The organism is Arthrobacter sp. 7Tela_A1, assembly GCF_049311065.1.
GTDB lineage: Bacteria > Actinomycetota > Actinomycetes > Actinomycetales > Micrococcaceae > Arthrobacter_B.
This window is the reverse complement of sequence record NZ_JAXIOO010000005.1, coordinates 1-113,459: the sequence shown is the minus strand read 5'-3', so window position 1 is coordinate 113,459 and position 113,459 is coordinate 1. Positions and strand designations below refer to the sequence as shown.

Genomic DNA, 113,459 nt, shown 5'->3' with positions numbered 1-113,459 from the left:
AGCGGACGGCGTCTCCTCGTCTCCGGAGGACGCGGTGCACGAGGTCAGTGCCAGTCCAAGGGCAAGGGCAGCTGCCGCGAGCCTGGCGGCGGTCCAAACTGTCGATTTCATCGTTCCCCCCGGAACACTCGTGACCGCCTGCGGAGCCCCGTACGGGCACCTTCTGTCGATCAGGGATGAGCATACGCGGCCCGTCGGCTGGTTGCGCGGGGGCCCGTGTGAAAGTCTTGGTTTTCATGAGCAATGCCCTACTTTCACCCAGCGCCCTTCCGTATGAACTGCCGGATTTCACGGCCATCTCCGCCGAGGACTTCCTTCCCGCTTTCGAAGCCGGGATGAAGGAACAGCGTTCGGAAATCGACGCCATCACCGCCCGGGCGGAACCAGCCGGGTTCGAAAACACTATTGCCGCACTGGAGCGTTCCGGCCAGTTGCTCGCAAGAACCTCCGCCGTCTTCTTCAACGCGGTCATGTCCCACGCCACCGGCGAGGTCCAGGAAGTGCAGAAGCAGGTGGGTCCGCTCCTTTCCGCCCACGAAGATGCGATCTACCAGGACTCCGCGCTCTTCGAACGCGTCAGCTCAGTGCCTGCGGACGGCCTGGATGATGAGTCCGCCCGGCTGCTGGCTGAATACCGGCGCAGGTTCCTGCGCGCCGGTGCTGCTCTGGACGACGCCGGGAAGGCCAGGATGCGTGAGCTCAACACCCGCCTGGCGGAATTGGGGACGGCTTTCTCCCAGAAACTGCTGGCCGACACCAATGAGTCCGCCCTGGCGGTGGACGACGAGTCCGAGCTGGAGGGCCTCTCCCCCGATGACCTCGCCGCCGCGGCTGCGGCTGCCGGCGAGGCGGGTTCCGCCTCGAAGTACCTCCTGACCCTGATCCTGGCGACGCCGCAGCCCGCGTTGGCACGGCTGAAGAACCGCAGGACCCGGCAGCGGCTTTTTGAAGCCTCGGTCAACCGCGGTTTCCGGGACAACGACGGGAACACCCTTGGCATCGCCGCCGAGATGGCAGCCCTCCGTGCCGAGCGCGCGGCCCTGCTGGGTTACGGCAGCCACGCCGAATATGCCGTCGGGGACCAAACCGCACCGTCGATTGGTGCCGTCCATGACATGCTCTCGAAACTGGTGCCGCCGGCGGTCCGCAATGCCGGCGCCGAAGCGGAGAAGCTGCAGGCCGCGGCGGCGCGGGACGGAATCCAGGAGCTGCAGCCGTGGGACTGGGCCTACTACTCCGAGCAGGTCCGGCGGGAAGAATTCGCCGTGGACCTGGATGCGCTGCGTCCCTGGTTCGAGCTGGACCGGGTCCTGAACGACGGCGTTTTCTTCGCAGCCAACCAGCTGTACGGGATCACCTTCACCGAACGCCCGGACCTCACCGGCTACCATCCTGACGTCCGGATCTGGGAAGTCCGGGACCAGGACGGCAGTGGACTTGGCCTGTTCCTGGGCGACTACTTCACGCGGGAGACCAAGAGCGGCGGCGCCTGGATGAACGAGCTGGTGTCCCAGTCCCGGCTTCTGGGCAGGAAGCCGGTTGTGGTGAACAACCTCAACATCTCCCGCCCTTCCGAGGGCGAACCGGCGCTGCTGACCTTCGACGAAGTCGTCACCGCCTTCCATGAGTTCGGCCATGCCCTGCACGGTTTGTTCTCCGACGTCGAATTCCCCTTGTTCTCCGGAACCGCCGTGCCGCGGGACTTCGTGGAATACCCCTCGCAGGTCAACGAAATGTGGATGCTCTGGCCCGAGGTGGCAGCCAACTTCGCCCGGCACTACCAAACGGGCGAACCGCTTCCGCAGGAGACTCTCGACCGGATTCATGCTTCATCGCTCTGGGGCGAGGGCTTCCGCACCACGGAGTACCTGGGAGCCACCCTGCTTGATCTCGCCTGGCACGAGCTGTCCGCGGGAGAAACGGTAACGGATCCGCAAGCCTTCGAAGAAAAAGCCCTGGCCGACTCGGGAGTCAGCCTTCCGCTGGTGCCGCCGCGCTACCGCACAGGCTACTTCAAGCACATTTTCGCGGGCGGCTATTCGGCTGCGTACTACTCCTACATTTGGAGCGAAGTGCTCGACGCCGACACGGTGGAGTGGTTCAGGGAAAACGGCGGCCTGACGCGCGCCAACGGCGATGCGTTCCGCACCAAGCTGCTCTCGAAGGGCTACTCGGCCGATCCCCTGGAATCCTTCCGCAACCTGCGGGGCCGGGACCCGGAAATCGGCCCGCTGCTGGCCCGGCGCGGACTGTCCTAAGGCCATGGCAACGATCGCGTCCTGCCAGCGCCTGCAGCATGCCTGGTTTACCGCCCTGGCATCAGCGACAGGCGGCCGCTCGTTCGGAACGCATGAGTCACGCTGGGTGTGGCTTCCTGCCCGCCGCCAGCTCATGCTGATGTTCCCGGACGAGATCTCGGCTGCAGGAATCCGGCCCGGACTGGCTGAAGGATCCCGGCTCGGGGCCTCTTCTGTGACGGCGTGGCTGGGCGGGTCCGTGGATCCCGCACCGCTGGACGCTTTCGGCTTCCGCCGCGGCCCGCAGACCTGCTGGATGACGGCGCCCGTGCATGCACCGCAGGCATGGCCCGGCACGGCTGCGGCTGTGGAGATCCAGCCGCCGGAGGTCTCGGGCGCAGATGCCGAGGAACTGCGGGTCGGGCATTCCCAGCCTCGGCAGGCCTGGCATATCGCTGCCCGTGATTCCGCCCGCATGACCGGGCGGGCCTACGCGTTTTATCCCAGCGGGATTGCCGGACTGTCCGAGGTCGGCGGAATCTTCTCCCTCGCTGTCGGAGCCTCCAGCCGGCGGCGCGGCTTCGGAACGGCGTTGCTGAGCTCCGCCGCTGCTGCTGCCGAAGCCGCGGGTGCGAAGGATCTGATCGTCAACGCGACGGCGCCGGGACAGGACCTGTGCGCTGCCCGCGGTTTCTCCCTGGTGGGCCGCGGGCGTACGTACACCATGGCTATTGGCTAGGTGCTGTGCGTTACCAGCCGCGCTCGGCGAGACGGTGCGGCTGCGGGATCTCGTCGACGTTGATGCCGACCATTGCTTCACCGAGTCCGCGGGAGGCCTTGGCGATTTCGTCGGGATCGTCATGGAACGTTGTTGCCTTCACGATCGCGGCGGCGCGCTCGGCGGGGTTTCCGGACTTGAAGATGCCCGAGCCGACAAAGACGCCGTCGGCTCCCAGCTGCATCATCATGGCTGCGTCGGCCGGGGTGGCAATGCCGCCGGCAGTGAACAGCACGACAGGCAGTTTGCCGGAGGCAGCTACCTCCTTCACGAGTTCGTACGGGGCCTGCAGTTCCTTGGCCGCGACGTACAGCTCGTCTTCCGGCAGGGAGGACAGGCGGGCAATTTCGGTGCGGATCTGCCGCATGTGCATGGTGGCATTGGATACATCGCCGGTTCCGGCTTCACCCTTGGAACGGATCATCGCGGCACCTTCGTTGATCCGGCGGAGGGCCTCACCCAGGTTCGTCGCACCGCAGACGAAGGGAACGGTGAACTTCCACTTGTCGATGTGGTTGGCGTAGTCAGCCGGCGTGAGGACTTCGGATTCGTCAATGTAGTCGACGCCGAGGGACTGCAGCACCTGCGCCTCAACGAAGTGCCCAATGCGTGCCTTCGCCATGACGGGAATCGAAACAGCGTCAATGATGCTGTCGATCATGTCAGGATCACTCATGCGGGAGACACCGCCCTGGGCACGGATGTCGGCGGGGACCCGTTCCAGCGCCATGACGGCAACGGCACCGGCGTCCTCGGCAATCCGGGCCTGGTCAGCGGTAACGACGTCCATGATGACGCCGCCCTTGAGCATTTCGGCCATTCCGCGCTTGACCCGGCTGCTTCCGGTGGAAGCTGCAGGCTGGGAAGGGTTTTCTTCAGACATGGCGAAGCTCTCTGGTAGGACGGCGGTAGAAGGCCATCCTAAGCCCCGTGAAGCGCACGCTTGGGCTATTGCTGCGTATCTTTTCCGAGGTCTTTCTTTCCCAGGACTTCGGCGGTGGCCTGGCGCCGGACCGTGCTCATCCGCTGGAAGATCGTGACGCCGCTGGCCAGGCACAGCGCAAGGAGCACTATCAGGAGCACCGGTTCGGGCACGCCCAACCCCACCAGTCCGGTGGCCGTCAGCAGGAAAACCAACCGCTCCGCCCGTTCGGCCAGGCCTACGTTCGCGTCGAAACCGAGCGACTCGGCCTTGGACCGGATGTAGGAGACCAGCATGCCCAGGACCAGGCAGATGAGCGCCGCAATCCCGATCGCGTCGTTGTCCCCGCCCGTGAAGAACCAGATGCTGACGCCGGCGAAGAGGGAACCGTCCGCGAACCGGTCCAGCGTGGAATCCAGGAACGCTCCCCATTTGCCCTTGCGTTCCTGCTGGCGGGCCATGATCCCGTCAATGACGTCGGAGAAGACAAAGAGAACGATGAAGATCGTTCCCCAGAACAGCTGGCCCAGCGGGTAGAAGACCAGGCCGCCGATCATCACGCCGAGGGTACCGATGATCGTGACGGCGTCAGGTGAGACCCGGTGCCTGATCAGCCAGGTGGCCAGAGGGGTGAACAGCGCGGTGAAGAACCCTCGGGCGTATTTGTTCAGCACGCCTGGGCCCCACCGGTTTCCGCCGCGGACGGCTCAGGTTCGGCCGGCCAGGCATCGGCTACCTGCTGCCGTACCTCTCCCAGGGTCTGGGTGATCGCCTTGGTGTGCGCAATGATCGGCAGGAAGTTCCCGTCGCCGCTCCAGCGCGGAACGATGTGCTGATGCAGGTGGGCAGCGATACCGGCTCCCCCCGCGGTGCCCTGGTTCATTCCCAGGTTGAAGCCGGCAGGTGCGGAAACCTTGCGGAGAACGCGCATTGCGGTCTGCGTGAGCGCTGCGATTTCCGCCGTTTCCTCCACGTCAATGTCCGTGTAGTCCGGAACGTGGCGGTACGGGCAGACCAGCAAATGGCCCGCGTTGTAGGGAAACAGGTTCAGGATCACGAAAGCGTGCTTGCCGCGGTGGACAATCAGCGCTTCTTCATCGGTGTGCGACGGCGCCGCGCAGAACGGGCAGTTGTTTTCCGAGGAAACCTGCTCCTGCCCGCCCTTGATGTAGGCAAGGCGGTGGGGGGTCCAGAGCCGCTGGAAGGCATCCGGCACTCCGGCGAGTTCGAATTCATCCGTCACTTCGCCGTCGTGCGGATACTGCTCCTGGCTTTCCATCTGGACTCCCCCGCGCCGCTACTTGTCCCGGTTCCGGACAGCTTCGACGATCCGTTTCACGGCTTCTTCGACGGGCACGCCGTTATCCTGGCTGCCGTCACGGAAGCGGAAGGAGACCGCCCCGGCCTCAGCGTCTTCGCCGCCGGCGATCAGGACGAACGGGATCTTCTCCTTGGAGGCGGTACGGATCTTCTTCGGGAAGCGGTCGGTTCCGGCGTCCACCTCGGCACGGATGCCCGCGGCCTTGAGCTTGTCGACGACGTCGTACATGTAATCGTTGAACGCCTCGGCAACGGGGATGCCGACGACCTGGACCGGAGCCAGCCAGGCGGGGAACGCACCGGCGTAGTGCTCGGTCAGCACAGCCATGAAACGCTCAACCGAGCCGAAGAGGGCACGGTGGATCATGACCGGGCGCTGGCGGGTGCCGTCGGCAGCCTGGTATTCGAGTTCGAAACGTTCGGGCAGGTTGAAGTCCAGCTGGATCGTGGACATCTGCCAGGTGCGGCCAATGGCGTCACGTGCCTGCACGGAGATCTTCGGACCGTAGAAAGCTGCTCCCCCGGGATCCGGAACGAGGTCCAGGCCGGATGCTTCGGCAACCTCGGCGAGGGTGCGGGTTGCTTCTTCCCACACCTCGTCGGAACCAACGTACTTTTCCGGATCCTTGGTGGAGAGCTCCAGGTAGAAGTCATCCAGGCCGTAGTCCTTGAGCAGGTCCAGCACGAAGTTCAGCGTGTTGGCCAGCTCGTCCTTCATCTGCTCGCGGGTGCAGTAGATGTGGGCGTCGTCCTGGGTCATGCCGCGCACGCGCGTCAGGCCGTGAATGACGCCGGACTTCTCGTAGCGGTAGACCGAACCGAATTCGAACAGCCGCAGCGGCAGTTCACGGTAGGACCGTCCGCGGGAGCGGAAGATCAGGTTGTGCATGGGGCAGTTCATCGGCTTCAGGTAGTAATCCTGGCCGGGCTTGGTGACCTCGCCGGTCTCGGGGTCGGTGACCTCATCGACGTGCATCGGAGGGAACATGCCGTCGCGGTACCAGTCCAGGTGGCCGGAAACCTCGTACAGGTGGCCCTTGGTGATGTGCGGGGTGTAGACGAACTCGTAGCCGGCTTCGGTGTGGCGCTGGCGGGAGTAGTCCTCCATGGCCTTCCGGATGATGCCGCCCTTGGGGTGGAACACCGGCAGGCCGGAGCCCAGCTCGTCCGGGAAGGAGAACAGGTCCAGTTCGGTGCCCAGCTTGCGGTGGTCGCGGCGCTCGGCCTCGGCCAGGCGTTCCTGGTAGGCCTTCAGGGCGTCCTTGGTGGGCCAGGCGGTGCCGTAGATGCGCTGCAGCTGCTGGTTCGCCTGGTTGCCGAGCCAGTAGGCAGCGGAGGAACGGGTCAGCGCGAAGGCGTTGGAGATCAGCTTCGTGTTGGGCAGGTGCGGGCCCCGGCAAAGGTCGCACCAGACAACATCGCCGGACTTGCGGTCAACGTTGTCGTAGATGGTGATCTCGCCGGCGCCGACCTCGATGTTTGCGCCCTCGCCCGCTTCCTCGGCGCCGTCCTTCTTGCCCAGCAGTTCCAGCTTGTACGGCTCGTTCGCCATCGCTTCGCGGGCTTCGTCCTCGGTGACCACGCGGCGGACAAACTTCTGGTTCGAGTTGACGATCTTCTGCATCATCTTCTCGAGGGTCTTCAAGTCCTCCGGCGTGAACGGCTCGGCGACGTCGAAGTCGAAGTAGAAGCCGTCCTTGATGTACGGGCCGATGCCCAGCTTGGCGTCCGGGCGCAGCTGCTGCACGGCCTGGGCCATCACATGTGCGGTGGAGTGGCGCAGGACGTTCAGGCCGTCTTCGGAGTCGATGGTCACTGCTTCGATGCCCTGGCCCGGGGCGAGAGGGGTGTCGAGGTCCTTCAGGACGCCGTCGACCCGCATCACGACTACCTCGCGGCGCTCAAAGAAGAGCTGAGCACCTGTGGTGCCAGTATCCACCGTGGTCTCTTCGCCGTCGACGATGAGGGTGAACTGTTCCGGCACTGACACGTTTGTCTCCTAGATTCGTTTGTGCTGGCACCTGCGCACGGGTTTGCCCGCGCGTCCAATGGCACGCCTTTACGATGTTATCCGCTGTGCTTGGGCCCCACCAACCTGCCGCGCTCTTCCGGGGCAGGACGTACGGGCAGGGAAGCTGTGTCCGTAAGGTCCCAGGCCTGGAGCGCCTGCAGGCTCATGCCCCGGGGTCCCGTGCGGCGGGTGAGCCCCCGGATCAGCATCAGTTCGGTGCCGAAGAGCAGGGGGCCGGTCTTTTCCTGTGCTTCAGTGAAGAAGGTGCAGTCCACGCATCCCGTGCCGTCGTCGAGGCTGATGAACACCACGCGGCGCCCGCCGCGCATCGGCGGAGTCTGCGTGGCGACCCGGATGCCGGCTACCAGCACCTCTGTGCCGTTGCGCAGCTGCAGCAGCGATTCGGCTTTGGTCACACCCAGGGCTGCCAGCAGCGGTTCATAACTGTCCACCAGATGGGCGCTGACGTCGACGGCGAGCAGGTCCAGTTCGGTGCGGACCCGTTCCGGCAGTGTTGGTTCAGGCAGCTGCGGAACCAGGTTGGTCAGTTCCGTGTCCCCCAGCGGCAGGGACAGCTGGCCGGGAATGGGATCGTACTTCCGGGACCCGGATTTCCCGGTGGTCTCCGCCAGATGCTGCAGCAGGTCGGCACGGCTGCCGCGGGACCCGGTCTCGCGGGTGAGCGAATCGAAGGCGCCCAGCTGGGCCAGGCGCTGGAGGGACGGTCTGGACAATTTGGCGCGGGCCCGAAGGTCCGCCAGGGAGTCGAAAGGCTGCCCGGCGGCGATCCTGCGGACTTCAGCGGCCGAGAGTCCGTAGATTCCGGCGAAGCTCAGGCGGATGCCCAGGCGTTCCGGCTGGGCCTTCCGGCCGGGGCCCGCGGGCACGGCGGGTACCCGTTCCACGCGGTACTGTTCTCCGCTGCGGTTGATGTCCAGCGGCAGGATCGGAATACCCATCCTCCGGGCTTCGGCAACCAGCAGCCGCCGGGGATACATTCCGGGGTCATGCTCGAAAATGCCGGCGAGGAAGGCTTCGGGGTGGTGGGTCTTGAGCCAGGCGGACTGGTAGGTGGGAACAGCGAAGGCAGCACCGTGGGCTTTGCAGAATCCGAAGCTGCCGAAGGCCTTCAGCGTTTCCCAGACCTTGTCGATGGTCTCCGCGTCGTAGCCGCGTTTCTCCGCCGCCCGGCGGAAGAAGTCCTCCACCCCCGTTTCGACGTCGGGATTTCCCAGCAGCCGGCGCAGTTCGTCTGCCTTGGCCAGTCCGCAGCCGGTGAACACGTCAAAGGTCCGCAGGACCTGTTCGTGGAAAACGGTCACTCCGTGGGTTTCGGCCAGCACCGGGCGCAGCGATTCGTGCGGGTACTCCTCCGGTGACCAGCCATGCCGGTGTTCCAGGAACGGACGGACCATGTCCGATTTCATGGGACCGGGCCGGAAGAGGGAAATGTCGATGATCAGGTCGTTGAATTCCCGCGGCGCCATTTTCCCCACCAGTTCGCGCTGGCCCGGGGACTCAATCTGGAAACAGCCCAGGGTGTGCGTGCTGCAGATCAGGTCGTAGGTGGGTTTGTCATCCAGCGGCACGGCATCCAGGTCGATCCGCCCGTCGTCGGCTATCCAGGCCGGAGGGCTTCCGTCCGCAGCAGGCGGGTGCGCGCCGGCCGCTGCCACCTCCTCCCTGCCCGGGTGGATCCGGATGATCTCCTTCAGCGCGAACGCCATCGCCGACTGCATGCGGACGCCCAGCACGTCGAGCTTGAGCATGCCCATAGGGTCCATGTCGTGCTTGTCGAACTGGGACATGGGAAGGCCCAGGCCGCTGGGCTGCACGGGGGTGCGGTCCAGCAGGGATGTATCTCCCAGGATGACCCCGCACGGATGCATGGAGATATGCCGTGGCAGTCGGTCCAGCCGCTCCGTGAGGTCCACCAGCAGATCCAGCTGGCGGTTCTGCTGCACTGCCTCGGCAACGTCCCGCAGCTCGGGTTTCTCTGCGAGCGCCTCACGGAAGTGGCTGGCAGAGAAGCGCCACAGGGCCTTCGCGACGGCGCCGACCTCCTCTTCGGGAAGGCCCAGGGCCATACCGGCGTCGCGCACCGCCCCGCGTGCCCGGTATCCGTTCTGCATGCTCATCAGGGTCACCCGCTGAGCCCCGAAGCGTTGGAAGATGCGGTGGTAGACGTTGTGCCGTTCGGCGCTTTCCACGTCAATGTCGATGTCCGGCAGGGTGGAACGGTCCCGGGACAGGAACCGCTCGAAGATGAGGTCATGTGCCAGCGGGTTCACGTGGCTGACTCCGAGCAGGTAGTTCACCAGGGAGGAGGCTCCGGACCCACGGGCTGCTGCCCGCACCCCCATCTCCCGAATCATCGTGGAGACTTCGGCGACGGTCAGGAAATAGGACGCGAACCCGAGCCGTTCGATAATGCCCAGCTCGTGTTCGAGCCGGTTGCGCATGGCCGCTTCCGCGGTGGAATCCAGATGGCCGAAGCGCCTGCCAATTCCGGCTTCGCAGCGTCCGCGCAGCTCCAGGCCCGGTTCGGCGTCAATCCCGATGACCGATGCCTCCGGCACCACCGGCTGCTTCCATCCCATGTCCGACGCCGGGTCGATACGGCAGGAATCGGCGAGCGCCTCCGTGCCGGCGAGCAGTTTCGCTGCACCGGAACGCCCGTAACCGGCTTCATGGCTGATTTCCGCTGCGAGCGCGGCCATCTGCTTCCCGGACTTCAGCCAGCCCTGGCCGTTGGGCTGCAGGTCAGCCAGCTGCCCCATGGAGGTCAGGGCACGTGCGGCGTCGAGCACGTCTGCCGTAGCTGCTCCGTCTTCATCCACATAGCGCACGGCGTTGGTCAGCACGGCGGGAATGTTCATCTCATCGGAGAGCCGGAGCATCCGTACTGCGTGGGCCAGGCTGAGGTTTGCCCCCGGGGCGCTGAGGTGGGTGACCACCTCAACGGCGAGCGCCGCACGTGGCACAACCGCCAGCCAGCGGCGAAACAGAGTGCGCGCGACGGCGTAGCTGCGGCTGCGCATGGCTCGTCCGACGTCCGAGTAGGGACCCACCAGGACAGTGAGCAGCGGTTCCCCGTCCTTTCCAACCGACCGGGAGGCGAGCTGTTCCAGCGTGATCCTGGCCGGGCGGCCTGCCCTGCCGCGGGAAGGAGACGTGCCGGCGTGTGCATCGGAAATCAGCCGGCACAGCGCATGGTATCCGGCGCCGTCGTTATGCCCGTGGGCCAGGATCACTACCCTCCCGGTGACGGCGGCGTCTTTGCCTTCACTGTCCAGGATGGCGAGGTCCACGCCGACGACCGGGTCGATACCGGCATCCATGCAGGCACGCAGGTGTTTGACCGTGCCGTACAGGCCGTCCCTGTCGGTGCAGGCCAGCGCGTCAGCACCGTCGGCCGCGGCGGCCCGGGCCAGTTCATCCGGCCAGGACGTGCCGTAGTGGGCGCTGAACGCGGTAGCGGCGTGGAGATGGGTGAAGCTCATGGCGGCAGGACGCTAGGCGCTTTCCCGCAGGGCGTCATGGATCCGGATCAGCCGCCAGGTATTGGAGGCAGTCTGCCGGGAGATATCCAGGGTGCGCAGCGCGGAGCGTGGGTTCAGGCGTGCCTGCACCCGCCAGATCTCCGAGTCCACCAGCCCGGCCCCGTGCCCGCGTTCTGCCCGGGGTTCTTCCTCCCACCAGCTGCGGCGCTCATACCAGCGCACTGGATTGGCTGCGACCTTGTAGGTCCTCCCCTGCCAGGTAAGCCGCAGCGGGATGCCCGCCGGAGAACACACCACCTCTATTGCTTCGCTGAAAAGTCCCACGGCTGCCCCTCCACGTGCCTAGGCCAGGCTGAAACACCTGGCTGAAAATATTCGAACATATATTCGAACTCCAGTGTACGGCTCCAGTCTGACAATGGGCCCGGCTGTGCCTAGGAACCTGGTGGGAGTCCTGTGCCGGACTCATTCCGACGCTGCCTCAACCCGGGTCTGCCTGGAGAGCGGTATCTCCTGAATGAACAGGCACAGCACCCCGCCGGCGGCCACGATCGGCACGCTGAGCAGGAAGATCGGGGGCATGGCCTGTCCGAACGCTGAAGCGATCACCTCTTTGGCCTGCTGGGGCAGGCTCTGCAGCAGGGCCGGGGTCAGCGAGTTGATGCTCCCTCCCGGAATGGCGTCCGCGGCACCTGCGGGAGCCCCGGCCAGCTGGTCCGTCAGCCGGTTCACGAAGATGGACCCGAACGCCGCAATACCGAAGGACGCACCGATCTGGCGGAAGTAGTTGGCTGAGGAGATCGCCGTTCCCATGGTCCGGGGCGGCACGCTGTTCTGCACAATCAGGACGAGGTTCTGCAGCAGCGCCCCGATCCCCATGCCCAGGACCGCCATCCCCACGGCCGTGAACCAGTAGGGGGTCTCGGCCGAAATGCGGGACAGCAGCAGCAGCCCGCAGATCACCGCGGCGCACCCCGCAACGGGGTAGATCTTGTACCGGCCGGTGCGCGAAATCAGCTGGCCGGTTCCAATGGAGGTCAGCAGCAGCCCTCCCATCATCGGCAGCATCATGAGGCCAGACTGCGTGGCGCTGGCCCCTCCCACCATCTGCAGGAAAGTAGGGAGGTAGGAAATGGTGGAGAACATGGCAATTCCGACGGCGATACCCGCCAGCACAGGTACCAGGAAGTTCCGCATCCGGAACAGGCCCAGCGGCAGGATCGGCTCCGATGCCAGGGATTCCGCCCACACGAAGGCACCTCCGGCCACCAGGGCAGCAGCGGAAAGGCCCAGGATCTGCGGGCTGGACCACTCATAGGTTGTCCCGCCCCAGCTGGTCACGAGGATCAGCGCGGTCGAAGCCGCCGCCAGCAGTGCCGCTCCCAGGTAGTCCAGGCGCGGGCGCACCCCGCCGTGCCGCGGCAGGTGCAGGGAGGTGATGACGACGGCGAGCGCCACCGCGCCGATGGGCACGTTGATGTAGAAGACCCACCGCCAGGACCAGGAATCGGTGATCCAGCCGCCCAGCAGCGGCCCGCCGACTGAAGCCAGGCCAAACGCCGCACCGATCAGGCCCATGTACCGTCCGCGTTCCCGCGGGGAAACCAAATCCCCGATGATCGCCTGCGCCCCGATCATCAGCCCGCCGCCGCCTATGCCCTGCAGGGCCCGGAAGGCGATCAGCTGGCCCATGTTCTGGGACAGGCCCGAAAGCACCGACCCCAGCAGGAACACGGCAATGGCGAAGATGAAGATGTTCTTGCGGCCGAACAAGTCACCGAGCTTGCCGTAGATGGGCAGCCCGATCGTCGCAGCGAGGATGTAGGCGGTGACTACCCAGGACAGGTGCTCCAGCCCGTTCAGGTCCCCCACGATGGTCGGCAGGGCCGTGGCTACGATGGTCTGGTCCAGCGCTGCGAGCAGGACCGAGAGGACAAGACCGGTGAAAACCAGTATCCGGCCACGCCGCGCTCCTTCGCCGGCCGGTTCCCCGGGGACGTCCCCTGGGGTTCCCGATCCAGGTGCACCAGGCCCTGTCTCCTGGCCGGGAGCTGCGGGCGCTGCCGGTGCGGGCCCCTCCTGGCCGGAGTCATGCCCTCCCGCCGGACGTGCCCCTGGGTTTGCTGCCAAACGGGGCGCTATCCAGCCTTTCCTGCCTGCCGGACCGGTTAAGCCTGCCCGGATGGCACTCTCCCGGGCGGCGGCCTGCCTTTCCTCCGGTGTTTTCCGGTGCCGGGGTTTCCTGGGCCTCCCTGCCTGGTCGGTCCGGGGCGGAACCGCCGGGGAGCCGGCAGAGGCCGGGGCAGCATGCCTGGGGTGCCGATGTACGCCGGAAACCTCAGTGCCGCCGCCCTGGGCCGGGACTGCCGGGTGTGCACCGGTGCGGACCATCAGCGTTTTGCCTCCCCGTCCAGCTGCACGCTTGCCTCTGTGGCCAGGGGAATCTGCCGGATAAAGAGTGTCAGCACGAACGCCGCCCCCAGCGCGGGGATTCCGAGCAGGAAGATCGGCGGCAGGGCGGTTGCAAAGGCATCGGCGATGAAGTCCCGTGCCGGGGCCGGCAGCGCCTTCAGCTGCTCGGGGCTGATGGAGTTCACTCCCCTGCTCGTCACCCCGCGAACGGCCTCCGGGGCGTTGGCCACCTCGTCGTTGAGCCGGGAGATAAACACGGAGCCGTAGACGGCGATTCCAAGCGTTCCGCCGATTTGCCGGAAATAGTTCGCGGAGGAGACCCCGGTGCCCATGTTCTGGGGCGGAACGCTGTTCTGCACAATCAGGACCAGGTTCTGCATCAGCGCACCGATTCCCAGGCCGAGCACGAACATGCCCAGCGCAGTGAACCAGTACGGAGATTCCGCGGAGATCCGGGAGAGCAGCAGCAGCCCCAGGATCATCACCAGCGATCCCAGGACCGGATAGATCTTGTAGTGTCCGGTGCGGGAAATGAGCTGGCCGGTCCCGATGGAACTGAGCAGCAGTCCTGCCGTCATGGGCAGCATCATCAGCCCCGAATCGGTGGCGCTGGCCCCGTTGACCATCTGCAGGAAGGTCGGCAGGTAGGAGATGCTGCCGAACATCGCCAGCCCGACGGCGAGCCCCACCAGCGTGCACACCACAAAGTTGCGGATCTTGAACAGCCTCAGGGGAAGGATCGGCTCCGGAGCCCGCAGCTCCACCGGGATGAACACGGCAATAGCAACCAGGGCTGCTGCGCCGAGGCCAAGGATCGTCGGGGACGTCCAGGCGTACGTGGTTCCGCCCCAGCTGGTAATGCCCACCAGGGCCGCACTCGCGAAGGCGAGCAGGATGGCACCGGGATAGTCCAGCTTGATTCCGGCTGCGCTGCGCTTGGGCAGGTGAAGGGAGGTGATGATCAGCGCCAGGGCAATGGCTCCGAGCGGCAGGTTGATGTAGAAGACCCACCGCCATGACCAGTACTGGGTCAGGTAGCCGCCCAGCAGCGGTCCGCTGACCGAAGCGACTCCAAATGCAGCGCCGATCAGTCCCATGTATTTTCCGCGCTCGCGAGCAGGGACGATGTCTCCGATGATTGCCTGCGCACCGATGATCAGGCCGCCGCCGCCCACGCCCTGCAGCGCCCGGTAGGTGATCAACTCAGCCATGCTGTGCGCCTGGCCGGAGAGGGCCGATCCGATGAGGAAGACGATGATCGCGAAGATAAAAATGTTCTTCCGGCCCAGCAGGTCACCGAGCTTGCCGTAGATGGGCAGCCCAATGGTGGAAGTCAGCAGGTAGGCGGTGATGACCCAGGACAGATGGTCCAGTCCCTGCAGGTCGCCCACGATCGTGGGAAGGGCGGTGGAGACAATGGTCTGGTCCAGGGCCGAGATCAGTACAGCCATGATCAGGCCGGCAAATACCAGCACTATCTGCCGCCGGCTATGCGGTGACGGTGCTGCCGGGCCATGCTGATCGGGCGGCACGGGCGGCTGCTCGGCAGCAGAGGGGGGTGGGCGCCGGTAGGACGACGCCGGAGATCCAAGATCAGTGGCGGCACGGGCCCCCGTATGGGTAGCTTCGGCTCCATGGGCTGTGAATCGAGCGGCCAATGACGCCTCCTTGGGAAGTCATCCGTGGATGGTCCGGAACCAAAACCCACTAACCATCAGACGCCCGCCATCCTGCCAAGTCAACGGTCGGCGGAGCCCCTTGGGTCCGGACTGCAGTGACCCCGAAGGCATCGCCGCCGCGGAAGGCACGAACTTCCGCGGCCGTGATCTGTTCCCTGCCTCGGGCATTGTTCCGCGGGTAAGGCAGGCGCAAACTTGACTAACCGCGGACCGGCCACGATGTCGAAGCCGCACGGAATCCTCTCTTCCCAGCGGGACGTGCCATGAACTGGACAACATGAACCGGACAATGAGCATCATTTTCCGCGCCATCCCCCTCCTGATGGGCGCGGTCTGCCTGTCCTACGGCCTCTACATCCTGTCCGGGCCCGAGGATGCCAATCACTTCATTGCCGGACACGTCAACGTGGGGCTGACTGCTATTTGTTATGCCCTGTTCACGACGGCGGCCACCATCATCAGGCAGCTCATCAACCGTTACGGGCGCGTGTGGGAGTTTGTCCTGCCGCTCTCCGGCTACGTGGCCGCTGCCGCTGCCATCCTCTGGGGCATAGTTCTGGCCAACCGGGACAACGCCGCGGAGAACCTCACCGCAGGCTTCGTCGTGATCGGAGTAGGCCTGGTCGCCGCCTGCGTCAGCACCGTAGCGGCCGCATCCACAAAGTTCACACTGATCCAGTCGGCACAGCTGCTCGAGCCGTTGGGCGGACCGCCGGAGGGCGCCCATTCCCGCGCCGCCGGGACGGCGCTGACCATCGTTCCGGCTGCCGCCGCCGTCGCCGGTTTCTCCCTGGCCGGCGGGATGCTGGCCCGCGGAGACACTCCCGGGTTCGTTGCAGGCCACGTCCTGATCGGCCTGTCTGCGATCTGCACGTCGCTGATATCCCTCGTCGCGAGCATCGTGCGCCAGGTGCGCAACGTGTTCAGCGACGGTGAGCGATTCGCCTGGGCGTGGCTCGTTGGAGCCGCGGGCCTGGTCAACGTGCTGCTCGGGCTCTTTGTACTGTTCAGCTCAAACGAGCCGTATCGACTGGCACCTGGATGCGTGCTGATCGGTCTGGGGCTGATCTGCTTCAGCATTCTCTCGAAGGTGCTGCTGCTCGCGCTTGTCTGGCGGCGCACGTTTGCCCTGGCCAACCGCATTCCGCTGATGCCCATCGGAACGGCGCTCACCTGCCTGTTCTTCGCCGCGTTCCTTTTTGAAGCCGCAGGCACGGAACCGGCGTTCTTTGTCGGCGCGCACGTCCTGGTTGGACTCGGAGCCGTCTGCTTCACGCTCTTCTCCATCGTGTCGATCCTGGAAGAGGGAACGTCGTAGCAGCAGGGAACGGCGCTGCTGTTCAGCCGGCAAATTCGATACCGTCCGCCGGACGCGGCTTGGCCAGCCAGTAGCGGGACCCGTCCGGGCTGCGGCGGAGGATTCCTTCATCGACCATGGCCCTCCGGAACATTGCCGGGTCCTGTGTGAAGGCGGCGAGCCTCCGGGTGACCTCGGCTTCCGTCAGCCGGGCACGGCCGGCAGGATTCCCGGCATTGCCGGTGCCGGTGCCGGCGTCGTCCGTTTCTGTGTCCTTACCGGTGCCGAGGGCACCGTAGCGTGAGAAGACCTCCCCGGCCAGGTAGTGCAGGACGTCCAGGCGGTCGGCACGTTTGGAGGGCAGGCTGCCGGAGCTTGACGGGCCCAGGTGCCGGAGCGGGGACTCATCCCGGGGTGTCCGGTCAGCAGCCAGCAGACGGGAGAAAACCTCCGGGACAGGATGCAGGCCGTCCTGTCCGTCCCGGACCAGCCCCGCCTTCAGCAGGACGTCCAGCGACTTGGTCCCGGCACGGTCCAGATCGCGGCCCGCGAGCGGTTCGCCCTGCCCGGCCGCGGTGATGATCCGGCCGTACAGGTCCAGCCGGCGCGAATCTGCGAGCGCGGCAACCGCCGCTTTCCATCTGGAACTGCCGGCTGTGCCTGGATCTTTCACCTGCGGTGCCCTTTCACGCCTGATGGGTGCGGATATTTGTGCGGCCGGCGCCTGTCCGGGCCCTGATCTGTGACGTAGCCTACTGCAACAGGAACCGGGACCGAGGGGAGCTGCCGCATGGAGTCGTGCTATCCCGTGCGCTCCTTCGCGGCCGCGTCCGTCGCAGCAGCCGGCAGCGCGGTTGCGGAACTCGCTTCCCGGCTCTCCGGCCTGCCGGTCCACGCCGAAGCCCTCCCGGATCTTTCCCGTGCCTGGTTTGGCGGCTCCTTCCGTCCCGCCGGATGGGTGGTTCCGCCGCCCTGGGACCCCCTCTCCCGGAACTACCGCTGTGCCGACGGCTGGGTACGGCTGCATACCAACGCCCCCCACCACCGCCGGGCTGCGCTCGCAGTCCTGGGCCTGCCCGCGGATACCGGCCCGGAGACCGCGGCCTTGGCCGTCAGCGCCTGGAAAGGCGGGGAACTCGAAGAAGCCGTGGTGGAAGCCGGCGGCTGTGCGGCCCGGCTGCGGACGGTGGAACAGTGGCAGGCACACCCGCAGGGAGAGGCTGTCCGGGCCGAACCCCTCATTTGCTGGACCCGCCGCGCTCCGCAGCTGCCCGCTGAAACGGCAGGGTCCCCGCAACGGCCGCTGGACGGTGTGCGGGTCCTGGATCTTACCCGTGTCATCGCCGGACCAGTGGCTACCAGGTTTCTTGCCGGATTCGGTGCCAGGGTCCTGCGCATTGATCCGCCCGGCTGGCAGAAGCCTGCGCTGGAGGCGGAAATGACGGTGGGCAAGAGCTGTACCCGGCTGGACCTGCGCACCCCAAGCGGTGCTGCGAAGGTCCGCGAACTGATCTCAGCTGCAGACCTGGTGGTGCACGGCTACCGCCCCGGTGCCCTCACCGGACTGGGACTGGACGAACACCGCCTCCAGCAATTGCGTCCCGGCGTCGTCACCGTGGCGGTCAACGCCTGGGGCTGGACCGGTCCGTGGCGCGGCCGCCGGGGCTTTGATTCCCTGGTGCAGACGGCGACCGGAATCGCCGACGCCGGCATGGCCTGGTCTTCGGCAGGGGCTCCGCTGCCGCTGCCGGTCCAGGCACTGGACCACGCCACCGGATATCTGGCTGCCGCTGCAGCCGTCCGGGCCTGGTCCCGTCGGCTGGACGGAGAGGTATATGCCGCCAGGCTCTCCCTGGCCCGGACAGCGGAGGAGCTGCAGCGAACTGCCGACAGCCGCCGTCCGGTGCCCCCGCCCTGGGAGTTACCGAAGGAGCCGTCCGCTCCCGCGCTGCCGCGGACAGCAGAGCAGACCTACTGGGGACCCGGCGAGCGCCTGGCACCGCCCGTTGTCTTCAGCTCTGAAGGACCGGTTCCCGTTCTGAAGTGGGAGCTGCCCGCGGGACCGCTCGGATCAGCGCCCGCGGCCTGGTAGCCGGCGAACCGGGCTAACTGCGGCTGAAAGCGTCCAGCCTGGCCTGCGCTTCGTCTTCGCGGCGGGTGCGCAGCTCATAGTCGATGAAAGCGTCGATCATGGCGCGGTAGGTCTTCTCCACCACCGTGGAGTCCTGTTCCTGTGCTTTGGCGGCCTCCCGCACGTGGTTGATGACTTCCTCCACACGGTCCCGGGCACGGACCTGGGCGTCGTCGTCCTTCAGGCCCCCGGCAAGCCGGACCAGGCGTTCGCGGCGCCAAATCAGCGCCACAATCTCTTCGTCAATCTCGTCAATGGCCGTGCGTACGGCCCCAAGCTGTTCGGTAGTCGGGTCTGTTTCCACTGTTTCTCCCATGGGTTCGAGTTTACCGGGACCCCGCTGCGGCCTTGTCCTGCTCTGCTGGCCGGCCGAGTTTCGACGGCCACCAGATCCGCGGGCCAATGTCATAGGACAGGGCGGGAACCAGCAGCGATCGCACCACCAGGGTGTCCAGCAGTACGCCGAAGGAAACAATGAAAGCCAGCTGCGCCAGGAACAGCACGGGGATCACGCCCAGCGCGGCGAAGGTCGCAGCGAGCACGATTCCGGCAGAAGTGATCACGCCCCCGGTGATCATCAGTCCCCGGATAATCCCGTCCCGGGTGCCCAGGACGAGGGTCTCTTCCCGCACCCGGGTCATCAGGAAGATGTTGTAGTCCACGCCCAGGGCAACCAGGAAGATGAACCCGTACAGCGGGACCGCCGGATCCGCGCCCGGGAAGTCCAGCACGTAGTTGAACAGCAGAGCCGAGATGCCCAGCGTCGCGCCGAAGGACAGCATGACGGTGAGGATGAGCAGGAACGGGGCAAGCACTGCCCGCAACAGGAGCATCAGGAGGAAGAAGATCACCACCAGCACTACCGGGATGATCAGGTTGCGGTCATGCTCCGCGGCGTCGTTGGTGTCCACGGTGGTGGCGGTGGTACCTCCCACCAGGACCTCCTGCTGGTTGTCCAGCTTCTGCCGCAGCTCCCGGACCGTGTCCTCCGCCGCCGTCGAGTCGGCGTTCTCCGTCAGGGTGGCCTGGAGCAGCACCTGTCCGTCCACCGTCTTCGGAGTTGCATTTTCGGAACCCGGGATCGGCGGGACCTGCACGCCGGCGTCCGTGACGGGCAGGGTTCCGGCCGGAGTTCCCTGGGCCACCACTGTGACATCGGAAACCCCGTCAGTGCCAAGCACCGTGTCCGCCACGGACTGCAGCTCCGATTCGGGGGCGACAATCAGCACCGGGCTGCCGGATCCTGAAGGGAAGTACTCGCCCAGCGCTGCCTGGCCTTCCTTGGCCTCCGTCTGACCCAGGACAAAGTCGCTCTGCGGCACACCGGAAGCGCGGAAGTCCACCACGGCCACTGCGGCGGCGGCGAGGATGACGGCGCAGATCAGCCAGGTGCGCCGGGAATGGTTGCGCACGGTGCGGGCCACAGCGGGCCAGAAACCGCGGGCCTGGTGGTCACGGTCCGGATGCGGGGAGCCAAAGGCCGGACGGCGCGGCCAGAACGCAGCCCGGCCAAAGACGAAGAGCAGCGAGGGAAGCAGCGTCATGGCGGCCAGGTAGGAACAGACGATCCCGAGGGAAGCCACGGGAGCAAGCGCCTTGTTGGAGTTCAGGTCGCTGAGCAGCAGGCACAGCAGGCCGGCCACCACGGTGCCGGCGGAGGCGGTGACCGGTTCCAACGTGCCACGCAGGGCGGCACGGGTGGCTCCCCAGCGGTCCGCGTGGTCACGCAGGGCTTCCCGGTAGCGGGAGACGTAGAGCAGGGAGTAGTCCGTGGCTGCGCCGATGCCGAGGATGAAGAGAATGCCCTGTACCTGTCCGTTGAGCGTGACTGCACCCGCTTTGGCCAGCCAGTACACCGCCAGGATCGCGGCGGAGAGGGCCAGGATGGAGGTCAGCAGCACCAGGATAGGCAGCAGCGGCGACCGGTAGACGATCACCAGGATCACCAGCACCGCGATGACCGCCACGATCAGCAGCGCACCGTCGATGCCGCCGAAAGCCTGGGAGATGTCCGCCAGCTGTCCGGCGGGTCCGGTGACGTAGGCGGAGAGCCCGTCTGGCAGTCCGTCCTTTGCCACGGTGCTGAGGTTCTCCACGTTGTCGGCCGCGGCGTCGTCGTCCGCCACCGGAACAAAGACCTCCGCCGCCTTCCCGTCCTCGGAGAACTGGGCCGGGGACACTCCGCCGCTGACCCCGGGGGCATCGGCGAACGCCGTGGTCCGGTCCTGGATGAAAGAGCGGTCCGCGTCCGTCAGCCCGCCGTCGTTGACGTAGAGCACGACCGCGGGAATCGCCTCGCTGTCCGTGAACTCCGGCTGCAGCTCACTGACCTTCGTCGATTCAGAGCTGGAGGGGAGGTAGGATGCCTGGTCATTCTGCTGGACTTCGCTGATCTTGCCGAAGTACGGTCCGCCCACTCCGCCCAGCCCGAACCAGACAATAATCAGCAGCACAGGTATGACTAGCCGCAGCCACGCCGGCGGGCCGGCGCTGCGCCCGGTGTCCCGGGGTGGTCCCTCCCCGTCCGGAGGAACGGCGGTTGCGCCGGCCGAGGCCGGGGACCGGCCTGACCCTGTCTGGCCGGAGTGAGGGGGGATCGCTGTGCTCATGGGCCTCGTCGCATTCTGCGAGAGCGCGGGCTGGCCCTAACCGGCCATCACCCCGCCTGTGGACGTGCACTGCCGCCTTCCATGAGAGACCCTCCGGTCCCGCCGCGTCAACAGGCTGCAGGACTGACTGCTCTTCGGACGGGATGACGCCTCTTCGCCATATTCTGGGTTTGACGCCGGTTCAGTGGCAGGATCAGTACATGCTGCCCCAGTTGAGCGTCGTCACCCTTGGCGTGAGCGACGTCGAAGTTACCTATGCTTTTTACTGCCGGCTTGGCTGGGACGCGCTGCAGTACGTTCCCGGCGAAGTCGTTTTCTTCCAGGTTGGACACGGCATCGTGCTGTCGTTCTTCCGCAATGACCACCTTGCTGCGGAGTCCGGAGCCACAGGATCCGCGGCCATGGCACCGGTCACCCTGGCCCACAACGTGGAGTCGCCGAAGGAAGTCGATGCGATCCTGCATGAAGCGGCGGCTGCCGGCGGGTCCATCGCCGCCCCCGGAACGCAGATGAGCTGGGGAGGATACTCCGGGTACTTCACCGACCCGGACGGCTTCCGCTGGGAAATCTGCCACAACCCCGGACTGTTCGTGGACGCGGACGGAAACGTCACCCTATCCGTCCTGGAGTCCTAGGGTCTCCGGCCCCAGGGTTTACAGAGTCCTAGAACAGCGCGTCCTCCGGCGCTGACGCCGGACGTGCCGGGACAGCCTCCAGCAGCCACGGACCGTCGTTACGGACATTTCCCACAGCAGGGTCGGCCGGGTCCAGGCGGAACTGCCCGGCGGTTGCATACGCCTGGTCCAGGGCTCCCGCCAGCAGGTCGATGGCTGCAGCCTGCCCCAGCGTCCCCGGCCTGATCCAGTCCGCGAGCGCAGCGGCTGAGAGCGGCAGGGGCAGCCGGTCGTGAAGGGCCCCCAAGCCGGCCAGGACGGAATCGGCGTCCCGCGGGTCGGGAGCGGCCAGGGTAATAATCGAGGTTGAGAGCAGCCACCGGCCGTCCTTCCCGGCCGGGACCGCAGGGTCGGCCCACCATTCGTAAAGCCCCGCGAACCAGCTCAGCTTTCCGTCGGCCCGGCGCACGAAGTACGGCTGTTTGGTGCCGCCCGGGCCCTTCGTCCATTCGTAGTACCCGTCCATGGGCACAGCACACCGCCGTGAGAGGACTGGCTCCCGGAACGTGGGCTTCTCCAGCAGCGTCTCGCTGCGCGCGTTAAACCCGCGTACCCCCACGGATATGTCCTTCGCCCACGCCGGAACCAGCCCCCAGCGGGCCGTGTGGATCTGCCGGACCCGGGAACCGTGCACCAGCCGTTCCAGGACCACCGGTACGTCAGACGTGGGAGCCACGTTCCAGGACTGCCTGAGCTCAAGGTTCGCATCCGCTTCCGCTTCTGCTTCCGCCACCAGGTCCCCAATGGCCCTGGCCATGACGTATCGACCGCACATGTTCCCAGTCTGCCCAGCAGGAGTGCGGACAGCTAATTCACCGGCGCGCCTAACGCGCCGGCCCCCGGCGCTCAATCCAAAGCTGCCTGGGAATGGAAGACCGTCCGCAAGTGTTCCCTTGGCAGCACAACCGTCAGTACAAACAACCCAGCAAGGAGAACTCCCCCATGACCGCACCCGCCGAAGCGTTCACTCCAGCAGCCGGAACCATCACCATGTTCTCGACCAGCTGGTGCGGCTACTGCCGCCGCTTGAAGTCCCAGCTGGATGCCCAGGGAATCGGTTACACCGAGGTCAACATCGAAAATACCGAGGGCACCGCGGAACTCGTCGAGTCCCTCAACGGCGGCAACCAGACCGTCCCCACCGTCCTCTTCCCCGACGGTTCCTCGGCAACCAACCCCTCAGCCGCCGAGGTGAAGTCCCGTCTGGGCCTCTGACCTGCCCGAACACTGGTGCCCATCCCGGGGCCGCGCAAGTGACCGCCCGCCTCGGCGGGCCGAGGGTGGGACAGTAGCCCCGGAATGCCGGGGTGCCCCTGAGATATCTCCCGAGAGGCAGCCCTCCCCCATGGTTCATAAGGTCCAAGCTGTAGTAGTCAAGGAAAAGAACGCTCCGGTATCGCTGGAGACCATCCTGGTTCCGGACCCCGGGCCCGGTGAAGCACTCGTGGACATCCTCACCTGCGGTGTCTGCCACACCGACCTGCACTACAAGCAGGGCGGGATCAGCGACGACTACCCCTTCCTCCTCGGCCATGAAGCGACCGGCGTGGTCTCCGCGGTCGGCCCCGACGTCACCGAAGTAGCCCCGGGCGACCGCGTGATCCTGAACTGGCGTGCCGTGTGCGGCGAATGCCGTGCCTGCCGCAAGGGCCAGCCGCAGTACTGCTTCAACACCCACAACGCCACGCAGAAGATGACGCTGGAAGACGGCACGGAACTCTCCCCCGCCCTGGGCATCGGCGCATTCGCCGAGAAGACACTGGTCGCCGCCGGCCAGTGCACCAAGGTGGACGACGACGTCGATCCGGCCGCGGTGGGCCTGCTCGGCTGCGGTGTCATGGCCGGCATCGGCGCCGCGATCAACACCGGCGAGGTCAAGCGCGGGGAATCCGTGGCAGTGATCGGCTGCGGCGGTGTCGGCATTGCCGCTGTTGCCGGTGCCAAGCTCGCCGGCGCCACCACGATCATCGCCGTGGACATCGATTCCGCGAAGGTCGATCTGGCCCTGGCCAACGGTGCCACGCACGGTATCAACTCCCGCGAAGAAGATCCGGTCGAGGCCATCCGCGCGCTCACCGGAGGCAACGGCGCCGACGTCGTTATTGAAGCCGTTGGACGCCCGGAAACCTACAAGCAGGCGTTCTACGCCCGCGACCTGGCCGGCCGCGTGGTCCTGGTCGGCGTTCCGACGCCCGATATGCAGATCGAACTGCCGCTGGCGGACGTGTTTGGCCGCGGCGGATCGCTGAAGTCCTCCTGGTACGGCGACTGCCTGCCCTCCCGCGACTTCCCCATGCTGGTGGAGCAGTACAAGCTGGGCCGGCTGGACCTGGACGCCTTCGTCTCCGAGCGGATCGGCCTGGGCGACGTCGAGGAAGCGTTCACCAAGATGCACGACGGCAAGGTCCTGCGTTCGGTGGTGGAGCTCTAATGGCGGCACGGATCGACAAGGTCGTCACCTCCGGCACCTTCAGCCTGGACGGCGGCACCTGGGACGTGGACAACAACGTGTGGATCATCGGTGACGACGCGCAGGTGATCATCATCGACCCGGCCCACGACGTTGACGCCATTGAAGCCGCCGTGGGCGAGCGGGAAGTCATGGGCATCCTGCTGACACACGGCCACGATGACCACATCCGGGCCGTCCTTGCTGCCCAGGACCGGTTCAGCGCACCGGTGTTCCTGCACGCAGAAGACCGGATGCTCTGGGATGCCGTGTTCCCGGACGAAGGACCGGATGACGTCATCGAGGACGGCGACACGTTCGAAATCGCCGGAATAACCCTCGAAGCACTGCACACCCCGGGCCACTCCCCCGGATCGGTCTGCTTCTACGCTCCCGAACTGGGCACCGTGTTCTCCGGTGACACGCTGTTCAGCGGAGGTCCCGGGGCCACGGGCCGCTCATACAGCGACTTCGGTACCATCATCGAATCGATCCGCACCCGGCTGCTGAGCCTGCCTGCGGAAACGGTGGTGAATACCGGCCACGGGGATTCGACGTCGATCGGTGCTGAGGCACCGCAGCTGCAGGAATGGATTGCCCGCGGCCACTAGTCCGGCCCGTTTCCTGTCGCTCGTCGAGGGGACAACCGAGGGGACAGTTACGGCTCGCTGCGCGTGCCGAAGCTGTCCCTTCGGGTTTCCGGGGGGTGCGTTCAGGGCCGCTGGACCTGCCAGCCTTCGTTGCCCTCTGCTGCCTGCCAGTCCGTCGGTTCTCCGGCTGCCTCCAGGATGTCGGTCAGCCACCAGGTTTCGCCCGGAGCCCAGCCGGCGAGCATGGTCTTTTCGTAACTGGTACCCACGACGCTCCCGGCAGTGCGCAGGTATGCCTGAACGGTGAGATGGACGCCGTCGAAATCCTCCGAGACGGCCACCCAGTCCGGAATGCGCCAGAACCAGGTCTCCGCTTCAGGCGTCCCCGCGGCTTTTGACCATGCGGCCCGGCGGGGCAGGGTGACGTCCAGCGGGTAGCGGCGCACCAGCTCTTCCCAGCGGGCCGGACTGTCGATTTCATAGATCCGGGCCCCGGAACGGGCCCGGAGCGGAAAGGTCCGCGCCTGCCTCCAGGCCAGCGGGTCCTCCACGAGGCTCAGCCCGGCCGGCCCGCTTCCAGGAAGGGCGGACGTCGTGATGGGAAGCCCCACGAGTGCCGGACCGGACCACCATCTGCCAGTCCATCCCGCAGCAACAGGAGCGTTCGTTCGCTGGACAAGGATGGCCCCGTGCCACTGTTTCAGCTTGTCCCTTGCACCCGAGAGGCTCACCTCCCCCGTACCTTGGACAACGTTGCTCCCGATCCACTGCACGTAATGCTGGAGCGGTGCACTGGGTTGTGTCCACCAATCCGACCCGGCTGAACGCATAGCTGCGGCGGCGGCAGGGATCAGGGCCTCCCGGACCTCCGGCTCAGCCAGCAGGCGCGAAATTTCGTCCGGCGGCCGCCAGTAAACAGCACGCCGGACCACCCGGGCCAGGCACTTGTGGAGCTCGGCAGCGCTGATTGCAAGGTCTTCGGGCACGGAGGTGAGCATGCGGAGCACCCGCTCGGCATTCCGGGACAGACCAGGCGGCAGCAGCCGCCTGGTGTCGTAGAACTCTGCGGGGTGCGAAGGCGATGCTGACCGGGCGATCTCGAGACTGAGCTCCCGTCCCCGGGGACCCTCGAGGAGCGCCTTGGCCGAGGAAGCAGATTCCATGATGTCAACCTATCAGCGGTTCGGGTTGCCGAGCCTGCTTGCGGACTGAACGGAGGCCCGGTCACGGATAGTTCTCACGCAGCGGCGCATAGTGGCCCAGTCGACGGCGGCCAGGGGAACAGCGGCCAGTGAACCCGGGTCCCGCACGCCGTAACGAAACCGGCCTCGTACCAGCAGCCGCGTCTGGGTGGGGCGGACCGGCTGGAGCATCCACAGCCAGGTGCAGCGGCTGTCGCCGTCCGACCACAGCATCCATTCGTTGGGCTGCACTTCCTTGATGCGCAGCCTGTGGCCCGTGCCGCTGGACATGACGTCCCCAACGTCCAGTTCGTGCCGCTGCGGCAGAAGGGAGACCGCGGGCGCGGTGCTCTCCGGTGCCGCCAACCGATTGACGACGTACCACCCGCCCTGGCCGTGGCCGACCCGGTTGAGATAGGGCCAGAGATCGCCGGCCGGCACGCGGACCATCATGCTGTAGGTGTATTCGAACACTTTTCCGGACAAGAAGGTGTCTCCCGGAAGTTCTCCCCCGGCCTCCGCGCGCCGCAGCCGGGGCCGGACGATCCGATAGTAGACACCCGCGGCCGACCCGGCTGCTGCGGCGGCACCGAGCACCCGCCGGAAGGACCGCCCCCGGGGCCCGAGCATGTTCCGCCGTTGAGCCACGAGAGGCGCTAATCCTGTTCCAGGATGGAAAGGATATTCCCGGCCGGGTCCCGGAACCAGGCAATCAGCGGTCCGCCCCGCCGGAAGACGCCCTGTGCGTCCACCCCCTCGAACGCCTCGAAGACCACTCCCCTGCCAACGAGGTCCTCCACGGCGGAATCAATGTCGGACACCGGAAAGTTCAGGACAGTGTAGGTGGCCGGAGTGTGGTTCTTCTTCGGGTAGATCAGCACGTGCTTCTCCGGACCCAGTTCCAGGCGGAGCATCCCGTTGTCCGCCGTCACCGGGAGCTCCAGAGTGGTGCCGTAGAACCGGCGGGCGGAGTCGACGTCGTCCACAGCGAACCCGCTGAACGCTTTTCCGTACTCGAACATGGTGGCACTCCTTCAGCTCGCAGTGCCCTCGATAGTAGTCCCCGAGTGCCCCGCCGGGCACCGTATCTCCCATTGCGGCCGACACAGCGGGCGTACTGCCGGAGCGGCGGATTCAGCGCTAGTGTGGTGGCGCCATGGAGTATTTCAGCGCCGAGGGATACGAATTCGCACGCCAGGTCCTGCAGCGCGGCATCGCCGCGGTCTTCCTGCTGGCGTTCCTGGCAGCGGCGGCACAGTTTCCGGCCCTGCTGGGTGAACGCGGCCTGCTGCCGGCCCCGGCGTACCTGGACCGTGCGCGGGAGCGGCGGATTCCAACACTGTTCCGCCTGCACTACTCAGACCGGCTGCTGCGTTCGGCGGCGTGGACGGGTGTCCTGGTCTCGGCGCTGCTGGTTGCCGGGTTGCCCCAGCAGGGACCGCCCTGGCTTCCGATGCTGGCGTTTGGCGTGCTTTTCTTCCTGTACCTCTCGATAGTGAACATCGGGCAGGTCTTCTACGGCTTCGGATGGGAGTCCCTGCTGCTGGAGGCAGGTTTCCTCGCTGCGTTCCTGGGCTCCGACGAGGTTCCGGTCCCGTTTCCTGTGCTGTTCCTCTTCCGCTGGCTCGCCTTCCGGCTGGAGTTCGGGGCGGGAATGATCAAGATGCGCGGCGACAGGGTCTGGCGGGACCTGACGGCCCTCTACTACCACCACGAAACCCAACCCATGCCCAATCCTGCGAGTTGGTTCTTCCACCATCTGCCCAAGCCGCTGCACAAGGCTGAAGTGCTGGGCAACCATTTTGCGCAGCTCGTGGTGCCGGTTTTCCTGTTCTTCCCGCAGCCGGTGGCTTCCGTCGCCGCAGCCCTGGTGATCCTGACCCAGTCCTGGCTGGTCCTTTCCGGCAATTTCGCCTGGCTCAACACCCTGACCATCCTGCTGGCCTTCAGCGCGATCGACGACGGCGCCGTCCGGGCGCTGCTGCCCTGGGCCTCCTTCGCGTCCCCTGACCCACGCTCCGTCCCGTGGTGGTTCATTGCCGTGGTGCTGGCGATGACGGCGGCGATGCTCTACTGGGCCTGGGCGCCGCTGCGGAACCTGTTCAGCAGGAACCAGCTGATGAATGCGTCCTTTAACCGGTGGCACCTCTCCAACGCCTACGGCGCGTTCGGAAGCATCACGCGGCGCCGGCACGAAGTCATCATCGAGGGCACGCTGGACGATCCCGGACCGGAGGCACGGTGGCTGGAATACCAGTTCCACGGCAAGCCCGGAGATCCTCGGCGTCTGCCCCGGCAGTTCGCCCCCTACCATCTGCGCCTGGACTGGATGATGTGGTTCCTGGGCCTGGGCGCCTCCGGGCGCGGCTGGTTTCCTGCCCTCCTGCAGAAGCTGCTGGAGGCGGACGGGGCGACCCTGAAACTGCTGCGGCAAGACCCCTTCAGCGGAAGGCCGCCGAGTTGGGTCCGCGCCAGGGTTTTCACGTACCGGTTTTCGACGCCCGCTGAACTGCGCCGGGACGGTGCCTGGTGGATCAGGGAACCGGCCGGAGTGCTGGTGGATCCGGTGCGGCTCGAACCCGGCCGGCAGCCCTGAGCCGGCCGGGGCTGCCGGCCGGGCCCCGCAGCGCGGGTCAGACGCTGTCCGGCTTGGTCACCACCATGTGCGTGGCGTGGTCGTACAGGAACGTGACGGGACCGCCGGCATGCTGGAAGCTGTAGTTCGCGCCGTCGAAGTGTGCACCGGTTCCATAGTTTTCAGCCCAGGACCCGTTGAGGGCGGCTTTGTACTCATAGTTCCCGGCCGGCAGGTCCACGGTCAGCTTCCACAGTTCGTCGCTGCGGTCGAAGCTGAGCTGCACGGAATCCGCTCCGGGATCCCAGTCATCCCCGCCCAGGACTGCGCCAAACGTGCCCGGAACGGCCACCGACCCCGGCTGCGGGAAGGACGGACCCTCGTAGTTGTCCTCCGGGTGCGAGCCGTGGGGCTGCGCAGCGGGAGGAGCGGCTTCGGCAGAGACGAGTGCTTCTTCGAGCACCGCCTCGCCCTGCGCTTCGGAGGCGGTCACCGCTTCAACCGTTTGGCGGCTTCCGTGCAGCGCGGCCTGCAGCTGTTCCACGTCGGGGAACTCGGCAAGGGCGGCACGTCCGGCGCCCGTGATGCTCCATCCTGCCCGGCCTTCCTTGAGGATCCAGCCAGCCTTGACCAGTTTGGTGCTGGCAGTGACCAGGGCGCGTTCACCGCGGGCGACGCCGCTGGCCAGCAGCGCCGTCTCAGCCTCGTCGAGGGGCACCTGCTCCAGGGCCTGCCGCAGCACCTCGGCGCGGGAGGTCTTTCCCTGTTCTGACGGATCATGGGCCGCCAGGATTTCCAGGACGGCTTTCAACCGGTGGGCAGTGTTTTCAATACTCTTCTTGGGCAATGCTGGTCCTTTGATTAGTCCTGCGCACGGCCGGTCTGTAGCCGCGCACGCTGCTTTTTCCGTTGCCAGATGCTAACGGGCTCAGGCAGTGGTTGGAAGCATCCGGCCCGGCCCGGCGGAGAATTTCAGCAGCGCAGAGGGGTCCCCTTGACACAACCGGGCGTACCGGCCATAGCCGGCCAGCAGGGCAGCTTCGGCGTCCGCAAGCGTCAGTCCCGGCGCCACGTCCTCTGCTGCTCCCGCGGTTGCCGGATCCCAGTCCAGGCCAAGCGACTGATAGACGGCTGTCAGCACCTGCCGCAGCGGCGCGGCATCCCGGACCACCACCACGGAGGAAAAGAGCCAGGCCCCGGCGACAACCCGCTGGGCGGTTCCCACGAGCTTGATGCGCCCCGTTCCGGTCCCGCCGTGGACGCTGTACTCACCGGGGCAGTATTCCCCCGGGATCTCGCCCACGGCAGCCGCCACGCCCGCATCCTGCAGCGCCGCTGCCAGCAGCGATGCGAAGTCAGCAAAGCGGGGCAGGGAACGGGCGACGGCGTTAGCCTCCGGTTCGATGTGGTCAAGGATCAGGCACCCTTCGTGGTACGCAGCTGCCCTGCCCCCGGCCCGGCGCACCAGCGGCTCGAAGCCCAGGTCCCGGCAGGCGGCCGCCGCGTCTGCGAATCCCGGGAGCCTGGCATCACGCTGGCCGAACGCCACAGTCGGACGGGGACGGTAGACGCGCAGCGACGGGCCGAGCTCTCCCTTGCGGGCCGCAGCCAGAAGCGTCAGGGCGAGTTCCAGGTCCTCCGCGGCGCCCAGCGAATCGCGCTGCCGGTAGACCTCCAGGACACGCGCCGGTTCCTGCACGGTCAGCCCCGGCCCAGCGGCCGGACGGTGAGGATCTGTTCGCTGCGCCCAAAAGGCCCCGACTCGTCATGGAGCACCGAAGAGGTGAGTCCGATTCCGTCGGTGCCGAAAGTCACCCGGGTATCCAGGCCCAGCCAGCGCCCCTCGGGCCTGCGGTGAAGGTGGATCTGAAGGTCTACGTTAGGGAACATCCAGCTGTCCCCTCCCGGCGGGACCCGTGCCGCGACGCCGTTGGCTGCATCCACCAGGCCCAGCAGGCTGACCAGGTCCGGCGTCGGTCCGCCGTCGACCATTTCAAACGGGGACCGGACCCAGACCTGTCCCCGTCCGGGGCGGAGGCCGGGAACGGCACGGAACTCGAGGGTGTTGATGAAGTTCCCCGGCCAGGCGGTCATCCCGTCGAAGCCTGCTGCTTCCGCGGGACCGGGTATGGCGTCGTCTTCCAGGGCGGCGACCTCTGACGTATCACCCACAGCCAGCCGCCAAGCCGTGGCCTTGATGGCCGTGCGCCCGCCGGCAATGAGCTCGGCTTCCAGTAGTTCGATGGTGCGGCCGGCACGGGCCACCTTGGTGGTGACGTCGAAAATGCCCTGCGGGATGATGCCCAGGATCTCGAAGCTGACCCGGGCCAGGCGGAGGTCCGGGCGCTGGTCGGCCTGCTCCAGGCAGTGCACCAGCAGTCCCGCTGCCGGCGCCATGTGCTGCTCGTGGTCGTTCCAGGCACCCTGGGTGTGGATGGTTGATTCGAACGTCCCCTCACCCAGCGAGCGGTAATACGATTCGGCCACTTTTCCTCCTGCCCGGTCCGAATGTGCGCTCCTAGGCTACAGGAGGCGGGTCGGCTGCCGCCCGGGCCGGCACTGGGCCGGCCTGTCTGTCTTTCCCCGGACGGGACGCCGCTGGCGGCCTGCCTCTTCCACGGGGCGGGCGCCGTCGGCAGAATGAGGAGCAGTGCGCCCGCGCACCCCGGCGTTCGTTCCGAGCGTCCGGCTGCGGCGACCTAAGGAAACCGAGGAAGCATGAAGTACACGCATCTGGGCCGTTCCGGCCTGCAGGTCTCCCGGCTGTGCCTTGGCACCATGAACTTTGGCCCCAAGACCAGCGAAGTGGACTCCCACCGCATCATGGACGAGGCGCAGGAAGAAGGCATCAACTTTTTCGATACAGCCAACGTCTACGGCTGGGACAACAAAGGCCTCACCGAGGAAATCGTGGGCCGCTGGTTCGCCCAGGGCGGGGGCCGCCGGGAAGGAACCGTGATTGCCACCAAGCTCTACGGTTCCATGGGGCCGGGTCCCAATGACACGTACCTCTCCGCACTGAATATCCGCCAGGCGCTGGACGCCAGCCTCAGAAGGCTGCAGACCGATCACATTGATCTCTACCAGTTCCACCACATTGACCGGAACACACCCTGGGACGAGATCTGGCAGGCCATGGAAACTGCGGTAGCCCAGGGAAAGGTCATCTACAACGGCAGCAGCAACTTCGCGGGCTGGAACATTGCCGAAGCCCAGGAGACCGCGCGCCGGCGGAATTTCAACGGCCTGGTCTCAGAACAGAGCATCTACAACCTGGTTAACCGCGCCGTGGAGCTCGAGGTCATTCCTGCGGCACAGAAATACGGGCTGGGCCTGATCCCGTGGTCTCCGCTCCAGGGCGGACTCCTCGGCGGCATCCTGAAAGCCCAGGACGACGGCGGGCGGCGGGCCGAGGGACGGGTCCAGGACCTGCTTGCCAAGCACCGGGAGCAGATCCAGGCGTATGAGGACTTCGCTGCGGAACTGGAGATCGAGCCCGGCATCCTCGCCCTCGCCTGGCTGCTGCACCAGCCGGCCGTCACCGCCCCGATTACAGGTCCCCGTACCTCCGGACAGCTCGATGACGCCCTGGCCGCGCTGGACCTCGAACTCGACGCAGAGACGCTGGAAAAGCTGGATGCCATCTTCCCGGGCCACAAGCCTGCACCCGAGGATTACGCCTGGTGATGCGGTCCGGATCCTGCCCTCTCAGGCTTCCCCGCGCCGGTCTTGGACCGGCTCAATCAGCTGGGGTCCGTTGTTCCGCACCGAATTCACTTCACTGGAGACGACCCGCGGGGTGAGCACCGGATCGGGAATCGCGTCCAGCAGGGCGGCGATGGCTTCGGCGTCGGTGAGTTCCGGATCCAGCCAGGTGTCATAAACATCCGGCGGGACAATCAGCGGAGTGCGGTCATGGATGTGCCCGAGTTCATCCGCTGCCTCCGTGGTGATGATGGTGACGCTGAGCAGCCACTTGTGTTCGTGGTCCTCCGGAAGGCTGGGATCGGGCCAGAATTCATACAGTCCGGCAAAGGCGATCGGCTCCGGCGTGGCGGGATGCAGGTACGTCGGGATCTTGCCGTCCTCGGTTTTCTCCCATTCGTAATAACCGTCTGCCGGAACCAGTGCCCGGCGCTTGACCGCTGCCTTCCGGAACGCAGGTTTCTCCAGGACGGTCTCCCGCCGCGCATTGATCAGCCGGGAACCGATCTTGGGGTCCTTGGCCCAGACCGGAACCAGTCCCCATTTGGCCGTTGCCAGCCTGCGGACCGTGCCGTCCCCGGCACGGCGTTCGGTGATAATCCGCACATCATCGGTTGGGGCGACGTTCCAGGAGGCTTCAACTTCCTCCCCCACCACCTGGTCCGCAGCGAAGGAGGACACCAGGTCCGACGTTGCCCTGGCCATCACGTATCGTCCGCACATGGAAGGCATTCTGCCCCACATCGGCCGCGGAGCCCAGTGCCGGGCTGCTGCTGACGCTCCCACAGCATTAGAACATATGTTCTACTTAAGTCATGGACCCTCAGGCTGCGGCGCGGTTGGCAGCCAGGTACGCCAGGCGCGCCGACCCCATCGGATTGACCCCCGAAGAACTTGATTTTGACCACTTTCCGGTCACTACGACCATGCCCGCAATTCCGGTCTGGGCATGGATCCGCTTTCCCGGCTGTGCAGAGCTGGTCAAGGGCGAAACCAGCACCTGGTCGGCCAAGGCAGTGCAGGTGATGTGGGAAGACGCCGGCATCCGGCGCTCTACCTGGGTCTGGGCCTCCGCGGTTTCCCGGCGCTCAACGAACGCCGGCCGGAGCCCGCTCGCGGACCGCACCCCGCCGGGAGGACGGACCCGGAAAGAGTAAGAATGAAAGGGTCAGGTTTTTCGGTTTTCCAGAAAGGTCCAGCGCACGTGTTTGCCCCGTGCACCTGCATCCGGACTGCCGATTCAGCCACGGGCAGGATCGACGTCGAAGTCTATGACCCCTTCTGCCGCCTGCGGATGCACCGCATCAGCGGCTCCACCCTTCGCGAGCCCAGTTACGACATTCCGCACTAGACCCACCCGGCACAAGTCATCCCTCCATGGCGGCGATCTGCAGAAGGTTGCCGCAGGTGTCGGAAAACACGGCTGTCGTCACCGGCCCCATCTGGACCGGCGGCTGTGTGAACTCCACTCCCAAGGCAAGCAGCCGCTCATATTCAGCCTGAACGTCGGCCACCCCGAAGGAATTGAAGGGGATCCCGTCGCGGAGCAGCGCTTCCTTGAAGGGGCCAACCGCCGGATGGGAGCTTGGCTCCAGCAGCAGCTCGACGCCGCCTTCCTCTCCGGCATTGCCGACGGTGATCCAGCGGGCACCCCCTGCCGGCTCGTCGGAACGCTTCTCGAATCCGAGGACCCTGGTGTAGAAATCCAGCGCCTTCTCCTGGTCATCAACGAAGATGCTTGCCACGGTGATTCTCATGCCGGTTTCATCCTTGCCTGCCGGGGAATTAAAGGTGCGGCCGCGACAATAGACAACCAGTTAGCGGCACGCAAGGGTGCGGTGAAAAGCCGCTCCCCCGCCCTGCACGCCGCTAGGACTGTACGTGGTTGCGGCGGTTGCGGTGTTCCAGCAGCAGCCTGGCACCGTTGAGGATCAGGCTTTCCACCGGCACTCCCTGTTCTTCAGCCAACTCTTCCAGCTCCCGCCCGAGCTTGCGCGGGATGTACACCTCGACGTTCATGGGTTAAACGGTATCGCCCGCAGCGGCCCGCCAAGACCACAACCCCTGCGGCCGGCGCTCAGTCCAGACCCCGGCTGGACCGTCCGGCCGGCACGCCGCGGAGGAGGACAGGAGCGCCGGCGTCGTTGTTGTCGATCAGGATGTCCGCGGCGGACCGGGGGCCGCACGCCGAAAGGTAGAGCCGCTGCCCCTGGACGTAGCGGCGGTTTCCGGGCGCCTCCGGGTCAGGGTCGGAGCCATCGCGCAGTTCCATGCGCCGGCACGATGTCTCGAAGGACACATCAAGGAACACCGAAGCATCCCAGATCCCGGTCAGTTCCGGGCGGTGGAGGAAGATTCCGTCCACCAAAACGAAGGCCCTCTCGGGGACCTGCAGTACCGGTCCTTCAATCAGCTCATCGGAACCCAGGTCGTGGCTCGCCGTGCGGCAGCGTCCCGAGCCGCCGGGCCGGAGCGGGTCGATGACCAGCCCGCGGAAGGCGCCATAGTCGTAGGAATCCAACCAAAATCCTTCCGGAGAGTCCGGACCCCGGCGGTAGCGTTCGGCGCGCGCCCGGTGGAACCCGTCGATCGACAGCCTTGCGGCCGGGGCGGGCAGGACACCGGCGAGCGCGTCGGCAAACGTAGACTTTCCGGCCCCGTCCACGCCGTTGACCGCAACAAACACGCGCCGGCCGAGTGCCGCAGGATCAGGGAGCATGTCCGCCACCTTCCACAGCACCGCCCGCCTTTGCCATCCCGTCTCCATAACCCGAGACCCTACTGCAGCACCCGGCCCGCGCGATGCTAGGCTAGAACGGATCGAACGTATGTTCTAACGCAGCGGAGGGCTGGAAGATGCCGGTTTTCTCGGGGAACACTCCCGGCGCTTCCGCGGGCTCCCGCCCGGAGGCCCTCTCCAGCGCGGACGCAGCCTCCGGCTTTCCCAGCCCGTCCCGGGACTATTTCGACGGGCGCATCGACCTCAACCGGCACCTGATCCGGGATGTCACCTCCACCTACATCGTCCGGGTTTCCGGCGACGCCATGTCCGGAACCGGGATCAGCGACGGTGACGAGCTGATCGTTGACCGGTCGCTGACACCCCGTGACGGGTCAGTGGTCATCGCTGTCCTGGACGGGGAATTGGCGGTGCGCAGGCTGCGCCTGACCGGCCGGGGCATCGTCCTGGCCGCAGAGAACCCCGCCTATGAGGACCTGCCCGTCCCTGATCCGGCGGCGCTGACCATCTGGGGTGTTGTGACCAGATGCCTGCACCATGTCTAACCTCTTGCAGCCTTGATCCCGCGGGCTATTCTTGGACCCCGGGCGCAGCGCAGCGTCTCGCAAGACAGGGGCCGTCAATGCAGCAGCTTCCCACTCAGACCATTACCCCGCTCAGCCACGCCCCGCTGCCGGAGCTGGACCGCATCACCGAACTGGCAGGCGGCCTGGCCGGACAGTTCGAGCTGGTGCCGCTCCTGGAACGCGTGCTGGGCAACGCCGTCGCACTCCTGGGCTGTGAGAGCGGATCCATCTCGATCGTGCATGAATCAGAGGGGTACTACCGCAAGGAAGTGGACCAGGGCGTCGGCTGCCACCAGGGGCAGACGTTTCCACTGACGGAAGGCCTAACCGGACAGATCGTCAAAACCCGCGGTACGGTAATCCTCGACTGCTACGCGTCTGTGCCCTCCGGCCACATTGACCCCGGCGATCCCCGGTGGGCAAGCGCCGTCATCGGTGTGCCGATCGTCTGGGACGGCGCTGTGATCGGCACATTTGCCATCTTCAGCAACGGGCCGGGCCGCATTTTCACCGCCCAGGACGCCTCCCTTGTGGAGCTTTTTGCCAACCACGCCGCGATCGCGATCATGAACAGCCGGCTCCACCAGGCCGCCGCCGCGAAGGAGCGTGAGGCGGCCGTTGCCGGAGAGCGGGAACGTGCGGTGCAGGAGGTCCACGAAACCATCGGCCGGTCGCTGGGCGCACTCCTGCTCCACCTGGACCGGGCGGATAAGGCGACGCCGGGAGGTTCACCTTCGATTGCACACATCGACTCCGCCCGCGTACTGGCCCACGAAGCCCTTTTTGATGCCCGGCGCACGGTGCTTGGCCTTGCCCCCTCCGGTCTCGCCGGCCGCACCATCGAGGAAGCCGTCCGGCTGGAACTCGACACGGTAAGGGCGGGCTCCCGAACCGGCATCTCTTTCCTGGTCACCGGTGAGCCGCGTGAACTGTCGCCGGTCGTTGCCTACCAGCTCTATATGGTGATCCAGGAAGCCGTGGCCAACGTGCTTGCCCATTCCCGGGCCAACAGTTGCCGGGTGGGGATCTTCTACGACGAAGCATTCGTGCGGGTTGTCGTCGAGGACAACGGGCGCGGCTTTGAGCGCCGGAACGTCGAGAGGGAGGTTGGAAGTACACAGGGAATCCAGCTCGGCCTTCACGGGATGGCCTCCCGCATCCACTATCTGCGGGGCGAACTCCACGTGGATTCCACGCCGGGATGGGGCACCAGCATCCGGGCGCAGGTGCCGTATTCCTCGAACGGCGACGCGTCCCGGGACCGGTGGAAAGTCCTCGTTGCCTGCACCCGGCCGCTCGTTCGCGCCGGCCTCGTCCGGCTGCTCGAAACCTCCGAGCCGTCCGTTCAGGTCCTCGGAGAACCTGCCACGCTGGAGGACCTGACGGAATCGGTGTCGCTGCTCCAGCCGGACATGATTGTCCTGGACGAAACCCTGCTCGGCCCCTACGCACAGGCACGCCCGGCCAGCGGCGACACGGTCGAGCGGCCCGTCGTCGTTGTGGCGGATCAGCCGACCGATGAGCAGCTTGCCCTCTCGGCGTCCTCAGGCATTCGGGGTTTCATCTCTCTGTCCTCCACCTCCGCCGAGGTGGCGCGCGTCGTAGTCGCCGCAGCCCGGGGTGATGCCCTGCTGGACGGCGCGGTCTTCAGCCGCCTCGCCGAGGGCCGCGAAGTCCCCCAGGACACGGCCGCCTCCCGGCTGACCGCCCGGGAAGTGCAGGTGCGCAACCTGCTGGCCGAGGGCCTTGCGGACAAGCAGATCGCCACCAGACTGGGGATCTCCGTGAAAACCGTGGAGAAGCACGTGGGCGCCATGCTGCGGAAAACCGGTGCCCGCAACCGCACCATGCTGGTGACCCTGCGGTAGACCGGCCTCAGAAGGCAGCTACGCCCGCCGAGGCGACCTCCTGGTCCTGCTCGATCGTCCCCGTGGAGACGCCAATCGCGCCCAGGATACTTCCGTCGCGCACCAGCGGGATGCCGCCTGGGAACACGGCCAGCCTGCCGCCGTGCGCATCGCTCAGCCCGAAGATAGGGCCGTCCGGGCGGGTAACACCCTGCAGGTCCCCGGTCTCACACTGGAACGCGATCGCAGTGTAGGCCTTGTTTATCGCGATGGTGATACTGCCGATGTTGGCGCCGTCCATCCGCACGTGCGCCTTGAGGTTGCCGCCGGCGTCAACGACGGCGATGTCCATCGGCTGGCCGATTTCCGTTGCCTTCCCTGCCGCCGCATCGATCACCCGGCGGGCTTCCGCGGAAGTGATGGTCTCGAGCACTGATCCCTGGGCCATGGGTGTCCTTCACCGTTGAAGTTGAAAACGCAGTGGCTTGCGCAGCCGCGGCCCATTCAACCACCGCGGCCCTGCGCCGGCGAGGTGGGAAATACCCCCATGTACGGGGAGGGTTACCACCCATTCCGGTGTCGGGACAACGCGCCTAGCATGGCCTCAAACCGAGCCGGGAGGAAGTGCTGTGGGCGTCGTACCGCTGAAGGAAATTGTTGATCCGGCGTTTCGGGAGCGCTACGGAGTGCCCGCCATCAACATCTTCAATGACCTGACCATGGAGGGTGTGCTCGCAGGTGCAGTGGAAGCGAACTCCCCGGTCATCCTGCAGACCTCCGTCAAGACCGTTCGCAGCATCGGCTCCCGGGTCCTCTTCGATATGTGGCAGTCGATGACGCGGGGCATCGAGGTTCCGGTGACGCTGCACCTGGACCATTGCCCGGACCGCGAGGTAGTCACCGAATGCCTCAAAGCCGGCTGGAACTCCGTGCTCTTTGATGCCTCCAACCTCCCCGTCGAGGAGAACCAGCGTCAGACCATCGAGGTGGTGGCCGAGGCCCGTACCCACGGCGCCCAGGTGGAAGGCGAGATCGAGGCAATCACCGGCGTCGAAGACGACCACGGTTCCGATGAAGTGTCCCGGCAGCAGAGCCTCGGCGTGGCTCTCGACTTCATTGACGCCACCGGGATCGATGTCTTCGCCCCGTCGATCGGCAACGCCCACGGCAGCTACAGGGAAGCACCTGTGCTCGATGCAGACCGCGTCACGCAGATTGTCGATGCACGCAGTCTCCCCGTTGCCCTGCACGGCGGAAGCGGGCTGAGCACCGAGCAGTTCGCGGACCTCATTGCCCGGGGGTGCGCGAAGGTCAACATTTCAACCGCCCTCAAGGAAACGTACATGCAGTCCAGCCTGGGCTTCCTCAAGCAGGCTGAGCAGGAGCGCAAGTGGGACCCGCCCTCACTCTTCAGGCACACCCGGGGCGACGTCATCTCCATGGTCACGGACCTCTGCACGCAGTTCGGCAGCGCAGGCAAGGGCGGCCGCTGAGCATGCCGGCCCTCATCTTCGACTGCGACGGCGTGCTCGCTGACACCGAACAATATGGGCACCTGCCGGCCTTCAACCAGACTTTCACCGACTTCGGAGTTCCTGTGCAGTGGTCTGTGGATGAGTACGCGGAGAAGGTGAAGATCGGTGGAGGCAAGGAAAGAATGCGCAGCATCCTCTCCCCCGCGCTCGCAGCATCCCTGGGCCTGCAGGACGCCGAAGCGGCAGACCGCGCGGTTCTGGCCTGGCACCAGCGGAAAACCGAGGTCTACAGGCAACTGGTTCAAAGCGGCGTCATGCCAGCACGGCCGGGAATTGCGCGGATCGTGCAGGAAGCGCACGGCGCCGGCTGGATGCTCGCCGTCGCCTCCACCTCGGCGGAACCTGCTGTGCGTGCCGTCCTGACGCACGCCGTTGGGGACGAGCTCGCGGAATCCTTTTCCGTGTTCGCCGGCGACATAGTGCCGGCGAAGAAGCCGGCGCCGGACATCTACCTCCTGGCACTCCAGGAGCTTGGCGTCGAGCCACAGGACGCGCTGGTCGTCGAGGACAGCGAGAACGGGCTGCGTGCCGCCGTCGGCGCCGGGCTCCAAACCCTCGTGACAGTCAGCGGTTTCACCCGCGGGGAAAACTTCGACGGGGCGGCACTGGTGGTCAGCTCACTGGGTGATCCCGGCCAGGAGCAGGCGGAGGTGCTCGCGGACCCGCACGGCGTCGGCCTTTCCGGCGCCGTCACCCTCGCCACCCTGGAGACTTTGCTGGCCCTCCCCACCACGCACGAAACGGAGACACCATGAGCAGCAGCGACCTAAGCAACGTCGAGTTCATTGTCCAGTCCCTGGCCCAGACCGCCGTCGACCAGGAACAGGCGTTCGGCGATCTCGACGCCGTCGTGGGCGACGGCGACCTGGGGTACTCCCTGGCGCGCGGCTTCGAGAAAGTCCTCGCCGACTGGGACACGTTCAAACGCGACGACGTCGCGACGTTCCTGCAGCAGATAGCGCTCACGATCTCCAGCCGCATCGGCGGAACTTCGGGGCCGCTGTGGGGCACCGCCTTCCTGCGCGCATCTGCGGCTGCAAAGGACACCGCCACGATCGACGGCGCCGCCGCCGTGGCCATGCTGCGCGGAGCCACGGACGGCATCAAGGCACGCGGCAACGCAGACCTCGGTGACAAAACCCTGCTGGATGCCCTGATCCCCGCAACCGATGAACTAGAGAGGCAGCTCGCCGCCGGCGCAACGCCTGCCCAGTGCCGCACTGCTTTCGCTGCCAAGACCCGCGAATGCGCTGATGCCACCTCGGCCATGGAAGCCAAACGGGGCCGGGCAAGCTACAGCGGAGCGCGAAGCATAGGTTCCCCGGATGCGGGCGCGGCGGCGGTCGCCATCATTGTCGAACGCATGGTCGCCGACTGGCCCTAATAAAGAACCCGCACCAATTTGTCCCTGCCCAAATCACAACGACGTGGAGTCCCCCATGAAGAAGTTCGTCAACGATCCGCAGCAGTTCGTCCCCGATGTACTCGAAGGCCTCGCACTGGCTAACCCCGACACCCTGAAGTACGTGCCGGAATACAACCTGATCATGCGCGCCGACGGCCCTGACCAGAACAAGGTCTCGATCGTGCAGGGCTCGGGTTCCGGGCATGAGCCGGCCCACACGATGATCGTCGGCAAGGGCATGCTCGACGCCGCCTGCCCCGGCGACGTGTTTGCCGCCCCTCCGCTCGACTACGTGTATGAGACCACCAAGCTCATGGCCTCACCCAAGGGCGTGCTTCTGCTGGTGAACAACTACACCGGAGACAAAATGGTCTTCGAAATGGCGCAGGAGATGTCGTCCGCGGACGGCATGGAGGTCAAGACCCTCTTCATTGACGACGACGTCTCCGTCGAGGACTCCACCTACACAATCGGCCGGCGCGGCGTGGCCGGCAACTTCTTCGTCATCAAGGCCGTCGCCGCAGCCGCCGAGCGCGGGGCGGATCTCGACGAAGTGATCCGCATCGGCGAGAAGGTCAACGCCGCCACCCGGACGATGGGCGTGGCCCTGACCGCCTGCACTCCGCCGGCCAAGGGCAGCCCGCTGTTTGAACTCGGCGAGGATGAGATCGAGATGGGCGTCGGCATCCATGGAGAGCCGGGCCGGCGCCGGGCCCAGATGATGGGCGCCAGCGAGATCGTCGAGGAGCTCCTGGGCCCGGTGGTCCGCGATCTGCCCTTCACTGACGGAGACCGGGTGGCGCTGATGGTCAACGGGCTGGGCGGCACTCCAATCAGCGAGCTGTACCTGCTGTACGGACTGGCACACAAGAGCCTCGCGGAGCAGGGCATCAGCGTGGGCCGCAGCTACGTCGGAGAATACTGCACGTCCCTGGACATGGCCGGCGCATCCATCACGCTGGTGAAGCTCGACGACGAGATTGAGTCGCTGCTCATGGACCCGGCGGAGGTGCCGATCCGGGTCTTCTAGTAGGCTGGAGACTCGAACGTTTATTCGAAGGACGGTGCGGCTTGGACAGTCTGTCTCCGCAGTCAGGAGCTTCTCCTGCCGCGTCCCCGCCGGCGGGACGCGGCGGGCAGCTGCAGCGCATCGCCCTCGTGGACGTGAACAGCTTTTATGTCTCCTGCGAGCGCGCCTTCGACCCGCGGCTGGAGGGCGTTCCCGTCGTCGTGCTTTCAAATAATGACGGCTGTGTGGTGGCCCGCTCCGACGAAGCGAAGGCACTGGGCATCAAGACCGGCGAGCCGTGGTTCAAGCTGGCCGAAGCGGCGCCGCGGCTTGGGCTGATCCAGCGCTCCAGCAACTATGAGCTCTACGGTGACCTCAGTTCCCGGGTCATGGAACTGCTGGGCCGTTTCGCCCTGTGGCAGGAGGTCTACTCGATCGACGAGTCGTTCCTGGGACTCGCCGGCACGCCCGGGGAACTGGATGGACAGGGCTCCCGGATCCGCGCCGCCGTCGCCAGCCACACCGGGCTTCCGGTGTGCGTCGGGATCGGAACCACCAAGACACTGGCTAAATTCGCCAACCGGATTGCCAAGCAGAACCGACACCTGGGCGGAGTCTGCAACCTGGACACCATGGATCCGGCCGCTGTGCAGACCATCATGTCCCGGGTTCCGGTGACCGGACTGTGGGGTGTGGGCTCCAAGCTGGGCACTCGGCTGGAAGCCATGGGCATCCGCACGGTGGCGGATCTGAAGGCCGCCGATCCGTCGCTGATCCGCAGCCGCTTCTCGGTGACCCTGCAGCGGACCGTACTGGAACTCAACGGCACTCCCTGCCTGCCGCAGGAGGAGGAACGCGCAGACCGGCAGCAGCTGATCTTCTCCCGCAGCTTCTCGGTCCCCGTGACCACCGCAGCGCAGATGCGGCAGGTGATGAGCATCTACGCCCAGCGGGCCGCCTCACGGCTGCAGCGCGAACAGCAGCAGGCCCGGGTGCTCACTGCCTACGCGGGGACCTCGCACTTCAGCCACAAGGCGTCGTCGTTCCCCTCCGTGACGCTGAAACTCCAGAACCCCACCTCCGATCCGGTGGTGCTCACCCGCGCCGCGGTAGGGGCACTCGAAGACCACATTGTGGAAGGTGTCCCCTATACCAAGGCCGGAGTCATGCTCACCGGTCTGTCCGATGCCGGCGCGCAGCCGGTCTTCGACGCGTTCGTCCCGGCGCAGGAACACCGCCATCTCGGAGAGCTGCTGGGCAAGGTGGCTGACAAGTACGGTTCGGCAAGCATCGGGCTGGGCGTGGCCGGGATGCCCAGCGCCCGGCCGGAATGGACCATGTCCCGGAAGTTCTCCTCCCCGCGCTACACCACGGTCTGGGATGAGCTGCCTGTCGTCACGGCCCGCTAGACGTCCGCCAGCGCCGGTTTCCCAGGGGCCGGCTGCCGTCTGGACCCGGCCCGGCCGCCCCCGGCCGCAAGCGGGAGCGCCAACGGGCCAACGGGAGCATCACTCGTCACGGTCCGGCTGCGTGAGCCGCAGTTCTTCCACATCAAACCGGGTTTCCAGCAGCCGCAGCACGCGGTCATCAATGGTGCGTTCGTCGCGGAGCGCGAGCACCACCGTGCGTTTGCGTTCAAGGAGCGCCAGCCGCAGCTCCGTCTCCTGCTGCCACCGCTCCAGCGCCGGTCCCGGTTCGCCGGAAAGCTGCGCATCGCCGTCCGCCCTCAGTACCTCCAGGTGGTGCCGGTACTCATGCGAGATGCGTTCCACTACCCTGCCGTCCGTGCCCAGGCCCGCTGCGAGCTCCGGCAGGGTGGCGAGCCCGTCCTCGGCCGCGCGCACCTCCGCCAGGCGGCGTTCCTCCTCAAGCCGGGTGTCTTCCGGCAGTCTCGCCCACCGGACGAGTACCGGAAGGAGCGGACCTTGGACGGTCAGCGTCACCAGGATCACCCCCGCGGTCACGAAGATGATCTGGCCCCGGCCCGGGAAGGGTGCGCCGTCAGCCGTCAGCGCCGGCACACCAAGCGCCGCGGCCAGGGACACCGCACCCCGGAACCCTGCCAGGCCGCTGAGGATGCGGGACCGGTTGCTGAGCCGCCGCAGCTTCTGCGACGGCCGCCGGTCGATCAGCCGGATGAGGTAGGTCGTGGAGAACAGAAAAGCGATGCGCACCAGCACCAGCACCACAGACACTGCCGCCACCGCCACCAGTCCCACGGCGATCTGCGGTCCGTCCAGCAGCCGCACGGCCACATGCAGCTCAATCCCAATCAGCACGAACAGGGCCGCATTGAGCATGAACGTCGAGAAGGACCAGAAGGCCTGCGACTGGCGGCGGGCCAGTGCCGCCGTCACCCGCGGACCGGCCTGGCTCATAATCAGGCCCACGACGACGACGGCCAGCACGCCCGAGCCTCCGGTCTCCTCCGCCAGCAGGAAGGCAGCGAAGGGGGTGACGAAGGTGGCGACGTTGCTCAGCATGGGATCCTGGATCCGCCGGCGCACCCAGATTCCGGCCCAGGCCACCAGCAGTCCGGCGACTATGCCGCCGCCGTAGGACAGCGCAAGGATCCCTGAGATGGAAAGGGGCGTATAACCGCCGTCTCCGGCAACGATGCCCACCGCGACTGCATAGATCACCAGGGCCGTGCCGTCGTTGATCAGGCTTTCAGCGCGCAGCACGGTGACGTTGCGGTGGGGCAGGCTGCGGGCCAGGACCGCCACAGCTGTTGCATCGGTCGGCGCCAGGGCAGCCCCGAGGACCCACGCCGGTCCCCAGGGCATGCCCAGCGCGTGGGCGGTGAAAGCAACTGCTGCGGCAGTGACCAGGACCAGGCCGGTACCGGTCAGGACAATCCCGCGCAGGTTGCTGCGGATCTCACGCAGGGACGTGGTGAGGCTTTCCCAGTACAGCAGGGCGGGCAGGAAAAGCAGCAGCACCACCTCGGAGGGCAACTCGACCTGCCGGAACGCCGGCACGAACCCCAGAGCCAGTCCCCCGGCCAGCAGGAGCAGCGGGGCGCCGATCCGAAGCTTTTCCGCACCCAGCGAGCAGGCCAGGATCGCGACCCCCAATGCCACTACAAGTTCCAGACCAAGCACGGGCCAACCTTCCATGAGGGAGCCATTCCGGCTGGGCAGCCTCCTTAAGTGTGCCCAGCGGGTCCAGCCCCGTCGAGGGCAGGCGGCAGGGACCCCACCGCACGGCTGCAGCCTGGGGGCACCGGTGCGGAACAGGTCCCGCCGGTCTCCGGCTACTCCTGCCGGTTCCAGGCCCGGCGCCACCAGGGCCGGGGGGGCGCCGGCTGCGCTGCCGGGGGGGCACCCCCGCCGCGCCGCAGCCGCCAGCGCTGAACCTCCCGCTCGACGTCCCGCAGCGGGGTGATGACCGGCGGTCCGCCCAGCAGTTGCCGCCGTGCCTCGATGATCCGCCGGTTGAAGTCCTCAACGGCCTCCCGCACCTGAGCGGCTGAAGGCATTCCGTCCAGCACGCCGTCGAGCTTCGCATCCTCCACCCGCAGCAGCAGGGCAGGCGGGCCCAAACCGCTGATGTTCTCGCGCTCGATCAGGCCTTTGACCCACCAGTCGGGATCATTGGCTTCGCCCAGGTTGGGGATGGGTTTACCCGCGTACTGCAGGTTGTCGAAGTCACCGCGCATCATCGCATCCCGGATCAGGTAATCCGCCTTACTGGCCGGATCAACCCGTTCTTTCCTGCGCCGCAGTTCCGCCTCGCCGGTAGTTTCTTCCTCCTGCTGTTCAGGAAGTCCTGCCGCCCGTATTCTCGCTGCCCGTTCCATCCGGCGCCGGTAGGCGTCAGCCCCGCGGTTTCCCATTGCTGTTTTTCCTCCCAGCCACACAGGGTTAGCGGTCGATCGTCTTTTCCAGTTCTTCAGGGTAGCGGGCACCTTTGATGGGAATCCGGGCCGCGGTGTCGTCAATGGCTTTGAGATCATCCGCGTTCAGGGTCACGCTCGTTGCCTCGAGGTTCTCCTCCAGCCGCTCGAGTTTTCGGGTTCCCGGAATGGGCACGATCCATGGCTTCTGTGCCAGCAGCCACGCCAGGGCAATCTGGGCGGCCGTCGCGTCCTTGGCCGCGCCAATGTTTTCCAGCAGGTCGACCACGGCCCGGTTGGCCTGCCGGGCCTCAGGGGTGAAGCGCGGAAGTTTCCCCCTCATATCCCCCGGCGCGAACTTGGTGGAGGAAGAGATCCTTCCGGTCAGAAAGCCGCGCCCCAGCGGACTGAACGGTACGAAGCCGATGCCCAGGTCCGAGCAGGCGGGCAGGACCTGTTCCTCCGGTTCGCGCCACCACAGAGAGTATTCACTCTGCACCGCGGTGACCGGCTGCACGGCGTTGGCCGCCCGGATCGTGCCCGCGGAGGCCTCGGACAGGCCGAAGTGTTTCACCTTGCCCTCGGTGATGAGGTCCTTCACGGTCCCGGCAACCTCCTCGATGGGGACGAGAGGATCAACCCGGTGCTGGTAAAGCAGGTCGATTGAGTCCGTCCGGAGACGCCTTAGTGATCCGTCCACGGCCTCGCGGATGTGCTCAGGACGGCTGTCCAGGCCAGTCTGGCGGCCATCCCGGTTGATCTTGAACCCAAACTTCGTGGCCAGAACCACCCGGTCCCGGAAGGGTGCCACGGCCTCCCCCAGCAATTCCTCGTTGATGTACGGCCCATAGACTTCTGCGGTGTCAAAGAGCCGCACTCCGCGGTCAAAAGCAGTGCGGATCAGGGTGACAGCGTCTTCGCGGGTGCCAGAGGGTCCGTAGCCCTGGCTGAACCCCATGCAGCCCAGGCCCAACTCCGAGACTTTTAGGCCGGCCGTCCCCAGTTCACGCGTTTTCATCCGTCTCCTCCCGTCACGCGGATGCCCGGCGCCAGGCGCCGGCTGGCCGGTTATGGTCCGTTCCGCACGTTTTGCCTTCCACCCTGCGCCCGGCATGCAGCGCCGTCAACAGCCCCGGAGTGGTTGGTTCAGAAACCTCAGTCGACCCGCTGCTTCGATCCGCCCGTCAACTGCAGCAGCTCCCCTGCGTCCGTGCGGAAAACGGAGTATGGGGTGCCGGCGGAGACCCAGACGTCGTCGTACTTTTCAAGGTCCCGGTCAACAACCGTTTCCAGGGGCTGCGGATGCCCGAGGGGAGCTACTCCCCCGATCACCTGGCCTGTGGCGGCACGAACCTGCTCAGGGGCGGCACGTTTGATGGCGGTCTTGCCCAGCCGGGCTGCCAGTGCAGCCGTGTCCACGCGGTGCGCCCCGCTGGTGATGACCAGCAGGGGTTCGCCGTCGGCCATGAAGACCAGGCTGTTGCCAATGGCGCCGACGTCGCAGCCCAGCGTCGCTGCGGCTTCCGCGGCCGTCCGCGCGGATCCGTCCAGTTCCAGGACAACGGCGGAGGAACCGAGTTCTGACAAGAGGGTTTGAACCTTGGCGGCTGCTGGAGGCAGATGTGTCATACAGCCGAGATTAGCAAGCTCAGGACCGCCTGATGTCCTCCGGATTCGGCCCGCCCCGGATCCCCGTGTCCAGGGCACTGATATCCGACAGTTCGGCATTGGTCAGGGAAAAGTCGAAGATGTCGATGTTCTCGGCGATGCGCTTGGGGCTGACCGACTTGGGAATCGCGCACAGACCCTGCTGGATATCCCAGCGCAGGATGACCTGTGCGGGAGTCTTGCTGTACTTGGCGGCCAGGCCGGTGATGAGCGGGTCCCGGAGCGGGTCCTTCACGTGGCCGGTCTTGGCGGCGTAGCGGTTGACCCCGCCGATCGGCGACCATGCCTGGGTCAGTATGCCGTTCTCGAGATTGAAGGCGCGCAGTTCGGGTTCGGTGAAGTAGGGGTGGACCTCTATCTGGTTGACCGCCGGGACGACGTCGGTGCGGGCCAGCAGCTCAGCGAGCTGCCCTGTTCCGAAGTTGCTGACCCCGATGGCCCGTACCCGGCCCTGCTCATACAACGTCTGCAGGGCCTGGTAGGAAGCGACGGTGGCGTCAAAGTCGGACGGCAGCGGCTGATGCAGCAGGTACAGATCCAGCGTGTCCAGTCCCACCTTGGCCATGCTCGTGTCGAACGCGCGCAGCGCCGAGTCGTACCCGTAGTCATCGATCCACAGCTTGGTCGTGATGAACAGCCGGGCCCGGTCGACGCCGGACTGGCTCAGCGCCGAGCCGACTTCCGTCTCGTTTCCGTAGGCGGCAGCAGTGTCGATCAGCCGGTACCCGTTGGCGAGCGCAGTTTCAACGGCCACCGTCGTTTGCGCGGGCGGGTTGCGGTACACGCCAAACCCCAGGGCGGGAATCCTCACTCCGTTGTTGAGGGTCAGCATCGGCATGATGGCGTCCATGGGCTTCTCCGGATCGCATGAGGGTCTTCTCCCTTCAGGGTCCCGCAGTCCGGGCCGGCTGCACAGTACTGACCGCTGTCCGGCCGGTACGCGGGTGCTGATTACCCGCCGGGGACAGCGCCGGCCCCGGGAAGCTGACAGCACGTGCTTCGGGGCATTGTGCTGTGCTCCCGCATCGGTCCAGACTGGGCAGACGTCCGAGTCCGGTATGCAGGCTTTCGGCCGGTCTACGTGAACACATTCGGCACCATCCCAGCAGAAGCGGAGCGAACCATGGCAGCAGAAGTACTCGTCATCATTGGCACGGGCGGAATGGGCCAGGCTGTGCTGCGCCGCAGCGGAGCCGGACGGAAAGTCCTCCTCGCGGATTTCAACGAAGCCCTCCTCGAGGACGCGGTGAACATCGGCATGGCGGAGGGGTACGACGTCGTGTCCCAGGCGGTCGACGTCTCCTCCCGGAATTCGGTGGCAGCGCTCGCTGCAACGGCCCGGGAACTGGGCGCGGTTACCGCCGTCGTCCATACCGCCGGCCTCTCCCCTGCCCAGGCTCCCGTACAGGCGATCTGGGCTGTAGACCTGTTCGGCGTTGCGGTGGTGCTGGAGGAATTCGAGAAGGTCATTGCGCCCGGAGGAGCCGGCGTCATCATTTCCAGCATGTCTGCGTACATGGCCGGCGGGAACATCCCGGAGGACGCGCTCGCCGAACTGGCAGCCAAACCGGCTGATGACCTGCTGGGACTGCCGTTCGTCACGTCGATCGACAACCCGGGCTTCGCCTACAGCGCCGCGAAGCGTGCCAACCAGGTCCGGGTGCAGGCAGCCAGCCTACGTTGGGGAGCGCGCGGGGCACGGGTCAACAGCATCAGTCCCGGCGTGATTTCGACGGCGATGGGCCAGCAGGAACTCGCCGGCGAATCGGGCGCCCAGATGCGGGCCATGATCGAAGGATCGGGAACCGGCCGGGTCGGCACACCCGGTGACATCGCCAATGCCACAGCCTTCCTGCTCGGCAGTGACGCTTCCTTCATCAGCGGAGTTGACCTGCTGGTCGACGGCGGCGTCGTGGCTGCCCTCGACTCCGGTCAGCGGGCGCGGTCGGCGGGGTAGCTCGGAGCGGAGGGGTAGCTGGGAGCGGAGGGAAGACCGGCGTACTGTTCCAGGGTCTGGCCGGACCCGGTCAGGGCGGCTGCAAGTTCGGAGCCGACGTAACGCAGGTGCCAGGGCTCATAGCCGAAGCCCGTGGCCGCTTCAGCGCCTGCGGGGTAACGGATGATGAACCCGTACCGGTGGGCGTTGGCAGCGGCCCAGGCACCGGCAGGGGTCGCCTCGAAACAGGGCTCCAGCGAGCAGGCACCGTCCGGATTGCCGATGTCCACCGCCAGCCCGGTCTGGTGCTCGCTGTAGCCTGGCCGTGCCGAAATCGACTCGGCGGCTTGCTGGCCGTAGGTATTGGAATAGGAGCTGTGCAGGTGGGTCTGGGCGTCTGCTGTCCGGAAGCCGCTGACGGCAACCAGGCCCACGCCGGCAGCAGCGGCGTCGGCGTTCATCTGCAGGTACGCGGCGGCAGCCTCTGACCGCAGCTGCACTCCGCCGATGTCGGCAAGATCCTGCGGAACATAGGCGGGGTCGGCCAGCGGACGGTGCTTATTCACGATGACGCTCATGCTGTCCGGGGAATCGTAATCAGGCCCGGCGGCGACTTGGGCGACAGCTTCCTGAGCGCGGGACTCAAACCAGGACAGGTATCCGAGCAGGCACAGGCAAACACAGGCAATCAAGGCGATGTGTGTGTTGACGTGCTGGCGCGGCATGCTCATTCCTCCACCGCAACTTTCCCATAACCGCTGCCCGCGGAACAGCAGCGACGCGAATAAGCGTCCGCTTCTCCGGCAGGCGGCCGCGGTTCGCCCGGGGGCTAGCGTGGGCCGGTGACACTCACATACCGGCCGCCAAGCTGGTAGGCCAGGTCTTTCATGTCCTTTTCGCTGGGTGCTTCGGCACCGTTCTGAAGAACGAATACGTGCCAGTTGCCGCCCTCGCCGAAGCCTGGCGGCACGTTTTCACCCCCGCCCGTCAGCATGCCCGACACCTTCTCCCGGTCTTCAGCATTGTGGAAGCGAACAAGCTGAAGCGCTTCCGTGCACATGGCGTACTCGGGGAGGTATCCGTCGAAGGAGATCGTTACCGGCTCCTGTTCCGTTTCCGGGTCGCATCCGTAAAGGCCGTTCACAGCGGCGGACAGTTCCTCCACGGATTCAAAACTGGAAAGCTCCGTGGCCGGCGGCTGCTCTTCGGCAGCTCTGGAGGCACAGCCGGAGAGCAGACCTCCCGTGATCAGCACTGCCCCTGCGAAGCCCGCCGATGCACCCCGTGTCCGCTTCAACCTGCCCATGTGTCCATCCCCCCGTTTACCGACTTACGTCCGTCCGACGAAAAGCTTACGGGCCTCCGGTGGATTTCCGTCGGAGCGGCTCGTCAGCGGTCAGTGCGCGGATTCTTGAACGCACCGGTTCGCGAGAATCCGCTCCGCGGCACGGTGCCCGGAGCACAGGGCAGCGTTCACAGTTGCCGGGTCAGCTTCCCAGGTCGCTTCGCCTGCCAGATGAAGCACTCCGTCGATGGGCGTTGCGATGCGGCTGTGATCCTCTCCGGTGCACCCACGCGTCATGTAGGCGTACGCCCCGCCGGCGAACTCGTCACCCTGCCAGTTCGTGATCCTGGTGTGGACCGGATCGGGTATCCGCGCACCGTAGATTTCCCGCAGGGATGCCATAACGGAGTCCACCACGCGTTCATCGGACCATCCGCGGATCGTCTGCGCGCACTCCCCGGCAGCGAACGTCAGCAGCGTCGGCTCGCCCTGCAGGCCGGTGAGGTCATACCAGGAATGCCACCACTTCGCGGCTTCGCCCTGGCGGCGGATCGCATAAACGCCTTCGTCCCAGAAACGCTCGGGAAAGTGCAGGAAGATTTTCTCGAAGGCGTTCGTCCGGAAACGGGAGATTGCTCCGGCAACCGTCTGCGGCAGCGGCGGATCGAACGTCAGGCGCCCGGCCTGGAGGACACCAACCGGGACCGTCACCACAGCCCGGGCAGCGGTGAAGAGGGCACGGTTCGTCGCCACGACGACGCCGCTCTCCACTCCTGCGCCACCGGGCCGCGCGACCCTGGTCACCACCTGCTCAAGCCGCACATCGAGACCCGCCGCGAGGTTCGACGCCAGCTGGTCATAGCCCTCCGGGAAGACCACCTCGTCGCCGATGATGACTTCATCCTCCAGGCCGTGCGCGTCCAGCAGGCGGGAGTCGGCGCCGTATTGCTCTTCGCTGCGGTGGTCGAGGTATTCCACGACGCGTGCCGCCCGTTCGGTGTCCCAGCCCTCAGCTGCCGCTGCAGCATTGACGGCGATCCGTGCCGCCTCAGCGTAGCTGGCACCCGGTTCCATTGACCCGATGACAGCGGACAGCCGTCCTTCTACGCTCGCCGCATCGGCGATGAACCGCTCCGCGGCACTGTCCGGCAGGCGCGTGCCATCCGGGCCGTAGTAGGCGATGGGCCTGCCGCCGGCCTGGTAACTGCCCACGGTGAATTCAACGTCCGGCATCCCAAAGGAGCGCGTCAGCGAGTGCAGCGGACCGCCGTCGATCCCGTGGATCCAGGAGGCCCCGAGGTCAGTGACGCGGCCGTTCAGGCGCTCGGTGTGGAGGCGGCCTCCGATGCGGTCGCGTGCCTCCAGCACCACGACCTTCTGTCCTGAGGCAGCCAGTACCCGGGCCGCGCTGAGGCCCGACACGCCAGCACCCACCACGATAGTGTCGAATTCCTCCGTATGGATATCCACGTTCAAACTCGCTTTTCAGATCATGGGAACCTTCTGGATCCTCACCCTAGCGGGATGTCGGAAGGCCTTTTTGCTGCCCGTCATCTCCGTCGCCGTCCGGCTTAACAAAGCCGCGGATCCGGCGGCCTCGGCGGCGCCGGCGGCCTTCGGCATACCGTTATTCGTGCGAGGCTGGATTCATGGACCTTTTGGTATCGCCGGAGCTGACGATTCCCGCGGCGGAACTTCAGTGGCGGTTCTCGCGTTCGTCCGGGCCGGGCGGCCAGCACGTCAACACCACGGACAGCCGCGTGGCCCTGTCCTGGGACGTTGCCGGCTCAGCGGCACTCTCCGACGACGAGCGTGCGAGGCTGCTCCGGCGCCTAAAGGGCCGTCTGGTCGCCGGAGCTCTGGTTGTAACGGCTTCCGAACAACGGTCCCAGCTCCGCAACCGGGAGATCGCCCTGGCAAAGCTGGCCGCCCTGGTCGCGGACGCGCTCGCCCCCGGCCCTACCGCGCGGCGCCGGACCAAACCGACCCGCGGCTCCAACTTCCGGCGCCTTGATGCTAAGAAGCGGCGGTCAGCAACGAAGCAGCAGCGGCAGAAGCCGCCGCCCGGCTAACCCTTGTCACCGAGCGCAAGCGCCGGTGGGCCATTGCCCGCGGCGGGCACCCTGTGCTCCAATCGGGTCACGGAAAACGACGCCCATCCCCCAGCTCCCGCTGATGAAAGGAAGGCAGCCGTGGAAACAAGCCATTACCTCGCCCTCCTGCGCGGCATCAACGTGGGCGGGCGGAACAAGGTCCCCATGAAGACGCTCAAGGAGCATCTGGAGGACTTGGGCTACGAACAGGTGGTGACCTACATTGCCAGCGGCAATGTGCTGCTCGAATCAGCCGATCCAGCTGAGCAGGTCGGCAGGGACATCGAAGCCACCCTCACTGGCAAATTCGACCTCGACGACGAACTCATCAAGGTTTTGGTGCTCAGCCGCAGCCAGCTGCAGGACGTCATCGACAACAAACCCCAGAACTTCGGTGAGCACCCGGGCACGTACCACAGCGATGCGATCTTCCTGATGGGCATTGATGCAGAGGAAGCCATGAGCGCGTTCAATCCGCGTGAGGGTGTTGATCGAATCTGGGCGGGCGACGGCGTCATCTACTCCCAGCGCCTCAGCGCCGAACGCACCAAGAGCCGCCTAAGCGCCATCGCGTCCTCACCGCTGTACAAGTTGATGACCATCCGCAGCTGGAACACGACGCAGAAGCTGTGGAACCTGTTCCAGGATTGACCTCATTAAACGACCGCAGCACCGGACGTGTTGGTCCGGTGCTGCGGAGATACTGCGAACTTATCCAGGACTAGAAGTCCCAGTCCTCGTCTTCGGTATTCACGGCCTTGCCGATCACATAGGAGGAACCGGACCCCGAGAAGAAGTCGTGGTTCTCGTCAGCGTTCGGGGACAGGGCCGAAAGGATCGCCGGGTTCACGTCCGTCAGCGTGGACGGGAACATCGCTTCGTAGCCCAGGTTCATCAGCGCCTTGTTGGCGTTGTAGTGCAGGAATTTCTTGACGTCCTCGGCCAGGCCGACGCCGTCGTACAGGTCGTGCGTGTACTGGACTTCGTTTTCGTACAGCTCGTACATGAGCTCGTAGGTGTAGTCCTTGAGCTCCTGGCGGCGTTCCTCGGAAACCGTCTCCAGGCCACGCTGGAACTTGTAGCCGATGTAGTAGCCGTGCACGGCCTCGTCGCGGATGATCAGGCGGATCAGGTCAGCCGTGTTTGTCAGCTTGGCCCGGGAAGACCAGTACATCGGCAGGTAGAAGCCGGAGTAGAAGAGGAAGGACTCGAGCAGGGTGGAGGCCACCTTGCGCTTCAGGGGATCATCGCCGCGGTAGTAATCCGTGACGATGTGGGCCTTCTTCTGCAGGTTCTCGTTCTCCGTGGACCAGCGGAAGGCTTCTTCAATCTCCTTGGTGGAGCACAGGGTGGAGAAGATCGAGGAGTAGCTCTTGGCGTGGACGGACTCCATGAACGCGATGTTCGTGTAGACCGCTTCCTCGTGCGGGGTGAGCGCATCGGGGATCAGCGAGACGGCACCAACCGTTGCCTGGACGGTATCCAGCAGGGTCAGGCCGGTGAAGACGCGCATGGTCAGCTGCTGCTCTTCGGGAGTCAGCGTGTTCCATGACTGGACGTCGTTGGACAGCGGTACCTTCTCAGGCAGCCAGAAGTTGTTCACCAGTCGGTTCCAGACTTCTACGTCCTTCTCGTCCTGGATGCGGTTCCAGTTGATCGCCTGCACGTGGTCGATCAGCTTGAGCTTCTCGGTCATTGAAAATTCCTTGTCTGAAGTGGATGAAGGGGGAAGCGGCCTACAGCATGCAGGAAACGCAGCCCTCAACTTCGGTGCCTTCCAGGGCGAGCTGGCGCAGGCGGATGTAGTAGATGGTCTTGATGCCCTTGCGCCAGGCGTAGATCTGCGCCTTGTTGATGTCACGCGTGGTGGCAGTGTCCTTGAAGAACAGCGTCAGGGACAGTCCCTGGTCCACGTGCTGCGTGGCAGCGGCATAGGTGTCAATGATCTTCTCGTAGCCGATTTCGTACGCATCCTGGTAGTACTCCAGGTTGTCGTTCGTCAGGTACGGAGCCGGGTAGTACACGCGGCCCAGCTTGCCTTCCTTGCGGATTTCGATCTTCGATGCCACCGGGTGGATCGAGGAGGTGGAGTTGTTGATGTAGGAGATCGAACCGGTCGGCGGAACAGCCTGCAGGTTCTGGTTGTAGATGCCGTGGGCCATGACCGACTCGCGCAGCGCGGCCCAGTCTTCCCGGGTCGGGATGTGCACGTTCTCGAAGAGCTCGCGTACCCGTTCGGTCTGCGGAACCCATTCGCCGTTGACGTACTTCTCGAAGAACTCACCCGAGGCGTACTTGGACTTCTCGAATCCGGCGAACGTACGGCCGGTTTCCATGGCCAGCAGGTTCGAGGCGCGCACGGCGTGGTAAACGACCGTGTAGAAGTAGATGTTCGTGAAGTCAATGCCTTCTTCGGAGCCGTAGTGGACCCGCTCACGGGCCAGGTAGCCGTGCAGGTTCATCTGGCCCAGGCCAATGGCGTGCGACTGGTCGTTGCCCTTGGCGATGGACGGAACCGAACCGATGTGGCTCATGTCCGAGACAGCGGTCAGGGCACGGATCGCCGTCTCGATGGTCCGGCCGAAGTCCGGGGAATCCATGGTCTTCGCGATGTTCAGCGAACCCAGGTTGCAGGAGATGTCCTTGCCGGTCTGGTCGTAGGACAGGTCATCGTTGTACGTGGTGGGCTGGGAAACCTGGAGGATTTCCGAGCACAGGTTGGACATGATGATCTTGCCGTCAATCGGGTTTTCCCGGTTCACGGTGTCCTCGAACATGATGTACGGGTAGCCGGATTCGAACTGGATCTCGGCGAGGGTCTGGAAGAACTCGCGGGCCTTGATCTTGGTCTTCTTGATCCGGGAGTCATCGACCATCTCGTAGTACTTCTCGGTGACCGAGACGTCGGAGAACGGCATGCCGTAGACCTTTTCGACGTCGTACGGGGAGAAGAGGTACATGTCTTCGTCGCGCTTGGCGAGCTCGAAGGTGATGTCCGGGATAACGACGCCGAGGGAGAGGGTCTTGATGCGGATCTTCTCATCCGCGTTTTCCCGCTTGGTGTCCAGGAACCGATTGATGTCCGGGTGGTGGGCGTGCAGGTACACGGCGCCGGCGCCCTGGCGGGCTCCGAGCTGGTTGGCGTAGGAGAAGGAATCTTCGAGCAGTTTCATCACGGGGATGACGCCGGAGGACTGGTTCTCGATCTGCTTGATCGGCGCGCCGACCTCGCGGATGTTGGTCAGCGCGAAGGCGACGCCGCCGCCGCGCTTGGAGAGCTGGAGTGCCGAGTTGATGGAACGGCCGATCGACTCCATGTTGTCTTCGATGCGCAGCAGGAAGCAGGAGACGAGCTCGCCGCGCTGCTTCTTGCCGGCGTTCAGGAACGTGGGGGTCGCCGGCTGGAAGCGGCCCTCGATGATTTCGTCAACCATCTGCTCGGCCAGCTTCTCGTCGCCGCGGGCCAGGTGGAGGGCAACCATGCAGACGCGGTCCTCGTAGCGCTCGAGGTAGCGCTTGCCGTCGAACGTCTTGAGCGTGTACGAGGTGTAGAACTTGAAGGCGCCAAGGAAGGTTTCGAAGCGGAACTTCTTCTTGTACGCGCGCTGGTAGAGCTCACGGATGAAGTTCATCGTGTACTGGTCCAGCGTCTCGCGCTCGTAGTAGTCGTTCTTGACCAGGTAGTCCAGCTTCTCTTCCAGGTCGTGGAAGAACACGGTGTTGTTGTTCACGTGCTGGAGGAAGTACTGGCGCGCAGCCGCACGATCGGCGTCGAACTGGATTTCACCGTTCTTGCCGTAGAGATTCAGCATGGCGTTCAGCTCGTGATAGCCAAGCCCCTTATAGGCCTCCGGCAGCTCCTTGGAGTCCGTCATGCCGGCTTCTGCGACTGATGTGTCCAAAACTCTTCCAATCCTTGGTTTACCGTGGCGACGTCCTCCGACGTGCCCATGAGTTCAAATCTATAGAGAACGGGGACCCTGCATTTGGCGGCGACGATGTCCGCCGCCAGGCAGTAGTTCTCCCCGAAGTTTGTATTTCCTGCGCCGATGACTCCTCGGATCAAAGACCGGTTGGACTCAACATTCAGGAACTTGATGACCTGCTTTGGCACTGCGCCTTTGGCTGCGGCGCCGGGCTGGGCTGCGGTTCCGCCGTAGGTCGGCAGGACCAGGACGTAGGGCCGCTGTGCCAGCAGTGTGGGGGCACTGGTGAGCAGCGGGATCTGGCCAGCCTCCCGGCCGAGCTTCTCCACGAACCGTCCCGTGTAGCCCGAGGTGGAAGTGAAGTACACCAGGTCTGCGGCTGTGACGGGGTTTTGGCTATCGTCGGATGGCCGGCGGTGTTCGTCTTCGAACGAACCTGCCTGCGGCATCGCGATTCCCAAAGTCATGGCGTCCTGCTTCTGTGACTGCGGTGCTTGCTGATGGTGTGGATGCACTTCATCGGTCCCGACGGCAGTGCGGCGGATGTCCGCCCGGGTTTCGTCCGGTCCGGGGATAATCCCCGGATGGGACGCTTCTTCCGAAGTCCCTGGTGGCTAGGCGACGGAAGTAACGCTGGCCTGTGCCAGTTCTTCGATCTTGTCCGGGCGGAAGCCGGACCAGGAGTCCTGGTCCGTCACGACTACCGGAGCCTGCATGAAGCCCAGGGAACGCACGCGCTCAAGGGCCTCGGGGTCCTGGGACATATCCACGCTCTGGTACGCGATGCCCTTCTTATCGAGGGCGCGGTACGTGGCGTTGCACTGAACGCAAGAAGGCTTGGTGTAAACCGTGACGGTCATGGTGGTCTCCCCTAGGTGAAGCTTGAAGTCTGTCCATTGATACTACATCCGGCCACTACATCTAGTGCGCCGCCACGGGCCCTACCCCAAGATGATGTATTACAAGTATGTCATTCGACACGTCCGTCGTCCACAGTTTCTGCACAGGGCAAGCCGGGAGTTTGCGTGGATTTCCGCTCTGGAACAGGGGGTTCTCCACAGCCTGTGGAGACCGGATGCACAGCCTGTGAGGCGGCCTGAATAATTGCGTGTCGCCCCCGTTGGGCGTGTCGCGCGTAGTGCCTGCTACCACTAGATATTGTGGTCGACGGCGATTCAGGGCACCAAGGAGAGGAAGGACAGCCGCACATGGTCAATCCTGTCCATCTCAAGACGCTGCTGGAAGTCATCCGCTCAGGATCCTTCGCGGCGGCGGCACTGCATCTGGGCTATACCGCTTCCGCGGTCTCCCAGCAGATGTCAGCCCTGGAACGCGAAACCGGCACCACCCTTTTCGAACGGTCCGCGCGGGCAGCCGTCCCCACGGAAGCCGCCGTCGTGATGTCGCGCCATGCCGCCAAGGTCCTCACCGATATGGACGCGCTGCTGGCAGCTGCCGCCCGGGCCGAGGCCGGAACCGAACACGAGCTGCGCCTGGGCATCTTCCCCAGCCTGGCCACGTTCGCGCTTCCCCGCCTGGTCGGTTCACCGGGCTGGCGGGACGTGGGAATCAATCTAAAGGTTTTTGTTGCCGAGCCGGGGCAGACCATCCAGGGGCTGCGTGCCGGCGGGGAGCTCGACGTCGCCCTCGTGTTCCAGGTGGGCCAGGGCGGGCTGGCATGGCCCGCAACCGTCACCCGGCAGTGGCTCGGGGATGACAATTTCCGGGTGGTCCTGCCGGAACAGTGGGGCATCCGCCCGGGGTCCAGGGTCAGCGCCGAACAACTCTCGGACATGCCGTGGATCATGCACCATCCCGGTACTCCTGATGCCTTGGTGATCGAGCGGCTGTTTGCCAGCTGCAGCCTCCACCCCCGGGTCGCCGCCTATTGCGATGACTTCAACGCCTCCCTGGAAATGGCAGCAGCCGGAATGGGTGCCGCACTGGTGCCCGAGCTGGCGATGCGCGGCAGCAGCCGCGGCGTCGTCGTCCTTGACGTGCCCGAAATCCGTCTTGCCCGCAGCATCTTCGCCCTGCTGATCAACGACAGGCAGCTCCCCCGGACCCGGGTATTCCTGGACCGGCTGGCCGAGGTCCTGCAGGAAATCAGCATCTCCCCCGGCCCCGCGGACGCGTAAGCGCCTGCCCGCAGGCGGGGGCGGGCGCCAAAGGTGCCGCAGATCGCAGAAATCGACGCCCCGCCAAGCCACACGGCATACTTGCCGAATGGCATTGCGAGGGAAAAAACTGCCCACACCGTCCGCCGCAGCAGTTTCCAACCGCCTCACCGGCATGCTGCGCTACACCCGGGTTCAGCTTGCCTTCAAAGCCGCTCTGGCGGTGGCAATTGCCTGGAGCGTGGCACCCCTGGTTCCCGGAGTGGCCTCACAATACCCCTACTATGCTCCGCTGGGAGCGTTGGTCTGCATGTATCCCACCGTCGCCGGCAGCGTACGCGCAGGCCTGCAAACCCTCGCCGGACTCCTGATTGGCATCGGACTGGCCCTGATCGCCCTCCTGTTCGGCGGCCCGACAATCTGGACCATCGCGCTGATCGTCGGTCTCGGTGTCCTTCTGGCCGGAATCCCCCGCCTTGGTGCCGGCCGCGATTACCTTCCGGTGGCCGCCTTGTTTGTCCTGGTGCTGGGCGGTGACGATGCTGACGGATATTCCTACGGTTATGCCGTTCAAATGGGCGTGGGAGTCCTGATCGGGCTGGCGGTGAACGCCGTCGTTTTCCCTCCCCTCCACCTCAACGGCGCCGTGGACGGACTGGCGGCACTGCGGCTGAACCTCGCCCGGCAGCTGCGTGAGATGGGGACAGCGGTCGGAGAAAGCTGGCCGCCGGAGCATGAGGACTGGTCCAACCGGCGCACAGAGCTCATTTCCTTTAGCCGTGAGGTACGCGAAGCGGTCCAGCTGGCCGATTCGGGCAGGCAGGGCAATCTGCGCAGCAGGCGCCATCAGCGGGACCTCAGTGCTGACTTTCGCGCCCTGCGCGCCATGGAGCGGGTGACCCTCTATGTGGAGGACATGACCGAGGTCCTAGCCACTGCCATCTGGAGCACTCCCCAGGAGACACCTGTGAGCCATGAGCTAGCCGACTCGCTGGAGCGGGCCATGCTCGCCACCGCCGAAGCTGTTGAAACCTGGGACGACCAGACGGACGAATATGCAGAGGCCGTAGCGGCCGTGCAGGACCTCGTGCGGCAAGTGAACAGCTCGGCATCCCCGGACAGTCCGGTGGATGCCCCCGCTTCGCTGGCGATGAGCCTTCGCAGGGTCCTGCGAACCGTGCGCACCGAGGAAGACCAGCCCTAACCTTCCTCCGGGCGCGCGGCGGTTTCCATTTGCGTGCCCTCCTGCAGCCGCCCCCGCAGGCTGATACTCAGCATCGTGCAGGCCAGTCCCACCAGGATGGCAGAGCCGAAGGCAAACAGCGACGCAGGATTACCCTCTCCGACCACGTAGTGGAGATGGCCGGCCAGGAGCAGCGCCAGCACCGTGGCCGCTCCGTTTGCCGCAGCCATGACGGCAGCCCGCTTTACCGCGGCAGCGGTGTACAGCTTGCCTCGGGACGCCAGCCCGGCGAGGCTCCACGCGGCGGCCACTCCAACCTGCACGCAGACAAACCCGGCGCTGACGACTGCCAGATAGGGAGTCAGCAGGTAGGCGTACTCAGGGAACCCGTCGGCCAGCTCTTCGCCGATGAACGGCACACCGATGGTCTGCAGCAGCAGGACGACGAGGAAGACGGCGGGCAGCAGCACCCTGCGGAAGACTGGCAGCCAAGGATTCATACGTTGATTATCGATCAAAGACGATCGTTAATCAATAGATAAAACCGTCCTAGAGTGCTTCCGGCAGCAGACCGAGATCGGAGAGCTGCCGCGACATGCCGGCGCCGTCGGGAGCATAGATCCACGGAATATCCCGGGGCTGCTCGCCGCCCCTGCCGGCTGACCGGCCGCCTGCCAGCACGGCTTCGCTGGGGGAAAGCTGCCGGATGGCCACGGCCCGGACGTTCTGCGGATGGCTCCGGCTGAACTCTGCATACAGCGACTCGTCATGCTGCCCGTTGTCACCAATGAGCAGCCAGCTGATGTGCGGGAACTCCTTGGCCAGGCGTTCCAGCTGCGTGCGCTTGTGCTCAGGTCCGCTGCGGAACCACCGGTCCCGCGTGGGACCCCAGTCCGTGAGCAGCAGGGGCCCGGCCGGATACAGGTTCCGGGTGATGAACCGCGTCAGCGTCGCGGCGACATTCCACGCACCGGTGGAAAGGTAGAACACCGGACTTCCCTCGTTCTCGCGGGCCAGCCGGTCCATCATGACGGCCATCCCCGGCGTGGGAGTGCGTGCATGCTCGTCGAGGACAAACGTATTCCAGGCGGCCAGCAGCGGCCGCGGCAGTGCCGTCACCATGATGGTGTCGTCGATGTCGGAGATCACCCCGGTCCTCGCCTCGGGGTCCACGATGTACACGGGGGACACCGCGGGCGCGGCTTCGGGCTCAGCCTCGGGACGCAGCGTCACGGTGGTCCAGCCCGGTGTCAGGGACGCAGGCAGCACGACGTCGATGACCCCGCCGCGATCTGCAGTGACCAGGTGTTTTTCGTCTCCGACCTCGACGCAGACCACTGCTTCATTCACCGGCGGACTGATGAAATTCCGCCAGCCCCGTACGCCGTCGCGCAGTGGCTGGGCGTTTTCGCCGCTGCGCGCGGACAGCTTGCCGGGTTTCGCCAGCACCACTCTTCCGAGGACCCGCACCCACGTGGTTGATCCGTAGCCGGTGAAGGAAAGGACCGTCTGCACTCCCCCGCGTTTGCGCGCGGCATTCATCCGGTAGGCGTGCAGGCGGTCCTCAAGCCGCGCTCCAATATGAAGCGCCTGGTCCTTGGTCCGTTGCATGGCGGGCAATCCTGGTACGGGAGTAGAAGGCATGCTCCCAGTCTTGCAGACGCGTGGGACTGGTGCGGTCCGGGAAAGCGCGAAGGACGGTTCCCGCCGTGCGGGAACCGTCCTTCGGTTTGCGATAAAGGCTAGCGGTACTGGGAGCGGACCGGGCAGTCGAACGGATCGCGGGCGGAGAGGCCCACGCGGTTCAGGTACCGGACCACGATTGCGTAGGACTCAGTGAGCGTTGCCTCGGTGTACGGAATCTTGTGCTTGGCGCAGTGTTCCTTGACGATTTCCGAAGCACGGGCCAGATGCGGGCGCGGCATGCTCGGGAACAGGTGGTGCTCCACCTGGTAGTTCAGTCCGCCCATGAACGTGTTCATGCCGCGGCCGGTGATGTTCCGGGACGTCAGGACCTGGCGGCTGAGGAAATCGACCTTCGAGTCACGCGGGATCAGCGGCATGCCCTTGTGGTTCGGCGCGAAGGACGCACCCATGTACACCCCGAAGACGCCGAGCTGGACGCCGAGGAAGGCAAACGCCATGCCAACGGGAAGGAAGTAGAAGACCGCAGCCACGTAGAGGCCCAGGCGCAGGAAGACCATGGTGATCTCCGTGTAGCGTCCCTTGACCTTCTGCTTGGAGAAGAGGTGCTTGATCGACGTGATGTGCAGGTTGATGCCTTCGAGCAGCAGCAGAGGGAAGAACAGCCAGCCCTGGCGGCGGGTCAGCCAGGCCATGATGCCCTTGCGGGTCTCGGCCTGCTCCACCTGGAAGGAGATGGTGTCCATCTCGATGTCCGGATCCTTGCCCACGGTGTTCGGGTTGGCATGGTGCCGGCTGTGCTTGTTCATCCACCACTGGTAGCTGATGCCTACGACGGCGTTGGCGAGGAATCGTCCGGCCCGGTCGTTCGCGGGGCCGGACTCGAATACCTGGCGGTGGGAAGCTTCGTGCGAAATGAAGGCAAGCTGTGTGAACAGGATGCCCAGTGCGGCGGCGATCAGGAGCTGGAACCAGCTCTCACCGATCAGGAAGAAGCCGGTGCCGGCGGCGATGAGACCGGCACAGAGGAACACGAAGGTGGTGATGTAGAAAGCACGGCGCCGCTTGAGCAGCCCTTCGTCGCGAATGATCTTCAGCAGCGCTGAATAGCTGCTGGTGACGGGGTTCTCGCGGTTCCTGGTGATACGTGGTTGTGCAGCAATGCTCATAAGCGCCTCTGGGTGGTGTCATCGACTTCCCAGCCGCGAAGGTAGAGCAAATGCTCAGTAGATGTTAGACAGCCTAACCCGGATTGCTGGCAATACGCTGTGACCAAGTCGTAATACTTGCTTTCACGCCTGACACTTCGGCTCCCGGTCCGGCCGTTGACGCCTCTCCGGGCAAGGCTCAGCATGGCTGAACCAGCAGTCCGATTCTTCAGGGGAAGCCATGATCAGAGTCCTGTCCATTGACGGCGGAGGCATCCGCGGCATCATTCCTGCCACCTGGCTGATGAAGCTGGAGGAACTGGCTGGAAAGCCCACGTTCGAACTCTTCGACATTGTGGTGGGAACCTCTACCGGAGGCATCCTCGCACTCGGCCTGACGTGCCCCTCCGAAACCGGGGAGCCGCACAGTGCCGCTGCCCTCCGCGGCCTGTACGTGGACCACGGAGGGGAAATCTTCTCCGATGTCCCCGGCGGTGGAGCCGCGCAGGCCGGCGCAGCCGGAGCGGACGCCGCCACCGGCGGGCCCGGCGGGGAGGCACGGTATTCATCCGATCCGCTGCGTCGGTACCTGGACGGGTATTTTGGGGACCGGCCCCTCTCAGCGGCAGTAAAGCCGGTCGCTGTGGTCACCGTTGACCTGGCACACTTCGCCGGCCTGCTCTTCAGCGGCGGCGGACTTGACCAGGGCGTCCTGGGCGATGCGCCCATGGCTACCGCGGCGCTGGCCACCTCGGCGGCACCCACCTACTTCGAGCCTGTGCCCTACACCGGTACGGACGGCGTCCGCCGGCTCCTGGTGGACGGTGGACTGGCGGCCAATGATCCTGCGTTTGTGGGCCTGACCATGGCAATGATCCAGCAGCGCCGCAGCAGTGATGACGCAGGGATCCTGTTGGTTTCCCTCGGCACCGGCGTACAGGCCGGCGGCAGTTCACTGGAACCCAGCGCCGTCGCCCAACTTGCCCACCCTGCGCAGAGGTCGGCGCTGGAACCGATCGTCGAGACCCTGTACGGCGCCCCCGGGGTGCTGACACGCCGCCTGATCGCCCTGGTCCTGGGAGACCAGTACGTTCGCGCACAGACCGAACTGCTTCCCGGCGTCGATCATGCCCTGGACGATGCGAGCCCGGAAAACATCAGCGGGCTGCTTCGGACGGCGGACGCACTGGTTTCCGCAGACGCCGCAGTCCTGCAGGACCTTGCCGGCAGGCTGGCACGGAGAGGTTGACGTTGACGCCGCGTCAACCCGTAGCGTGGAAAACATGAACTACGGAAACCGGAACGCGGCCGGACGCGACTTTCCTGTCCAGGAGGTTGCCAGGCGCGCCGGCATCACGAGCCGGACCCTGCGGCACGCTTGAGACGCAGTGCAACACCACACGGACGCCCTGCGGACCCACCTCGCGTGGCTGGAGCAGGAAAAAGACCGCCTGGCCCGGCAAATCGCCTCCGTGGCACGAACCATCACAGCTTTGGAGAAAGGACAGGACATCATGGCCGAGAACACCTTCGACGGATTCGACCACACGCAGTACAAGGACGAGGTCGAGCAGAAGTGGGGCAGGGATGCCTACGCCCGCTCCGATGAATGGTGGAAGAACATGGACGACGGCGAGCGCAGCCGGTGGCAGGCAGAGACCGAAGCATTGGGCCGGGCCTGGACCGAGGCTGCCGCCCAGGGGACCGATCCGACCGCCGCCGCGGCGCAGGGCCTGGCCGCCCGCCACGTGGACTGGCTGAAGTCCGTCCCCGGCGCGCCCACCGGCCCCGAGCAGCTTTCCGGGTACGTACGGAGCCTGGCCGGCATGTACGTGACTGATCCCCGGTTCGCCGCCAACTACGGCGGGGCCGAAGGCGCAGCGTTCGTGCGCGATGCCCTCCTCGTTTACGTCGAGGGCGGCATGGCGGACTAAGCCTCCACCACCCACCACCGAGAGGCCAGTTACGGCTCCTTTGAGCACTCATAGGAGCCGTAACTGGCCTCTCGGCGGAGGGGGCACGGTTAGTATCCATGCATGACACACGCCGACCTGTCCCCCAAACCGGCCGTTCCTTCCGGAACGCCGGCGGTCCTGGACCTTGGCACCGCCCCCTCGGGACGGCCCTGGCAGCAGCCGGAAAGGTATTGGACCGGCTTGGAGCAGGCGGTTGCCCACCTGCCCGCTCCCGCAGCCGTCTTGGAACTGGACGCGCTCCGCTGGAATGCCAGGGACCTGCTGCGGCGGGCGGGCGGCAAGCCGCTCCGCGTTGCCAGTAAATCGATCCGTGTCCGGGCGGTCCTGGAAGCACTCCTCCGGTTGCCCGGCTTTGCCGGCGTCATGGCCTTCACGCTCCCTGAGGCCCTCTGGCTTGCCGGGGACATTGACGATGTCCTGCTGGGTTACCCGACGGCGGACCAGGCAGCCATCACCCGCCTGCTCTCCGATGAAGCGCTGGCCGGACGGATCACCCTGATGGTCGACGACGAGGCGCAGCTGGATCTCATCGATTCCATCTCCCCGCCGGGCCGTCGCCCGGAAATCCGAATCTGCCTCGACGCCGATGCCTCCTGGCAGGCACCGGTACTGGGATTTATCGGCACCCGCCGCTCACCCCTGCACAACGCGGACGACGCCGTCGCGCTGGCCCGCTGCATCGCTGCCCGTCCCGGGTTCACCCTGGTTGGGCTCATGATGTACGAAGGCCAGGTCGCCGGGGTAGGCGACAACGTCCCGGGAGGCGGACCCATGAACCACGTCATGCGGTGGGTCCAGCGCCGCTCCATGGCCGAGCTGGCTGGGCGGCGGACTGCCATAGCCGGTGCCTTGCGGGAGATCTGCCCCCTCGAGTTCGTCAACGGTGGCGGAACCGGGTCGATTGAGGCTACAGCCGCGGATCACGCGGTCACGGAAATCACCGCCGGATCCGGGCTCTTCGCCGGCCACCTTTTCGATACCTACCGGGCGTTCTCCCCCGCCCCGGCGGCTGCGGTCGCGCTGGACGTGGTGCGCCGCCCGCAGCCCCGGACAGCGACACTGCTCGGCGGCGGCTGGATCGCCTCCGGTCCGCCCGGGCCCAGCCGCGCGCCCCAGGTCATCTGGCCGCCCGGACTTCGGCTGCTGCCGAGGGAAGGCGCGGGCGAGGTCCAGACTCCCCTGGCCGGCCCGGCCGCAGAGCACCTCTCGCCTGGGGACCGGGTATGGCTGCGCCATGCCAAGAGCGGTGAGCTCTCCGAAAGAGTCAATGAATTCCATGTGGTCCAGCACGGAACGGTGACCGGCACAGTGCCTACCTACCGCGGCGAAGGACAGGCCTTCCTATGAGCGCGCCCCGCCCGGCTTCCAGCACCCCCAAGCCGACCGAATGGCGGAACTGGGCGGGCACGGTCCGGGTCCGCCCGGAACGCTTCGCCGCACCCGCCAGTGTTCCGGAACTCCAGCGGGAAATTGCGTCAGCGGTCTCTGACGGACTGCGGGTCAAGGCCGTTGGTGCCGGACACAGCTTCACCGGCATCGCCGAAGCCCCAGGACTCTTGCTGGATCTGGGCAGCCTGCAGGGCCTTGTCCATGCCGATCGTGATTCCGGACAAGTCACGCTGCTCGGCGGAACGCGGCTGTACCGGATCCCCGGCCTGCTGGCTCCGTACGGACTGGGCATGCCGAATCTTGGGGACATCGACCGGCAGACGATTTCCGGCGCCGTTTCCACCGGTACCCACGGCACGGGGGCCGGCTTCGGCGGGCTCGCCACCCAGGTGGTGGGACTCACCCTCGTGCAGCCCGACGGCGGACTGCTCACCATAGGTGCCGACGATCCGCTGTTGCCGGCAGCTGCGCTGGGGCTGGGAGCGCTGGGCATCATTGCCTCAGTAACCCTGCAGTGCGTGCCGGCGTTCCTGCTCTTAGCCGAAGAACGTTCAGAACCGCTGGACTCTGTCCTCACCGGACTCGCCGACCGGGTCAAGGCGAGCGACCATTTCGAGTTCTACTGGTTTCCGCATACAGAACGTGCAGCGACGAAGACCAACACCCGGCTGCCGGGAACTGCCCGGCGCGATCCCCTGCCGCCGCTGCGGGCGTGGGCAGACGAAACCCTCCTGTCCAACTCCCTGTTCAGGGCAACCTGTGCCGCCGGTGCTGTGGTCCCCGCGCTCATTCCGGCGGTCAACCGTGTGGCTGCCCGGCTCATGGGCGGCAGCGCCTACACCGATTACTCCGCCCGCGTCTTCACCCAGCGCAGGACCGTCCGATTCCGTGAACTGGAGTACGCCGTTCCCGCAGATCTTTTGCCATCAGCTTTTGACGGTCTCCGCGAGCTCTTTGCGCAAAACCCGCGGTGGCGGGTCTCGTTTCCCGTAGAGGTGCGTTGGGCCGCCGCAGATGACCGGTGGCTTTCCACCGCCTACGGCCGCGACACGGCCTACATCGCCGTCCACCGGTACTACCGGGAGGACCCGGCAGAGTACTTTGCGGCCGTGGAAGACGTTCTCCTCGCGCACGCCGGCCGTCCGCACTGGGGCAAGCTGCACACGCTCGACGCCACTGCCCTGGCGCTCCGCTATCCCCGCTTTGGAAGCTTCCAGGAGGCGCGCAACCAGCTCGATCCGGGGCGCGTCTTCGCCAACGGCTATCTCGACCGGGTCCTGGGTCCCTAAAAGGACCGCGGCGACACAACGTCCCACGTCCCGTGGGAAATGCCCGGCCCGCCGTACGATGAGTCCGTCATCCGACCCGAAGGAGTGCCGTGACTACAGCGTCCGCCCGCAGGAACACCGCCGCCCCCGCCCGCACCTGGTGGTGGGGTTTCATTCCTTTCGCGGCGATGTCCGTGGTCCACGTCGCTGCACGGCTGGTCGAAGCGGACGATGTGGCCGCCCCGACCAAGCTCGTGCTGATGCCGCTGCTGGCGGCAGCCGCCGTCTGGGTGCTGCGGCGCAACACGTGGACCGCACCGGGGCTCCTGCTGGTCGGGGCGCTGTTCTTCTCCTGGATCGGGGACGGTGCCGGAGCCTTCTTTCCGCAGGCACCTGAGCTCCCGATCATGCTCGGGGCCTTCGGCATAGCTCACCTGTGCTACATCTGGCTGCTCTGGAAGTACGCAACCCCCGGGCCATTCCCCCGCTGGGCGCTGGTCTTTCCCCTGTGGTGGGTCCTGATGCTGGTGACCCTGTGGCCGTCCCTCGGCGGCCTGGCCATCGCCGTCGCGCTGTACGGCATTGTCCTGGGCGGTACAGCCGCGACCGCTGCACGGTGCAACCCGGTGATCGCGGCCGGCGGAGTGCTGTTCCTGGCCTCGGACACGGTGCTGGCGTTCCGCATCTTTATGCCGGAGGTGATGCCCGGCTGGACCAGCGCACTGGTCATGCTCACGTACTGCGCCGGACAGGGGCTGATTGCGGCCGGTTTCCTGCGCGGACGGCCGTCCAGGGATCAGTAGCGGAGCAGGTCCCGGAATTCCCCGGCCCCCAGGACGTCCGCGCCGACGGCGAGGCTGCGGGCGGCAAGCTCCTTGTCACTCGTCACCACGGTGACGCTGCGCCCCTGATCCGCCAGGCGTGCAGCGCTGCCCGCGACGGCGTCGTCGCCTTCCCCTTCAGCACGCACGACGCCGATGCCTGCAGGTACCTGCGCCTCCTCGACACCGCGGGCCCGGCCTTCAAGGACCACTTCGAATTCCGGATACCAGCGGTCGGCAGGCAATGAAAGCAGCGACGCGGACAATCCCTCCGACGCGAGGTAGCCCATGGCTTCCAGCAGACGGGCCGCTGCACCGGCGCGGTCCTTCCACCACCCGTCCGGGACGGAACCCACCACGTTCGCCGCATCCACGACGACGGCGGGACGCACCGCCAACAGCGGCCGCAACTGTTGCCAGGAGGCTGCGAATCCCGGATGCAGGGGCAGCGTGTCAACGTCTTCGACCGGTATCCAGGCAAGCTCACGGCTCTCCGGGTCGCTGATGACCGGCTCAAAGGGCTCCCGGACGTCCGCCATCAGGGTCGAGTAGGTCCACACCTGGAGGTCCAGCACGCTCATGAACCTCGGCCGGAGAGCCCCTGCGGGAACACCGGCTTCCTCAGCTGATTCCCGCAGTGCCGCTGCCTCGGGGCTTTCGTGCTGGTGCCGTGCTCCCCCGGGCAGCCCCCAGGTATCCCCGTGGTGGCTCCACGCGGCCCGGTGCTGCAGCAGCACACCGCGGTCCGGGTCGACGGCCAGCAGCCCGGCCGCACCAAAGCGGCCCCAGTACTTTTCGCCCGAAGGGGAGATCACCCAGGCATCGCCCGGGTCACGCGGTCCGTGGGGACGCGGCGGCTCCCCGGTGGCAGGAGGTTCGATTCTCACCTCCCCTACCCTGCCACACCTGCGCTCCGGGGTGCTCGGAGGTTACACTCCCCTCCCAAGGGCAGTACCGCCCGCGGCGGCCTGCCGCACCTAAGGCAAGGGAGAAACCCGTGACGGGCAGCATCGTCGTTTTCGGCGCCACAGGCTACACGGGCAGGCTCGTGGTCGAGTCGCTGCTCAAACGCGGAGTGCGTCCCGTGCTCGCCGGCCGCAACGAGAGGAATCTGCGGGATCTTGCCGCACCTGGCCAGCTGGACTACCGGAGCGCTGATGTCCGCGACAGTGCCGCCATGCGCGCGCTCCTCTCGCCCGGCGACGTCCTGGTCTCCACCGTTGGCCCCTTTGAACGCTACGGCCATGCCGCGGCCCAGGCGGCCGTGGAAGCCGGGGCCCACTACCTGGACTCGACCGGTGAAGTCGGCTTCGTCCATGATCTCCGGCGCCGCCTGTCCCGCCAGGCACAGGAGCAGGGCATCACGATGGTTCCGGCGTTCGGCTACGACTATGTCCCCGGCTTTTTGGCCGGGACCTTGGCGATGCAGAGGGCCGGCTCGGGAGCGTCAGCATTGCGCGTCGGCTACTTTGCCGCCGGCACCCTGCGGCGTGGCCTCAGCCAGGGCACCCGTGCCACCCTCGCCGAAATCTTCACGAAGCCGGCGGCCGTCTACCGGGACCGGACCCTAGGCGAGGGCCGGATCGCCAGCACGTTGGAGGTGTTCCGTGTCCTCGGACAGGAAAGGCGCGCATTCCTGGCACCGGGAACGGAGGTCCTGTTCATGCCGGAGGCGTTCCCGCAGCTGGAATCCGTGGAGGTCTTCAACGGCTGGTTCCCCGCACTCAGCAAGGTGGTGCAGCCGGTCACCTGGCTGGCTGCCCAGGTAGAGAAGGTCCCGTGGGGACAGCGGGCCCTGAAGTGGGCGGGAAGCAGGACCATTGGCCCGCCCGGTGGTCCGGATGAATCCGAACGCGGCCGGACGCTGAGCCTGGCAGCGGCCAAGGTCCTTGATCAGAGCGGCAGGCCGCTGGCAGCGGTCCAGGTGCTCGGTCCCAGCGTCTACACCCTCACAGGCGAGCTCCTGGCCGAAGGTGCCGCGGCGCTGCAGGAGGGCAAAGCACTGCGGCACGGTGTGCTGGGGCCCGTTGAGGCGTTCGGCCCCGAAGGCCTCGTAGCGCTGTGCGCCGGTGCCCGGCTGGCTCCCATCCCGGGATAGCCGATCAGGGCACGTTGTGGCCGGCCGCCCGGATGAGCCCGTACCACTCGCCCCTGGTCAGCGGAATGTCGGATCCCTGGGCAGCATCGGCGACACGCTGCGGCGTCGTGGTTCCGAGAACCACCTGCATCCCCGCCGGATGCCGGGTGATCCAGGCGACCGCGATGGCGGTAGGTGTCACTGAGTACTTCCCCGCTAGCTTTCTAAGTTCGGCGTTCAGCTCCGGGTAGTCCGGCGAGTCGAAGAAGACGCCGCCCTGGAAGCCCCGCTGGAACGGCGACCAGGCCTGGAGCGTGATCTTGTTGATCCGGGAGTAGTCGACCAGTCCGCCGCCGTCCCGGGTGACCGAGTCACCATGGTCAGCCATGTTCGAGGACAGCCCCTGGGCGATGATCGTGGAGTGCGTGATCGAGAGCTGCACCTGATTGGCCACGATCGGTTGCTTAACGGCAGTCTTGAGCAGGTCGATCTGGCGTGGCGTGTGGTTGGAGACGCCGAAGGAGCGGACCTTTCCGGAGGACTCCAGATGGTCGAAGGCACGGGCGACCTCCTCCGGTTCGACCAGGGCGTCAGGCCGGTGCAGCAGCAGTACGTCGAGGTAGTCGGTGCGCAGCGCTTTCAGCGACTCCTCGGCCGAGGAGACGATGTGCTCATACGACTGGTCGTAGCCCCAGGGGTCCTCGACGATGCCGGTCTTTGTCTGCAGGATGATCTGCCCGCGCTCCGAGGGGCTGAGCTGCAGTGACTCGGCGAAGCGCCGTTCGCACAGATGGTACCCGCCGTCTGGCTGGTTGAACCCGTACAGGTCCGCGTGGTCGAAGAAGTTGATGCCCGCCTCACGCGAGGCCTTGTACAGGGCGCGGATCTGCGCATCGGTGTCCCCGGCAATTCGCATCATGCCTGCAACCACGTTGGGCACCTGCTGGTCGGTGGTTCCGAAGCGGACAGTCTTCATGGATTCCTCCCGGGTGGGTTCGGCGTTGGCCGGGGCGAACCTCAGCCAAAGGCCCAGCTTAGCGGCAGGCGGCCGGGAAGCTGCTTGCCCTTCTGGGGGAAACCCTGCTCCCCGCCGCTTAAAACACTTGAACCCCTGACCCCCTGCATGCCATGCAGGTGCGCTACCAGCTGCGCCACAGCCCCAATTCAGTTTTTGTCCACTGGATATCCATCCAACCATATATCCCGGCTGCCCGGGAGATACCGGTGGAGCTGAGGGGACTCGAACCCCTGACCCCCTGCATGCCATGCAGGTGCGCTACCAGCTGCGCCACAGCCCCGAAATACTGTTCTAAAAGCCAGTAAATCAAGAAAATTGCCGGTCCGAATTCTTCTACCCGGGCCGAAGCAACTCCTCTACTTTAGTACAGAAGCCGCAGAGTGCAAAATCAAAGTACAACGCTGTGATTCCCGCTGCGGGCGGCGGAACCGGGCCGCTCGCCCGCGCGGGAACACGCTATTCGGATTCCTGCGCTGCAGGGGTTTCAGGCAGCTGGAGATCGACTGCCGGGCAGTCCTTCCACAGCCTTTCCAGGGCGTAGAAGACGCGGTCTTCCTCGTGCTGCACATGCACCACTACCGTGGCGTAATCCAGAAGGACCCAGCGCCCTTCGCTGCGTCCTTCGCGGCGGACGGGCTTCAGCCCCTCCTTGGCCAGCTCCTCTTCGATGCCGTCAACAATGGCGTTGACCTGGCGTTCGTTCGAAGCCGATGCGATCAGGAAAATATCGGTGATGGCAAGACGTTCGCTGACGTCGATGGCGACGATGTCATCCGCCAGCTTGGCCGACGCCGCCTTCGCTGCGGTACGGGCAATATTCATGGATGATTCGGTGGCGCTCAACGTGTCTCCTTGTTTGGTATCAGCTGCCAAGGCCGCCGACGATCATTAGTATGCCGACGGCGAGGGCGGCAAGGCCCACACCAACGGCTCCCAGGGATACCAAGCGCATCCTCCGGGTGCGGCCGAGGCCTGCAGTCATGACATCCAGGGGGTCCAGGCCGAACGCACTTCGTGCACCAATCGGCCTTGCCCCCTGGTCTGCTTCCAGCGGCGCATTAACCAGGGCATCGGCCCTGGCAAGAATTTGGGAGTGCCGCACTTCAGCGCTTTCGGCACGTTGTTTGGTCCGGTCCGGGCGGCTGTTGGCTGCCGGCTTCCGGACCTGCCCCATCCGTCCGGTGGCCGGGGCGTTCGGGGCCGCGGGGTTCGACGACGTCACGATCGGCACGTGGGAGGTGCGCGGCGGCTTCATGACGGGCCGGCCGACGCCGGGAACCTCCACAAACTCCAGGGGTGTCACCATCGCCAGGTTGTGGGCAGTCGTGGGGTCGGATTGGGGCGAGCGGCGCTGCTCGTTCTCCTGGGCCAGACGCTGGATGTTCTGCGTGCGCCGGTTCAGCACCGCTGCGCGTTCGGCCAGGGCACGCTGCTGGGCCAGCAGTTCCAGATCGACAGCGTGGGGATCCGACTGCTGCAGTGCTTCCATGGCGGCCACTTGGTTGCGGGCCTGGTGTTTGAGCGCCTCGCGTGCGGCGAGTGCCTGCTCCACGGACATGTTGGCGACGTCGGCATTTGGGGCCTCCGGCGCCTGGGCCGGCGTGGCGTGTGCCTCCGAAGCGGACACCTCTGCGGCTGCTGGCGCCTCTGCGGGAGCAGCATCGGACGGTTCCGTGGCATTGGGGGAAACCGTGGCATCCGGGGAAACCGAGGCATCCGGGGTCCCGGACACGGCGGGGGCACGCGTTGGCGCCGGGGTTGCGGGCTGGAGGCCTGCGGCGGGTTCGGGCTGCTGGGCAGCGCGCAGCCGCCGTTCCCTGCGGCTGGCTGCCTGGATGGAGGCGGACGCTGCTGCAGGTGACGAGGAGGAATCAGGGACTACAGCACCGGAACGGCGCCCTGACGAAGGTGCGGGACGCTCAACAGCGGGTTTTTCCCGATCGGACTGCTTGCTGGGCTGCCGCTGTGCCTGTTGTGCCTGCTGCTGGGCCTGTTGTGCCTGCTGCTGGGCGATGCGCAGCTGGCGCCGGGTCGGCGGATTAGCACTGTCCGGCTCCGGGCGGGCCCGGCTTTCGGTGAGTGCCTTGTAGGCGCGCAGCGCTTCGCGGTCGCGCGCCCGCTGCTGGGACTCCCGTTCCTGGGGCCCCGCATCCGCCGCCGAGCCAGCCGCACGGCGGCTGCGTCGAGGTGCATCTGCGGACTCTGGACCGTTAGTCATTTCCTACCCATCCGGTGTTGATTGCTCAGGCTACTGGTTCAGTGGTGACAGCCGGAACCTGCTGCTGCGCAGGTGTATAAAGCTTGTGCTTGGCGATGTACTGCACCACACCGTCCGGAACGAGATACCAGACGGGTTCCGATGCAGCGACGCGCTGCCGGCAGTCCGTCGAGGAGATTGCCATGGCTGGAATTTCCAGGAGTTTGACGTCGTCGCGCCCCATGTTCTGCAATTCGTGGCCCGGCCTGGTCACGCCCACGAAATGGGCCAGCGACCAAAGCTCCTGGACATCCTTCCACGAAAGGATCTGCGCCATCGCGTCCGCGCCGGTGATGAAAAACAGCTCGGCATCCGGACGCGCCTGGCGCAGATCCCTCAGCGTATCAATCGTGTAGGTGGGTCCAGGCCGGTCAATGTCGACCCGGCTGACCTTGAACCGCGGATTCGATGCCGTCGCGATGACCGTCATCAGGTAGCGGTGTTCGGCTGGAGTAACTTCCTGGGAAGACTTGTGCCACGGTTCGCCGGTCGGCACGAAGACCACTTCGTCGAGGTCGAAGACCGACGCGACTTCGCTGGCTGCAACCAGGTGACCGTGGTGGATGGGATCGAAAGTGCCGCCCATAACGCCGAGGCGGTAGGGGCGGTGTCCGTTCTCCACCGATTCTTCTGCTGTAGGCATGCCAGTTCCAGCCGCTTCCACCTGAGGGCGGGGACCTATTCGGGGATTCCCTGGCCGTGGTCGTGCTTGTTGGTGAACTGGCGCTGGGGGTCAACGTGTTCCGGCGTCGCTTCATGGCGGTGGCCAAGGCTGGTAAAGGCCATGGTCGCGAACATCAGCACCATGAAGATGGCAAAGATGACGCCGCCGTAGACGAACGGAGGCGTTCCCTCGGCGTGTTCTTCGGCAACTTCGGCCGCCATCAGCGCAGCACTGGAAAGCTGGATCAGCATGAATCTCCCTAAATCAACCGCCGGTTCCCCCGGCGGAGCATCGTTTCTAGATCAATGGTACGCGTAGGCGCCCGGAACAACGCAGTCCGGGTCCCGCGCAGGGCAGGTGTTTTAGCCGCGCACCTGGCCGTCGCCCTGGATGATCCACTTGGTGGTGGTCAGTTCCTTGAGGCCCATCGGGCCGCGGGCATGCATCTTCTGGGTGGAGATGCCGACCTCCGCGCCCAGCCCCAGCTCGCCGCCGTCGGTAAACCGGGTGGACGCGTTGACGATCACCGCGGCCGAATCGATCTCGGCAATGAAGCGCTCAGCGTTGGCCAGGTTGTTGGTAATGATCGCCTCGGTATGGCCGGTGGTCCACCGGCGGATGTGCTCGAGTGCTTCCTCCATGGAGTCCACCATGGAGACGGCAAGGTCCAGGTCCATGTACTCCCGGCCCCAGTCATCGTCCGTGGCCTCCACTGCCTGGGTGCCTTCGGGCAGGATCGCCCGGATGCGCTCGTCGGCGTGCAGCCGCACGCCGGACGATGCCAGGACGGCCAGGACCTCGCGGGCTGCCGCTGCGTCCTTGTGGACCAGCAGGGTCTCCACGGTGTTGCAAACGCTGGGACGCTGGGTCTTGGCGTTGACCAGGATGTCGACGGCCATCTCCTCAGGAGCGGATTCGTCGAGGTAGATGTGGACGTTGCCCTCGCCGGTCTCGATGACAGGGACGGACGCGTTGGTGACGACGTTCTGGATCAGGTCGCGGCCGCCGCGTGGAATGAGGACGTCGACCTTGCCGCGCGCCTTCATCAGCACGTTGGCCCCCGGCCGCCCGTAGGTGTCAATGCTCTGCACCGCATCAGAGGGGAGCCCCACTGTGTCCAGGGAGTCCCGGATCAGGTTCACGAGCACGGTGTTGGTAGCTGCGGCCGCGCTGCCGCCGCGCAGGATCACGGCGTTGCCGCTCTTGAGGGCAAGGCCGGCTATATCCACGGTGACGTTCGGGCGGGCCTCGTAGATGGCACCCACAACGCCGAGCGGAACGTGCACCTGCCGAAGCCGCAGGCCGTTGGGCAGCGTCTGCCCGCGGGCAACTGAACCGACAGGGTCCGGCAGGCCGGCCAGGCTCCGCAGGGCCTCAGCCAGTCCGTCGATGCGTTCCGGCGTGAGCGTCAGGCGGTCCAGCAGTGCTTCGGATGTTCCCTTGTCCCGTCCGCGCCGCAGGTCTTCGGCGTTGGCAGCCAGCACCAGGTCGCGCCGGGACACAATGTCCTGGGCAATCTGTTCCAGGGCCAGGTCCTTCCACGCCCGGTTGGCACGGGCCATCCGGCGGGCAGCGGTCCGGGCGCGGTCGGCGATGCTGTTGACGCCGGCTTCAACGTCCTCCGGCGAAGGCGCGGAAGCGGCGGTGCGGTCGTCGGTCACGGCAGCAGTATCGGCAGCGGTCATGCTCCCAGTGTAGCCGCGGCGCCGTCTGACTGTGCGGTCCGTGACGGCGCCTTATCGCCCCGACCGGCACCGTGCGGGTGCAGGATTACCAGGTCATTCACGTGCACCACGGAACGTTCGTAGCCGCGGCCCAGCTCTTTCGCCAGCTCCCGGGTGGAACGGCCGAGCATCTTCGGCAGCTCATCGGAGGCGTAGTTCGTCAGGCCGTGGGCAAGGACCCGGCCGGAGGTGTCGCGCAGCGCGACGGGGTCTCCGGGTTCAAAGTGCCCTTCCACCGCCACGATCCCGGCCGGAAGCAGCGAACGGCGGCGCTCCCCCACGGCCCGCGCGGCGCCGTCGTCGAGCACCAGCGAACCCTGGATCCGGGCCAGGTGCGCAAGCCACAGCAGCCGGATGGGCTGCCGGACGCCGCGGGTGGTGAACCAGGTACCGACGTCTTCGCCGGCCAGGGCGGCGGCAGCGTTTTCGGTGGAGGTGACCAGCGCCGGGATGCCGGACTGCGCCGCGATCGTTGCGGCCTCAACTTTCGTGACCATGCCTCCCGTGCCCACTCCGGCCTTGCCGACCTTTCCGATGCGCACGTCCTCAAGGTCCTGCATACCGGTGACTTCGCGAATGCGCCGGGCACCCGCCGAGGGCGGACCGTCATAGAGGGAGTCGACGTCGGAGAGCAGGATCAGTGCGTCCGCCTTGACCAGGTGCGCCACGAGAGCCGCCAGCCGGTCATTGTCGCCGAAGCGGATTTCGTGGCTGGCAACCGTGTCGTTCTCGTTGACGATCGGTACGACACCGAAGTTCAGCAGCCGCTCCATCGCCCGGTGGGCGTTGGCGTGGTGGGTTCGGCGCATCAGGTCCTCCACCGTCAGCAGGACCTGGCTGACGGTGACGCCATGCCGTCCGAATGCTTCGGTGTAGCGCGCCATCAGCAGTCCCTGACCCACGCTGGCCGCGGCCTGCTGGGTGGAGAGCTGGGACGGGCGCCGGCTCAGGCCCAGCGGCGCAAGGCCTGCTGAAATCGCCCCCGAGGAGACCAGGATGATCTCAGTCCCCTGCTGCCGCCTGGCAGCGAGGACGTCCGCCAGGGACGTCAGCGCCTCGTCCGAAATGCCGCCCGCAACCGATGTCAGGGAGGAGGATCCCACCTTGACGACGATGCGGCGGGCACGGCCGAGGCCCGCGCGGGACTGGAGCGGGCGCTTGGGAGCGGAAACGGTCTTTGCTTCAGATTCTTCAGTCATGACCGATCCAGCCTATGCCCAAGCCCCGCCCATTCCGACTTCGTGAAGGGATTAGTCGTCTTCGGCAGGCTGAGGACTGGAATGCTTGTAGTTGACCGATTCGGTCCAGATTCCCGCCTTGCGCTCGGCTTCCAGCTCGGCACGGGCCGCTGCACGGGCGTCCTTGCGCTGCTGGTGGTCCTCGCGCTTTTCGCTGCGGGTCGGACGGGAGAAGTCCTCGATGCGGATGTCCGAGCCGCGCGGCGAGGCAGCCAGCAGTTCGGCGCCGCCAATCATGGTCGGTTCCCAGTCGAAGACGACGCCGTCGCCCTCGCCAATGACTACGGCATCGCCGGGCTTGGCGCCGGCCTTGAAGAGCTGGTCTTCGACACCGAGCTTGGCCAGGCGGTCGGCCAGGTAACCGACGGCTTCGTCGTTGGTGAAGTCCGTCTGCTGGACCCAGCGCACCGGCTTGTCGCCCAGGACGCGGAACAGCGGTTCGAGGTTGCGCTCCTCGCGGCGGATGGTGAATCCGCCCTTGGCGTTGACGGACCGCGGACGCACCACGGGCGCGACGATCCGCGGCGGAGCGGTTTCGATTGCCTTGCGGGCTTCAGCGACGATGGCGGCCATGGCGAAGCCGAGTTCACGAAGACCTTCGTGGCTCGCTGCAGAGACCTCGAATACGCGGTAGCCGCGCTTTTCGAGCTCCGGACGGACGAACTCTGCCATGTCGCGTCCGTCGGGCACGTCGACCTTGTTCAGTGCCACCAGGCGCGGACGCTGGTTCAGCGGAACGACGTCGCCGTCGGCACCCGCATAACTCATGTCCACTTCGTACTTCTCGAGTTCGGCCTCGATCACGTCGAGGTCGCCGAGCGGATCCCGGTCAGTTTCCAGGGCGGCGCAGTCCAGGACATGGACGAGGGCAGCACAGCGTTCCACATGGCGCAGGAAGTGGTGTCCCAGGCCCTTGCCTTCGGAAGCACCCTCGATGAGCCCCGGAACGTCGGCCACGGTGAAGCGGACATCACCGGCCTGGACAACGCCCAGGTTCGGGATCAGCGTGGTGAAGGGGTAGTCGGCGATCTTGGGCCGCGCCGCGGACATGGCCGCGATCAGCGAGGACTTGCCGGCGGAGGGGAAACCGACCAGCGCGATGTCGGCGATCGACTTAAGTTCCAGGACAATGTCCCGCTCATCGCCCGGTGTGCCCAGCAGGGCGAAGCCGGGGGCCTTGCGCTTCTGCGAGGAGAGCGAGGAGTTGCCCAGGCCGCCCTGGCCGCCGGCAGCGGCGACGTATTCAGCGCCCATGCCAACAAGGTCGGCCAGGACTTTTCCGTCCTTGGACTTGACGACCGTACCTTCAGGAACGGACAGCACCAGGGTCTCCCCCGTCTTGCCCGCACGCCAGTCGCCCATGCCCGGTCCGCCGTTTCCGGCGTGGCGGTGTGGGGCGTGGTGGTAGTCGAGCAGCGTGGTGGTCTGGCCGTCCACGCGCAGGATGACGTCGCCGCCGTCGCCGCCGTTACCGCCGTCGGGACCGCCGAGCGGCTTGAACTTTTCGCGCTTTACGGACACGCAACCATGGCCGCCGGCACCGCCTGAAACATGCAGTACAACACGGTCTACAAAGCTGGCCATGGTTCTCCTTGTTGAAAAAATTGGATCAAGCCAAGTCTACCCGGCTTAAAAAACAGGTGGGGGGGGGGGCCCCCGCGCCCCCCCCCACCGGAAATGCTATTTGCCGAGAATTACTCGGCGGCTGCGACGATGTTCACGACGCGGCGTCCACGACGGCTGCCGAATTCAACGGCACCTGCCTCGAGGGCGAACAGCGTGTCATCTCCGCCACGGCCAACGCCTGCACCGGGGTGGAAGTGGGTGCCACGCTGGCGAACGATGATTTCGCCGGCCTTGACGACCTGGCCGCCGAAACGCTTCACGCCCAGGTACTGTGCGTTGGAGTCACGGCCGTTGCGAGTAGAGCTCGCACCTTTCTTATGTGCCATTTTCTAATCCTGCCTTTGCTCTGACTGATGTTGATGCCTAAGGTGCGGGCCATCCCGCGGATCCAGCCCTTGGCGGGCCGGAACGTAGGAATCAGGAGTTGATGGAGGTGACCTTGACCTTGGTCAGCGAGGAGCGGTAGCCCTGACGCTTCTTGTAACCGGTCTTGTTCTTGAACTTCTGGATGACAATCTTCGGACCCCGGAAGTTTTCGATAACTTCTGCCGTAACCGTAACCTTTGCCAGGTCCGCAGCGGCAGAGGTGACCTTGTCGCCATCAACCAAAAGCAGGGCAGGCAGCTCAAAGGTGCTGCCGGCTCCACCGGGGACGCGGTCCAGGGTTACGAGGTCTCCAACGGAAACCTTTTCTTGGCGGCCGCCAGCGCGGACAATCGCGTACACCACTTGGGAACTCACTTCTCTCGACGTTTAATACTTGGATGCGCACTTCCCCGGACCAGATTTGTGCCCAGGTTGCGCCATGCAGTTACGCCCTGTACCGAATAACGGCTTCGAAGGCGTTCGCACCGAAGTTCAAGGTTACGCTAAGGGACCCATAAGCCGCAAATGCACGGCCGATCCAGCGTTCCATCCACAACGGACGTCACTGCGCTAGGTACTACTCTATAACACTTCGCCGGGCCCTGAGTCCGCGCTGGCCGCAGCGCCCCTGACGGTTAACGGCAGCAGGGCCCCCCCCCCGGGGTGGGGGGGGGGGGGGGCGGGGGGTGGGGGGCCCCGCCCGGGGGGGCCGCCGCCCCCCTCCCGGTAACCGCCCGCCGGCCGCCGCCGTGGACGGCGGGGCGGCGGCCTGCTGCTGTTCGAAACACGCTGCAGTGGTCTTACAGATCAGATGCGGGAACTCCGACTCCAAGAATTACCGGAGTACTGGCCTCCGCTTTGGGCCGTTCAGCCGGGAGCGCAGCCACGGCCGTGGTGCTGCTCCCCTGCGCAGCGGACTCAAGGCCCTCGGAACCGGCCTTGATGATCTGCGCGTCGGCGGCGCCCTGCGGGCTGCGTGCGGCGCGGCGGCGCCGAGGACGGCGGGCAGGCTCTTCCACAGGCGCAACCACACCGCTGTCAGCGGCGGACCTGCCGCCCGCAGACACGTTTCCGGAGGACGGCGTCTTGTCCTCTGCCGCGGGCGGAACCGGGGAGACGTCGTTGAACGCCTCGGTCAGGCTTTCCAGGGTGAGCTGGGCTTCCTGGCGGACCGGGCGCCGGCGTTCACGCCGCGGGACAATCACGGTTTCACCCTGGATCCGCAGGATTGCTCCGGCTTCCTCCGGGAGATCGTCCTGCGGTTCCTTGATCAGCGGCTTTTCAGCAGGCTCGGCAGGCGCCTCGGCCGGCGACGCAGGGCTGCCGGCCGCCTCCTCAGCGCCGTGGGCTGCTGCGGCGGCAGCGGCAATCGTGGCCAGAGCAGCGCGTGCGGCCTCTGCCTTGGCTGCACGCTCATCCGGCTGGGTTTCCTCGGCCGCTGTCTGCTCCGCGGCAGCGGGAGCAGGCTGGTTCTGGTTCTGGTTCTGGTTCCGGTTGCGGCGCTTGCGCTCTCCGCGGGACTGCTTCTCCTGCTTCAGGTGCTGGGAGTGGTTGTCCTCCGAGACGGCGTGGCCGGCGTGGCTGGTGCTGCGCCGGTGCTCCACCGGGATGTCATGGGTAATGACGCCGCGGCCGGCACAGTGCGAGCATTCCTCGCCGAAGACTTCCAGCAGGCCGGTACCCATGCGCTTGCGCGTCATCTGCACCAGGCCCAGCGAGGTCACCTCGGCAACCTGGTGCTTGGTGCGGTCCCGGCCCAGGCACTCAACCAGGCGGCGGAGCACGAGGTCACGGTTGGCTTCGAGCACCATGTCGATGAAGTCGATGACAATGATGCCGCCGATGTCCCGCAGGCGGAGCTGGCGGACAACTTCCTCCGCAGCTTCCAGGTTGTTCTTGGTGACGGTTTCTTCGAGGTTTCCGCCGCTGCCGGTGAACTTGCCGGTGTTGACGTCCACCACGGTCATGGCTTCGGTGCGGTCGATAACCAGCGAGCCGCCCGACGGCAGGAAGACCTTGCGGTCCAGTGCCTTGGCGATCTGCTCATCAATGCGGCTGGCCGCAAAGATATCTTCGTCCTTGGTCCACTTCTCGAGGCGGCCCACCAGGTCCGGTGCCACGTAGGTGACATAGGCCTCGATGGTGTCCCAGGCTTCCTCGCCGGAGACGATCAGCTTGGAGAAGTCCTCGTTGAAGACGTCGCGGACCACCTTGATGGTGAGGTCGGGTTCGCCGTAGAGGAGTTCAGGCGGCAGGGTCTTGGTGGACTTGGCCTTGGCCTCGATGTTCTCCCATTGCGCACGGAGCCGGTTGATGTCATTCATCAGCTCCTCTTCGGAGGCGCCTTCGGCCGCTGTGCGGACAATGACGCCGGCGTTCTGCGGCAGGTGGTCCTTGAGGATCTTCTTCAGGCGGTTGCGCTCGACGTCGGGCAGCTTGCGGGAGATGCCGGTCATCGAACCGCCCGGGACGTACACCAGGTAACGTCCGGGCAGCGAGATCTGGCTGGTCAGGCGGGCCCCCTTGTGCCCGACCGGGTCCTTGGTGACCTGGACCAGCACGGAGTCGCCGGACTTCAGCGCCAGCTCGATGCGGCGCGGCTGTCCGTCCAGCCCGGCGGCATCCCAGTTCACTTCCCCGGCATAGAGCACGGCGTTGCGGCCGCGTCCAATGTCCACGAACGCGGCTTCCATGCTGGGGAGCACGTTCTGGACCTTGCCAACGTAGACGTTGCCAATCAGGGAGTCCTGCTGGGTGTTGGACACGAAGTGCTCGGCCAGTACACCGTCTTCGAGGACGCCGATCTGGATCCTGTCATCGCGCTGGCGGACGATCATCTGCCGGTCGACCGATTCGCGGCGCGCCAGGAACTCCGCCTCGGTGATGACGTGGCGGCGGCGGCCGGATTCGCGTGATTCGCGGCGGCGCTGCTTCTTTGCCTCCAGGCGGGTAGAGCCCTTTACCGAGGTGACACGGTCGCTGACCGGTGCTTCGGCGTGGGCACGCGGAGCGCGTACCCGGGTGACGGTGTTGGGCGGATCATCATCGGATCCGCCGGTCAGTTCCAGGTCTGCATCTCCGCGGCGGCGGCGACGGCGGCGGCGGGAGGTGACGCCATCTGCGCTCTCTTCCCCAACACCGGGCGCCTGACTGCTGTCTTCACCGTCAGCGGCGTCGTCGCCTTCAGAGCGGCTGCGTCCACGGCTGCGGCGGCGGCTGCGGCGCGAACGGCCGCCTTCCTTGGCGTCCTCGTCGGTGTCGTCCTCGGGGCCGGACTCGGGGGCAACCGGAGCCAGCGCCTTGACGGCTGTGAGGTCAGGGGCATGGAAGAGCACCGAGGTGGGTGATTCCGGAATGGCGAAGGGGTCCAGGACGGCAGGTGCGGCAGCCGGTTCGGATTCCTTTGGAGCCGAAGCGGCAGCGTTTTCGCCTGCCGTTACCGGCGCAGCTTCAGCGTCGGCGTCGGGAGCCGTATCGGCTGCCTCCGGTGCAGGAGATCCTGTCTTAGCGGCGGCCCGACGGCGCGTCCGGGTACGTGGGGCTGCTTTGGCGTCCCCGGCCTCTACGGTGGGAGCTTCAGGCTCTCCGTCAGCCGCAGCCGCAGGAGCCTCAGATGCTGCGGCGTCGGCCTTGTGTGCCGGTTCCGCGGCAGCTTCAGGCTTCTTTGCCGGGCTGCGGCGCCGGCGAACCGCCTTTGCGGGCTGTTCAGCTGCGGGGTCTTCAGCAGCTTCACCGGCAACGTCTGCCGTCTCGGCGTCCGCGGCGGGAGAGGTGGCAGGGGCGCTCTGCTCGGCGGAGGCCCTGCGGCGGGGCGCACGGGTTCGCTTGGGCTTGGCGTCAGCATCGGCGGAGACGCCTGTGCCCTGATCAGCTACGGCCGCGGCGGAGGCCTGCTCTGCCGCAGTTTCCGTAACGGCAGGCTCAGTTCCTGCTCCTGTGTCCGCCCCGGCAGCAGCATCCACCGGCGGCTTGCGACGTGCCCGTGAAGGGCGCTTGGCGGGGGCCTTTGCACCCTCTTGTGCAGGCGCTTCAGGCTGCCCTGCTGCCGGTCCGGCCTGCGCAGTTTCCGCCGGTTCGACCGCTTCTTCTGTTGTGCGTTCAATATTCATATAAAGCTATGCTCCGGCCCCCGCGGCACTGGCCACATTCCAATGCCCGGAGGGCAATGTATCGGCTGTGCGTGGCATCGCAGCCTGCGCCAGCCGGAAGTCGTCTAAATGTCCCGCCAGGTCGCGCCATCGTGAGGGCACGGCATCACTCGCAAGACCAGCGGCGCTTTTCCTGCTACCTGCTCTTAACGGCGAGGCGTTTGGGCTGGGGTAGGACTGTACGGCGGATTCCCCTGTCCCATCCGGATTGATGGGCATTCGTGTCTCGGGAAGCATCGCCAACAGCACCGGAAGCCTGTCGCTGGACCATCGACGGAATGTGGTTCCGCCAACAGCCACAGTCATTATCTCACACGGCGGTCATTCCGCCAGCTTGCTGGGCATAGAATCGGACGACCGACACCTGTCCGATAAGGAGCCCCGCGTGACTTCCAGCGCCACCCGCCCGACGATCAGCAGGGATCGTGCCCGCGATAACGGCGAAGAGAACATCCCACGGTCCGTGCGGCAGCGGCCATTTGCGTGGCTGGTGCTCATTACCTCGATCGTGGGCTGGCTGGGATCCGGGATCCTGGTCGTTGAACGCCTGCGGGTGTACGCGGACGCCGACTACATCACCAGCTGCGACATCAGCCCCTGGGTCTCCTGCGGCACCGTCTTCCAAACCTGGCAGGCGTCCTTGTTTGGTTTCCCCAATCCCCTGATCGGCATCATTGCCTTCGCTGTGACCGTCACCGTGGCCATGTCGATGTTCGCCGGCGCCCGGTTCTCCCGCTGGTACTGGGCAGCCTTCCAGGCCGGCGTCACGCTCGGCATGGTTTTCGTGGTGTGGCTCTGGAGTCAGGCGCTCTTCGATATCTACGTGCTGTGCATCTACTGCATTGTGGTCTGGACGGCGATGATCCCGCTGTTCGTCTTCACGACAGTCAGGAACCTCGCCCACGGGGTCATTCCCGCACCCCGCGGACTGGTCCGCTTCGTTTCAGAATGGGCATGGGCTATCACGGCGCTGCTGTGGATCGCCACAGCAGCGTCCATATTCTTCCGCTTCATGAATTCATTCCTGGGAAGCTAGCTCCCGGGCTGGCCGAGCGGAAAAGCCCAACCGAGCACTGCCGGGTCCTGCTGTCCGTCCCACAGGGCCACGAGCGACGGCGGCGGCGCGGCGCGGCCGCCCAGGTCCAGGATCCGGACCAGGGAGAGTTCCCAGTTCTCGTGCAGCATCCTGGTTACCGTCCAGCCGGCCGGCTCGCGTTCCGGAGCTTCCACCAGCTCCTCGCCGTCGGGCATTCCGCTGGTCTCCAGGGTGAGGCTCCGGGCCAGCTCCCGGCGCACGCCGTCTTCTTCGACGTACTGCAGTGCCTGCCCGACGCCGTCGATCACCGCCGCAGCGAAGGCTGCCACGTACACCGGATCACCGCAGGCATCATAGACCCAGCGGCGGCCGAGCACCGAGTGCTCCATCGTACCGATGAGGTACGCCTCTGCCCCCTGGAGCGGTTCCCCGCGGTACGTCAGCGGCACCTGCACGGTCAGCGGCCCCGCCTGCATGATGTGGGTCTCCATCCCCACTTCGCCCTGCGGGTCATCAAACCGGAAAGCACCGACAGGCCGCGCGGCAACCGGCGCGCCGTCCGCACCGTCTGCCGGGAACCACGAAGCCGTTGGCAGCCACTCCGAGATCAGTTCGGCCTTGGAAGGACTGAGGTCTGCATTGTAGATATGTGCCATGGCCCACAGCCTAAGCCTCCTGCGCGTTACAGAGACGCTGTGTGCGCTGTCCGGTTACTTACCGAACCAGATGGCGATCTCGCGCTCGGCCGATTCGGCGGAATCCGAGCCGTGCACCAGGTTCTGCTGGACCTTGGTTCCCCAGTCGCGGCCAAAGTCTCCGCGGATGGTTCCCGGCGCAGCAGTAGTCGGTTCGGTGGCGCCGGCCAGTGAACGGAAACCCTCGATGACGCGCTGGCCTTCAAAGACGGCCGCCACGATCGGACCGCTGAGCATGAACTCGACCAGCGGCTCGTAGAACGGCTTTCCCACGTGCTCGGCGTAGTGCGCCTCCAGCAGTTCCCTGGTGGCGTCCATCTTCTTCAGCTCAGCCAGGGTGTACCCCTTGGCTTCGATGCGGGCCAGGATGGCGCCGGTCAGGTTGCGGCGGACGCCGTCGGGCTTGATCAGGACAAGTGTGCGCTCGGTGCTCACGCTGGATATCTCCTTGGAGGTTGTGGGGTGACTGGTACTAAGCCTAGCTGGTGGCGGCTTCGCCGGATTCGGACCCGTGGGCAGCTTCCCACTCCGCCTGTTCCTTGTCCCGCTGCCGGTTCTCCCGGTCCAGCCGCGCCCCTGCCCGGAGGGCGTACCACCAGGTGCCGGCGAACAGGGCCCCGACGAAGAACATCATGGGTTCCAGGAAGCCGGTGGCGATGATGGCCAGTTGAAGAACCCAGCCAATCCAGGGGCCCGCCGGCTTGGACAGGAAGGCACAGGCACCTATCAGGGCTGCTGCCAGGAGGACCCCGCCAATCAGGATCACCAGGGGTTCCAGCGTCTCCCGCTGCAGCCCGAAGACGACAAGGGTTCCGAAGAGCACCACGAAGGCTTCCAGGCTCAGCACCGTGGAAGCGAACATCACGCGGATGGAACGGCGTTTTTTCGGCATGCCCGGGCGCCAATCGCGCTGGGCCTTGGTCATTCGTGCCATGGACTTACTTTCCGAGAAGGGTACGCGCTTCGGCGACCACGGTGATGGAACCGATGACGAGCACGCCGCCGGCGAGGTCGTTGTTTTCCTCTGCCTTGGCCACGGCCCATTCAATGGCATTGTCCAGGCCCGGCTCCACCTGGATCGACTCGTCCGGGAAGCCGGCGTCGACAGCGTCCTGCACGAGTTCCTCGGCCGGGGTCGCCCGCGGTGAACTGGACTGGGTGAGGCAGATGCCGGTGACGGTGTCCCCGAGGACCTCACGCAGTTCCGCGAGGATTCCGACGGCGTCCTTCTCCGTGAGGATCCCGGCGACGATCACCAGGGAGGACAGGTTGAAGGACTCGAGCACGGCCTGGGCGCTGGCCCGGGCTCCGGCAGGGTTATGGGCTGCATCGACAATGATCGTCGGTGCCGTGCGGACAACCTCCAGGCGCCCCGGAGACGTGACGGTCTGGAATCCGGTGCGCAGCAGCTCCACGTCCAGTTCCTTGGATCCGCCCCCGATGAAGGCTTCCAGTGCCGCGACGGCGACGGCGGCGTTCTGCGCCTGGTGTTCTCCGTGCAGCGGCACGAGGAGGTCCTCGTAGCGGCCGGCCAGTCCATTGACGGTCACCAGCTGTCCGCCGACGGCCATGGTGCGGGATTCCACCCCGAACTCGATCCCCTCAAAGCGGAACGGGACACCTGCCTCGTTGGCCTTCTCCAGCAGCACCTGTGCGGCTTCCACCGGCTGGGCCGCACTGATCAGGAATCCGTTCTCCTTGATGATGCCGGCCTTCTCCAACGCAATGTCGGCGACGTCGTCTCCCAGGAGTTCGGTGTGGTCCAGGGAAATGGGGGTCACCACCGATACGGCGCCGTCGCCCACGTTGGTGGCGTCGGTGATGCCGCCGAGACCAACTTCGATCACGGCCACGTCCACCGGTTCGTCGGCAAAGACTGCGAACGCCAGGATCGTCACGCACTCGAAGTAGGTCAGGCGCGGTTCACCGGCGGCATCGAGTTCGGCGTCGACCATTTCCAGGTAGGGACGAATCTCGTCCCAGATCCGGACGAACGTCTCGTCGGCGACGGGTTCACCGTCGATGCTGATGCGCTCGGTGACCTTGCTCAGGTGCGGGCTGGTGTACCGGCCGGTGCGCAGCCCGTACGCCCGCAGGCCGCCCTCGATCAGCCGCGCCGTCGACGTCTTGCCGTTGGTCCCGGTGATGTGGATGATCGGGAACGCCTTGTTCGGCTCGCCCAGGATTTCCATGGCCCGGAACAGCGGAGCCATCCGCGGCTCCATCTTGTTCTCCGGGGCACGGCTGAGCAGTTCAGCGTAGACGCTCTCGACTGAGAAGCCGTCGATGGAGCCTGAGGGGCTGTCTTCAGCGGTCATCAGATCTTCTCCACGGTCACGATGTATTTGTCGGTGTCTTTGTCGTTGTCCTTGACCGCCAGGTCGCCCGCAACAATCAGCTCAGCCGTGAGTGTTTCAGTCTTGATCAGGCTGTCGTTGGCTTCCAGCGCGGCCGCATCCGCCTCCGACGTGCGGATGGTAGTGCGGATCCGGTCGCTGATGTGGAGGTTTGCGTCGCGGCGGGCCTGCTGGATGGCACGGATGGCGTCGCGGGCGGCGCCCTCTGCTGCCAGTTCCGGAGTTACCTCCGTGTCCAGGACCAGGAACCCGCCGCCGGGCAGGACTGCCACGGCCTTCGAGGATTCACCGTCTCCGGACTCCACCACCGTTTCCAGGGTGTACTCGTGCGGTTCCAGCGCCAGTCCCCCGGCAGTGACTGTCCCGTCCTCGGCCACGGACCAGTCACCGGACTTGGAGCCCTTGATGGCGGCCTGGACGTTCTTGCCCAGGCGCGGGCCGGCGGCGCGTGCGTTCACCACCAGCTTCTGCGTGATGCCGAACTCGGCAGGATCAGCCTCTGCGGCATCGACCAGGCGGACGGACTTGAGGTTCAGTTCATCCGCGATGATCGCGGCGAACTGCCCCTGGAGCGCTTCGGCTTCCGGAGCGACCACGGTCATCCCGGCCAGCGGCAGCCGGACCCGGAGGTTGGCGGCCTTGCGCAGCGAGGAGCCGACGGAAGCGATCTTCCGGGTGAGGTCCATGCGGGCCACCAAGTCCGGGTCCCGGGGGAAGGCACCGGCTTCGGGCCAGTCGGTCAGGTGGACCGAGCGTCCGCCCGTCAAACCGCGCCAGATCTCCTCGGTCACCAGCGGCAGCAGCGGCGCCGCAACACGGCAGACAGCTTCAAGGCAGGTGTAGAGGACGTCGAAGGCCTGGGTGTCTTCGTCGAAGAACCGGGAGCGGCTGCGGCGGACGTACCAGTTGGTCAGCGTATCCATGTAGGCGCGCAGCATGTCGCAGGCGACCGAAACGTCGTAGGTGTCCAGCGCCGTCGTCATGTCCCGGATGAGGTCGCCCGTGGCGGCCAGCATGTAGGTATCCAGCGGTTCGGTGGATTCGTGGCGCAGCGACGCCTCATACCCGGCACCGTTGTTCGCGGCGTTGGTGTAGAGGGTGAAGAAGTGCCACACGTTCCACAGCGGCAGGATGACCTGGCGGACGCCGTCGCGGATCCCCTGTTCGGTGACGATCAGGTTGCCGCCGCGCAGGATCGGTGAGGCCATCAGGAACCAGCGCATGGCGTCCGAGCCGTCGCGGTCCAGGACCTCGGAAACGTCCGGGTAGTTCTGCAGCGACTTGGACATCTTCTGTCCATCGGAACCGAGGACGATTCCGTGGCTGATCACGTTGGTAAACGCGGGCCGGTCGAAGAGTGCGGTCGCCAGGATGTGCAGCGTGTAGAACCAGCCGCGGGTCTGGCCAATGTATTCCACGATGAAGTCGCCGGGGTTGTGGTGCTCGAACCAGTCGGCGTTCTCGTGCGGATAGTGCACCTGGGCGTACGGCATCGAGCCGGAGTCAAACCAGACGTCCAGAACGTCCTCGACGCGGCGCATGGTGGACTTGCCGGTGGGGTCGTCCGGGTTAGGACGCGTCAGTTCGTCGATAAACGGACGGTGCAGGTCCGGCTGGCCCTCCTTGTTCAGCGGCAGCCGGCCGAAGTCGGCTTCCATCTCGGCGAGGGAGCCGTAGACGTCCGTGCGCGGGTAGTTGGGGTCATCCGACACCCAGACCGGGATGGGGCTGCCCCAGTAGCGGTTGCGGCTGATTGACCAGTCCCGGGCATTTTCAAGCCACTTGCCGAACTGGCCGTCCTTGACGTTCTCCGGGATCCAGTTGATCTGCTGGTTCAGCTCGATCATGCGGTCCTTGATCTTGGTGACCTCCACGAACCAGGAGGAGACAGCCTTGTAGATCAGCGGGTTCCGGCAGCGCCAGCAGTGCGGGTAGCTGTGCTCGTAGCTGGCCTGGCGCAGCAGGCGCCCCTCGGACTTCAGCTCACGGGTGATCGGCTTGTTGGCATCGAAGACCTGCAGGCCGGCGATTTCGCTCAGCGGGCCTTCGCCGAACATGGGCAGGAACTTGCCGCCCTCATCCACGGAGAGGATCACCGGGATGCCGTTGGCTTCGCAGATTTTCTGGTCGTCTTCACCGTAGGCCGGGGCCTGGTGGACAATTCCGGTGCCGTCGGTGGTGGTGACGTAGTCGGCCACGACGATTCGCCAGGCGTTGGCAGTGCCCCACTTCTCGGCGTCGGCGTAGTAGTTCCAGAGCGGTGTGTAGCCCAGGCCTTCGAGCTCCTTGCCCGTATGCACGGAGGTGACGGCGGCTCGGGCTGCCTCGGCGTCGTCGTATCCCAGGTCCTTGGCGTAGGACGCGACCAGGTCCTCAGCGAGGAGGAAGCGGCCTTCACCGGCAGCTGTGCCGTTGGGGCCGGCGGGAACGACGGCGTAGCGGACGTCCGGTCCGACGGCGAGGGCCATGTTGGTGGGCAGGGTCCACGGCGTGGTGGTCCAGGCGATGGCGTTGACGCCCTCGAGCTCCGCGGAGAGCACGTTGTCTCCGGCGGTGACCGGGAAGGTGACCGTGACGGTCTGGTCCTGGCGCATCTTGTAGACGTCGTCGTCCATGCGCAGCTCGTGGTTGGAGAGCGGAGTCTCGTCCTTCCAGCAGTACGGGAGCACCCGGAAGCCGCTGTAGGTCAGGCCCTTTTCATGCAGGGTCTTGAAGGCCCAGATGACCGACTCCATGTACTCGACGTTGAGCGTCTTGTAGTCGTTCTCGAAGTCCACCCAGCGGGCCTGGCGGGTGACATAGTCCTGCCATTCCCCGGCGTACTTCATGACCGAGGCACGGCAGGCATCGTTGAACTTGTCGATGCCCATCTTCTCGATCTGGACCTTGTCGCTCATGCCGAGCTGCTTCATGGCTTCCAGCTCGGCCGGCAGGCCGTGGGTGTCCCAGCCAAACCGGCGCTCAACGCGGTGTCCGCGCTGGGTCTGGTAGCGGGCCACCAGGTCCTTGACGTAGCCGGTGAGCAGGTGGCCGTAATGCGGCAGGCCGTTGGCGAAGGGAGGACCGTCGTAGAAAACGAACTCGTTGGAGCCCTCTTCCCCGGCGGGCCGGGCATCGATGGAGGCCTGGAAGGTACCGTCCTCGTTCCAGTACTTCAGGACCCGCTCTTCGAGTTCGGGAAACCTGGGCGAGGACGCTGCAGCTTCGGCGGAATCGCCGGCGGAGGCCTTGGGGTAGATCTGTGGCATGTTCGTCATCCTGATAGCGGCAAATGAATCTGGCTGTAAAAACAGGATGCAAGGGCGATTCTCCCTTCCGGCTGACGCCGTGCGGGAAACCGCGGTACCACCTCGCTTGCCGCCGTCGTCCGCCCTGGTATTCCAGATGCGTACGCCGGCTGCCGCTCATTGACTGCTGTGACGGGCTTACCCGTCCGGTTCTACTGGGTGCCTGCCCTGCGGGGAGAGGCACTGTTCTTCCGGAAGCTCGCCGGTGATGGCCGGGTCAAAGCTGCTTGGCCCAGTTTAGGCCACCTCCGGGCGTCTGTCGAAGCTGGGTACCGGGCGGCCGCGTCACGTCTCTCTTGCCTGCCCATGCCGGCGGCCGGATCGGGTCGGCCGCGTCGCCTAGCGGCGGATGACTTTGTGCTGCGCTGCCTGGGCCACTGGCCGGATGACGACCTGGTCCAGGTTCACGTGGTGAGGAGCGTTGAGCGCGTAGGCCATGACGTCCGCGACGTCGGCGGCGGTAAGCGGCTTCTCGACGCCGGCGTAGATCTTCTCTGCCGCAGCGGCGTCGCCCAGCCGGTTCAGTGAGAACTCCTCGGTTTTGACCATGCCCGGAAGGATCTCGATAACCCTGATGTTGTGCTCCGCCTCTTCAAGGCGCAGTGCCTGGGTCAGCGCTTCCTCGCCCGCTTTCGCGGCGCAGTAGCCTGCTCCGCCTTCGTAGGCTGCGAGCGCCGCCGTGGACGTGAGCATGAGGATGGACCCGTGTCCGTTCTCGCGCAGCGAGGGGAGGAACGCCTGTGTCACGTAAAGCGCCCCCAGAACGTTCACGTTGTACATCCGGACCCAGTCTTCCGGCTTTCCCTCCGCCACGTAGTCCATGCCGAAGGCACCGCCGGCATTGTTCACAAGGGCGTCCACTCCCCCACCCTCCAGCACCTGCCGGGCCATGGCTTCCACCGAAGCCTGGTCTGTGACGTCGCAGGTGAGGACCTGGGCGCCGGTCTCTGCTGCGAGCTCTTTCAGCCGGTCTTCCCGGCGGGCGACGGCAATAACATCCCAGCCTGTCTTTCGCAGGGCACGGACTGCTGCCGCACCGATTCCTGAGCTTGCTCCGGTTACAACCACGCGCTTGTTCGTCATGCGGGCCAGCCTAGCGAACTGCGTCCCGGTTGGGCTGTCTGGGTGTCCTGCTGTGTCGCGGGAAGGGTCCGCCGGGGGCTCTGGGCCGTCGACTGCCCGCCCTTCCCACGTTCTGTGGCAGCAGTGAATGGTGAGGCCCCACGGGTTGCCGCCTGCCACAATCCGTGGGAACGGCGGGCAGGGATCGACAGTGCACGAAGGCCACCGCCGCCCGGGCTGCCCACTCTGCGTGCTTTCCAGCAGGCACAGGGTGCTGCATGTCTGGCATGGCTCCGTGAGCGGCTGGAAAACACGGGCTAGTTCACCGTGCAGCTGTCTCTTTCGGCCGCTCCCACCGGAAGTCGCCTGTGTCCTCCACAGGCGTAGCCGTACGGCGGAATGTTCCCGGTCCGGCCGATAGACGGATAGTCAGCGGACAACATGGTCAGACTGGCCGGGTGGATCCTATGGAGGCCTTCTGCCGAGCTCACCACGGACTGCTTAGCCGCAGTGCATGGGAGGCGAACGGGTTCACCCGGACACAGCTTAGGGCGGCCGAACGCCGCGGTGTGCTGCAGCACAAGGTCCCGGGCTACTACGGCCTGCCTGACTGTCCCAAAGAACTGACGCTGGCCGCGTCCCTGGGGTCGTCGCTGAGCTGCGCTTCGGCTGCGGCCATACTGGGCTGGTGGCTTCTGGAGCCTCCAGTACAAGCACACGTCCGTGCGGACAGGTCCATCCAGCATCCCGGTGTCTGCCTGCACCGGGGCAGGAGGACAAGGGGTCGGCTTATTGCGGCCCCGGCCGACATTGTCCGGGACGCCTTCCGGTGCCTGCCACCGCTGCAGGCCCTGGTCATCGCGGAATCCGCAGTGGCGCGCAATGCTCTCACGCTTCGGACTCTTCAGCACGACTTGGAACAGGCACGGGATTGGCAGGCCCAAGGACTCGTGGCTGGTATGGGCCGGCCCAAGGCATCGCCGCTTGAGGTCTGCGCCCGGTACCACCTGTTGGCTGCCGGGCTGGAGGTCCAGGAGGAAGTCCTGGTGCCGGGCGTCGGCCGGGTGGACTTTGTGGTTGCCGGGCGGCTCATCGTTGAGATCGACGGCTTCGAGTTCCACAGCAACCGGACGCACTACCGCCAGGACCGGAACCGATGGAACGCCGCAACCGCACAGGGATACCACACCCTGCGCATCACGGCTGAGCTTGTACTCGGCAACCCTGGACTGTTCGTGCAGCTGGTGCGGGAGTCCCTGGCGGACACCGACCGCTGACGGTCAGGTCTTCGTAGACCATGAGTGCTGCGCTGCACATAGGGCAGCCGACGGCGCACATGCGACTTATGGGGATGCCGGATCGCACCTAGAGAGCCCATTGGCTGCCCCTTTCCATCTCCCCGTACCGGCCTTCCCACGTACTGTGACGGGAGTTGTGCCCTGTGACCTCACGAGTATCACCTGTCACGTTTTGTGGGAACCCTGGCTCATCTCGAACCGTTTCAGGTTTCGTCCCGCCGTTCCGACGCTGTTCTGGGGTGCTTCAGGGGCCGGGCGGCTTCCCTTCAGCTTCGGCCGCCCCACTCATCCCCATCCCGGCGGTCCCGGTCCCCGACTCCCGCGTGGGCCGAGGCCACTCCGGCGGGACCTCGGCAACCAGGAAACGGGGCCCCCGGCCAGGCCGGAGGTGTCGGTCCGGAAGGAGGGCTGTGTAAAGCTAGTCCCATGCCGCGCACCGACAGAATCCCCGCGTGGGTCCGCCGCACGGGCATTGAAGTGGCCGGTTGGACCCTGATTGTGCTGGGAGCTGCCGCCCTGGTGCTTCCCGGCCCCGGCCTGCTCATGCTGGTCGCCGGCCTGGCAATCCTGTCCCTTCGCTACCACTGGGCCAGCCGCTGGCTGCATCCCGTGAAAGTCCAGGCCTACCGCGCGGCCGAACAGGGCGTGCAGTCCTGGGTCCGGATTGTCATTGCCCTCACCAGCGCATCGACCCTGATCGCCGCCGGAATCATCTGGGGTCTCTGGCGCAAGGTTCCCGTCTGGTGGCCGTTCGAAGATGTCTGGTGGCTTCCGGGCGGCTGGACCACCGGCGCGGCGCTTATCCTCTCCGGCTGCATAGCAATGGCCCTCATTGGCTACAGCTACGTGAAATTCCGGCCCAGCAAATAGTCCCGCAGCACCACTGCCTCGTTCTCCTGCTCGTTGCGGGCCGCGAGAGCAGGACAGTCTCCGGCCGGGAAGCGCACTGGACGCCAAACTCCACGACGGCGTCGTTGGCGTCCAACTCCGCCCTTGCCTTGGACACTCCCTGCGGCCAGAGCCTGTCGACCAGTACCCGGAAGCCGCCGTCGGGCGCTGCATAGATGCGCTTCACGCGCACCTGGGACGGATCCACGCTGCCGGTATCAGCCATGTACGGATGCCAGGCGGTTGCCCCCGCACCGGAAAGGCCCGGCAGTACCGCACGCCCCAGGCAGCTGCGACACAGACGACGAGGGCGCCGGCACCCGTGGGAGAATGGCACCATGGCTGACAATATCCCGGGCACAGACACGCCCGCCGCGACCGTTTCCGTTCCTGACAAACCCGCCCTGGAAGGGCTGGAAGAGACCCTGAGCCGCCGCTGGCGCGAAGAAGGCACCTATGCCTTTAATCCCGACACGGTCCGGGACGAGGTCTACTCGATCGACACTCCCCCGCCGACTGCCTCGGGCTCACTGCACGTTGGACACATGTTCTCCTACACGCAGACCGACGTCCTGGCCCGTTACCAGCGGATGAAGGGCAAGAATGTCTTCTATCCGATGGGATGGGATGACAACGGCCTTCCCACGGAGCGCCGGGTGCAGAACTACTACGGCGTCCGCTGCGATCCGACGAAGCCGTACGACCCGGACTACCGCCCGCCGGCAACCGCCCCGAAGAACCAGCGCGATTTCGACGTCATCTCCCGCCGGAACTTCATCGAGCTCTGCGAAGAGCTGGCTGTCGAGGATGAGAAGGTCTTCGAGAACCTCTTCAGCACCCTTGGCCTGTCCGTCGACTGGACCCGCACCTACCGCACCATCGACGACCATTCCCGCGCGGTCAGCCAGCGCGCCTTCCTGGAGAACCTCAAGGCCGGCGATGCCTACATGGCAGAAGCCCCCACCCTCTGGGACGTCACCTTCCGCACCGCCGTGGCCCAGGCCGAGCTCGAGGACCGCGAGCAGCCCGGCGCCTACCACCGGATCAGCTTCCACGCCCCGGACGGCGAAAAGATCTTCATCGAAACCACCCGCCCGGAACTGCTGCCTGCCTGCGTGGCACTGGTGGCACACCCCGACGACGAGCGTTACCAGCGCCTGTTCGGCACCACTGTGAAGTCCCCTCTCTTCGACGTCGAGGTCGAGGTCAAGGCACACCCGCTGGCCAAGCCGGACAAGGGCTCGGGCATCGCGATGATCTGTACCTTCGGCGACCTCACCGACGTCACCTGGTGGCGTGAGCTGAACCTGCCCACCCGCGCCGTAATCGGCCGCGACGGCCGCATCCTTGCCGATACCCCGGAATGGATCACGACGCCGGCAGCGCAGGAAAACTACGCAGCCGTCGCCGGCAAGACCGTCTTCAGCGCCAAGGAAGCCGTCGTTGAGATGCTCCGCGAAAGCGGCGACCTGGACGGCGAGCCGAAGAAGATCACCCACCCGGTGAACTTCTTCGAAAAGGGCGACAAGCCGCTTGAGGTTGTCACCAGCCGCCAGTGGTACATCCGCAACGGCGGCCGCGACGCCGACCGCCGCGAACGGCTCATCGCCCGCGGCAAGGAAATCGATTTCCACCCGGCGTTCATGCGCTCCCGCTACGAGAACTGGATCGAAGGCCTCAACGGTGACTGGCTGGTTTCCCGCCAGCGCTTCTTCGGCGTTCCCGTTCCGGTCTGGTACCCGCTGGATAACTCCGGCAACCCGGACTACGACAACCCGATCCTTCCGTCCTTCGAATCCCTCCCCGCAGATCCCGCTGCGGACCCGGCTCCGGGCTACGAAGAGTCCCAGCGCAACGCTCCGGGGGGCTTTATTGGCGACGCGGACGTACTGGACACCTGGGCCACGTCTTCCCTGACCCCCCAGATCGTGGGCGGCTGGGGCGTGGACGAGGACCTCTTCTCCAAGGTCTTCCCGTTCGACCTCCGCCCGCAGGGCCACGACATCATCCGGACCTGGCTGTTCTCTTCCGTGGTCCGCGCCGATGCCCTGCAGCACGCGGCTCCATGGAAGCATGCTGCGATCTCCGGCTGGATCCTGGATCCGGACCGCAAGAAGATGTCCAAGTCCAAGGGCAACGTCGTCGTCCCCACGGATGTGCTCAACGAGTACGGGTCCGACGCCGTCCGCTACTGGGCTGCCTCGGCCAAGCTGGGTGCGGACACGGCGTACGAGATCGCACAGATGAAGATCGGCCGGCGCCTGGCCATCAAGCTGCTCAACGCCTCCAAGTTCGTGCTGAACCTCGGTGCGACGGAAGCCACTGTGGTTTCCGCCGACGCGTCGGTCATCACGAACCCGCTGGACAAGTCCCTGCTGGTGCAGCTGGTCGACGTCGTCAACAATGCAACGAAGGCATTCGAGAGCTACGACTACGCCCGGGCACTGCAGATCACCGAGTCCTTCTTCTGGTCCTTCACGGACGACTATGTGGAGCTGATCAAGGACCGCGCCTATGGCGCCGCCGGTGACGCCGAGCAGGCATCCGTCCTGGCAACCCTGGCCACCACGCTGGATTCGCTGCTGCGGCTGTTCGCCCCGTTCCTGCCCTTCGCCACCGAAGAGGTCTGGAGCTGGTGGCGTGCAGGTTCCGTCCACCGGGCACCCTGGCCTGCCGTTGAGGGTCTCGCCGCAGAAGTGTCCGGTGCCGACGCTGCGGTCCTCGGAACCGTTGCCCAGGCCCTCGGCGGCATCCGCAAGGCGAAGTCGGAGGCAAAGGTCAAGCAGCGCACCGAGGTCCTGACGGCCACGGTGACGGCCCCGGCAGTACAGGTGGCGCGCCTGCGTGCGGGCCTGCCTGACCTGCTGGCCGCCGGTAATGTCCGGACCCTGGATCTGGCTGAGGGCGACGGTGAGATGGCCGTGACCGGCGTCGAGCTGGCCCCCGCAGAGTAGAACGAAAAAGCACGTGCCCCCGGGCGGGTGGTGCCGGCGGGGGGGCGGGGGTTTTAGGGGGGTGTGGGTTGCCGGGGCGGGGAACTACGTAGGCTAGTCGAACTGCGGGCTCTCGGTACGGCTGCGCTTGATTTCAAAGAAGGCCGGGTTGGAGGCCAGCAGTACGGCGCCGTCGAACATCTTTCCGGCTTCCTCGCCGCGCGGGATCCGGGTGAGAACCGGACCAAAGAAGGCGGTGCCGTTGAACGCCACGACCGGTGTGCCGACGTCGTCGCCTACCATGTCGATGGCCCGCTGGTGGGACGCACGGAGCTGCTCGTCGAACTTGTCAGTTGCAGCGATCTCGGCCAGTTCGGCCGGCAGGCCGGCTTCCTCCAGCGATTCGGCGATGACGGCGTCGTAGTCCTTCATTCCCTTTTCGTGGATGCGCGTTCCCATGGCGTCATAGAGCTTCTTGATGTTCTCGGGCCCGTGCAGCTCGGCGGCGGCGATGATGACCCGGACCGGGCCCCAGGCCTTGTCCATCCGTTCCCGGTAGTCTGCCGGGAGGTCGCGTCCCTCGTTGAGCACCGCGAGGCTCATGACATGCCAGTCAGTGCGGACATCGCGCACCTTTTCGACTTCGCCCATCCAGCGCGAAGTGACCCAGGCGAACGGGCAGGTGGGATCGAACCAGAAATCGGCTGTGGCAGTGCTGTTGGACACGGGTTTACTCCTTGGCGCAGTGTGTTGCTGGGGTGGTGACGCTAGGCCGACTTATTCCGCCGTTTCGCAATCACGTCGTGTGAGATCAGGGTGGGTTCCACCTTGTCCGTCACTGCCTCACGGGTGATCACGACGCGCGCGACGTCCTCCCGGCTGGGCAGGTCGAACATGACCGGCAGCAGTACCTCTTCGAGAATGGCCCGCAGGCCGCGGGCACCGGTGCCGCGTTCCAGCGCCTGGTCAGCGATAGCGTCGAGCGCGTCGGCGTCGAACACCAGCTCCACGCCGTCGAGCTGGAACATCTTCTGGAACTGCTTGACCAGTGCGTTCTTCGGCTCCGTCAGGATCTGGATGAGCGCGGTGCGGTCCAGGTTGGAAACCGTGGTGATAACCGGCAGGCGGCCGATGAATTCGGGGATGAGGCCAAACTTCAGCAGGTCCTCCGGCATGACCTCCGCGTAGGAGTCCGTTCCCTTGCTGGTCTCGTTCAGCGGGGCGCCGAAACCGATGCCCTTGCGCCCGGACCTCGAGCCGATGATTTCCTCCAGTCCGGCGAAGGCGCCGGCAACAATGAAGAGGACGTTCGTCGTGTCGATCTGGATGAATTCCTGGTGCGGATGCTTGCGGCCGCCCTGCGGCGGCACCGAGGCGACAGTGCCTTCCAGGATCTTCAGCAGCGCCTGCTGCACCCCTTCACCGGAGACATCCCGGGTGATGGAAGGGTTCTCGCTCTTGCGCGAAATCTTGTCGATCTCGTCAATGTAGATGATGCCCTGCTCAGCCTTCTTGACGTCATAGTCAGCGGCCTGGATGAGCTTCAGGAGAATGTTCTCAACGTCTTCACCCACGTAGCCGGCTTCGGTCAGCGCAGTAGCGTCGGCGACGGCGAACGGCACGTTCAGCCGGCGGGCCAGGGTCTGTGCCAGATACGTCTTGCCACAGCCGGTGGGACCGATCAGGAGGATGTTGGACTTGCCGATCTCCACGTCCTCGGTACCGACCGCGTCGGTGAGGTTACCGGGACCGCGGGTCGCATGTCCGGACTGGATGCGCTTGTAATGGTTGTAGACGGCGACGGCGAGGGACCTCTTGGCCGGTTCCTGCCCGATGACGTATTCCTGCAGTGAGTCGAAGATTTCCCGCGGCTTGGGCAGGACAAAAGCATCGCCCTCGGTAGTTTCCGAGAGTTCCTCTTCGATGATCTCGTTGCACAGTTCGATGCACTCATCGCAGATGTAGACCCCAGGGCCGGCGATGAGCTTCCGCACCTGCTTCTGGCTCTTTCCGCAGAAAGAGCACTTAAGCAGATCTGTGCTCTCACCAATGCGAGCCATAGTTCAGTCCCCTTTAGATGGTCCCCGAAACGGCGGTTGCCGCGCCGGAGGAATAACGTGCCGGAAGGAAATGCGTGCCTGTCAGCATGGTCCACTCTAGGACACTTGGAGGAGGTAATCAGCAACCAAGAAGCCCGTGGTGCGGTTTTTCCGCTCCACGGGCTTCTGTCGCTGCCCCTGCCATGCGTTCTGTACGCCCGCAGCTGGGCAAAGGTCCTCAGCCCCGAACGGCAGCTCAGCCCTTGTTGATCGCCGGTGTCTTGATCTTGCGCGAATCGAGCACCTGATCAATCAACCCGTATTCCAGGGCCGACTGAGCGGTCAGGATCTTGTCGCGTTCGATGTCCCGGTTGACTTCCTCCGACGTCTTGTTGGAGTGCAGCGCCAGGGTGTCCTCAAGCCAGGTCCGCATACGCATGACCTCTGCTGCCTGGATCTCCAGGTCGGAAGCCTGTCCCCGCTCACCGCCGCCGAGGGCCGGCTGGTGGATGAGCACGCGGGCGTTCGGCAGTGCCAGCCGCTTGCCGGGGGTGCCGGCTGCCAGCAGGACGGCAGCGGCGCTGGCTGCCTGGCCCAGGCAGACCGTCTGGATTTCCGGGCGGATGTACTGCATGGTGTCGTAGATTGCCGTCATGGCCGTGAACGAACCGCCGGGAGAGTTGATGTAGAGGGTAATGTCGCGGTCCGGGTCCGTGGATTCCAGCACCAGGAGCTGCGCCATGACGTCATCTGCTGAAGCATCGTCAACCTGCACGCCGAGGAAGATGATGCGGTCCTCGAACAGCTTGGTGTAGGGATCCTGGCGCTTGAAGCCGTACGGCGTGCGCTCTTCGAACTGCGGCAGTACGTAACGGCTGGACGGCATCTGCGGAGCCATGGCGCCCGGGGTTCCGAAATTGTGGTTCATTGCTTTACTCCTGAAGTCTTTGTGTGCGCTGCCCGGTGCAGGTTATTCCTGCTCGCCGTCCTGGTCCTGGTTGGTTCCGCCGCCGCCGGTAACCCCGCCGGCGTGGGCGGAGATCTTGTCGAAGAAGCCGTAGGCGAGGCCTTCCTCAGCGGTGAACCACTTGTCGCGGTCGTTGTCCTTCAGGATGGTCTCCACGCTCTGCCCGGTCTGCTCGGCGGTGAGCTCGGCCATGACCTGCTTCATGTGCAGGATCAGTTCAGCCTGGATACGGATATCGGAAGCGGTGCCGCCGATACCGCCTGACGGCTGGTGCATGAGGATACGGGCGTGGGGCGTAGCGTAACGCTTGCCCTTCGTGCCCGAGGACAGCAGGAACTGTCCCATCGACGCTGCGAGGCCGGTAGCAACGGTGACGACGTCGTTCGGAATGAACTGCATGGTGTCGTAGATGGCCATGCCGGCCGTTACCGAGCCGCCCGGGGAGTTGATGTAGAGGAAGATATCCTTTTCGGGATCCTCGGCGGAGAGCAGGAGGAGCTGGGAGCAGATCGCGTTGGCGTTGTCGTCCCGGACCTCGGAGCCGAGCCAGATGATCCGTTCCTTCAGCAGCCGGTTGTAGATGTAGTCATCCCGGCTGGCCGGGTCCACAGTAGCCATAGTGGGTGTGCTGGGTGCATTTGCCATACTGAGTGACCTCTCGCTCTGGCGGGTTACCGGTCCGCTGTGTACACCGGATTGGCCTCCGCCGTTTATCTCTTCTTGGACACTAACCGCTCGGATGTTGCTTTTGCTCCCGTTACGCGCGCTGTTCGCTGACGGCGCACGGTGCTCCCGGCCTGCCGCATGCCCCTCTGGCGCACTGCTTCGCGGACGGCCGGAACTACCGGATTAAAGCACGCAGCACCGCAGCCTGGGCTGCGGTGCTGCGTTACTGGTTTGTCTTCCTTGGAAGAATAAGGCCTAGGCCTTGTCCTCGGCTGCCTCTTCGGCGGCGTCGGCCTCAGGTGCCGTCTCTTCGCCTTCCGGGCGGACGAAGGCCGTCAGGTCTACCTCGGCGCCGGTGGTGTCGGTAACCTTGGCCAGCTCCAGTACCTTGGCGAGGGCCTTGCGGCGGCGAACTTCGCCAACCATCATCGGGACCTGTCCACCCTGGTCAATGAGCTGTGCGAACTGGTTCGGATCCATGCCGTACTGTCCGGCCATCGACACGATGTAGTCGATGAGCTCGTTCTGGTTGACTCCGACCTCTTCCTTGTCCGCGACAGCGTCCAGGATGATTTCGTTCTTGAACGCCTGCTCGGTGTTCTCGCGGATCTCGGCGCGGTGCTCTTCGTTGTCGTGGTCTTCACCGGCAGCGTGGGCCGAATCAGAGTTGAAGTGCTGCTCAAGCTGCTCTTCGATGACGGACTCCGGAACCGGAACCTCGACCATTTCCAGCAGCTTCTCGAGGACCTTGTCGCGGGCTTCGACGCCCTGCTCCATGACCTTGGCTTCGGCTGCGCGCTTTGCCAGGTCTTCGCGGAGTTCGGCGATGGTGTCGAACTCGCTTGCCAGCTGGGCGAAGTCGTCGTTGGCCTCGGGGAGTTCGCGCTCCTTGACGGCCTTTACGGTGACGGTGACCTCGGCGTCGGAGCCTGCGTGCTCACCGCCGGCCAGCTTGGTGACGAACGTTGCCGATTCGTCGGCGGAGAGACCGGTGACTGCTTCGTCCATGCCCTCAAGCATGGTGCCGGCGCCAACCTGGTAGGACAGGTCCGCAGCGGAGTCGACCTCTTCGCCGTCGACCTTCGCGACCAGGTCCATGGTCAGGAAGTCGTCGTTGGCAGCGGGGCGGTCAACGGACTTCAGCGTGCCGAAGCGGCCGCGAAGCTCGTCCAGCGCCTTGTCGACGTCTGCGTCTGCCGCTTCGGCCGGCTCAACGGTGACCTCGATGCCGGCGTAGTCCGGAAGCTCGATCTCGGGGCGGATGTCCAGCTCGACGTTGAAGACCAGCTGGCCTTCGTCGGAGGTGGGGTCCGGAACTTCGCTGATTTCAACCTCAGGACGGCTCAGCGGACGGATGCCCGTTTCCTGGACCGCTGCCTGGTAGAAGCCGTTCAGGCCTTCGTTGATGGCAGTTTCGAGGACGTAGCCGCGGCCAACGCGCTGATCGATGAGCTTGTTGGGGACCTTGCCCTTGCGGAAGCCCGGGACCTGCACCTGGGTGGCGATGGTCTTGTAGGCCTCGTCGATGCTCGGCTTCAATTCCTCAAGCGGAACTTCTACGTTGAGCTTTACCCGCGTGGGTGTGAGGTTTTCTACAGCGCTCTTCACAGCGTTAGTTCTCCTGAGGGTTCTGGGGTTGGTCTGCACCGTTGTTCATACAGAGTCGGGGTGACAGGATTTGAACCTGCGACTTCCTGCTCCCAAAGCAGGCGCTCTTCCAAGCTGAGCTACACCCCGTCAGTGCACCTGACAGCCTACCGGCATTGTCTCAATCATGCACAATTCCGGCCCTGCCCGGCACACCGTTCGAGACGGAAGCCGCCGATTGTCCATCCGCCGAAAACCCGTGCTAAGGTAAATCCTGCCTTACGGCGCCGGGGATGTAGCTCAATGGTAGAGCCTCAGTCTTCCAAACTGATTACGCGGGTTCGATTCCCGTCATCCCCTCGGCGGAATAATCTCCCAAAAGAGTCCCGATCTACGGTGCATCACCGTGAATCGGGACTTTTTTGTGCCCTTACCCGGCTTGGCAGGACGGGCACCAGTACAGTTTCCGCGCGGCCATGTCCGTCATGGCCACCGCCGTGCCGCAGATCCGGCAGGGCAGGCCCTGGCGCTTGTAGACGTAATGAGCTTCACTCGCCGGCACCGGCTGCGCGTGGTCGGAGCGGTGCTCCGGGCGCGTCGTAACAATCCTTCCGGCGGCGACGCCGTCGGCCATCAGCGCGACGGCGTCCTTCCACAGGTCGAGCGCCGTGCCATGAAGAACCTGCTTACCCGGTTGCCGGGGCGGTATCTGCTGCCGGAACAGCAGCTCGGCCCGGTAGACATTGCCTACGCCGGCCAGGACTTCCTGGTTCATCAGCAGCTGTCCCACCGGCGAACCCCTGCCAGTCAGCCGGCGAACGAACTCCTCCGGGTCTGCGTCCGGCTGCAATGGGTCCGGACCCAGTCTGGCCAGGACTGTCGAGCGTTCCTGCTCAGTGACCACCTCGCATGCCGTCGGCCCGCGCAGATCCGCCCATCCGTGATCGGATACGAGACGGACGCGCACCGCGCCCCTGGGCTCGGGCGGGCCCGCATAGGCGCCCATGCCGCCGTCGTCAGCCACTTCCTGCTCCCCCACCCGGCGCGGCGCACCAATGCTGGACGAACCGCGGAACGTGTCATCGCCTCCGAAGTCGAAGGCACCGTAAAGTCCCAGATGGATGCGCAGGAAAAGTTCGTTGTCGAACCCCAGGAACAACTGCTTTCCGTGTGCCGTGGCCTCGACGAGGGTATGCCCGTCCAGCTGTGCGGCCCCCGCGGTGAACCGGCCCTGGGGACTGGAAACCGCCAGCCTCTGCCCGGCAAAAACCGACCGGAATTGCCGGGCGAGCCGGTGGATGGAGTGGCCTTCAGGCATCAGCGGGCGGCAATGGCGCCGCTGGCCTCGTACTCCGCAATCTGGCCGATGCGCCGGACGTGGCGTTCGGCATCACTGAAAGGCTCTGCGAGGAACGCGTCAATGATGTCCGTCGCTTCGGCGAGGCTGTGCTGCCGTCCGCCCACTGCCACGACGTTGGCATTGTTGTGCTGGCGGGCAAGACGCGCCGTGTCCAGGTTCCAGGCGAGAGCCGCGCGGATGCCGCGGACCTTATTGGCAGCGATCTGCTCTCCGTTGCCGGAACCGCCCAGCACGATGCCCAAGGCATCGATTCCGGCTTCCTGGTCTGCGGCGACCGCTTGTGCGGCGTCAATGCAGAAACCCGGGTAGTCGTCTTCCGCGTCATACTCCTTGGGACCGTGGTCCACGACCTCATAACCCTTCGAAGCCAGGTGTTCCTGCAGGTGGGCGCTCAGTTCGAGTCCTGCATGGTCTGTAGCGATATGGACGCGCATGGGTTTCCGTTCAGAGATGTATGTGGGAGAACTTCCAGTACCAGCTTAACTTTTTTGCCGTCCTGTGACGCAAACGGGTAACGCCGCCTGAACTCCTGCCGATAGCTGAAAGTGCAAGTGGTTTCGCTGGGAACGGGCTCGCCCGTCGGCAGGTCCGGCATTGGAGGGTTCCCAGCGAAGCCACGTCCACCTCCGAAGTCGCGCTATGCAAGGATTCGCCATTGAAAACCGGGAAACTCGCCCTTCTTGCAACGTTGACGGCTGGCCTCGTTTTTGGAGGTCTTCCTCCTGCGTCGGCCGTAAATGCGGAACCGGCGGCTCCTGATGCCGTTCTGCAGTCTCCCGGCGGCGATCAGCCCACACCCCTGCTGAGCGACGTTGCAGCGGATGCCATAACCGGCGGCGAGGCCCTTCCTGCGCAGTTGTCCCCGGTTCCGGAGATGTCTCCGGAAGGCACGGCGCCCGCACAGCAGGCAGTTCCACTGGATGCCACCGATGCAGCGAACGTCCCCGCAGTCACGGACGAAACGAACGCCCCCTCAGCGACATCCGTGCCCGAAGAGCCGTCCGTGCCCGACGACGGCTACGAGTATGTGCCTGTCGGTGAAGGCCATGTCGTTCCCGGTCCTAACACCCCTCTTATCACCGAGGCTGACGGCAGTGTCCGTTCCGCTGTTGAGTCCGACCATGAGCCCGTCGGGCCGATGATGGCACGCGGCGGGGCGGCGAGCATGCTTTCCGCCGCGGCACGGGCAGGAAACATCAAGGTCACCCTCGTCCGTGCAACGGTGCAGGGCAACGGCAACCTGGTGAACCTCAACTCGGCGCGCAACTCGGTCTCCAGCGCCAGCAACTACTGGAAAACGATGTCGAACGGCCGTCTCTCGATGTCAGTCGCCAGCGAGAAGATCCACCGCAGCGCCACCGCCCATGCATACGACGACTACGCGACGATGATGAATAAGATCGCCAAGGAGCTGAAATGGGTGGACAAGCCCTATACGGCGCTCGTCGTCTTCGTGCCCACGGCCGATCTGCGGTCCGGCGGCTACGGAGGCATCCTCGGCGGCGGGTGGACTGTCGGCGGCACGGCAGGCCGAATCCTCATGCCCGCTCCGTCAAACTTCACCAATAACGTCGTCACGCATGAGTTCGGCCATGTCCTCGGGCTGCTTCATGCCAATAGCCTGCAGTGCACGAACGGGCGTTCGGACGTTGGCCCGGGATCGACCGGGCGCTGGGCAGACGGCGCCTGCACCAGCCGTGAGTACGGCGACACCACCGACCTCATGGGTTCGGCCCAGAACCACCAGCCGGTGATCAATTCATACTTCTGGCACAAGGGCAGCTTCGGTCAGGGCAACGAGGTCCTCGATATCGGCGAAGCGGGATCACCGCGGACATTCACGCTGCGGCCATGGGGCGGTTCGGGCGCCAACCGTGCGCTGAGGTTTGTCGATCCCCAGTCCCGTGAAGAGTACTACGTAGAACTCCGCCAGCCCGCCGGCTATGACCAGTACTTGTCTGGCGGCAGTGCGGGAAACCGGGGCGTCAAGATCATCAAAGCTGACGCCGCGAACTCCTGGGCCCTCAACTCCCTCATCATTCCGCCCAGCACCAGGCCTTTCTCTGGTTACTACAACACCAAGCATGCCTGGCAGCAGGGACAGACGTTCACCACCCACGGCGGGTCTACAGTCGCCATCCATTCGGTGAGTGCCTCATCTGCGTCCGTTACTGTCACCGGCGGTACCAGCGCCCAGGCAAAGAGGGCCATCGATGCCGTCTTCGCCGCAAACCCTCGAACAGGGGCTGCCCAAGGCGGGATTGTTGGCGGGCAAAAGGGCAACGGAGCTTACCGGCAGCACCAAAACGGAACCATTTACTACTCTCCTTCCCACGGCGCTTTTGTTGTCGGAGGTGCAGTCCGGAGCGGCTATCTGGCTCTGGGCGGGCACAACGGGTCGCTGGGCTATCCAACATCGTCCGAACTCCCGGGCGGCAAGGGTGGCGTCTACCAGAATTTCCAGGGTGGCGTCATGTATTGGAGCCCCGCCACCGGCGCACGGAGTTCCCTGAACGGGGAAATACGTCAGGCATATGCCCGTCATTCCTACGAGCACGGACCTCTCGGCTACCCCACTAGTGAGCACGTCAGCCTGCCGGGAGGAGGGGTTTTCCAGAATTTCCAAGGCGGCTCCATCATGCGGCTCCCGGGTAAAACCGCTTACGCGTCATTCCAGGGCCCCATTCGTGATGCCTATGCCCGCCAGGGGTACCAAAACGGAAAACTTGGCTATCCCATCTCCGACGAGCAATCCTCAGCCGGCGGCCGCATCCAGAATTTCCAGGGAGGGCGGCTGGTTTACTCGCGCGCAACCGGCACACACATGGTGGGCGGATCAATCGCGTCTGCCTATATGGCTTCCAAAGGTCCCGCAGGACCAATGGGTTTCCCCACCGCTGGAGAGGTCAAGCTCAAGGGAGGCTCCTCGCAGCAATTCCAGAAGGGCGTCATTTACTCGAGCACCTCAACGGGAGCTGTCATGGTGCCCAAGGGTGCCGTGCTGGATCGTTACCTGGCCCTGGGCGCGGAAAAGAGCAAACTCGGATTTCCCGCCGCAGCACAGTCGGCGGCCGGCAAAGGACGTGTCCAGCGATTCCAGGGCGGCACGATCACGTGGTCACCAACTACTGGGTCCAGGATTGTCATAGGGGCGATCAATACGGCCTACACCTCGCTTAAGGGACCATCGGGTTCGTTGGGCTTCCCTACCGGCAACGAGTCCGTCTCAGCCGGCGGAGCCTCGCAGACCTTCGAGAAGGGAACCATCTATTGGAGTCCTTCAACCGGAGCATTGCCGGTCAAGAAGGGAGCATTGCATGACGTATATCGGAAGAACGGCGCAGCGGCTGGACACGTGGGCTATCCGGTGACACCGGAAATCCCCATCGGACGCAACGGCGTGTACCAGTCATTCCAGGGCGGAACAATCTATTGGTCCCCCACTACGGGCGCCCACCTCAACAACGGCGGCATTCGCACTGCCTACGCGTCATTGGGGTACGAACAAGGATTCTTGGGCTACCCGGTGTCAGGGGAAGTGAAAATAAAGAACGGCGGCGTCTACCAGTCCTTCCAGGGCGGAACAATCTATTGGTCACCCGCGACAGGCGCGCATGCAAACGCCGGCGGCGTCCGTGCCGCTTACGCCCGCCTCGGGTGGGAGAACGGATTCCTGGGCTACCCGGTCTCGGGGGAAGTGAAAATAAGGAACGGCGGCGTCTACCAGTCCTTCCAGGGCGGAACAATCTACTGGTCACCCGGCGCGGGAGGTCACGCCAACGCCGGAAGGATTCGGGCGGCATATGCAGCGCAGGGCTGGGAAAACGGAAGACTCGGGTACCCGACGTCGGGCGAGTACACGGTTCCACATGGTTCCGAGCAAACCTTTGCAGGCGGGAAAATTACCCTGCGCAACGGGAAAGCGATCGTGCAGTACCGCTAGGACCGGCGTCCGGCGGACCCCCCGCTTGGCAGAACAGCCCCAAGTGAGAGAATGTTGCAATTGTTCATTGCCGCCGGCGTGGCCTGGTGCCACGCCGGCAACATTTCTCCACTTCGAAAGGCTCTACCTTGCCAGGTATGAATCTCACCCGCGCTGAGGCGCGTGAACGGGCAGAACTGATCAACGTCGAGTCTTACGACATCAATCTTGACCTGACCCGGGGTGACGACGTTTTCGGCAGCACGACGGTCGTGCGTTTCACCGCCGATCCAGGTTCCAGCACCTTCATTGACGCAGTTACCGCCAAGGTGCACAGGATTACCCTCAACGGTGTCGCGCTGGACCCGGAAGAAGTCTCCGACGGTGTGCGGATCCAGCTGCCCAACCTCGCGGAGTCAAACGAGCTCGTCGTGGATGCTGATGCGTTCTACATGAACACCGGTGAGGGCCTGCACCGTTTCGTGGATCCCGTGGACAACGAGGTCTACCTCTATTCACAGTTCGAGGTCCCGGATTCCCGCCGGGTGTTCGCAGTCTTCGAACAGCCGGACCTCAAGGCAACCTTCCGCTTCACGGTGACGGCTCCTGAGCACTGGGATGTTATCTCCAACTCCCCCACCCCGGAACCGGTCAAGGCCAGCGCAGAGGATTCCATTGCCCCGAGCGCCACCTGGTCCTTCGAGCCGACGCCCCGGATCTCTTCCTACATCACAGCGCTGGTCGCAGGCCCGTACCAGGCCGTCCGTTCCGAACTCACCAGCTCCGACGGCCGCACCATCCCGCTGGGCGTCTTCGCCCGCAAATCGCTGATGGAGTACCTCGACGCCGAGAACATTTTCGAGCTCACCCGGCAGGGCTTCGAGTTCTACGAAGCCCAGTTCGGTACCCCGTACCCGTTCGAAAAGTACGACCAGCTCTTTGTGCCCGAGTTCAACGCCGGGGCCATGGAGAACGCCGGCGCCGTGACCTTCCTGGAAAGCTACGTCTTCCGCGGCCGCGTTCCCGACGCCACCGTGGAGCGCCGTGCCATTACGGTCCTCCACGAACTCGCGCACATGTGGTTCGGCGACCTGGTCACCATGCGCTGGTGGAACGACCTGTGGCTGAACGAGTCCTTCGCAGAATTCATGTCAGCCCTCGCCGCGGCTGAAGCCACTGGATTCAAGCAGGCCTGGACCACCTTCGCGTCCATGGAAAAGGCTTGGGCCTACCGCCAGGACCAGCTCCCCACCACGCACCCGATTGTCGCCGAAATCCGGGACCTCGAAGACGTCCAGGTCAACTTCGACGGCATCACCTATGCCAAGGGCGCTTCCGTCCTGAAGCAGCTGGTGGCCTGGGTGGGCCAGGACAAGTTCATGCAGGGCGTGCGCGCGTACTTCGGCAAGCACTCCTGGGGCAACACCGAACTCTCCGACCTGCTCTCCGAACTTGAAGCTGCCAGCGGCCGCGACCTCAGCCAGTGGTCCGCCCAGTGGCTGGAAACCGCCGGCGTCAACACGCTGCGTCCGGAGCTGGAAACGGACGACGACGGCGTCATCACCTCCTTCGCGATCCGCCAGAGCGCTGTATCGGAGTATCCGACACTGCGCCCGCACCGTCTCGCCATTGGCTTCTATACAGCGGACGAAGACGGCAAACTGCGCCGCACCCGCCGGGAGGAACTCGATGTCGACGGGGAGCTCACCCAGGTTCCCGCGCTGGCAGGCCAGCAGCGCCCGGACCTGATCCTGCTCAACGACGATGACCTGGCGTACGCCAAAATCCGCCTCGATGACGAGTCCTGGCATGTCGCCACCCGCCGCCTGCGGGACATCGCCGAGTCGCTGCCGCGCACCCTCGTGTGGGCTTCGGCCTGGGACGCCACCCGCGACGGCGAGATCCCGGCACGCAACTACGTTGAACTGGTGCTGCAGAACATCGCTTCCGAATCGGATTCCTCCGTGGTCCAGGTCCTGCTGCGCCAGCTGGCAACGACCCTGGCCTTCTATGTGAATCCGCAGGACCAGCAGGCCATGACGGCGGCGGCTGCCGACAGCCTCTGGGACCTCAGCCGCGGAGCCGATGCGGGATCGGATTCCCAGCTGCAGTTCGTGAAGGCCTTTGCCTCCCATGCACAGACCCAGGAGCAGCTCGAGACAGTTGCCGGATTGCTCTCCGGCGATCTTGTGCTCGAGGGCCTCGAAGTCGGCTCCGACCTGCGTTGGGAGCTGCTCGTTTCCCTGGTGGCCGGTGGCCGGGCAGGTGAGGCGGAGATCGCTGCGGAGCTGGAACGCGATGCGACGGCGACCGGAGCGCTGGCCGCTGCCGGAGCCCGTGCCGCCCTGCCCTCCGCAGAAGCCAAGGCTGCGGCGTGGGAAGCAATCGTGGAACGCTCCGACATGCCCAACGCTGCCCAGCGGGCAGCTATCGGCGGATTCAGCCGCGTCCATGACACGGCCCTGCTGGAGCCGTACGCCGAAAAGTATTTCGGTGCCATTCGCGCTGTGTGGGACAGCCGCACGCATGAGATCGCCCAGCAGATCGTCGTCGGCCTCTACCCGTCGCGCCTCACCACCCAGGCGACCGTGGATCGCACTGATGCCTTCCTGGCCTCCCTGGGCGATGAAGCCCCGGCGCTGCGGCGGCTGCTGCTGGAAAGCCGCGACGGCGTCGTCCGGGCGTTGAAGGCACAGGCAGCCGACCGCTAACGGCGCTGGTCCGCTGCGGTTCCCGCTCCTTTCCGCGGTGCCGCCAAGGTAACTTTGAGGGGTGAACCTCTCAGAGCACCGTTATGGCATCTCACTGGAATGGACCGGGAACCGCGGCAGCGGGACAACGAACTACCGTGGATATGGGCGGGACCACATTGTCCGTGCCGAGGGCCTGCCGGACCTCGCCGGAACCGCGGATCCCACGTTCCACGGAGACAGGGACCGCTGGAACCCCGAGCAGCTTCTGCTCACCGCCCTCTCGCAGTGCCACATGCTCTCCTACCTGCACGTCGCTGTTAAGCACGGCATCAACGTCGTTTCGTACCAGGACGACGCCGAAGGCACCCTCCGCCTGAACCGCGACGGCAGCGGCGAGTTTACTTCCGTTTTGCTCCGTCCGCAGGTCGTCATCAACGGCGGAAACCCGGACACAGCATCGGCCCTCCACGATGAAGCGCACCGGCTGTGCTTCATCGCCCGGAGCGTGAACTTCCCCGTGCTGCATGAGGCGGCAACGCGCGGATAGCCGTACCGGTAGCCTTGGAGGAGCCCATTCGCCAAAGCTAAGGATGCCGCTGCACCGTGCAATTTCCAGGAACCGTTGATCCAGCCGTCATCGAGGTGGACTTCGATGCCACTGGCCTGCTCAAGGCCGGAATCATCGTTATCGCCGGACTCATCGTCTGGCTCATTGCCCGCTACCTGATCTCCAAGGTCGTGGCTCGGGCGCAGAAGGGCTCACCACTGGTCCGCATCAGCGCAATGCGCTGGGCACAGCCTGTGCTGCGCAACCTCGACCACAAACGCCGGGCGCAGCGCGCCGACACCATCGGTGCCCTCCTTCGCAGCTGCGTCACGGTGGCGATCTGGACCGTCGTGATCATCATGGTCCTGGAAGCCATCGGCGCCAACATCGCTCCCCTGCTGGCCAGCGTGGGAATCGTCGGTATTGCCCTGGGCTTCGGCGCACGCGAACTGATCCGGGACGCTCTCGCCGGATTCTTCATCACGATGGAAGACCAGTACGGCATCGGCGACGTGATCGAAGTAGGCACAACCACCGGCACCGTCCAGTCAGTGGGTATCAGAATCACCCGGCTCGTCGACGACCGCGGAGTGGTCTGGTACATCCGCAACGGCGAATTCGCCATGGTCGGCAACCGCTCCCAGGGAAAGTACAAGCCCGCCGGCGACGACGCCGGCGAAGGTGCCCCAGCAGGCGCCACAGTAAACAAGGAAGTTAAAGGAAATGACTGAGACTCCGCACGGCCAAGGGGCGGCACTGCCGCTAACCGCTTCGAACCCCGGCACCGGCTTCACCCAGCCCGGCTACAACTTCTACGAAGTCGTCGGGGGGCATGACACTTTCGTGAAGCTGGTAGACGTCTTCTATGACGGCGTCGCCGATGATCCGTTGATGCGACCCATGTATCCCGAAGAAGACCTGGGACCGGCCAAGGAACGGCTACTGCTCTTCCTGGAGCAGTACTGGGGAGGACCCAAGACGTACGGGGAGCAGCGCGGCCATCCGCGGCTGCGGATGCGGCACATGCCCTTCCAGGTCTCCCCCGCTGCCCGGGATGCGTGGCTGAAGCACATGCGCACGGCAGTCGATGCCCTGGAGCTCCCGCCGCTGCAGGAGCAGACACTCTGGGACTATCTGGACCGGGCCGCACATTCCATGGTCAACTCCGCCTAACCCGCGCGACAGCTCCCCGGGCCGTCCCTAGAACACCGACGGCGGGCGTACCAGTACATGCCCCAGATCGGTGGAGAGCCGCAGCCAGCGGCCGTTGCTGAAGAGCGCAGCGGTGCCTCCTCCGGCAGAGCCCTCCGGAAGGAATCCGAGTGTCAGGGCGGCAAAGGCCGCCCCGGCAGGCAGCGGCACGCCCAGCCCAGCGATCTCTTCACTCCAAATCGGAAGCCGGACGTTGTTGACCACAGCGGCTCCCGGTTGCCCCGGGATCCTCGCTGCCACCTCCCGGATGCCGCGGTGTGCCGTCTGTTCCAGCAGCGCCGTCTCGACGTCGGCCTTCCGCTCCCACCCGGAGCGGGGAGCAGCTATCCCTGCCCAGCTCTCCGAGACGGTCATGGGCGGGATGGGCAGGGTCGTTGCGTCCGCATCCATCCGGGCCAGCCGATCCGCGACAGCTGAGAGCTGGACAGTGGTGTCCAGGGATGCAGGCCGTGCGAGCGGGATCGCCCGCATCCCGATGACGGTTGGCATCGGCTCGCCGAGAACCCGCGGCCGCAGGACACATACATACGCGGCGAGGACGTTCCCCAACGCCTGGAGCCGGATGGCGCCGTCGTCCGCGCTCCGGGCGCGGGACACGAAGTTGCGCAGGTCCGCGGTGACCTGCCTGTCCGCCAAATCCAACGCTTCTGCCTGCATCACTTAACTCCCTCGGCTGGACTCTCAACGGAACGACGGCGGCGGAACGGCACGGGCTCTCCCCGCCAACTCTCAAGGGTCCTGCGCTGGATGTCCGAGAGCCGCGCCGGACGTCCGGTGGTGCTGCTGATCATGACCATTGAGGCTTCAGCCACCGCGTAAACGGTCTCTGCGGACTCATCCGTGAGCTTGAAGCCGTACGAGAAGCTGGATCCGCCCACCTCCGTGACCCAAATCCCAATCCATGCCGGATCCTGGCTGTAGGTCAGCGGAGTGATGTACTCAATTTCCTGGCGGGCTACCAGGGTTGTTCCGAACTCGGCGGTGACGGAGCGGAAGGTGGAGACGCCCGCGCCGGGATCGGCTTCGGGCAGGGGCAGCAAGGAGAGCCGGACCCGGGCCTCTTCGAGGAACTGCACGTACCGGACGTTATTGACGTGGCCGTTGACGTCCTCGTCTCCGAAGCGCAACTGGATGGGAAATCGGTGCAGAGGCATGCGAACCATCTTCGCAGGTAGAACGCTGATGACGCGAAGTCAGCCGGCCCGCGGGAGCCGGGATGGCGGCACCGCTGCATGGCCAGGGGTAAATGTTGGGCCGGCCCTGCTGATGCGTCTAATCTCGAGAGAGATCCACGTCTGCCGAAACCACGTATCCGGCGGACTGCCACCGCTTTTTGCAAGGAGACACACACCTATGGCGCCAGCCGACGACTTCGATCCGACGGCCGCACTTATCGAGCTTCTCGACCTGAGCAACGCAGGCGGTGCCAAGACTGACGAAGACATCTTCGTGGGAGGGTCCCAGGAGGAACCACGGAAGAGAGTCTTCGGCGGCCAGGTTCTCGGCCAGTCGCTCGTTGCCGCCGCGCGGACGGTCCCCGCAGAGCGGCTCATGCACTCCATGCACGGCTACTTCCTGCGCCCCGGTGACACGGAAGTGCCGATCACGTTCGGAGTGGAGCGGCTGCGGGACGGCCGGTCCTTCTCGGCCCGGCGGACGCATGCCTATCAGAACGGCGTGCCCATCCTGTCCCTCATTGCCTCATTCCAGGTCCCCGACGAGGGCCTGGACCATCAGGAGCCCATGCCTGAGGGCATACCCGATCCGGAGACTCTGCCTACGACAGCGCAACTGCTCTCCGGCTTCGACCACCCGGTCGCGAAGGCCTGGTCGTATTACCGCCCCATGGACATCCGCCATGTGACTCAGCCCGTGTATTTCCAGGCCGACCCCGAACGCACGGCGCGCAACGCCGTGTGGATGAAGACCTTCGGTCCGATGCCCGATGACCAGAACCTGCACCGCGCTGCGTTGGCGTATGCCACGGATTACACCATCCTGGAACCGGTCCTGCGCCGGCATGGCATTTCCTGGGCCAGCCGCGGCATGTCCGTAGCGAGCCTTGACCATGCCATGTGGTGGCACCGTCCGCTGCGTGTGGACGAGTGGCTGCTCTACGTCCAGGAGTCCCCCAGTGCTTCCGGAGCCCGCGGTCTCTCCTCCGGACGGATCTTCAACCGCTCCGGGGAGCTCGTGGCCACTGTGGCCCAGGAGGGCATGCTCCGGCTGCCGGACTATCCCGCCTCCCAATAATTCCGTGCGTACGCCAACGCCGCCCGCCCGGGGGCGGGGGGGGCGGGGGGGGGGGGGGCGGGGGCGCGGGGC

The 113,459-nt window shown here is 65.6% G+C and carries 106 protein-coding genes, 3 tRNA genes and 1 pseudogene (1 of these 110 running past the window's edge); 41 read left to right on the top strand and 69 right to left on the bottom strand.

The features are described 5' to 3' along the window. Window positions 1–111, bottom strand: partial view of a CapA family protein gene (locus TVB01_RS03700; protein ID WP_422454202.1) — the 5' portion only. The gene continues 1,128 nt to the left of window position 1, outside the view; the window shows 111 of its 1,239 coding nt (coding positions 1–111); the start codon lies at window positions 109–111; the stop codon falls past the left edge of the window. A 125-nt stretch (window positions 112–236) separates the two neighbouring features. Here TVB01_RS03700 and TVB01_RS03695 point away from each other — a divergent pair, with 125 nt between their 5' ends. Continuing rightward, complete coding sequence (locus TVB01_RS03695; RefSeq protein WP_422454200.1) at window positions 237–2,258, top strand: M3 family metallopeptidase; 2,022 nt, start codon at window positions 237–239, stop codon at window positions 2,256–2,258. A 4-nt stretch (window positions 2,259–2,262) separates the two neighbouring features. Next, on the top strand, window positions 2,263–2,976 hold the full coding sequence (locus TVB01_RS03690) for a GNAT family N-acetyltransferase (RefSeq protein WP_422454198.1): 714 nt from the start codon (window positions 2,263–2,265) through the stop codon (window positions 2,974–2,976). Between the two features lie 10 nt (window positions 2,977–2,986). On the opposite strand, the gene pdxS is transcribed toward TVB01_RS03690, so the two are convergent. From pdxS to TVB01_RS03650, 8 genes are all read right to left on the bottom strand, one after another. Beyond that, window positions 2,987–3,898, bottom strand: a complete 912-nt coding sequence (pdxS, locus tag TVB01_RS03685) for a pyridoxal 5'-phosphate synthase lyase subunit PdxS (RefSeq protein WP_422454197.1) — start codon at window positions 3,896–3,898, stop codon at window positions 2,987–2,989. A 65-nt stretch (window positions 3,899–3,963) separates the two neighbouring features. Next, a complete protein-coding gene (pgsA, locus tag TVB01_RS03680) occupies window positions 3,964–4,611 on the bottom strand; it encodes a phosphatidylinositol phosphate synthase (RefSeq protein WP_422454195.1) in 648 nt (215 codons plus the stop codon). After that, complete coding sequence (locus tag TVB01_RS03675; protein WP_227916647.1) at window positions 4,605–5,216, bottom strand: HIT family protein; 612 nt, start codon at window positions 5,214–5,216, stop codon at window positions 4,605–4,607. The genes pgsA and TVB01_RS03675 overlap by 7 nt, the downstream gene beginning before the upstream one ends. Before the next feature lie 18 nt (window positions 5,217–5,234). Next, window positions 5,235–7,247, bottom strand: coding sequence for a threonine--tRNA ligase (gene thrS / locus TVB01_RS03670; protein ID WP_422454193.1), 2,013 nt, complete (start codon window positions 7,245–7,247; stop codon window positions 5,235–5,237). Between the two features lie 77 nt (window positions 7,248–7,324). Beyond that, window positions 7,325–10,771, bottom strand: coding sequence for a DNA polymerase III subunit alpha (locus tag TVB01_RS03665; protein WP_422454191.1), 3,447 nt, complete (start codon window positions 10,769–10,771; stop codon window positions 7,325–7,327). Between the two features lie 12 nt (window positions 10,772–10,783). Further along, window positions 10,784–11,095, bottom strand: coding sequence for a DUF6504 family protein (locus TVB01_RS03660; RefSeq protein ID WP_227895667.1), 312 nt, complete (start codon window positions 11,093–11,095; stop codon window positions 10,784–10,786). 141 nt (window positions 11,096–11,236) lie between these two features. Continuing rightward, on the bottom strand, window positions 11,237–12,901 hold the full coding sequence (locus TVB01_RS03655) for an MDR family MFS transporter (protein WP_422454189.1): 1,665 nt from the start codon (window positions 12,899–12,901) through the stop codon (window positions 11,237–11,239). Between the two features lie 260 nt (window positions 12,902–13,161). Continuing rightward, complete coding sequence (locus TVB01_RS03650; protein WP_422454187.1) at window positions 13,162–14,658, bottom strand: MDR family MFS transporter; 1,497 nt, start codon at window positions 14,656–14,658, stop codon at window positions 13,162–13,164. A 493-nt stretch (window positions 14,659–15,151) separates the two neighbouring features. On the opposite strand from TVB01_RS03650, the gene TVB01_RS03645 reads away from it, so the two are divergent. Then, window positions 15,152–16,180, top strand: a complete 1,029-nt coding sequence (locus TVB01_RS03645) for a DUF2776 family protein (RefSeq protein WP_422454185.1) — start codon at window positions 15,152–15,154, stop codon at window positions 16,178–16,180. Between the two features lie 22 nt (window positions 16,181–16,202). On the opposite strand, the gene TVB01_RS03640 is transcribed toward TVB01_RS03645, so the two are convergent. After that, window positions 16,203–16,832: a DUF2087 domain-containing protein gene (locus TVB01_RS03640; RefSeq protein WP_422454183.1), complete on the bottom strand. Its 630-nt coding sequence runs from the start codon at window positions 16,830–16,832 to the stop codon at window positions 16,203–16,205. A gap of 117 nt (window positions 16,833–16,949) precedes the next feature. Here TVB01_RS03640 and TVB01_RS03635 point away from each other — a divergent pair, with 117 nt between their 5' ends. Continuing rightward, a complete protein-coding gene (locus TVB01_RS03635; protein WP_422454181.1) occupies window positions 16,950–18,251 on the top strand; it encodes a CoA transferase in 1,302 nt (433 codons plus the stop codon). A gap of 13 nt (window positions 18,252–18,264) precedes the next feature. Here the strand turns inward: TVB01_RS03635 and TVB01_RS03630 are convergent, their stop codons facing one another. After that, a complete protein-coding gene (locus TVB01_RS03630; RefSeq protein WP_422454179.1) occupies window positions 18,265–18,606 on the bottom strand; it encodes a chorismate mutase in 342 nt (113 codons plus the stop codon). Between the two features lie 10 nt (window positions 18,607–18,616). After that, window positions 18,617–20,899, bottom strand: a complete 2,283-nt coding sequence (locus tag TVB01_RS03625) for an MMPL family transporter (RefSeq protein ID WP_422454177.1) — start codon at window positions 20,897–20,899, stop codon at window positions 18,617–18,619. Window positions 20,900–21,099: 200 nt separating this feature from the next. On the opposite strand from TVB01_RS03625, the gene TVB01_RS03620 reads away from it, so the two are divergent. After that, window positions 21,100–21,534, top strand: coding sequence for a VOC family protein (locus TVB01_RS03620; RefSeq protein ID WP_422454175.1), 435 nt, complete (start codon window positions 21,100–21,102; stop codon window positions 21,532–21,534). Window positions 21,535–21,562: 28 nt separating this feature from the next. Here TVB01_RS03620 and TVB01_RS03615 read toward each other — a convergent pair whose 3' ends face one another. Next, window positions 21,563–22,348, bottom strand: coding sequence for an SOS response-associated peptidase (locus TVB01_RS03615; protein ID WP_422454173.1), 786 nt, complete (start codon window positions 22,346–22,348; stop codon window positions 21,563–21,565). Window positions 22,349–22,515: 167 nt separating this feature from the next. Here TVB01_RS03615 and TVB01_RS03610 point away from each other — a divergent pair, with 167 nt between their 5' ends. The 3 genes from TVB01_RS03610 (at window position 22,516) to TVB01_RS03600 (ending at window position 24,633) form a co-directional block, all read left to right on the top strand. Next, window positions 22,516–22,788, top strand: a complete 273-nt coding sequence (locus TVB01_RS03610; RefSeq protein WP_422454172.1) for a mycoredoxin — start codon at window positions 22,516–22,518, stop codon at window positions 22,786–22,788. A gap of 130 nt (window positions 22,789–22,918) precedes the next feature. After that, window positions 22,919–24,004 (top strand): S-(hydroxymethyl)mycothiol dehydrogenase, encoded by a 1,086-nt coding sequence (locus TVB01_RS03605; RefSeq protein WP_422454170.1) that lies wholly within the window; start codon window positions 22,919–22,921, stop codon window positions 24,002–24,004. Next, window positions 24,004–24,633 (top strand): MBL fold metallo-hydrolase, encoded by a 630-nt coding sequence (locus TVB01_RS03600; RefSeq protein WP_422454169.1) that lies wholly within the window; start codon window positions 24,004–24,006, stop codon window positions 24,631–24,633. The genes TVB01_RS03605 and TVB01_RS03600 overlap by 1 nt, the downstream gene beginning before the upstream one ends. A gap of 101 nt (window positions 24,634–24,734) precedes the next feature. Here TVB01_RS03600 and TVB01_RS03595 read toward each other — a convergent pair whose 3' ends face one another. Genes TVB01_RS03595 through TVB01_RS03585 form a run of 3 tightly spaced genes read right to left on the bottom strand, consistent with a single transcriptional unit; the run spans window position 24,735 to window position 26,815 of the window. Next, complete coding sequence (locus tag TVB01_RS03595) at window positions 24,735–25,775, bottom strand: hypothetical protein (protein WP_422454167.1); 1,041 nt, start codon at window positions 25,773–25,775, stop codon at window positions 24,735–24,737. A gap of 12 nt (window positions 25,776–25,787) precedes the next feature. Further along, window positions 25,788–26,423, bottom strand: coding sequence for a hypothetical protein (locus tag TVB01_RS03590; RefSeq protein WP_422454165.1), 636 nt, complete (start codon window positions 26,421–26,423; stop codon window positions 25,788–25,790). A 26-nt stretch (window positions 26,424–26,449) separates the two neighbouring features. After that, on the bottom strand, window positions 26,450–26,815 hold the full coding sequence (locus TVB01_RS03585) for a VOC family protein (protein WP_422454163.1): 366 nt from the start codon (window positions 26,813–26,815) through the stop codon (window positions 26,450–26,452). A gap of 134 nt (window positions 26,816–26,949) precedes the next feature. Between TVB01_RS03585 and TVB01_RS03580 the strand changes: the two genes are divergently transcribed. Beyond that, on the top strand, window positions 26,950–28,389 hold the full coding sequence (locus tag TVB01_RS03580; protein ID WP_422454162.1) for a lipase maturation factor family protein: 1,440 nt from the start codon (window positions 26,950–26,952) through the stop codon (window positions 28,387–28,389). 37 nt (window positions 28,390–28,426) lie between these two features. Here TVB01_RS03580 and TVB01_RS03575 read toward each other — a convergent pair whose 3' ends face one another. The 3 genes from TVB01_RS03575 to TVB01_RS03565 all read right to left on the bottom strand — a co-directional run bounded on the left by TVB01_RS03575 (window position 28,427) and on the right by TVB01_RS03565 (window position 30,855). Beyond that, window positions 28,427–29,215, bottom strand: a complete 789-nt coding sequence (locus TVB01_RS03575; protein WP_422454160.1) for a winged helix-turn-helix domain-containing protein — start codon at window positions 29,213–29,215, stop codon at window positions 28,427–28,429. A gap of 81 nt (window positions 29,216–29,296) precedes the next feature. After that, window positions 29,297–30,073, bottom strand: coding sequence for a lipoate--protein ligase family protein (locus tag TVB01_RS03570; protein WP_422454253.1), 777 nt, complete (start codon window positions 30,071–30,073; stop codon window positions 29,297–29,299). Next, window positions 30,070–30,855: a thioesterase family protein gene (locus TVB01_RS03565; protein ID WP_422454158.1), complete on the bottom strand. Its 786-nt coding sequence runs from the start codon at window positions 30,853–30,855 to the stop codon at window positions 30,070–30,072. The genes TVB01_RS03570 and TVB01_RS03565 overlap by 4 nt, the downstream gene beginning before the upstream one ends. A gap of 231 nt (window positions 30,856–31,086) precedes the next feature. On the opposite strand from TVB01_RS03565, the gene TVB01_RS03560 reads away from it, so the two are divergent. Continuing rightward, window positions 31,087–32,055: an aldo/keto reductase gene (locus TVB01_RS03560; protein WP_422454156.1), complete on the top strand. Its 969-nt coding sequence runs from the start codon at window positions 31,087–31,089 to the stop codon at window positions 32,053–32,055. A gap of 21 nt (window positions 32,056–32,076) precedes the next feature. On the opposite strand, the gene TVB01_RS03555 is transcribed toward TVB01_RS03560, so the two are convergent. Beyond that, window positions 32,077–32,796, bottom strand: coding sequence for an SOS response-associated peptidase (locus TVB01_RS03555; protein ID WP_422454155.1), 720 nt, complete (start codon window positions 32,794–32,796; stop codon window positions 32,077–32,079). A gap of 92 nt (window positions 32,797–32,888) precedes the next feature. Here TVB01_RS03555 and TVB01_RS03550 point away from each other — a divergent pair, with 92 nt between their 5' ends. Together TVB01_RS03550 and TVB01_RS03545 are read left to right on the top strand one after the other, a co-directional pair. Further along, window positions 32,889–33,230, top strand: a complete 342-nt coding sequence (locus tag TVB01_RS03550) for a hypothetical protein (RefSeq protein WP_422454153.1) — start codon at window positions 32,889–32,891, stop codon at window positions 33,228–33,230. A gap of 47 nt (window positions 33,231–33,277) precedes the next feature. After that, entirely contained in the window at window positions 33,278–33,424 is a 147-nt protein-coding gene (locus TVB01_RS03545) for a hypothetical protein (protein WP_422454151.1), read from the top strand. 16 nt (window positions 33,425–33,440) lie between these two features. Here TVB01_RS03545 and TVB01_RS03540 read toward each other — a convergent pair whose 3' ends face one another. From TVB01_RS03540 to TVB01_RS03530, 3 genes are all read right to left on the bottom strand, one after another. Then, window positions 33,441–33,830 (bottom strand): VOC family protein, encoded by a 390-nt coding sequence (locus TVB01_RS03540; RefSeq protein ID WP_422454149.1) that lies wholly within the window; start codon window positions 33,828–33,830, stop codon window positions 33,441–33,443. Between the two features lie 112 nt (window positions 33,831–33,942). Further along, window positions 33,943–34,092, bottom strand: coding sequence for a hypothetical protein (locus tag TVB01_RS03535; RefSeq protein WP_227895644.1), 150 nt, complete (start codon window positions 34,090–34,092; stop codon window positions 33,943–33,945). 58 nt (window positions 34,093–34,150) lie between these two features. After that, window positions 34,151–34,792, bottom strand: coding sequence for a uridine kinase (locus tag TVB01_RS03530; RefSeq protein WP_422454147.1), 642 nt, complete (start codon window positions 34,790–34,792; stop codon window positions 34,151–34,153). A 137-nt stretch (window positions 34,793–34,929) separates the two neighbouring features. Between TVB01_RS03530 and TVB01_RS03525 the strand changes: the two genes are divergently transcribed. After that, entirely contained in the window at window positions 34,930–35,358 is a 429-nt protein-coding gene (locus TVB01_RS03525; RefSeq protein ID WP_422454146.1) for a LexA family protein, read from the top strand. Window positions 35,359–35,435: 77 nt separating this feature from the next. Further along, window positions 35,436–37,247, top strand: a complete 1,812-nt coding sequence (locus TVB01_RS03520; protein WP_422454144.1) for a GAF domain-containing protein — start codon at window positions 35,436–35,438, stop codon at window positions 37,245–37,247. A gap of 7 nt (window positions 37,248–37,254) precedes the next feature. Here TVB01_RS03520 and TVB01_RS03515 read toward each other — a convergent pair whose 3' ends face one another. Further along, entirely contained in the window at window positions 37,255–37,674 is a 420-nt protein-coding gene (locus TVB01_RS03515; protein WP_422454142.1) for a GlcG/HbpS family heme-binding protein, read from the bottom strand. A gap of 181 nt (window positions 37,675–37,855) precedes the next feature. On the opposite strand from TVB01_RS03515, the gene TVB01_RS03510 reads away from it, so the two are divergent. The 5 genes from TVB01_RS03510 (at window position 37,856) to TVB01_RS03490 (ending at window position 42,584) form a co-directional block, all read left to right on the top strand. Beyond that, window positions 37,856–38,719 (top strand): class II fructose-bisphosphate aldolase, encoded by an 864-nt coding sequence (locus TVB01_RS03510; protein WP_422454141.1) that lies wholly within the window; start codon window positions 37,856–37,858, stop codon window positions 38,717–38,719. Window positions 38,720–38,721: 2 nt separating this feature from the next. Next, a complete protein-coding gene (locus TVB01_RS03505; RefSeq protein WP_422454139.1) occupies window positions 38,722–39,516 on the top strand; it encodes an HAD-IA family hydrolase in 795 nt (264 codons plus the stop codon). Further along, complete coding sequence (dhaL, locus tag TVB01_RS03500) at window positions 39,513–40,145, top strand: dihydroxyacetone kinase subunit DhaL (RefSeq protein ID WP_422454137.1); 633 nt, start codon at window positions 39,513–39,515, stop codon at window positions 40,143–40,145. The genes TVB01_RS03505 and dhaL overlap by 4 nt, the downstream gene beginning before the upstream one ends. Before the next feature lie 55 nt (window positions 40,146–40,200). Next, window positions 40,201–41,196 (top strand): dihydroxyacetone kinase subunit DhaK, encoded by a 996-nt coding sequence (gene dhaK / locus TVB01_RS03495; protein WP_422454136.1) that lies wholly within the window; start codon window positions 40,201–40,203, stop codon window positions 41,194–41,196. A 110-nt stretch (window positions 41,197–41,306) separates the two neighbouring features. Then, on the top strand, window positions 41,307–42,584 hold the full coding sequence (locus TVB01_RS03490) for a Y-family DNA polymerase (RefSeq protein ID WP_422454251.1): 1,278 nt from the start codon (window positions 41,307–41,309) through the stop codon (window positions 42,582–42,584). 99 nt (window positions 42,585–42,683) lie between these two features. On the opposite strand, the gene TVB01_RS03485 is transcribed toward TVB01_RS03490, so the two are convergent. The 5 genes from TVB01_RS03485 to TVB01_RS03465 all read right to left on the bottom strand — a co-directional run bounded on the left by TVB01_RS03485 (window position 42,684) and on the right by TVB01_RS03465 (window position 47,531). Then, entirely contained in the window at window positions 42,684–44,294 is a 1,611-nt protein-coding gene (locus TVB01_RS03485; protein WP_422454135.1) for a Na+/H+ antiporter, read from the bottom strand. A 137-nt stretch (window positions 44,295–44,431) separates the two neighbouring features. Then, the gene (locus tag TVB01_RS03480) at window positions 44,432–45,013 is read right to left on the bottom strand and encodes a DUF1992 domain-containing protein (protein ID WP_422454134.1); all 582 of its coding nucleotides are present in this window, start codon (window positions 45,011–45,013) and stop codon (window positions 44,432–44,434) included. A 28-nt stretch (window positions 45,014–45,041) separates the two neighbouring features. Further along, window positions 45,042–46,031, bottom strand: coding sequence for an aldo/keto reductase (locus tag TVB01_RS03475; protein WP_422454132.1), 990 nt, complete (start codon window positions 46,029–46,031; stop codon window positions 45,042–45,044). A 137-nt stretch (window positions 46,032–46,168) separates the two neighbouring features. Further along, on the bottom strand, window positions 46,169–46,642 hold the full coding sequence (locus TVB01_RS03470) for a YbaK/EbsC family protein (protein WP_422454131.1): 474 nt from the start codon (window positions 46,640–46,642) through the stop codon (window positions 46,169–46,171). A 19-nt stretch (window positions 46,643–46,661) separates the two neighbouring features. Continuing rightward, window positions 46,662–47,531, bottom strand: coding sequence for an aldo/keto reductase (locus TVB01_RS03465; protein ID WP_422454130.1), 870 nt, complete (start codon window positions 47,529–47,531; stop codon window positions 46,662–46,664). A gap of 273 nt (window positions 47,532–47,804) precedes the next feature. On the opposite strand from TVB01_RS03465, the gene TVB01_RS03460 reads away from it, so the two are divergent. Next, window positions 47,805–48,638, top strand: a complete 834-nt coding sequence (locus TVB01_RS03460; protein ID WP_422454129.1) for an SDR family oxidoreductase — start codon at window positions 47,805–47,807, stop codon at window positions 48,636–48,638. Here TVB01_RS03460 and TVB01_RS03455 read toward each other — a convergent pair. The 3 genes from TVB01_RS03455 to TVB01_RS03445 form a co-directional block, all read right to left on the bottom strand. Continuing rightward, window positions 48,614–49,342 (bottom strand): M15 family metallopeptidase, encoded by a 729-nt coding sequence (locus TVB01_RS03455; protein WP_422454128.1) that lies wholly within the window; start codon window positions 49,340–49,342, stop codon window positions 48,614–48,616. The two genes, TVB01_RS03460 and TVB01_RS03455, sit on opposite strands and share 25 nt — an antisense overlap. Window positions 49,343–49,446: 104 nt before the next feature. Next, window positions 49,447–49,923 carry a hypothetical protein gene (locus TVB01_RS03450; RefSeq protein WP_422454127.1) on the bottom strand — a complete coding sequence of 159 codons (477 nt, stop codon included), beginning with the start codon at window positions 49,921–49,923 and terminating at the stop codon, window positions 49,447–49,449. Between the two features lie 90 nt (window positions 49,924–50,013). After that, window positions 50,014–51,372: a flavin monoamine oxidase family protein gene (locus tag TVB01_RS03445; RefSeq protein WP_422454125.1), complete on the bottom strand. Its 1,359-nt coding sequence runs from the start codon at window positions 51,370–51,372 to the stop codon at window positions 50,014–50,016. Window positions 51,373–51,551: 179 nt separating this feature from the next. On the opposite strand from TVB01_RS03445, the gene arfB reads away from it, so the two are divergent. Beyond that, window positions 51,552–51,974, top strand: coding sequence for an alternative ribosome rescue aminoacyl-tRNA hydrolase ArfB (gene arfB / locus TVB01_RS03440; RefSeq protein WP_422454123.1), 423 nt, complete (start codon window positions 51,552–51,554; stop codon window positions 51,972–51,974). A 120-nt stretch (window positions 51,975–52,094) separates the two neighbouring features. Continuing rightward, on the top strand, window positions 52,095–52,646 hold the full coding sequence (locus TVB01_RS03435; protein WP_422454122.1) for a DUF1697 domain-containing protein: 552 nt from the start codon (window positions 52,095–52,097) through the stop codon (window positions 52,644–52,646). Between the two features lie 70 nt (window positions 52,647–52,716). Here TVB01_RS03435 and nrdF read toward each other — a convergent pair whose 3' ends face one another. The 4 genes from nrdF to nrdH form a co-directional block, all read right to left on the bottom strand. Further along, window positions 52,717–53,691 (bottom strand): class 1b ribonucleoside-diphosphate reductase subunit beta, encoded by a 975-nt coding sequence (gene nrdF, locus TVB01_RS03430; RefSeq protein ID WP_422454120.1) that lies wholly within the window; start codon window positions 53,689–53,691, stop codon window positions 52,717–52,719. A 40-nt stretch (window positions 53,692–53,731) separates the two neighbouring features. Further along, entirely contained in the window at window positions 53,732–55,870 is a 2,139-nt protein-coding gene (gene nrdE, locus TVB01_RS03425) for a class 1b ribonucleoside-diphosphate reductase subunit alpha (RefSeq protein ID WP_422454249.1), read from the bottom strand. After that, window positions 55,867–56,388: a class Ib ribonucleoside-diphosphate reductase assembly flavoprotein NrdI gene (nrdI, locus tag TVB01_RS03420; RefSeq protein ID WP_422454118.1), complete on the bottom strand. Its 522-nt coding sequence runs from the start codon at window positions 56,386–56,388 to the stop codon at window positions 55,867–55,869. The genes nrdE and nrdI overlap by 4 nt, the downstream gene beginning before the upstream one ends. Window positions 56,389–56,535: 147 nt before the next feature. Beyond that, window positions 56,536–56,781, bottom strand: a complete 246-nt coding sequence (gene nrdH / locus TVB01_RS03415; protein ID WP_227895626.1) for a glutaredoxin-like protein NrdH — start codon at window positions 56,779–56,781, stop codon at window positions 56,536–56,538. A gap of 348 nt (window positions 56,782–57,129) precedes the next feature. Between nrdH and TVB01_RS03410 the strand changes: the two genes are divergently transcribed. Both TVB01_RS03410 and TVB01_RS03405 read left to right on the top strand, forming a co-directional pair. Then, window positions 57,130–58,059, top strand: a complete 930-nt coding sequence (locus tag TVB01_RS03410) for a LysR family transcriptional regulator (protein WP_422454116.1) — start codon at window positions 57,130–57,132, stop codon at window positions 58,057–58,059. An 88-nt stretch (window positions 58,060–58,147) separates the two neighbouring features. Beyond that, entirely contained in the window at window positions 58,148–59,242 is a 1,095-nt protein-coding gene (locus TVB01_RS03405; protein ID WP_422454114.1) for an FUSC family protein, read from the top strand. Here the strand turns inward: TVB01_RS03405 and TVB01_RS03400 are convergent. The 3 genes from TVB01_RS03400 to TVB01_RS03390 form a co-directional block, all read right to left on the bottom strand. Next, window positions 59,239–59,721 (bottom strand): DUF2975 domain-containing protein, encoded by a 483-nt coding sequence (locus TVB01_RS03400; RefSeq protein WP_422454112.1) that lies wholly within the window; start codon window positions 59,719–59,721, stop codon window positions 59,239–59,241. The two genes, TVB01_RS03405 and TVB01_RS03400, sit on opposite strands and share 4 nt — an antisense overlap. A gap of 49 nt (window positions 59,722–59,770) precedes the next feature. Beyond that, the gene (locus TVB01_RS03395; RefSeq protein WP_422454110.1) at window positions 59,771–60,832 is read right to left on the bottom strand and encodes an App1 family protein; all 1,062 of its coding nucleotides are present in this window, start codon (window positions 60,830–60,832) and stop codon (window positions 59,771–59,773) included. Between the two features lie 131 nt (window positions 60,833–60,963). Then, window positions 60,964–62,034, bottom strand: a complete 1,071-nt coding sequence (locus TVB01_RS03390) for a fatty acid desaturase family protein (protein WP_422454109.1) — start codon at window positions 62,032–62,034, stop codon at window positions 60,964–60,966. Window positions 62,035–62,254: 220 nt separating this feature from the next. Between TVB01_RS03390 and TVB01_RS03385 the strand changes: the two genes are divergently transcribed. The 5 genes from TVB01_RS03385 to TVB01_RS03365 all read left to right on the top strand — a co-directional run bounded on the left by TVB01_RS03385 (window position 62,255) and on the right by TVB01_RS03365 (window position 67,449). Next, window positions 62,255–63,262, top strand: a complete 1,008-nt coding sequence (locus tag TVB01_RS03385; RefSeq protein ID WP_422454108.1) for a patatin-like phospholipase family protein — start codon at window positions 62,255–62,257, stop codon at window positions 63,260–63,262. Window positions 63,263–63,401: 139 nt separating this feature from the next. Beyond that, window positions 63,402–63,947: a TipAS antibiotic-recognition domain-containing protein gene (locus TVB01_RS03380; protein WP_422454106.1), complete on the top strand. Its 546-nt coding sequence runs from the start codon at window positions 63,402–63,404 to the stop codon at window positions 63,945–63,947. Window positions 63,948–64,049: 102 nt separating this feature from the next. Further along, entirely contained in the window at window positions 64,050–65,336 is a 1,287-nt protein-coding gene (locus TVB01_RS03375; protein WP_422454105.1) for an amino acid deaminase/aldolase, read from the top strand. Continuing rightward, window positions 65,333–66,667, top strand: a complete 1,335-nt coding sequence (locus tag TVB01_RS03370) for a D-arabinono-1,4-lactone oxidase (protein WP_422454104.1) — start codon at window positions 65,333–65,335, stop codon at window positions 66,665–66,667. The genes TVB01_RS03375 and TVB01_RS03370 overlap by 4 nt, the downstream gene beginning before the upstream one ends. 89 nt (window positions 66,668–66,756) lie before the next feature. Continuing rightward, complete coding sequence (locus TVB01_RS03365) at window positions 66,757–67,449, top strand: lysoplasmalogenase (RefSeq protein ID WP_422454102.1); 693 nt, start codon at window positions 66,757–66,759, stop codon at window positions 67,447–67,449. Here the strand turns inward: TVB01_RS03365 and TVB01_RS03360 are convergent. Further along, entirely contained in the window at window positions 67,443–68,354 is a 912-nt protein-coding gene (locus TVB01_RS03360; protein ID WP_422454100.1) for an NUDIX domain-containing protein, read from the bottom strand. The genes TVB01_RS03365 and TVB01_RS03360 overlap by 7 nt on opposite strands. Window positions 68,355–68,464: 110 nt before the next feature. Here TVB01_RS03360 and TVB01_RS03355 point away from each other — a divergent pair, with 110 nt between their 5' ends. Further along, window positions 68,465–69,565, top strand: coding sequence for a saccharopine dehydrogenase family protein (locus TVB01_RS03355; protein WP_422454098.1), 1,101 nt, complete (start codon window positions 68,465–68,467; stop codon window positions 69,563–69,565). 4 nt (window positions 69,566–69,569) lie between these two features. Here TVB01_RS03355 and TVB01_RS03350 read toward each other — a convergent pair whose 3' ends face one another. From TVB01_RS03350 to TVB01_RS03295, 12 genes are all read right to left on the bottom strand, one after another. Beyond that, the gene (locus tag TVB01_RS03350) at window positions 69,570–70,520 is read right to left on the bottom strand and encodes an aldo/keto reductase (RefSeq protein WP_422454096.1); all 951 of its coding nucleotides are present in this window, start codon (window positions 70,518–70,520) and stop codon (window positions 69,570–69,572) included. Between the two features lie 249 nt (window positions 70,521–70,769). Then, window positions 70,770–70,842: transfer RNA gene (locus TVB01_RS03345), tRNA-Ala, on the bottom strand. A 176-nt stretch (window positions 70,843–71,018) separates the two neighbouring features. Beyond that, window positions 71,019–71,405, bottom strand: coding sequence for a ribosome silencing factor (gene rsfS / locus TVB01_RS03340; RefSeq protein WP_422454094.1), 387 nt, complete (start codon window positions 71,403–71,405; stop codon window positions 71,019–71,021). A 19-nt stretch (window positions 71,406–71,424) separates the two neighbouring features. Next, window positions 71,425–72,780 (bottom strand): hypothetical protein, encoded by a 1,356-nt coding sequence (locus tag TVB01_RS03335; protein WP_422454092.1) that lies wholly within the window; start codon window positions 72,778–72,780, stop codon window positions 71,425–71,427. Between the two features lie 25 nt (window positions 72,781–72,805). Continuing rightward, on the bottom strand, window positions 72,806–73,462 hold the full coding sequence (nadD, locus tag TVB01_RS03330; RefSeq protein WP_422454090.1) for a nicotinate-nucleotide adenylyltransferase: 657 nt from the start codon (window positions 73,460–73,462) through the stop codon (window positions 72,806–72,808). Window positions 73,463–73,497: 35 nt separating this feature from the next. After that, window positions 73,498–73,734: a hypothetical protein gene (locus TVB01_RS03325; RefSeq protein ID WP_422454088.1), complete on the bottom strand. Its 237-nt coding sequence runs from the start codon at window positions 73,732–73,734 to the stop codon at window positions 73,498–73,500. A gap of 111 nt (window positions 73,735–73,845) precedes the next feature. After that, window positions 73,846–75,168 carry a glutamate-5-semialdehyde dehydrogenase gene (locus TVB01_RS03320; protein ID WP_422454086.1) on the bottom strand — a complete coding sequence of 441 codons (1,323 nt, stop codon included), beginning with the start codon at window positions 75,166–75,168 and terminating at the stop codon, window positions 73,846–73,848. Beyond that, a complete protein-coding gene (gene proB / locus TVB01_RS03315; protein WP_422454084.1) occupies window positions 75,165–76,406 on the bottom strand; it encodes a glutamate 5-kinase in 1,242 nt (413 codons plus the stop codon). Before proB ends, TVB01_RS03320 begins: the two co-directional genes overlap by 4 nt. 51 nt (window positions 76,407–76,457) lie before the next feature. Next, complete coding sequence (gene obgE, locus TVB01_RS03310) at window positions 76,458–78,029, bottom strand: GTPase ObgE (RefSeq protein WP_422454082.1); 1,572 nt, start codon at window positions 78,027–78,029, stop codon at window positions 76,458–76,460. 110 nt (window positions 78,030–78,139) lie between these two features. Further along, entirely contained in the window at window positions 78,140–78,397 is a 258-nt protein-coding gene (rpmA, locus tag TVB01_RS03305; protein WP_066297244.1) for a 50S ribosomal protein L27, read from the bottom strand. Between the two features lie 91 nt (window positions 78,398–78,488). Continuing rightward, the gene (rplU, locus tag TVB01_RS03300) at window positions 78,489–78,800 is read right to left on the bottom strand and encodes a 50S ribosomal protein L21 (RefSeq protein WP_066297243.1); all 312 of its coding nucleotides are present in this window, start codon (window positions 78,798–78,800) and stop codon (window positions 78,489–78,491) included. Between the two features lie 437 nt (window positions 78,801–79,237). After that, window positions 79,238–82,546, bottom strand: a complete 3,309-nt coding sequence (locus TVB01_RS03295; RefSeq protein ID WP_422454080.1) for an Rne/Rng family ribonuclease — start codon at window positions 82,544–82,546, stop codon at window positions 79,238–79,240. Window positions 82,547–82,970: 424 nt separating this feature from the next. On the opposite strand from TVB01_RS03295, the gene TVB01_RS03290 reads away from it, so the two are divergent. Next, window positions 82,971–83,621, top strand: coding sequence for a vitamin K epoxide reductase family protein (locus TVB01_RS03290; RefSeq protein WP_422454078.1), 651 nt, complete (start codon window positions 82,971–82,973; stop codon window positions 83,619–83,621). On the opposite strand, the gene TVB01_RS03285 is transcribed toward TVB01_RS03290, so the two are convergent. From TVB01_RS03285 to TVB01_RS03260, 6 genes are all read right to left on the bottom strand, one after another. Continuing rightward, a complete protein-coding gene (locus tag TVB01_RS03285) occupies window positions 83,618–84,277 on the bottom strand; it encodes a CG0192-related protein (RefSeq protein ID WP_422454076.1) in 660 nt (219 codons plus the stop codon). The two genes, TVB01_RS03290 and TVB01_RS03285, sit on opposite strands and share 4 nt — an antisense overlap. A gap of 54 nt (window positions 84,278–84,331) precedes the next feature. Beyond that, entirely contained in the window at window positions 84,332–84,751 is a 420-nt protein-coding gene (ndk, locus tag TVB01_RS03280) for a nucleoside-diphosphate kinase (RefSeq protein ID WP_422454074.1), read from the bottom strand. Window positions 84,752–84,794: 43 nt separating this feature from the next. After that, window positions 84,795–85,250, bottom strand: coding sequence for a DUF4233 domain-containing protein (locus TVB01_RS03275; protein WP_422454072.1), 456 nt, complete (start codon window positions 85,248–85,250; stop codon window positions 84,795–84,797). A 4-nt stretch (window positions 85,251–85,254) separates the two neighbouring features. After that, window positions 85,255–86,634: a bifunctional folylpolyglutamate synthase/dihydrofolate synthase gene (locus TVB01_RS03270; RefSeq protein WP_422454071.1), complete on the bottom strand. Its 1,380-nt coding sequence runs from the start codon at window positions 86,632–86,634 to the stop codon at window positions 85,255–85,257. Further along, window positions 86,634–89,921: an isoleucine--tRNA ligase gene (gene ileS, locus TVB01_RS03265; RefSeq protein WP_422454069.1), complete on the bottom strand. Its 3,288-nt coding sequence runs from the start codon at window positions 89,919–89,921 to the stop codon at window positions 86,634–86,636. Before ileS ends, TVB01_RS03270 begins: the two co-directional genes overlap by 1 nt. A 378-nt stretch (window positions 89,922–90,299) precedes the next feature. Further along, the gene (locus TVB01_RS03260) at window positions 90,300–91,043 is read right to left on the bottom strand and encodes an SDR family oxidoreductase (RefSeq protein ID WP_422454068.1); all 744 of its coding nucleotides are present in this window, start codon (window positions 91,041–91,043) and stop codon (window positions 90,300–90,302) included. A 548-nt stretch (window positions 91,044–91,591) separates the two neighbouring features. Here TVB01_RS03260 and TVB01_RS03255 point away from each other — a divergent pair. Then, window positions 91,592–92,299, top strand: coding sequence for an endonuclease domain-containing protein (locus tag TVB01_RS03255; RefSeq protein ID WP_422454066.1), 708 nt, complete (start codon window positions 91,592–91,594; stop codon window positions 92,297–92,299). A gap of 447 nt (window positions 92,300–92,746) precedes the next feature. Continuing rightward, window positions 92,747–93,190 carry a PGPGW domain-containing protein gene (locus TVB01_RS03250; protein ID WP_422454064.1) on the top strand — a complete coding sequence of 148 codons (444 nt, stop codon included), beginning with the start codon at window positions 92,747–92,749 and terminating at the stop codon, window positions 93,188–93,190. Between the two features lie 109 nt (window positions 93,191–93,299). Here the strand turns inward: TVB01_RS03250 and TVB01_RS03245 are convergent. After that, a pseudogene (locus tag TVB01_RS03245) lies at window positions 93,300–93,434 on the bottom strand (DUF488 family protein); the annotation flags it as partial. A gap of 112 nt (window positions 93,435–93,546) precedes the next feature. Between TVB01_RS03245 and valS the strand changes: the two are divergent. After that, complete coding sequence (gene valS, locus TVB01_RS03240; RefSeq protein WP_422454063.1) at window positions 93,547–96,162, top strand: valine--tRNA ligase; 2,616 nt, start codon at window positions 93,547–93,549, stop codon at window positions 96,160–96,162. Between the two features lie 93 nt (window positions 96,163–96,255). On the opposite strand, the gene TVB01_RS03235 is transcribed toward valS, so the two are convergent. The 6 genes from TVB01_RS03235 to TVB01_RS03210 all read right to left on the bottom strand — a co-directional run bounded on the left by TVB01_RS03235 (window position 96,256) and on the right by TVB01_RS03210 (window position 101,550). Next, window positions 96,256–96,867 carry a DsbA family protein gene (locus tag TVB01_RS03235; protein ID WP_422454061.1) on the bottom strand — a complete coding sequence of 204 codons (612 nt, stop codon included), beginning with the start codon at window positions 96,865–96,867 and terminating at the stop codon, window positions 96,256–96,258. Window positions 96,868–96,908: 41 nt separating this feature from the next. Beyond that, on the bottom strand, window positions 96,909–98,201 hold the full coding sequence (gene clpX, locus TVB01_RS03230) for an ATP-dependent Clp protease ATP-binding subunit ClpX (RefSeq protein ID WP_422454059.1): 1,293 nt from the start codon (window positions 98,199–98,201) through the stop codon (window positions 96,909–96,911). Window positions 98,202–98,436: 235 nt separating this feature from the next. Next, the gene (locus tag TVB01_RS03225; protein ID WP_422454058.1) at window positions 98,437–99,108 is read right to left on the bottom strand and encodes an ATP-dependent Clp protease proteolytic subunit; all 672 of its coding nucleotides are present in this window, start codon (window positions 99,106–99,108) and stop codon (window positions 98,437–98,439) included. A 42-nt stretch (window positions 99,109–99,150) separates the two neighbouring features. Further along, window positions 99,151–99,765, bottom strand: coding sequence for an ATP-dependent Clp protease proteolytic subunit (locus TVB01_RS03220; RefSeq protein WP_191806718.1), 615 nt, complete (start codon window positions 99,763–99,765; stop codon window positions 99,151–99,153). A gap of 303 nt (window positions 99,766–100,068) precedes the next feature. Next, window positions 100,069–101,421 carry a trigger factor gene (gene tig / locus TVB01_RS03215; protein WP_422454057.1) on the bottom strand — a complete coding sequence of 451 codons (1,353 nt, stop codon included), beginning with the start codon at window positions 101,419–101,421 and terminating at the stop codon, window positions 100,069–100,071. A gap of 55 nt (window positions 101,422–101,476) precedes the next feature. Next, a tRNA-Pro gene (locus tag TVB01_RS03210) sits at window positions 101,477–101,550 on the bottom strand. Between the two features lie 139 nt (window positions 101,551–101,689). Between TVB01_RS03210 and TVB01_RS03205 the strand changes: the two genes are divergently transcribed. Continuing rightward, window positions 101,690–101,760 (top strand) — tRNA-Gly (locus tag TVB01_RS03205). Between the two features lie 70 nt (window positions 101,761–101,830). On the opposite strand, the gene TVB01_RS03200 is transcribed toward TVB01_RS03205, so the two are convergent. Then, complete coding sequence (locus tag TVB01_RS03200) at window positions 101,831–102,718, bottom strand: Fpg/Nei family DNA glycosylase (protein ID WP_422454056.1); 888 nt, start codon at window positions 102,716–102,718, stop codon at window positions 101,831–101,833. Further along, window positions 102,718–103,194: a ribose-5-phosphate isomerase gene (locus TVB01_RS03195; RefSeq protein ID WP_422454054.1), complete on the bottom strand. Its 477-nt coding sequence runs from the start codon at window positions 103,192–103,194 to the stop codon at window positions 102,718–102,720. Before TVB01_RS03195 ends, TVB01_RS03200 begins: the two co-directional genes overlap by 1 nt. A gap of 221 nt (window positions 103,195–103,415) precedes the next feature. Between TVB01_RS03195 and TVB01_RS03190 the strand changes: the two genes are divergently transcribed. From TVB01_RS03190 to TVB01_RS03170, 5 genes are all read left to right on the top strand, one after another. Then, entirely contained in the window at window positions 103,416–106,703 is a 3,288-nt protein-coding gene (locus tag TVB01_RS03190; protein ID WP_422454052.1) for a hypothetical protein, read from the top strand. A gap of 137 nt (window positions 106,704–106,840) precedes the next feature. Beyond that, the gene (gene pepN / locus TVB01_RS03185) at window positions 106,841–109,393 is read left to right on the top strand and encodes an aminopeptidase N (RefSeq protein WP_422454050.1); all 2,553 of its coding nucleotides are present in this window, start codon (window positions 106,841–106,843) and stop codon (window positions 109,391–109,393) included. A 61-nt stretch (window positions 109,394–109,454) separates the two neighbouring features. Continuing rightward, window positions 109,455–109,922 (top strand): OsmC family protein, encoded by a 468-nt coding sequence (locus TVB01_RS03180; protein ID WP_422454048.1) that lies wholly within the window; start codon window positions 109,455–109,457, stop codon window positions 109,920–109,922. Window positions 109,923–109,978: 56 nt separating this feature from the next. After that, window positions 109,979–110,653, top strand: coding sequence for a mechanosensitive ion channel family protein (locus TVB01_RS03175; protein ID WP_422454046.1), 675 nt, complete (start codon window positions 109,979–109,981; stop codon window positions 110,651–110,653). Beyond that, the gene (locus tag TVB01_RS03170; RefSeq protein WP_422454044.1) at window positions 110,646–111,095 is read left to right on the top strand and encodes a globin; all 450 of its coding nucleotides are present in this window, start codon (window positions 110,646–110,648) and stop codon (window positions 111,093–111,095) included. The genes TVB01_RS03175 and TVB01_RS03170 overlap by 8 nt, the downstream gene beginning before the upstream one ends. Window positions 111,096–111,122: 27 nt before the next feature. Here the strand turns inward: TVB01_RS03170 and TVB01_RS03165 are convergent, their stop codons facing one another. Next, entirely contained in the window at window positions 111,123–111,791 is a 669-nt protein-coding gene (locus tag TVB01_RS03165; protein ID WP_422454247.1) for a hypothetical protein, read from the bottom strand. After that, window positions 111,791–112,288, bottom strand: coding sequence for an acyl-CoA thioesterase (locus tag TVB01_RS03160; protein ID WP_422454042.1), 498 nt, complete (start codon window positions 112,286–112,288; stop codon window positions 111,791–111,793). Before TVB01_RS03160 ends, TVB01_RS03165 begins: the two co-directional genes overlap by 1 nt. A 199-nt stretch (window positions 112,289–112,487) precedes the next feature. On the opposite strand from TVB01_RS03160, the gene TVB01_RS03155 reads away from it, so the two are divergent. Further along, a complete protein-coding gene (locus tag TVB01_RS03155) occupies window positions 112,488–113,387 on the top strand; it encodes an acyl-CoA thioesterase (RefSeq protein ID WP_422454041.1) in 900 nt (299 codons plus the stop codon). Window positions 113,388–113,459: the final 72 nt, after the last annotated feature.

Excerpts from the sequence above, each read along its gene's own strand:
- TVB01_RS03695 (WP_422454200.1), top strand. The coding sequence starts at position 237 with ATGAGCAATGCCCTACTTTCACCCAGCGCCCTTCCGTATGAACTGCCG.
- TVB01_RS03690 (WP_422454198.1), top strand. The coding sequence starts at position 2,263 with ATGGCAACGATCGCGTCCTGCCAGCGCCTGCAGCATGCCTGGTTTACC.
- pdxS (WP_422454197.1), bottom strand. The coding sequence starts at position 3,898 with ATGTCTGAAGAAAACCCTTCCCAGCCTGCAGCTTCCACCGGAAGCAGC.
- TVB01_RS03675 (WP_227916647.1), bottom strand. The coding sequence starts at position 5,216 with ATGGAAAGCCAGGAGCAGTATCCGCACGACGGCGAAGTGACGGATGAA.
- TVB01_RS03665 (WP_422454191.1), bottom strand. The coding sequence starts at position 10,771 with ATGAGCTTCACCCATCTCCACGCCGCTACCGCGTTCAGCGCCCACTAC.
- TVB01_RS03645 (WP_422454185.1), top strand. The coding sequence starts at position 15,152 with ATGAGCATCATTTTCCGCGCCATCCCCCTCCTGATGGGCGCGGTCTGC.
- TVB01_RS03635 (WP_422454181.1), top strand. The coding sequence starts at position 16,950 with ATGGAGTCGTGCTATCCCGTGCGCTCCTTCGCGGCCGCGTCCGTCGCA.
- TVB01_RS03630 (WP_422454179.1), bottom strand. The coding sequence starts at position 18,606 with ATGGGAGAAACAGTGGAAACAGACCCGACTACCGAACAGCTTGGGGCC.
- TVB01_RS03625 (WP_422454177.1), bottom strand. The coding sequence starts at position 20,899 with ATGAGCACAGCGATCCCCCCTCACTCCGGCCAGACAGGGTCAGGCCGG.
- TVB01_RS03620 (WP_422454175.1), top strand. The coding sequence starts at position 21,100 with ATGCTGCCCCAGTTGAGCGTCGTCACCCTTGGCGTGAGCGACGTCGAA.
- TVB01_RS03615 (WP_422454173.1), bottom strand. The coding sequence starts at position 22,348 with ATGTGCGGTCGATACGTCATGGCCAGGGCCATTGGGGACCTGGTGGCG.
- TVB01_RS03610 (WP_422454172.1), top strand. The coding sequence starts at position 22,516 with ATGACCGCACCCGCCGAAGCGTTCACTCCAGCAGCCGGAACCATCACC.
- TVB01_RS03605 (WP_422454170.1), top strand. The coding sequence starts at position 22,919 with ATGGTTCATAAGGTCCAAGCTGTAGTAGTCAAGGAAAAGAACGCTCCG.
- TVB01_RS03600 (WP_422454169.1), top strand. The coding sequence starts at position 24,004 with ATGGCGGCACGGATCGACAAGGTCGTCACCTCCGGCACCTTCAGCCTG.
- TVB01_RS03595 (WP_422454167.1), bottom strand. The coding sequence starts at position 25,775 with ATGGAATCTGCTTCCTCGGCCAAGGCGCTCCTCGAGGGTCCCCGGGGA.
- TVB01_RS03590 (WP_422454165.1), bottom strand. The coding sequence starts at position 26,423 with ATGCTCGGGCCCCGGGGGCGGTCCTTCCGGCGGGTGCTCGGTGCCGCC.
- TVB01_RS03585 (WP_422454163.1), bottom strand. The coding sequence starts at position 26,815 with ATGTTCGAGTACGGAAAAGCGTTCAGCGGGTTCGCTGTGGACGACGTC.
- TVB01_RS03580 (WP_422454162.1), top strand. The coding sequence starts at position 26,950 with ATGGAGTATTTCAGCGCCGAGGGATACGAATTCGCACGCCAGGTCCTG.
- TVB01_RS03560 (WP_422454156.1), top strand. The coding sequence starts at position 31,087 with ATGAAGTACACGCATCTGGGCCGTTCCGGCCTGCAGGTCTCCCGGCTG.
- TVB01_RS03555 (WP_422454155.1), bottom strand. The coding sequence starts at position 32,796 with ATGTGCGGACGATACGTGATGGCCAGGGCAACGTCGGACCTGGTGTCC.
- TVB01_RS03550 (WP_422454153.1), top strand. The coding sequence starts at position 32,889 with ATGGACCCTCAGGCTGCGGCGCGGTTGGCAGCCAGGTACGCCAGGCGC.
- TVB01_RS03540 (WP_422454149.1), bottom strand. The coding sequence starts at position 33,830 with ATGAGAATCACCGTGGCAAGCATCTTCGTTGATGACCAGGAGAAGGCG.
- TVB01_RS03535 (WP_227895644.1), bottom strand. The coding sequence starts at position 34,092 with ATGAACGTCGAGGTGTACATCCCGCGCAAGCTCGGGCGGGAGCTGGAA.
- TVB01_RS03530 (WP_422454147.1), bottom strand. The coding sequence starts at position 34,792 with ATGCTCCCTGATCCTGCGGCACTCGGCCGGCGCGTGTTTGTTGCGGTC.
- TVB01_RS03525 (WP_422454146.1), top strand. The coding sequence starts at position 34,930 with ATGCCGGTTTTCTCGGGGAACACTCCCGGCGCTTCCGCGGGCTCCCGC.
- TVB01_RS03520 (WP_422454144.1), top strand. The coding sequence starts at position 35,436 with ATGCAGCAGCTTCCCACTCAGACCATTACCCCGCTCAGCCACGCCCCG.
- TVB01_RS03515 (WP_422454142.1), bottom strand. The coding sequence starts at position 37,674 with ATGGCCCAGGGATCAGTGCTCGAGACCATCACTTCCGCGGAAGCCCGC.
- TVB01_RS03505 (WP_422454139.1), top strand. The coding sequence starts at position 38,722 with ATGCCGGCCCTCATCTTCGACTGCGACGGCGTGCTCGCTGACACCGAA.
- dhaL (WP_422454137.1), top strand. The coding sequence starts at position 39,513 with ATGAGCAGCAGCGACCTAAGCAACGTCGAGTTCATTGTCCAGTCCCTG.
- dhaK (WP_422454136.1), top strand. The coding sequence starts at position 40,201 with ATGAAGAAGTTCGTCAACGATCCGCAGCAGTTCGTCCCCGATGTACTC.
- TVB01_RS03485 (WP_422454135.1), bottom strand. The coding sequence starts at position 44,294 with ATGGAAGGTTGGCCCGTGCTTGGTCTGGAACTTGTAGTGGCATTGGGG.
- TVB01_RS03480 (WP_422454134.1), bottom strand. The coding sequence starts at position 45,013 with ATGGGAAACCGCGGGGCTGACGCCTACCGGCGCCGGATGGAACGGGCA.
- TVB01_RS03475 (WP_422454132.1), bottom strand. The coding sequence starts at position 46,031 with ATGAAAACGCGTGAACTGGGGACGGCCGGCCTAAAAGTCTCGGAGTTG.
- TVB01_RS03470 (WP_422454131.1), bottom strand. The coding sequence starts at position 46,642 with ATGACACATCTGCCTCCAGCAGCCGCCAAGGTTCAAACCCTCTTGTCA.
- TVB01_RS03465 (WP_422454130.1), bottom strand. The coding sequence starts at position 47,531 with ATGGACGCCATCATGCCGATGCTGACCCTCAACAACGGAGTGAGGATT.
- TVB01_RS03460 (WP_422454129.1), top strand. The coding sequence starts at position 47,805 with ATGGCAGCAGAAGTACTCGTCATCATTGGCACGGGCGGAATGGGCCAG.
- TVB01_RS03455 (WP_422454128.1), bottom strand. The coding sequence starts at position 49,342 with ATGCCGCGCCAGCACGTCAACACACACATCGCCTTGATTGCCTGTGTT.
- TVB01_RS03450 (WP_422454127.1), bottom strand. The coding sequence starts at position 49,923 with ATGGGCAGGTTGAAGCGGACACGGGGTGCATCGGCGGGCTTCGCAGGG.
- arfB (WP_422454123.1), top strand. The coding sequence starts at position 51,552 with ATGGACCTTTTGGTATCGCCGGAGCTGACGATTCCCGCGGCGGAACTT.
- nrdF (WP_422454120.1), bottom strand. The coding sequence starts at position 53,691 with ATGACCGAGAAGCTCAAGCTGATCGACCACGTGCAGGCGATCAACTGG.
- nrdE (WP_422454249.1), bottom strand. The coding sequence starts at position 55,870 with ATGACGGACTCCAAGGAGCTGCCGGAGGCCTATAAGGGGCTTGGCTAT.
- nrdI (WP_422454118.1), bottom strand. The coding sequence starts at position 56,388 with ATGACTTTGGGAATCGCGATGCCGCAGGCAGGTTCGTTCGAAGACGAA.
- nrdH (WP_227895626.1), bottom strand. The coding sequence starts at position 56,781 with ATGACCGTCACGGTTTACACCAAGCCTTCTTGCGTTCAGTGCAACGCC.
- TVB01_RS03410 (WP_422454116.1), top strand. The coding sequence starts at position 57,130 with ATGGTCAATCCTGTCCATCTCAAGACGCTGCTGGAAGTCATCCGCTCA.
- TVB01_RS03405 (WP_422454114.1), top strand. The coding sequence starts at position 58,148 with ATGGCATTGCGAGGGAAAAAACTGCCCACACCGTCCGCCGCAGCAGTT.
- TVB01_RS03400 (WP_422454112.1), bottom strand. The coding sequence starts at position 59,721 with ATGAATCCTTGGCTGCCAGTCTTCCGCAGGGTGCTGCTGCCCGCCGTC.
- TVB01_RS03395 (WP_422454110.1), bottom strand. The coding sequence starts at position 60,832 with ATGCAACGGACCAAGGACCAGGCGCTTCATATTGGAGCGCGGCTTGAG.
- TVB01_RS03390 (WP_422454109.1), bottom strand. The coding sequence starts at position 62,034 with ATGAGCATTGCTGCACAACCACGTATCACCAGGAACCGCGAGAACCCC.
- TVB01_RS03385 (WP_422454108.1), top strand. The coding sequence starts at position 62,255 with ATGATCAGAGTCCTGTCCATTGACGGCGGAGGCATCCGCGGCATCATT.
- TVB01_RS03375 (WP_422454105.1), top strand. The coding sequence starts at position 64,050 with ATGACACACGCCGACCTGTCCCCCAAACCGGCCGTTCCTTCCGGAACG.
- TVB01_RS03370 (WP_422454104.1), top strand. The coding sequence starts at position 65,333 with ATGAGCGCGCCCCGCCCGGCTTCCAGCACCCCCAAGCCGACCGAATGG.
- TVB01_RS03350 (WP_422454096.1), bottom strand. The coding sequence starts at position 70,520 with ATGAAGACTGTCCGCTTCGGAACCACCGACCAGCAGGTGCCCAACGTG.
- TVB01_RS03335 (WP_422454092.1), bottom strand. The coding sequence starts at position 72,780 with ATGACTAACGGTCCAGAGTCCGCAGATGCACCTCGACGCAGCCGCCGT.
- nadD (WP_422454090.1), bottom strand. The coding sequence starts at position 73,462 with ATGCCTACAGCAGAAGAATCGGTGGAGAACGGACACCGCCCCTACCGC.
- TVB01_RS03325 (WP_422454088.1), bottom strand. The coding sequence starts at position 73,734 with ATGCTGATCCAGCTTTCCAGTGCTGCGCTGATGGCGGCCGAAGTTGCC.
- TVB01_RS03320 (WP_422454086.1), bottom strand. The coding sequence starts at position 75,168 with ATGACCGCTGCCGATACTGCTGCCGTGACCGACGACCGCACCGCCGCT.
- proB (WP_422454084.1), bottom strand. The coding sequence starts at position 76,406 with ATGACTGAAGAATCTGAAGCAAAGACCGTTTCCGCTCCCAAGCGCCCG.
- obgE (WP_422454082.1), bottom strand. The coding sequence starts at position 78,029 with ATGGCCAGCTTTGTAGACCGTGTTGTACTGCATGTTTCAGGCGGTGCC.
- rpmA (WP_066297244.1), bottom strand. The coding sequence starts at position 78,397 with ATGGCACATAAGAAAGGTGCGAGCTCTACTCGCAACGGCCGTGACTCC.
- TVB01_RS03295 (WP_422454080.1), bottom strand. The coding sequence starts at position 82,546 with ATGAATATTGAACGCACAACAGAAGAAGCGGTCGAACCGGCGGAAACT.
- TVB01_RS03285 (WP_422454076.1), bottom strand. The coding sequence starts at position 84,277 with ATGGCACATATCTACAATGCAGACCTCAGTCCTTCCAAGGCCGAACTG.
- TVB01_RS03275 (WP_422454072.1), bottom strand. The coding sequence starts at position 85,250 with ATGGCACGAATGACCAAGGCCCAGCGCGATTGGCGCCCGGGCATGCCG.
- TVB01_RS03270 (WP_422454071.1), bottom strand. The coding sequence starts at position 86,634 with ATGACCGCTGAAGACAGCCCCTCAGGCTCCATCGACGGCTTCTCAGTC.
- ileS (WP_422454069.1), bottom strand. The coding sequence starts at position 89,921 with ATGCCACAGATCTACCCCAAGGCCTCCGCCGGCGATTCCGCCGAAGCT.
- TVB01_RS03260 (WP_422454068.1), bottom strand. The coding sequence starts at position 91,043 with ATGACGAACAAGCGCGTGGTTGTAACCGGAGCAAGCTCAGGAATCGGT.
- TVB01_RS03250 (WP_422454064.1), top strand. The coding sequence starts at position 92,747 with ATGCCGCGCACCGACAGAATCCCCGCGTGGGTCCGCCGCACGGGCATT.
- valS (WP_422454063.1), top strand. The coding sequence starts at position 93,547 with ATGGCTGACAATATCCCGGGCACAGACACGCCCGCCGCGACCGTTTCC.
- clpX (WP_422454059.1), bottom strand. The coding sequence starts at position 98,201 with ATGGCTCGCATTGGTGAGAGCACAGATCTGCTTAAGTGCTCTTTCTGC.
- TVB01_RS03225 (WP_422454058.1), bottom strand. The coding sequence starts at position 99,108 with ATGAACCACAATTTCGGAACCCCGGGCGCCATGGCTCCGCAGATGCCG.
- TVB01_RS03220 (WP_191806718.1), bottom strand. The coding sequence starts at position 99,765 with ATGGCTACTGTGGACCCGGCCAGCCGGGATGACTACATCTACAACCGG.
- TVB01_RS03200 (WP_422454056.1), bottom strand. The coding sequence starts at position 102,718 with ATGCCTGAAGGCCACTCCATCCACCGGCTCGCCCGGCAATTCCGGTCG.
- TVB01_RS03195 (WP_422454054.1), bottom strand. The coding sequence starts at position 103,194 with ATGCGCGTCCATATCGCTACAGACCATGCAGGACTCGAACTGAGCGCC.
- pepN (WP_422454050.1), top strand. The coding sequence starts at position 106,841 with ATGAATCTCACCCGCGCTGAGGCGCGTGAACGGGCAGAACTGATCAAC.
- TVB01_RS03170 (WP_422454044.1), top strand. The coding sequence starts at position 110,646 with ATGACTGAGACTCCGCACGGCCAAGGGGCGGCACTGCCGCTAACCGCT.
- TVB01_RS03165 (WP_422454247.1), bottom strand. The coding sequence starts at position 111,791 with ATGCAGGCAGAAGCGTTGGATTTGGCGGACAGGCAGGTCACCGCGGAC.
- TVB01_RS03160 (WP_422454042.1), bottom strand. The coding sequence starts at position 112,288 with ATGCCTCTGCACCGATTTCCCATCCAGTTGCGCTTCGGAGACGAGGAC.
- TVB01_RS03155 (WP_422454041.1), top strand. The coding sequence starts at position 112,488 with ATGGCGCCAGCCGACGACTTCGATCCGACGGCCGCACTTATCGAGCTT.